This window comes from Streptococcus infantis, from assembly GCF_047463275.1.
Lineage (GTDB): Bacteria > Bacillota > Bacilli > Lactobacillales > Streptococcaceae > Streptococcus > Streptococcus infantis_AF.
The window spans coordinates 343,993-459,335 of sequence record NZ_JASHEE010000001.1 but is presented as its reverse complement, the minus strand read 5'-3'; the positions used below and the strand labels follow the sequence as shown (position 1 = coordinate 459,335).

The window sequence follows — 115,343 nt, the reverse complement described above, 5'->3', positions numbered from 1 at the left end:
AAGTCCTTCCCAAGAAATTCCATATCTAAACCAGTTGGGAACATTTTTTCACGTTCAATCAATGCCGATCGATAGGTATCCGTAACAACTTTCTTTTCTTCTAATAGGGTTGCAACTTGATCAAAGAGTTGCTCTTGATTATCTGCTTCTAAACAAAAAACTAATTCTTTGCTGAAGAAATGATCTAATCCCATGACCTTCTCCCTTCATATTTAACTTTTATGATACAAGTATATCACTATATGAAACCGTTGTCAATATTTTTTGTTGTATTTTGTTTGATTTTTATTTTTTTTGTTTGATTTTAAACAACAAATAATTTTAAATAGTTTTGAAAAAAGAAAGAAAAAAACAGGACATACATCCTGTTTTTTTATCTATTAATTTTTTTTCGTAGTCCAACTTTGTTCAATCAATGGAAGCATATCCTTTAAAACTTCAGGTGTTCCTTCTAGAGAAACGTATCTAAACTTACCATCGTCTGATTTAAAGATCCAGATCACTAGATATTTACCATTTTTAGCAATACAGTTTACGACATAGGCGTCATAACCACCAATTTTTGACTTAGATCCCCAAACTTTAGAGAAGTCCTTACTCTGTTGTTTAGTTTGATAAACACTAGTAGAGACTTGAACAGCATCAAGAGCAGCATATTCACTTTCACTAACACCAAGGTGCTCTGGTTTAAAAGTATTTAGAGTTACGATATTGATGTCCGTTCCATCACAGTACTGAATATCATCACCACTCTCAACTTCTGTAAAATGAATCCATGATTTTGGAACCTTTACGTAGCCGTAAGCATCTGACCCAATTACCTGTGTATCTTTAATTGTTGATTCGGCTACAGTTGTTGTTTCTTGTGCAGTGGTAGTTTCCTGGACTGTTGTTGTATCTGAGGCTGCTTCTTTCTTAGTTTTTGAAGTATTACAAGCAGCGAGGCAAAGGCAACACACTAAAAGTGTAGATAAGCTGACGATTTTTTTCATGATCCTTCTCCTTTCACTTCTATTCTAAAGTAAGAACATCAAAGTGTCAAAGATAAACTGTAAAATGGGAGGATTTTCGAATAGAAGTTTTAATCTACTATTACTCATTCTTCTTATTTAAGTTGTAAAAAACGCTCTATTTAGAGCGTTTTAATATTTGATAATCTTGGGAGAGTATTACTCCTCATCCATAGAAAGAACAGACAGGAAGGCTTCTTGAGGAACTTCTACTGATCCAATAGCTTTCATGCGCTTTTTACCAGCTTTTTGTTTTTCAAGAAGTTTACGTTTACGCGAAACATCTCCTCCATAACACTTGGCAAGAACGTTCTTACGAAGAGCTTTGATATCTGTACGAGCTACAATCTTGTGTCCAATAGCTGCTTGGATTGGAACTTCAAACTGTTGACGTGGAATGATTTTCTTGAGTTTATCAACGATGAGTTTTCCACGTTCATAAGCAAAGTCCTTGTGAACGATAAAGCTAAGAGCATCCACCTTGTCCCCATTGAGAAGGATATCCATTTTAACCAGTTTAGATGGACGATACTCTGACAATTCATAGTCAAAGCTTGCGTATCCACGTGTTGAAGATTTGAGCTTGTCAAAGAAATCAAAGACAATTTCAGCAAGTGGAATTTGATAGATAACATTGACACGATTATCATCGATATAGTCCATCGTCACAAAGTCACCACGTTTGCGCTGAGCTAGTTCCATAACTGCTCCTACAAATTCCTGTGGTACCATGATTTGTGCTTTAACATATGGTTCTTCAATGGTCGCAATCTTTGTAGGATCAGGAAACTCGGATGGATTCGATACATCCATAGACTCACCATCAGTCTGATTGACCTTGTATATAACGGATGGTGCAGTCATGATAAGGTCAATGTTGAACTCACGCTCCAAACGTTCCTGAATAACATCCATATGAAGGAGACCCAAGAATCCACAACGGAAACCAAAACCAAGAGCTTGCGATGTTTCGGGTTCAAACTGAAGACTAGCATCGTTCAACTGCAATTTTTCAAGGGCTTCACGAAGGTCGTTGTATTTATTTGACTCGATTGGATAAAGACCTGCGAAAACCATCGGATTCATCTGCTTGTATCCAGATAGGGGTTCTGAAGCAGGGTTTGCCGCCAAGGTAACTGTATCACCGACACGAGTGTCTTGAACAGTCTTGATAGATGCTGCAATATAACCAACATCACCTGTCGCAAGGAAGTCACGTCCTACTGCTTTGGGTGTGAAGATTCCCACTTCGGTAACATCAAAGGTTTTACCATTGCTCATGAGCTGAATCTTATCACCTGGCTTAACAACACCATCCATGACACGAACTTGGAGGATAACGCCACGATAAGCATCGTATACTGAGTCGAAAATCAAGGCTTTTAATGGTGCTGATACGTCTCCTGTTGGAGCAGGGACTTTTTCGACAATTTGCTCTAAAATATCTTCGATACCAATACCAGCTTTTGCTGAAGCTAATACAGCCTCACTAGCATCCAGACCGATGACATCTTCAATTTCTGTACGCACGCGCTCTGGATCTGCAGCAGGCAAGTCAATCTTATTGATAACTGGAAGAATCTCCAAATCATTATCTAAGGCAAGGTAAACGTTAGCTAATGTTTGAGCCTCAATCCCTTGAGCGGCATCAACGACCAAAATTGCGCCCTCACAGGCAGCTAGAGAACGTGATACCTCATAAGTGAAGTCCACGTGTCCCGGTGTGTCAATCAGGTGGAAAATATAGGTCTCGCCGTCTTTGGCAGTATAATTAAGCTCGATGGCATTGAGTTTGATAGTAATTCCACGCTCTCTCTCAAGGTCCATACTATCTAGAAGCTGAGCTTGCATTTCACGACTAGAAACCGTCTCTGTAGCCTCCAAAATACGGTCTGCCAATGTTGACTTCCCATGGTCAATATGCGCGATAATGGAAAAGTTTCGGATCTTCTCCTGACGTTTTTTCAATTCTTCTAAATTCAAGATTCTCTTCCTTTCAGGGTATCTATTAATTATAAATTGTTTTTATGTTTTTGACAAGACCATAATACCCTGTAGAGAGTATTAATCTTCAGCAACAAAGCCGTCATTTTCAATGAAATAATGCTCTGTCATACCTTGGTCAGTAAAGACAATTCCATGAAGGACACCACCATAGACAGCTCCTCCATCCATTCCGATTTTTCCATCTTCTGTCATCCAAAGTTCTGCAGTTCCTGGTTTTTGTTCCAAAAGTCCATAGACAGGTGTATGCCCAAAGACAATTGTTTTCCCTGTATGATTAACTGCTTCGTGGAATGGTTTTCTGAGCCAGACTTTCTTGTAATCTGTAGTTTCATGCCAATCATCCAAAGTTAAATCAATTCCTGCATGAACAAAGATATACTGATCTGTTTCAATCACGAATGGCATCTGACGGATAAATTCTACTAAGTCTGTAGCTTCCGTCTCAACACGCTTAGCATCTGCTACTCCATCTACTGGTGCATCCAGTGGACGCCCCAAAATAGAATTAATGGTTGTATCTCCACCATTACGACGATAATGGTCATAGCTTTCTTCAGGATTATCCAACCAAGTTAAAAACATGTACTCGTGATTTCCTGAAATGCAAATCGCTCCTTGATTTTCTACCAAGTCTTTGACCATTTCAAGAACACGACGACTATCTTCTCCTCTATCAATCAAATCTCCAAGAAAGAGTAATTGAGTCTTGCCATCCCAAGTTTTTAGAAGATCCTCGAGCATTCCTGCTTTTCCGTGAACATCTCCAATAACATAATAGTCTGTCATTTATTTCTCCTTACTTTGCAACAACTCTCTCGCTTGACTAAGTGCTGCTTCAGTCACATTCTCCCCTGCCAACATCTTGGCAACTTCTTCTACTCTTTCTTCAACTGACAATAAGCGAACTGTTGAAACAGTTGAATGGTCATTACTAATCTTTTCAATAAAGAACTGATAATCTGCGATCGCAATGACTTGAGGAAGATGTGATATAGCTAATACTTGACCATTCTGACCAATTTTATGAATCTTTTGAGCGATTGCTTGAGCCACACGACCTGAAACTCCTGTGTCCACTTCATCGAATACAATACTGGTCTTACCTTCCTTACGAGAAAAAGCAGACTTGATCGCCAACATGAGGCGAGATAACTCTCCTCCAGAAGCTACTTTAACCAATGGTTTAAAGTCTTCTCCAGGGTTGGTGGAGATGTAAAATTCAACACTTTCATTTCCTTCACGAGTAAACTTACCTTTAGTAAATTGAACCTGAAATCGAGCCTTATCCATATAAAGGTCTTTGAGTTCTTGCTGAATCTCAATTTCTAATTGTTGAGCTAAGTTATGTCGAGCAGATGCAAGCTTAGTTGCTAAGTCAACTAGACTTACTTCCAACTTTTTGAGTTCTGCTTCCATATCATCTGAAGATAAATGATTGCCAGTCAAAAGGTTGTATTCTTCTGTGATTTTAGCAAAGTACATCAAGACATCGTCAACATTCCCACCATACTTACGTGTAATGGCGTGAATGAGATCTAAACGGCTTTCAATCTGCATCAAGCGATTACCGTCGAAATCTAAATCTTCAATAATATCCTCTAAACGCTTAGTAACATCTTCTAGAACATAATAAGATTCAGATAAGGAAGTAGATATTTCACGATATTCTACATCATACTCTTCTATACTTTCCATATCATTCATAGCTGAACGCACGTTAGCTAGACTTGAAAATTCTTCATTATCTAACATTGTATAAGCATTCGTCAACGTGTCAGCAATATTTTTATGATTAAGAAGTTTATCTCGTTCTTGGTTTAGTTTGAGGTCTTCACCTGGCTGTAAGGACGCAGATTCAATTTCAGCCATTTGAAATTCCAACATTTCAATACGAGCCTTGTGCTCTTCTTGATTTTTCTTAATGTCAAGAAGTTGCTTGCGCATTTTACGATAAGCATCAAAGTTTGTCTGGTAGGCTTGCTTCAGTTCCAGAAAATCTGCATCACCAAACCCATCAAGCATCTGAATGTGCAATTGGGGACGCATTAACTCTTCTTGATCATGTTGGCCATGGATATCAACCAGATACTGTCCAATTGAGCGAAGAACAGATAGATTAACCATCTGTCCATTGACACGACTAACACTACGACCGTTTTGTAAAATTTCACGACGGATGATGATTTCATCACCTAACTCTATTCCTTGCTCATCAAAAATCATTTGCAAAGCATGACTGTTTTCAACCGAGAAAAGACCTTCGATTTCAGCCTTAGGAGCTCCATGACGAATGACGTCCGTTGTGGCTCTGGCTCCCAGCATCATATTCATAGCATCGATGATGATAGACTTCCCAGCACCGGTTTCCCCCGTCAGAACTGTCATTCCCTTCTCAAAATTAAGTGAAATAGCCTCAATGATGGCAAAGTTTTTAATTGAAATTTCAAGTAACATAAGGTCCTACCACTTTTTAACTTGCTCAACAATCTCTACAGCTGCTTCTTCAGTTCGCGCCACAATTAAAATTGAGTTATCATCTGCTAAACAGCTAAAAATCATATCCGAAAATGTTTGAGTCAATTGACTTTTAACAAAAATTGTATTCCCAGGAACAACATCTAAGTTGATGAGATTACCCATTCTTTCGAAGCTTTCGATATTGTTCTCAGCTAACTGTAAACTTTTAACTACTGACTTTGGTAATTCATAGACATATGTATTGTCTTTCAAAGGAATTTTTACAATCCCTAATTCTTTGATATCACGTGAAACAGTTGCTTGAGTGGCAGAAATCCCTGCTTCTCTCAAGTGTTCAACGATTTCTTCTTGTGTGCCGATTTGATAGTCAGTCACAAATCTTCTAATCTTTTCAAGTCTTTCTTTTTTATTCATCTTTAAACTCTCTATGTGCTTTCTCTACTACATTTTCTATTTCAGAAACTACTTGGTTGCTTGCATGTTCTTCTTTACGTAAATAAGCAAGAAACTCAATATTCCCATGTCCACCTTGAATAGGAGAGAAATCCAATCCTAAGACTGAGAATCCTTCATCAACTGCCATTTTAGTAACTGATTCTAAAACATTTTGGTGAACTTTAGCATCTCTGATAATTCCATTTTTACCAATCTGTTCTCGGCCTGCTTCAAACTGTGGTTTTATGAGTGCAACAACTTCCCCTTGGTCTACCAATATTCTGTGTAGGGCCGGTAAAATGAGACTCAAAGAAATAAAACTCACATCAATACTTGCAAAACTTGGCTCTTCTTCAAAGTCATTTTTTTCAGCATAACGAAAGTTAAATTGCTCCATGCTGATAACACGTGAATCCTGGCGTAATTTCCAGGCTAGCTGATTGGTCCCAACATCAACGGCATAAACCAGTTTTGCACCATTTTGAAGCATGACATCCGTAAAGCCTCCTGTTGAAGCACCAATATCAATGGTCGTTTTGTCTTCAACTGATATTTCAAATTTTTCTAAAGCCTTCTCAAGTTTCAGGCCGCCTCGACTAACATACTTGAGTTTCTCACCCTTGAGTTTTAATTCAGTATCATCAGGAATTTTTTCTCCTGGTTTATCAAAACGCTCACCATTAAGGACTGCAATCACTAATCCAGCCATTACGCCCCGCTTAGCTTGTTCTCTTGTTTCAAATAAACCTTGTTTGTAGGCAAGTACATCTACTCTTTCCTTAGGCATTGATTCTCAAACTTTCTACTATTTTTACAATTGGTTCTTTATCAAAGTCGACTAATTGGCTAATCACATCTAATTTTTCATTAGCCTGATCCAAAGTTCGGTTACAAAAAACTTTTGCCTCATCCAATCCTAACAAAGCAGGATAGGTTGATTTCTCAGCTTGCAAATCTTTTTGTGGTGTTTTACCAATTTCCTCAAAACTAGCAGTAACATCAAGGATATCATCTCTCACTTGAAAAGCAAGCCCAATCAGCTCTCCAACTGTTTTCAACTGTTTTTGAAGATTTTCATCCAATTCTGCAATAACTCCTGCCGCTTGAAAAGGGAAGGCTAAGAGTTTACCAGTTTTATTAGCATGGATGGTCTGAAGTTCTTCTAAGTTTAAATGTTTACCTTCACCTTCCATATCCAAAACTTGGCCAGCGACCATCCCCATACTTCCAGAAGAAAGAGACAAAGAAGTTATTAAATCTACCTTAATTTCGTTTGGCAAGTCTGCTTGCGCTATCAAAGCATAAGGATCTAAAAAGAGGGCATCTCCTGCTAAAATTGCTAGTGCTTCACCAAACTTCTTATGGTTGGTTAAACGCCCACGACGAAAATCATCATCATCCATAGCCGGAAGATCATCATGAATTAAGCTTCCTGTGTGAATCATCTCAAGTGCTGCTGCAACCTGGGCATGAGCTGTAGTGATTGGCACCTGCAAAGACTCCAAAACTTCTAAAAGTAGGTAAGGACGAATTCGTTTCCCACCTGCATGGATAGAATAGAGAACAGCTTCTCTGAGATTAGCAGCTAATTGCTGGTCTCCATAAAACTCCTCAAGAGCTGACTCAACCAAAGCTAATTTTTCTTGCTTATTCATAGAAGTTCGCTTTCTGTTCCATCTTCTTGCATGACTTTAACCAAGGTCTTTTCTGCTTTATCAAGTGTTGCTTGCAATTCTTTTGAAAGAACCATTCCTTTTTGAAATGCAGTAATAGCATCTTCTAAAGCAATTTCACCATTTTCTAAACTCTGAACAATAGTCTCAAGCTCTGCTAAATTATCTTCAAATTTCTTCTGTTTTGACATCTTTAACCTCTAATTCTACATGACCATCTCGCATCATCAACATCACCTGGTCATTTTTTTTCAAATCATTTGCTGAAGATACCACGGTATCCTCTTTTTTAACAATCGCATAACCCCTTGCTACGATACGACTCGTATCTAACATGAGTAAAGCTTCTGACAAGCGTTTTACTTCAGCAACCTTGGCATCATAGATCACAGCCATCTGGCTACGCATTAATTTTTGTAACTGTTGAATACGGTCTTGGTAGCGCTGAATCTTGACATTTGGCGATAATTGTTCCAAACGGTGAATTTGAGCTTGAACCTTCTGTTGATTTCTAACTAACTCACCATTCAATCCCTGCTTCAGTCGAAGCACTAACTGATCCAAGCGTTGCAGATATCCATCATATAAACGCTCTGGTTGCCTGAAGATGACTGATTGACTAAGCCCTCTCAAGGCTTCTTTTTTCTTTGATAAAGTATTTTGTACGGCAGTAGCCATTCGTTTCTCTTGATTTTTAAGGTAGGTCAGTAGATCTAACTTAGTCACAGGAGTAGCTAACTCTGCTGCAGCAGTTGGTGTTGCTGCTCTCTTGTCGGCAACAAAATCAGCCAAGGTTACATCTGTTTCGTGGCCCACACTTGAAATAATAGGAAGGCGCGATTCAAAGATAGAACGCACTACAATCTCTTCGTTAAAAGCCCAAAGATCCTCAATCGAACCACCACCACGACCAATGATAAGAACATCCAAGTCTTCTCGTTCATTAGCTCTAGCAATGTTACGGGCAATCTCCTCTGCTGCCCCTTCGCCTTGAACCTTGGTAGGATATAAAACAATCTCAACCCCTGGGAAACGTCTGCTAACGGTAGTAATAATATCCTGTATAACAGCACCACTACGACTAGTCACAACCCCGATGCGTTTTGCAAACTGAGGGATTGCTTGTTTAAAGCGTTCTTGAAAAAGGCCTTCTTCTGATAATTTCTTTTTTAATTGTTCGAACTGAATTGCAAGAGCCCCTACACCATCAGGCTCTGCCTTTTCAATGATGATAGAGTAGCTCCCACTTGGTTCATAGACTTGGACACGACCGATAACATTGATCTTCATCCCTTCTTCCAAATCAAAACCTAGTTTCTGATAAATACCTGACCAAATAGTCGCTTGGATTACAGCTCGATCATCTTTTAGAGAAAAATATTGATGAGTTGGACGCTTCCGGAAGTTAGAAACCTGACCAGTTAAATAGACCCTCTCCAAGTATGGGTCTTTATCGAATTTCATTTTCAGATACTTAGTCAAAGTTGTTACCGACAAATACTTTTCCATCTCAACCTCCTTCTTTCTCTAGTTTTCCTGGGTATTATTATACCAAAAAAACGTTTAAAAATCTCTCTTTTCACCTCTAGAATACGAAAACAAGACTGGATTTCTTTGGGCTTGTCTAATAATATACAAAAGCCCTCGGAAAAATCCAAGGGCTTTCATTAGTTCACTGAACTATTTTATTTTTTAAGGTTGTAGAATGATTTCAATCCACGGTATTCAGCTACTTCACCAAGTTGATCTTCGATACGAAGCAATTGGTTGTATTTAGCGATACGGTCTGTACGTGAAAGTGAACCAGTCTTGATTTGTCCTGCGTTTGTTGCAACTGCGATGTCAGCGATTGTTGAATCTTCAGTTTCACCTGAACGGTGTGATACAACGGCAGTGTAACCAGCTTCTTTCGCCATTTCGATAGCGTCGAATGTTTCAGTAAGAGTACCGATTTGGTTAACTTTGATAAGGATAGAGTTAGCACATTTTTCTTCGATACCACGTGAAAGGTAGTCAGTGTTTGTTACGAAGACGTCGTCACCAATCAATTGAACTTTACCACCAAGACGTTCAGTAAGAGCTTTCCAACCGTCCCAGTCGTTTTCATCCATACCATCTTCGATAATGATGATTGGGTATTTGTTTACCAATTCTTCAAGGTAGTCGATTTGTTCAGCAGCAGTGCGGACAGCAGCGCCTTCACCTTCGAATTTAGTGTAATCGTAAACTTTGCGTTCCTTATCGTAGAATTCTGATGATGCACAGTCAAATCCGATAAATACGTCTTTACCTGGAACATAACCAGCAGCTTCGATAGCAGCGATGATAGTTTCTACACCATCTTCAGTTCCGTCGAAACGAGGAGCGAATCCACCTTCGTCACCAACGGCTGTTTCAAGACCACGACCTTTAAGGATTTTCTTAAGTGCGTGGAAGATTTCAGCACCCCAACGAAGAGCTTCTTTGAATGTAGGTGCACCAGCAGGTACGATCATGAATTCTTGGAAAGCGATTGGAGCATCTGAGTGAGATCCACCATTGATGATGTTCATCATTGGAGTTGGAAGAACTTTAGTGTTGAATCCACCAAGGTAGCTGTAAAGTGGGATTTCAAGGTAGTCAGCAGCTGCACGAGCAACGGCGATAGACACACCAAGGATAGCGTTTGCTCCCAATTTACCTTTGTTAGGAGTACCGTCAAGAGCGATCATAGCACGGTCGATAGCTTGTTGATCACGTACATCATAGCCGATGATAGCTTCAGCAATGATGTTGTTTACGTTGTCAACAGCTTTTTGAGTACCAAGACCACCGTAACGAGATTTGTCACCGTCACGAAGTTCAACTGCTTCGTGTTCACCAGTAGAAGCTCCTGATGGAACCATACCACGTCCATGAGCACCTGATTCAGTATAAACTTCTACTTCAAGTGTTGGGTTACCGCGTGAGTCTAGGACTTCGCGAGCGTAAACATCAGTAATAATTGACATTTTTTACTCTCCTTTGAGTTAAATTTTTTACACCTCTATGATACCATAAAAAGAGACCTTTTTCAAGAAAAAACGTTATCTTTGTGCAAATTTTCCTTAAGTTGATAAAGTAATCGCTTTCTTTTTCCTTTTATCTTGAGTCTTTTGTGATATACTATATTTATGACTGATCTATCTAAACAAATCCTAGAAAAGGCCAATGGTGGTCTTAAACTAAATCCTGATGAACAAAGACGTTTTCTCGGAACATTTGAAGAACGTGTCCTTGGCTATGCAGACCTTGAAACAGCCGATGATGATAAATTTCAAAAAGGTTTTTTGACTATTTTGGAGACTTTTAAAAAAGAAACTGAACCTCTATTTGTCAAAATCTCTCCTCAAGTTGAGTTTGATAAACAAGTTTTTTATCTAAAACAAGCCAAAGAAGCTGAATGTCAAGCAACCATCGTTTCCGAAGACCACAACTCTTCTCCTTTTGGTCTCATTATCCATAGCGATGCTCCAGTTCAAACAAGTGAAAAAGACCTCAAAAAGGTCTTCTCAGACTTGTGGCAGGAAAAAAAGATGAAAAAAGCTCCGACTTCTCTCTGGAAAAAATGGTTTGGTTAACTCTGTTTCAATGATAAGATTTGACCGATATTTGCAGCTGTATTTTCTAAATAGACAGCTGCTTTTTTTAGACTGTCTGCTAACGGTTCGCTTTTTTCAAGTATGGAAAAAGCTGCGACTATATTCTCAAATGGTAAGGGTGGTAAATCCTCTGACAAACTACCACAAATAGCAATAACTGGAACACCATTTGGTGTTCTTTTTGCTACACCGATTGGTGCCTTACCTGCCAAACTTTGAGTATCCAACCTACCTTCACCAACGATAACTAGGTCTGCATCAGTAACTTTTTGATCGAAGTTTATCAAATCCAAAAAAGTTTGAATACCAGATACAATCTCTGCTCCAGCGAAGGCACACAAGCCAGCTGCAATACCACCACCTGCTCCTGCACCATCTAATTTTGATATTTCAGGTGTGACTTTACCATAAAAGTTTTCAATAGCAATATCAACGTCTTGGAATTTAGCAGGGTTTAATCCTTTTTGTTTTCCAAATGTATAGGTGGCTCCATGAGGTCCACAGAGAGGATTGGACACATCCGCTAAAATTTTGATACGAACATCTGCAGGAACAGATGAGGCTTTATCTTTCGAAATATGACTAATTTCAAACAAGGACTGGCCACAAGCCTCCAGTTCAATTCCGTTTTTGTCATAAAACTGGTAACCAAGTCCTGAAGCAATGCCAATTCCACCATCGTTACTAGCCGTACCACCGACACCAACGTAGATATCTTTGATTCCTTGTTCTATCAAATGGAGAATAAGTTGACCAATTCCCTTTGTTTGAATCTCTAGAGGATTACGTTTTTCAAAAGGAATTTTAGCAAGACCTACTAAATTTGCAACTTCAAATAGAGCTAATTCTCTTTTTTGAAAGTAAGACATCAAAACCTCATCACCAAAAGGTCCAGTTACTTGGACTCTTTTTTCTTCCAAACCTAGAGAACTTTTAATGGCGTCTACTGTTCCTTCACCTCCATCGCCAACAGGTAAAAGTAGACATTCAGCATCCGGTATCACCCTTTTAAATCCTCTTTTTATAGCTTCTGCTACTTGGTTTGCGGGAAGACTCTCTTTGAAAGAGTCCGGCGCGATAACAATTTTCATTTTGATTCCTCTTTCTATCTAAAGGAAGTCTATCATTTCCAAAACTTTCCCAAAATCTCTCTCATCTACCTGAAGATTTATTTCCTTTTTCACAATATCCTTGGCACAAAAGGCTATTCCAAGTCCTGCACTTTTAAGCATTTTTAAGTCATTAGCTCCATCACCGATTGCAATCGTTCTATCAAATGGCACTTGTAATTCTTCAGCCCATCTCACGAGGGTTGCTTCTTTTACTTCTCTGCTTATAATAGGGCCAATTAGATTTCCAGTTAAATGATCATCTTTGATTTCCAGTTGATTAGCAGTATATAATGAAATTCCCAAATCTTTTGCTAATCTTTCTACAATAGTGGTAAATCCACCTGATACTAAGCCGACTTCTATCTGATTTTCTTGAAGAACTTTAATAAACTTGGCAACGTTTTTACTAAGGTGAAGTTCATGATAAATCCTATCAAAAACATTGATAGAGAGACCTTTAAGAAGAGAAATACGTCTTTTTAAACTTGCTTCAAAGTCTAATTCTCCTCTCATAGCTTGAGCTGTTAGCAGGGCTACTTCTTCTTCGCACTCTGCCTCTTTCCCTAATAAATCAATAACCTCTTCTTCTATCAGAGTTCCATCTACATCGAGGACACAGAGACCGTTGATTGTTTTCATTTATAATCCTTACTTTATTATCTCAAAAAATCGTATGAAAGCATCATACGATTTTATTTATTTAATTTGCTAAGCTGTGATATAAATCAAGATAAGACTGACAAGCTGTATCCCAGGAGAAATCACATTCCATAGCTTGTACTTGAAGTTTCTTCCAAACGTCAGGATGATTATAGTAAACATCCAAAGCAGTTTGAAGAGCCCAGTTAAGCCAGTAAGAGGTTAAGTTATTAAAACTAAATCCTGTACCCGTTCCTTCAATTGGATTGAATGGTTGAACAGTATCTCTCAACCCGCCTACCTCATGAACAAGTGGTAATGTTCCATAACGCATCGCCATCATTTGAGAAAGTCCACAAGGTTCAAAACGACTTGGCATGAGGAAAATATCACAGGCTGCATAAATTTCCTGTGCTAGCTTGACATCAAAGGTAATATTGGCAGAAAGTTTATCTGGGAATACTTGACCAAACCATGAGAAGGCTTGTTCAAAACCAGGATCACCTGTACCCAAGAGAACGATTTGAACATCTTCTTGAAGCATGCGATGCAAACCTTCAACGACGACATCAAAGCCTTTCTGTCTTGTCAAACGCGATACAATACCAATCATTGGAACATCGGGACGAACTGGAAGACCAACTTTTTCTTGAAGTTTAGCTTTATTCTGAGCTTTTCCTGATAGGTCTGATTTATTAAAATGATAATCCAACAAAGGATCCGTTTCTGGATTATAAAGATCCGTATCGATTCCATTTACAATACCAGAAACCTTACCAGACTCCATTCGAAGAATTTGATCCAAACCACATCCAAACTCTATTGTCATGATTTCATAAGCATAGCTTGGCGATACAGTAGATACACGATCTGCATAGAGGATACCAGCCTTCATCCAGTTCAGGCAGTCATTCCAGCGAACTGTACCATCCGCATAGCGTTCAAATCCAACTCGGAACAAATCCCAAAGCATACCTTCAGAGAATTGGCCTTGGAATTCCAGGTTGTGGATTGTTAAGACAGTCTTAATGTTTTGATAGGCCTGGATCCATCTGTATTTTTCCTTCAACAAGAAAGGAATCATAGCTGTATGATAATCATGAGCATGAAGAACATCTGGAATAAAACCAATACGCTCCATAGCCTCTAGAGCCGCAAGTTGGAAGAAAGCAAAGCGTTCACCATCATCGAAATCACCATACACATGACCACGGAAGAAATAATACTGGTTGTCAATAAAGTAGAAGGTAACACCATTTAAAACAGTCTTCTTAATGCCACAAAATTGTCTACGCCAACCAACGTATACTTCAAATTGAAGAACATCTTCAATTTGATCACCAAACTTGGCTTCCACCATGTCATAGTATGGCAGGATAACAGCAACTTCATGACCAGCTTTAACTAATGATTTTGGAAGAGCCCCGATAACATCTCCCAAGCCACCTGTTTTAGAAAAAGGGGCTCCTTCGGCTGCTACAAATAAAATTTTCATGAAAGAATGTCCTCTGTTACTTTTTCACTTTTTTTGATGACAACAGGATTTTCTGCTGTACCACGAATAACAACTCCATCAGCTACTTCAGCACCCTTATCAATAATTGCATACTCAACTTGAGCACCTTCACCAATGACAACACGAGGGAAAACAATAGATTCTTTAACTAAGCTATCTTTATGAATTTGAACATTACGCGAAACAACTGAACGAACAACCTTACCTTCGACAATACTACCAGAAGCAAACTGCGAAGTATTTACTTCACAACCAGGTGCATAATAAGTTGGTTCTTCGTTTTTCACCTTTGTATGAATCTTTTGATTTGGAGAGAACAAAGAGTAGAATTTATGCTGATCAAGCATATCAATATTGGCTTGGTAGTAGGTTTCTACAGAATGAATATTTGCCAAATAGCCAGTATACTCGTAGGCAAAAGCACCTTCTTTAGCTGCCAAATCACGAAGAACATAGCGAAGTTTTTCTGGATGTTCTTTCTGAGCTTCTTCTTCCAGACGTTCAATCAACCATTGAGTATCTACAACAAAGATATCCGTTGACATGTTGTAGTATTCTTGTTCAGCTTTTTTATCGAAGAGTTTGTGAGAGAGCACGTGGTCAGTTTCATCAATATCTAGGATAGCATTTACTTCTGAAATATCCTTTTTAGGTAGTTTCTTATAAACGACTGTGATAGGAGATTTTGTAGTATTATGCAAATGGAAAACCTGAGTAAGATCAATATTTACCAAAACGTCACAGTTCAAGGAAACTGTTTGGTTAGATCCAGAACGTTTTAAATAAGTCAAGAGTTGTTGATAATACTCTTTACCAACAGTACTACTTTCCACACGAGTATTGTAGATTCCAAGATAATAGTGGCTAAGAAGGGTATTCAAGCCCCATTCACGTCCTGAACGAATGTGGTCAAATACAGAGCTGATATTATCTTGTTGGAAGATTCCAAAGACACTTCGAACACCAGCATTTGCTAAACTTGAGAGTGGGAAGTCAATCAAACGATACTTTCCTCCGAATGGCAAACTCGCCACAGGACGATTACTCGTTAAGGTTGACATATCATGAAAACCAACAGTGTTTCCTAAAATCGCTGAATATTTATCAATCTTCATCTGTTGCTACCCCCACTACTTCGTTATATCCGACTACTTGTACTTCTTCTGTACCATCAATTTCAACACCATCGGCAATAATTGCACCTTCACCGATGATTGCACGTGTAATTTTAGCACCTCTACCGATAACTGCTCCACTCATGATAACAGAATCAACAACTTCTGCTCCCTTACGAACTTGAGCAGCTGTAGAAAGAATGGAATGTTTTACAGTACCATTCACGTAACATCCATCTACTACTAGAGAGTCTTCCACTTGAGCAAATTCTCCAAGGAAGTTTGGTGGAGCGATAAGGTTACGAGAATAAATTTTCCATTGACGATTTCGGCTATCTAGAGCATTTTCTGGAGAGATGTATTCCATATTTGCTTCCCAAAGAGATTCGATTGTACCAACATCCTTCCAGTATCCATTAAATTCATAAGCATAGACACTTTCACCTGTCTCAAGATAATTAGGAATAACATTCTTACCAAAGTCTGACATGTCAATATTATTCTTTTCAGCTGCAACTAGCATATTGCGTAGACGTTTCCAATCGAAAATATAAATACCCATTGATGCCTTGGTTGATTTTGGTTGGGCAGGTTTTTCTTCGAATTCAACAATGCGATTATTAGCATCTGTATTCATGATACCGAAACGACTAGCTTCTTTTAATGGTACATCCAAGACAGCTACAGTCAAGCTGGCATTGTTATCCTTGTGTGATTGGAGCATATCATCATAGTCCATTTTGTAGATATGGTCTCCTGAAAGAATCAAAACATACTCAGGATTGATGCTATCGATATAGTCGATATTTTGGTAAATCGCATGACTTGTACCTTCAAACCAACGATTTCCTTCACTTGCAGAGTAAGGTTGAAGGATAGAAACGCCTGAATCAATTACATCAAGACCCCAACTAGAACCGTTTCCGATGTGATTGTTAAGAGCAAGAGGCTGATACTGTGTAATAACCCCAACATTGTGGATACCAGAGTTGGCACAGTTAGAAAGAGCAAAGTCAATGATACGGTAGCGCCCACCAAATTGCACAGCAGGTTTTGCAATGCTTTGAGTGAGTTTACCGAGACGAGTTCCTTGCCCACCGGCAAGGATTAAAGCTAGCATTTCATTCTTCATTTTCTACTCCTTTTTTAGATTTATTTGATTCTTTTTTTGTTGGTTTCAAGCGACGTTTAATTTTCCAGATACTTGCACCCATTGCTGGTAAAGTAAAGGTCAAAGTCTGCTCATAATCCTTCCATAACCCTTCTTGAGTTTGAACGGTTTGGTTGTGTTCTTTCCAAACACCTCCCCATTGTTCCAACTCTGTATTCCAAATTTCTTCATACACACCTGCAACTGGCAGTCCAATTGTGAAATCAGGACGTTCAACCGGTGCCATATTGAAGACACAGACTAGCATCTCGCCTTTCTTTCCTTTACGAATAAAGGAAAGAACACTCTGATCTCTATTATCTGCATCGATAATTTCAATTCCATCATAGCTTGTATCAATTTCCCAAAGACAACGGTGGTCCTTATAAAGTTGATTCAACTGAGATGTGAAGTATTTCATCTTGGCATTCATTGGATCTTCAAGGTTTGACCATTCTAATTGCTCTTCTGATTTCCACTCTAAGAATTGACCGAATTCGCTACCCATAAAGAGCAATTTCTTACCAGGGTGACAAATTTGATAAGTATAAAGGTTTCTCAGGCCTGCAAATTGATTATAACGATCCCCCCACATCTTATGCATCATACTCTTCTTACCATGAACCACCTCATCATGTGAGAATGGTAGAAGATAATTTTCATTAAAGACATACATAAAACTGAAGGTTACAAGGTTAAAATCGTACTTGCGGTAAATTGGATCTTCTTCGTAGAAACGGAGAATGTCATTCATCCAGCCCATATTCCACTTGTAGTCAAATCCAAGACCACCAATCTCTTTTGGACCTGTTATTTTAGTAGCTGAAGAGCTCTCTTCTGCAATCATCATGACATCAGGGTGAGCTAGCTTAATAACAGTATTTAAACGCTGAAGGAAATAGTAACCTTCATAGTTAAGATTTCCACCGTCTTTATTTGGTGTCCAAGGTGCATTATCATAATCAAGATAAAGGATATTACTTACAGCATCGACACGGATACCATCCAAATGATAGAAATCAATCCAGAACTTAATACTTGAAATCAAGAAAGATTGAACTTCATTTTTACCTAAATCAAAGTTTAATGCTCCCCAGCCATAGTTATGAGCTTTGTTATGGTCTTGATATTCAAAAGTTGGTGTTCCATCATAATAAGCTAGGGCATCATCATTGATAGTGAAATGACCTGGAACCCAGTCCACGATAACACCGATATTATTTAAATGACACTCCTCGACAAAGTCCTGAAACTCCTCTGGACTACCATAAGAATGCTCTAAAGCAAAGTAACCCATGAGTTGATAACCCCAACTCAAACCAAGCGGATGAGCCATCAAGGGCATAAACTCAATGTGCGTGTAATTCATCTCAACTAAGTAAGGGATTAACTCTTCTTTTAATTGAGCAAAACTGTATGGTGTCCCATCAGGATTTCTCTTCCAAGAGCCTGCATGAGCCTCGTAGATATTAACAGGTCTTTCAAAGAATCCCAAACGTTTTCTTCGAGCTAACCAAAGACCATCTTTCCATTTCTTTTCTGGAATTTCTGTTAACACAGCCCCTGTGCCTGGACGTGCCTCATACCGAACAGCTAAAGGATCAATCTTCATAAGCTGATGACCATTAGCCCGAGTGATATGATATTTATAAATCTGACCTTCTTGGGCTAAAGTTGTAAAAACTTCCCAAACTCCAGATTCATTTCGAACCATAGGGATTTGATTTTCAACCCAATTAGTGAAATCACCGACTAGATGAACAGCTTGCGCATTTGGAGCCCAAACACGGAATGTGTAACCCCATTCCCCGTCCTTCTCCTCACGGTGTGCGCCCAAATAGTGTTGAAGATGGAAATTTTCGCCTGTTGTAAAAGTTCTTAAAGCTTCTAATGTATCCATAAATCCCCCTTTATATTGTAAGCGTTTTCTATATTTCTATTATACTATCTTTTAAGAAAACTTTCAACCAATTTCCGAATTATCATAAATATTTTTTAGAAAATCTTCAAGTAATTATCTTGACATTTCTTAAATTTTCAGTATTTATTGATATTCTACCTTGATATCAGTTTTTATAGCATTAAATCACTTACAATATTTTTTTCAATGCTAATTTTGCAAAACAGATACTTTAAAAACTTAACATTATTTTCATGAATGAAACTTTTTGTTCGGATAAAGTATCTTAAGTACAATTTTATCAAATTTTCTGAAATTTTCAACTATTTTTGGTAATATTCCCATATTTTTTATTAGGACAAATTTATATAGAAAAAAACTCAAGATTAATCTTGAGTTTTATTTTTTTTTAAACTAAAACATTCATAACTGCAACGCTCACATTATCAAGAGTGTTTTCTTGGTTTGAACGACTATTTGTAACCAACATTTCTAGATTTCCAACATTTTCATAATAGAAAGATGCACCTTTGGCATTAAATACAACCAAGAAATGTTCTTTAGTTCCCTGAATCTCATAAACAATCCAGCCACTATTTTCAATAGCTGTGTGAACAAAGACGTGACGATATACTTCCTCGTATGTAGGATATGAAAAGGCATTAGTCTTTGTTTTAAGACCTATAATCTGACGAACAAATTCTATGCTTTCTTGACGCTCATTGATTAAGTCCCAGTCTACCTGGTTAACAGCGTCTGGAGCATTGTAACTGTTCATAGCACGTTCGCGATCATCATGAGTCAACTCACCGTTTTCACCTGTAGGAACCAGTTTGGTACGTCCAAACTCTTGACCAAGTTCCATAAAGGAGATGCCTTGCATGAGTAGATTCATTGCAGTTGCTGTTTCTACCTTTTTCATGATACTTGCTTGGTCTTCTGTTGGATGAAGTGTAGTTAATAAATCATGCAAGTTATAGTTATCATGGGCTTCTACATAGTTGACAACCTGGTTAGGGCTTAGATAAGAGCCTAGTTCACGACTACCAAGGATAGCTTTGGCAACAATTGGCTCAGTGGCAGCACCACTTACGAAGCCTGATTTGATATCACCATAAACTTCAGCACCTTTTACCGCATTACGTTGATCATCATTGAAGAAGCCAATATTAGGTAATTGATAGGCATTGTCTTTCTTAGCCTTATCATAAGGAGCAAGACCAGTTCCCATATCCCACCCTTCTCCATAAAGGATAATTTTAGGATCGACTTCATCCATAGCCCAACGAATCATCTGCATCGTTTTAACATCATGGATTCCCATCAAGTCAAAGCGGAAACCATCAATATTAAACTCATTCACCCAATAAAGAAGTGAATCAATCATGTACTTACGGAACATTTCGTGTTCACTAGCAGTCTCGTTTCCTACACCAGTACCATTTTGATAACTTCCATCTCGGTTCATTCGGTAATAATAGTCTGGAACGGTTGTTTGGAATGGGGCATCAACAGTTGAAAACGTATGGTTGTATACCACATCCATAATGACACCAATACCAGCATCATGATAGGCTTGAATCATCGTCTTCAAATCGCGGATGACTTGACCTGGATCATTTGGATTCGTAGACATGCTTGTTTCTGGTGCATTGTAGTTTTGTGGATCGTAACCCCAGTTGTAGGTCACATTTCCATCTGCATCATACTCTTTGTGACGATCAGCAATTGGTTGCAGTTGAACATAGTTAACACCAAGTTCCTTGATGTAGTCAAATGCAGTAGACTGACCGAAGTGATTGACTGTTCCAGTCTGGGCAGCACCCAAGAATGTTCCTCTTAATTCCGGAGCAACACCAGAAGTTTCAGACTTGGTCAAGTCACGAATATGCATTTCGTAAACAACCGCTTGACAAGGATTTTCCAATCGCCAAGTTGCTTCCATTCCATTCTTAACTTCAAAACCTTCAACTTGACGTTCTTTTTCTGAAAGAATCGCTGAACGTTTGCCATCTGGACTTGTAGCAATTGTATATGGATCACGTGTCAATGATTGATGATGTGGAAAATTAATCTGATATTGATAGGCACGACCAGCAAGACTTTCAGGAACTGTCAAATTCCAAACGCCAATTGTATTATCCTTGTGACTATATGAATAACTGTTGCCACGTTGCATTTCATAAGTCTTTAGGATAGCCGCATCATTACTTGCTGATTCATAAACTACAACTTGTACAGTTGTTGCTGTTGGCGACCAAAGTTTAAAGCTTGTTTCTTCTTCGGAAACCTGGCATCCCAACTCTCCTTGGTAACCCCAGTGGTGATCAAAACTAGCACTGTTAATCGCTTTATCAAAAGCAAATGGATTTTGATCTTTATAGTGTGGACTTGCAATTGCTGGATTTTCAGAATAATAAACGGTGTCATCTCCATCTAAAATCCAAACTTCTGTTAAGAGTGGATAATGATTGAATCGGATAGAATATTCTTTGGTAACTCCATCTTTTTCAACCATAAAAACCATTTGTGAAAGAGCACTTTCACTTGATTGGGTAAAAGAAAATTTTTCTCCAAAGTATTCTTGCTCTTTAACAAATTCTACTGAATCAGCTGGCCTTTTACTAAAGTTGCAACTCTGATATGCTTCATCCTTACGATGATAATGAATAAGTACAGGATAATTGTACATAGTTCTCCCTAATTTCTAATTGTTAAATTTTTCTAAAAAATAGTTTTCTTTTTCTCGTTGAACAAAGGAATCTAAACTGTTCATCTAAGCTAGTAGTGTATATTCCTTACAAACTCTCCAACCAAGCTTCATCTCGAATCTCAATTCCAATTTCTTGTGCTTTTTGGAGTTTGCTTCCTGCATCGGCTCCTGCTACCACAAGGTCAGTCTTCTTCGATACGCTACCCGTTACCTTGGCACCAAGATTTTCGAGCTTACTTTTGGCTTCTGAGCGAGTAAGACGTTCAAGTTTCCCTGTCAATACAACAGTTAGACCTGATAAGGCAGCATCTGCTGCAACGACCTGGCCTTTATAGTCTAGATTAACACCTAATTCTTTCAATTCACTTAAAAGAATTTTTGCACCCTCAGTCTCAAAATAAGATTGGAGACTTTGAGCAATGACACTTCCTAGACTTTCTATGCTTGCTACTTCTTCAGGATTTGCTTGAGCAAGTGATTCGATTGAATGGAAATGTTGTAAGAGTAACTGACTTGCCTTGCTACCAACATGACGAATCCCTAAACCAAACAAAAGTTTTTCAGCAGAATTTTCTTTAGAAGCTTGAATAGCCTGATAAAGTTTTTGAGCTGATTTCTCCTTGATACCGTCTAACAAGAGAAAATCTTCAACTGTCAAACGATATATATCTGCAACATCTTTAACCAAATCGGTAGCAAAAAGTTTCTCGACGATAGATGGTCCAAGGCCAGAAATATTCATGGCATCACGGGATGCGAAGTGAATTAGACCTTCCTTGATTTGAGCTGGACAACGTGGGTTTATACAACGAAGAGCAACCTCATCTTCAAAGTGTAACAGCTTGCTCTCACAGCTTGGACAGTTTGTTGGAATATCTAGTTTCTCCTCAGACACTCGCTTAGACTCAACCACTCGTAAAACAGCTGGAATGATATCTCCCGCCTTGTAGACAATAACTGTATCCTCTTTACGGATATCCTTTTCAGCGATATAGTCAACATTATGAAGTGTCGCACGACTAACTGTTGTACCTGCCAATTGCACCGGAGTAAGATTAGCAGTCGGAGTAACGACACCAGTTCTTCCTACTGTCCAGTCAACAGAAAGCAATTTTGCTTCTTTTTCTTCTGCAGGGAACTTATAAGCGACTGCCCACTTAGGCGCTTTAACTGTAAATCCAAGCTGCTCTTGACCAGCTAGGTCGTTGACCTTAATAACAACACCGTCAATATCATAAGGCAATTGCTCTCTTTCATGACCAATTTCTTGGATAAACTGCCAAACCTCATCCATGCTGTGCGCTAATAGTCGTCTTGGATTGACAACAAAGCCCAACTGTTCCAGATGATTTAAAACCTTCTCTTGGCTGTCTCTAGTTGAAGGACTTGCTTCCTGATAGAGGAAAGTTGCAAGATTACGCTTAGCTACTACTGCTGTATCTAACTGGCGAAGGGTTCCTGCAGCTGCATTTCGTGGATTAGCAAACTCCGGCTCCCCGTTTTCTTGACGAGCAAGATTGACTTGATTGAAAGAAGCTTTTGGCATATAACATTCACCACGAACTGTTATATCTATTTTTTCAGATAATGATAAAGGAATGTCCTTGACACGTTTGAGATTTTCTGTGATATTCTCACCGACTGAACCATCACCACGAGTAGCTCCAGCAACAAAAATTCCTTGCTCATAAGTCAAGGAAATCGATAAACCATCAATTTTCAACTCACAGATATAAGTAACATCATCCAATTCTTTACGAACACGCGCATCAAAGGCATCAAGCTCTTCACGAGAAAAAGCATCCTGCAAACTATAGAGAGGATACTGATGACTATATTTTTCAAAACCATCTAGAATCTTACCGCCAACACGGTGGGTTGGACTATCTGGCAAGACTTGCTCTGGATGAGCTTTTTCTAACTCTACCAATTCACGATAGAGACGATCATACTCACTATCAGATACAGATGGGTTATCACTTGTATAATACTCTGTCGCATAGCGATTGAGCAACTCAACGAGCTCTTTCATTCTTTCATTCATAGAACCATTTTACCATAAAAAGAACTATAGAAACAATACAGAAGCTCTAAAAAAGAAAATGAGAAGGATATTTCTATCACTTCTCATTTATTTTTATTTTTTACGATTTAAAATAGCGTTCAAAATGATGGCCACTGTACTTGCAATGACGATACCATTTGAGAAGAACATCTGTAATTCTGTTGGTAGAGTATTGAAGAGGTTACTTCCGTTTAATCCTACCCCAGCCGAGATAGACACTGCTGCAATGAGGAAGTTGTGTTCATTGTGCTCAAAGTCCACACGAGACAAGATTTGCATCCCTTGTAGAGAAACAAAACCGAACATGACGAGCATGGCTCCACCTAGAACAGGGCTAGGAATAATCTGTGCTAAGGCACCGAACTTAGGCAAGAGACCAAGTAAAATGAGGAATCCTGCTGCATAGTAGATCGGCAAACGTGTACGAATACCTGAAAGTTTCACCAAACCTACGTTTTGTGAAAAACCTGTATAAGGGAAGGTATTGAAAAGTCCACCAAGTAAAACAGCAAGACCTTCAGCACGATAACCATTACGGAGACGAGTGCTATCAATTGGATCTTTAGTAATATCAGAAAGGGCAAGATATACGCCAGTTGATTCTACCATTGATACAGTAGCGATAATACACATCATTACAATAGAAGAAATCTCAAATTGTGGAGCACCGAAGTAGAATGGAGTTGGGATATGAACAAGTGGAGCTTCTGCTACTGGAGAGAAATCAACCAAGCCCATAGTCGCAGCGATGATAGTACCTGCAATCAAACCAATCAAAATAGAAATTGACTTAATAAATCCTTTTGTAAAGATATTAACCAAGAGAATGATAAGAATAGTGATTGTTGCTAATGCTAAACTTTGTCCAGTTGGTTTTTCGACGTTATTTCCCATATTCCCAATAGCTACTGGAATCAAGGTCAATCCGATTGTTGTAATGACAGAACCCGTTACGATTGAAGGGAACAGATTTGCAACCTTAGAAAATACGCCAGCTACAAGAACGACATAAATACCAGAAGCAATCAAGGCACCAAACATAGCACCACTACCGTGACTTTGTCCAATCATAATAAGTGGAGCAACAGACTGGAAGGCTACCCCAAGAACAATAGGTAAACCGACACCAAAATATTTATTAAGTTGCAATTGTAAGAGAGTTGCGACCCCACACATAAAGATATCTGTAGAGATAAGGTATGTCAGTTGTTGAGGTGAGTAACCTAGGGCTCCTGCAATCATGATTGGTACCAGGATTGAACCTGAGTACATGGCAAGTAAGTGTTGCAAGCCCAATACGGCCGCTTTTGAGTGGTTTTCTTTTTGATTCATTAGATGTCTGCCTCCTTGAAGATAACTCTTCCATTTTCAAAACGCTCTAAACGAGCAAGTGATACTACCTGATGACCTGATTTTTCTAACAGTTCACGACCATATTGGAAAGATTTTTCAATCACAATCCCGACGGCCTCGACTGTAGCACCAGCTTGTTCGATAATCTGAATCAAACCATTAGCTGCTTGACCATTTGCCAAAAAATCGTCAATAATTAGTACTTTGTCTCCGGGAGATAAGAACTTCCCGGCAATAGATACGGTACTAGTAACCTGCTTAGTGAAAGAATAGACTTCAGCAGTTAAAATTCCTTCATTCATGGTAATATTTTTTGCCTTCTTAGCAAAAATCATGGGTACGTCCAACTGTTCAGCCACATAAAGAGCTGGTGCAATTCCAGACGCCTCAATTGTAACAACTTTGGTAATGCCAGCATTTTTAAAATGCTCTGCAAAAGTATGTCCGATTTCTCGCAATAACTTATAATCAACTTGGTGGGTCAAGAATGAGTCCACCTTAAGAATATTCTCACCTAGAATATTCCCATCTTTTAAAATACGTTCCTCTAGTAATTTCACGTTAACCTCCGAAATAAAAAGGGACTTACAAAGTAAGTCCCTCAGAAACATAGAAACAAATAGTACCGCTTCTTTAATCTCTCTTCGACCTACTTATTGTTAGGTATTTACGGTACCTTGTAGAAACGCCACGCCTATTCATGGCATAAATAAGTAATAAAATATTTAGTGAGCATCTCCATTCCAGATAGAGTTTTTCACAATGACATAATCCACATGTCTAAGATCAGCAACCTTGCGACCTCCAGCATAAGAAATCGAACTTTGCAGATCTTGTTCCATCTCAGTCAAGGTATCTTGCAAATGTCCTTTGGCAGGAAGAAGAATCTTCTTGCCTTCAACATTCTTGTAGGCACCTTTTTGGTATTCTGAAGCAGATCCATAGTATTCTTTAAATTGTTTACCATCGACTTCAACGGTTTTACCAGGGCTTTCGATATGACCTGCAAATAGTGAACCAATCATAACCATGCTTGCACCGAAGCGGATTGATTTAGCAATATCACCATGTGTACGAATCCCACCATCAGCAATGATCGGCTTACGAGCAGCTTTAGCACACCAGCGAAGAGCCGCCAACTGCCAACCACCAGTACCAAAGCCAGTTTTTACCTTAGTAATACATACTTTACCTGGACCGATTCCGACCTTAGTCGCATCCGCGCCAGCATTCTCCAATTCACGTACAGCTTCTGGTGTTCCAACGTTACCAGCGATGACAAAGGTATCTGGCAACTCTTTTTTGATGTGCTGAATCATTGAAATCACACTGTCAGCATGGCCATGAGCAATATCAATAGTGATGTACTCTGGAGCATCTTTCTTTAATTGACTAACAAAATCATATTCGTAATCTTTAACACCAACAGAGATAGAAGCAATCAACCCTTTTTCGTGCATGCGTTTCACAAAAGGAATGCGCCCAGCTTCATCGAAGCGATGCATGATATAGAAATAACCACCTTTTGCAAGTTGTTCTGCTACATCTTCATCTAAGATAGTTTGCATATTAGAAGGAACAACTGGTAATTTAAAGATGTACTTCCCTAGTGTCACTTGTGTGTCAGCTTCTGCTCGACTTTGAAGAACACACTTATTAGGAATTAGCTGAATATCTTCATAGTCAAAAATCGGAAATTCGTTTAACATTTCGATGTCTCGTTTCTTTTATAATGACCTACCTATGCTTGCGCATCACTACGTCTTTTCCGACGTTTCCTTTAAAGATTATAAACTAAGGTAAAGTTTTTGTCAATTATTTTGAAACCTAAAATTTATAACGTTCGGATTTTACTCGTTATTTCATAAAAAATAGAGAGTTTATTGACTCTCTAATTTTGTTTTATATTATTTTGAAAAATTTTTTCTGACTTCCCTAGCATTTCATAGAATTCGCTGTAGGATGACGCCTTCTGAGGGACTTGGATAGACCACTTTTTAAGCAAGACCCCATAACCTTCAACTTTTCCTATTTCACTACTTACTGTCTGATCTATGCTGGGGAAAATCAAGCCAGCTTTCTCTGCTTGTAAGATATAAGCATAAGAAATCAATTGAAATAGATCATCGCGATTGATTCCCTTTTCAGTCAATTCTAGTTTTTTATATTTAGCATCTAAAACAATTTTTAACTCTTTATGATAAAAATCTGGAAATACCTTTCGTTTCCCACCAGAAAATACAGAGATACCACCTTTCTTTTCTTTATTGCGTGGATGTATGAAATCTTTTGGCAACAAGGTATGAACATATTCTTCCCAAAGCCAAGCAACATCAAAGAGAATGCCATGAATTTTTTCCTCTTGATATCCAAAACCGTGCTTTTCTCTGTTCAATATCATCAGACACAGCTCTTGCAACTTTCTGTATTCTCGAAAGTAGGCATGACGAAGGGGTTTATCTTGATTTCGTCGAATAACCTTAGCACGATCAGCTATTTTATAAGAGGGCGTTACTCGCACGATTTCTGCCACATTTTCACGACTAGTTAAGAGATTATCAAGAACCCCTTGCCCAATGCTTTTCTGATTCTTAATGTATTCAATAGTGTGACGGATCAGTTGCATTATCGGATTGTCAAAAGCAAACTCTCTTGTTGTATAGGCAACATTTCCCGTGAAAGGAAGATTTTTCTTGAGATGATTTCCTACATCAACTACTCCCTTAACATGACTGTCGTTATGAAAAAATCTCTGGTATTCCTTATAATGACCTTTTCGGAGAGCAGCTTGCAAATACTTTGGAAAGAGGTAGATTAAAAGCTGATAGAGTCTTTCCTCGCGCGATAAACCAACATCCAAACTAGTGAGATTGATATTTAGAACTTTCTGCAATAGATAATGCAAAAAATAGTCATCACTTTTACTCGAAAAACGAGAAGAAATGGTTAATCTCTCCTTACCACACCCCAGAAATCCAATCACATTCCCTGTCTTAATTTTCTGATTGACTGTTTCCAATATCTTTTGGTCCTTATCCAAATCAGGAGAATTTTTCAGGTCGTTTGGAAATATAAAGATACTATCTTCTTGAGAAAGATTATCTAGAGTTCTATCTAAAAGAACTTGACTAATTTTAGGATATTCTGTGATAAACTCTTCTTTGTTTAAGGCCTGTTGATTGTCAGTTAACTGCATCGTCATCACCAATATCTTGCTGATTTGTCAAATCATATGCTTTTTTCAAAGTATTCAGTATTTCGTCTTCTTCATAAGAACCACGCAAGTAATCTTCCAAAAGTGGTTTGAGATAATCAGACCAGAGCAACTCATAGTCAAAGTTTACATCTTCTAACTTAAGAAAATAACTTGGTCCGATATGATAATGACTATTTAGTTCCTGAATTTTTTCAATTTCAGCATTCAAGTTTCTTAGACGAATTTTAGCTTCTTGAGCTTCATTACCAAGCACCTCATCAAGCATTCCAAGTTGACTTTCAGCCGTAACTTCAACAAAGCGGAAACGACGACGCATAGCATAATCAAAGGTATCCACTGAGCGGTCAATATCATTCATAGTTCCAATGATGTAAACATTTTCTGGGATATAAAACTTTTCATCGTTTTCGTGTAGATTGGCATATTGAGTAGAAACACTTCCCTTTTCACCACGATAGCCAGGATCGATAGAGAAAAAGAGTTCCCCAAAAATCTTAGAAATCTCACCACGATTGATCTCATCGATGATGAAGACGAATTTCTTATCAGTATCAATTTCTGTTGGGGAAAGGTAGTCTTTCAGACCAAATCTCTTTTTCAATGTTTCTAGGACAGTTTTTCCACCACTTTTGTAGTATTCTTGCTTATTATAATTTTTATCTTTATACAACTCATAAACATATTTGCGAGGTAGTGACCATCCTGGAACACCACTATCATAATTTACTGACAAATTTTGTCTACTATTAACAGATAAGTAAGATGTTTTTGTTATATATTCTTTTTCTTCAGCAACATTTATATATTCTAAGTAAGAATCCCAAGCTTGGTCAAAATTATCTTGTCCTCCAATCAATTGGGCTTCTTTTGCTTTCTGACAAAAATCTTTAAAAATACCATCCTGTAGCCTAAACTCAATAGCTCCATCCCCATTTGATACTGGTCTTAACCCCTCCACAAAATCCGTATAGTCATAGGATGGATGAAACTGAACAAAGCCGATTTGATCTTCGTTACCATCTGTTAATTCTTTGGCAATTTCTTTAGCAAGATAAGTTTTTCCTGTACCAGGTGCACCACGAAGAATGAGGTTTTTGGATTGTAGTAGAGTTTGACTCAATGGATAATAAACCTTATATTCTAGAGACATTTTTTCTTCTTTCTTTTCTTTTTCGTCTAAAAATTGTGTTGAATATTCAAATAAGATACTTCCCAACAATGATGGTTCCAGCTCAGGATACTTTTGCAATACGAGTTGACAAATCTCATGATTCTGAAGATAAGGCCCCCCTTGATTTTTTTGAGGAAGTAGCTTGTTCCAGAATCTCTTTTGACTATTCATATTTACCCCTAAAAAAGAATGATTCTCAGAATAAATACAAAGTAATTTTGTCACTACCGCAGAACGACCAATAAATTCATTCGTAGACTTTTTTATATCAAAGATAACATTATCAAATTTGAAATGAATACCTTCTTTAATAATTTTGTACAAATCTGTTTTTAATTTAGTAAATCGATGATTCAACTCTGAAAGAGGAATAACTTTATTAGCTTGATCTTTATAACTCTTTGTTTTTTCATTCCAATAAATACCAAATTTTGAAGAACCTCCGCCTCCAATTCCCATAAATAAAGATTTGTATTTCCCCCTCTCAAGACCGTAGCAAAAAGAATTACTTTGAGCTCCTTTCCCAATGACATATTCATCGATAGATAGTGTTAAAATTCTATCAAGCGGCCACTCTTTAAGAAATTCTTCACGTAATTGTTCATTGTAAATACTATATTTAGATGCATCTTCTCTTAATCTTATTTTATTTTCTTGGTACCAAGCATAAAAATCTTCCAAACTGACTTTTCTTTTTAGCATCAATCTTACCCCTTTTATAATAATGTTCGAATAAAAAACTATATATTTCATATATAGAATATCATATCCTATAAAAAATGAAAAGAATTTCTAAAGAAAAAGCCCAGTGTTAAGAGTTTCAACTGCTCTTAACACTAGGCTATTTTGAATCTTAATAATACTCACCTTGACGGTAATCCCATGAGTTAAAGGTGTCTGACAGATGCATCATGATTTTATCGATGTCAAGTCCTTTACGGATCACAACTGGTGCTGGTGAAGTTGAGCGTGCTCCTCCTTGCTCTGGAATGAGCTTGCCGTCTTTATCGACCATAGAGACCATCACACCTTGCTCGTAGCGAGTTTCAATCGTTTTGTCTGGCTGGATTGAAGCAACATAGTCGTCAGCTTCGATAACAAGGTCCACTGCTCCTTCGATACGTTGACCGATTCCTTCCACCTTACCACGATTTCCTTTTCCAGAAGGGTTTGCAGATGATGCATAAACCATTTTACCTTCTTCCCAAAGCTTAGCAGCCAACTGTTCACCAGCTTTACCAAACTTGATAACAAAACAGCTAGTACCACGAACGTCAGTCATGAGTTCTTCACGACCATCACCGTATGCTTTCAATTTTTCAAAAGCTTCTGGTTTCCAAGGAAGAATACAACCAAGGAGAATGTCTTCGTCCCAATGTTTTTGGTAGAAGGCTTCAATTTCTGGATTGAGTTGTGCTAAAGCGCGTAGCTCGTTCATGCTACCACAAAGTACAACACCTGGTTTGTTACGGTTACGCTCTTTAGCTTCAAATTTGCGTTCAAGACCTGCCTTATCGCTAGTCATGATAATGTAACCAACTTTTGTAGGGCAAACGATACATCCGCCCTCACCTTTTAAAATGTCATAGCCTTCTTGTGAAAGTGTTCCGTCCCATTGAATGTGTTTTGTCATAGTTCTATTTCCTTTTCTATTTTTATGCTATTCTTGCCAGTAAGCTGGGCGTTGTTTTTCATAAGCAGCAATCAAATCTTCGTACTGCATGGTAATACCGATATCATCCAAACCATTTAAGAGCTTGTGTTTCCATTCGCTATCAATTTCGAAAGTGAATTCTCCGACTGGTGAGATGATTTTTTGTTGTTCCAAGTCCACAGTTACCTGGTCGTTTGGTTTCAATTGGGCGAGTTTTTCTCTAACTTCCCTTGGTTGAACAATTGGCAACATGCCATTATTGAGCTCATTATTGTAATGAATATCTCCAAAAGATCCTGCAATTACGACCTTAAAACCATAGTCTGCTAGCGCCCAAGCTGCGTGCTCCCTCGAAGAGCCAGCTCCAAAGTTATCTCCCGTGATAAGGATGGTAGCCTTACGGTACTCTGGCCGATTAAAGACAAAATCTGGATCCTCAGTATACTTATCATCCGAATAACGCCAAGCATACATGAGGTATTTGCCAAAACCTTTCTTGTCAATCAACTTCAGAAACTGTTTGGGAAGAATTTGGTCGGTATCGATATTGTCATTCATCAGAGGAACGGTTGTTCCTGTATAAACTGTAAATTTCTCCATATCCTCTCCTTACTGAGCTTCTGGCATTTGCCGTACATCTACGAAACGTCCTGCGATTGCTGCCGCAGCTGCCATGGCTGGACTACAGAGATGAGTCTTAGCACCAAATCCTTGTCGATCCTCAAAGTTTCGATTGCTGGTCGAGGCACAGTGAACACCATCTGGTACTTTATCAGGATTCATTCCTAGACACATAGAACACCCTGGATCTCTCCATTCGAAGCCGGCATCTAGGAATACCTTGTCCAAACCTAACTTCTCAGCAGCTCGCTTGACTGGTCGAGAACCAGGTACCACGATAGCCGTCAAATTTGGAGCGATTTTCTTCCCTTCTACAAATCGAGCCGCCAGTTGCAAATCACTAAGTCTGGCGTTGGTACAAGAACCAATAAAGACATAACCTAGTTGGATATCTGCTGGTTTTTGACCTGGTTGCAAATCCATGTAATGATAGGCTCGTTCATCATTCATATCCGTAATTTCTGGGAAACTAGAATCAAAGTCAACACCCATAGCGGGATTAGTACCCCAAGTCACCATAGGAGCCAATTCAGAGACATCCATTCGGATAACCTTGTCATAAACGGCATCGTCGTCGCTAACAAGCCTTTTCCAATCAGCTACTGCTGCAGCGAAATCCTTGGGAACACACTCTCGTCCTTTTAGATAGGCAAAAGTGGTCTGATCTGGATTCATGATTCCCATTTTGGAACCAAATTCGATGGACATATTGCAGATAGTCATACGCTCTTCCATGCTAAGTGCATCAATGGCCTGACCTCGATACTCCACCACGTAGCCAACGCCACAAGCAACACCGTATTTGGCAATCAAGGCTAGAATGAAATCTTTGGCATAAACCCCTTTTTGAGGAACTCCTGTGAATTCCACCAACATTTTCTTGGGTTTAACCTGCCAAATGGTTTGGGTTGCAAAGACATGTTCAACCTCACTGGTTCCAATACCGAAGGCAATCGCTCCAAAAGCTCCGTGGGTTGCAGTATGGCTATCACCACAGACGATAAATTTTCCAGGTTGTGTTCTTCCTGTTTCTGGACCAACCATGTGAACGATACCTTGTTTTTCTGAACCGTGGGCAGCATGTTCAATTCCGAATTCCTCAACATTTTCTGCCAACTTATCAATTTGAGCCTTGGATATTACATCTCGAATATCATAAATATTAACCGTTGGAACATTGTGGTCAAAGGTACCAAATGTTAAATCCGGTCGTCTCAATCTACGTCCTGCATCACGCAATCCTTGAAAAGCTTGAGGACTGGTCACCTCGTGAATATAGTGCTGATCTACATACATGAGCTGAGGCTGTCCTTCTTCTCCTGTAATCACATGGAGGTCCCATAATTTATCAAAAATCGATTTTCCTGCCATTCATTACCTCCATATCAAATACAAAGCTACTAGTGTAGTCACTATTCCTAGGAACCAAACCGTTTTAAAATACCATTTTCTAGTCTTGTGATGAAAGGTAACACCTGCCAACCAAGCACCAAAACCACCACACAAGAATGCAAATGATAATAAATATTTTTCAGGGATGCGCCAAGCACCTCTTTTTGCTTTAGATTTATCAATACCATAAATCATAAATACCAATAGATTCCAAATCAAAATAGCAAAAGTAATTCCTTGATTTATCTTCATAATCTTTCAATGATGGCTTCCGTCATTTCCTTGGTTGAAGCCTCTCCTCCTATATCTCTCGTTAAAATTCCGGCAGCCAAAGTTGCTTCAACAGCATCTTCAATACGCTTAGCATCCTCATATCGTCCAAAACTATCACGCAACATCATAGCAACTGATAGAATCATAGAAATAGGATTGGCGATTCCTAGGCCTGCTATATCAGGCGCTGAACCATGAATGGGTTCATAGAGACTCGGTCCATTCTCAGAGTGACTGGCTGATGGCATAACCCCAAGTGTACCAGATAGAACACTTGATTCGTCTGAGAGAATATCTCCGAAAAGATTCTCTGTCACGATAACATCAAACTTGGCTGGATTGGTAATCATGAGCATGGCAGCTGAGTCGACTAGCTGGTGCTCCAAAGTTACATCGGGATAATCTTTTGCGACTTCCTCAGCCACTCTTCGCCAAAGTTTTGATGTTGCTAACACATTTTGCTTATCAATACTGGTAAGGATTTTTCTCCGACTTCTTGCGATTTCAAAAGCCTTACGAATAATCCGTTCTACTTCCTCATAGCTATAATCATTGATATCACGCGCTTTTTTCTCTTCAAGGATATGATCACCAAAGTAAATCCCACCTGTCAACTCACGTACTACAACAAAGTCAACATCAGCAATTCGTTCAGGTTTGAGAGGCGATAGGTGCTTAAGACTATCAAAAATTTTAACCGGACGAATATTGGCATAAAGATTAAGTTCCTTGCGGAGTGTTAGAAGCCCCTGTTCGGGTCGAACTGTAGCATTATCATACTGAGGACTACCTATTGCAGCTAGGAGAATAGCATCTGCTTCTCTAGCAGCCTTGAGCGTTTCGTCTGGTAAGGGGTGGCCCTCAGCATCAATACCCGCACCTCCAAAAGGACGTCTATCTACCTCATAGTCAAAGTCCGTTTTTTTGACTATATATGCTAGAACTTCTAAACCAGCTTCCATGATTTCTGGTCCAATCCCATCACCTGCTAGGGCAACAATTTTCTTTGTCATGGTATTCTCCTTTAAAGACTAGGCATGTCGCGATAGGAAACATTTGGACCTATCTCTCCGGTATTCTCTTTTTGAACAAAAGTATTGGCATTGATGTAGGCAATAGCTGAAGCTTTCAACACATCGAAATCAATTCCGGCTGCGTTAAATATTGTTTCTGTTTCTCTATTTTCAACAGTAACTAAGACTCTAGCCTGAGCATCGATTCCATCCGTCACCGCATCAATGGTGTAGGATACTAAGCGAACAGATTGATTAAAGAACTTATCAACAGCGTTAAAGATAGCCTCAACAGAACCTTGTCCAGTCGCATTAAAGTCGACTTTCTCACCATCCAAATTAGCCAATCTAACAGTCGCTTCAATTTCATTTTCCGCATGAGTTTGAAGTTGTAAATCATCAAAGTGAAAGCCTTCTGGGTTTTCAACCATGCTTCCAGCTACCAGAGCACGAATATCTGCGTCTGTGACTTCTTGTTTCTTATCTGCAAGTGATTTGAATTTATCAAAGAGTGGCTTGATATCTTCTTCTGTGAAGTCTAAGGCCAGTTCTCTCAGTTTTTCTACAAAGGCATGTCGACCAGATAATTTTCCAAGCGGAAGACTATTACTTTTAACACCCACCAATTCAGGTGTGATGATTTCATAGGTAAGTGGGTTTTTAAGAACGCCGTCTTGGTGAATACCTGATTCATGAGAGAAGGCATTTCCACCGACAACAGCCTTATTTTTGGGAACTGGAATTCCTGAGAAGCGAGAGACCATTTCGGACGTATTAATCGTTTCGTTTAGGACAATACATGTCTCTGCTTGGTAATAATCTTGGCGAATATTGAGAGCTACTGCTATTTCTTCTAAAGCAGCATTCCCAGCTCGTTCTCCAATACCGTTAATGGTTCCTTCGACACGTCCTGCACCATTCTTTACAGCAGCGAGGCTATTCGCTACTGCCATTCCGAGGTCATCATGACAGTGAGGAGAATAGATAATCTGACGGTCTGTTCGGACATTGTCAATCAGATATTTAAAGATACTTCCGTATTCCTCTGGAGTTGTAAAACCAACTGTATCAGGAATATTGATATAAGTCGCACCCGCATCAACCGCAGTTTGAACGACTTGTAGGAGAAAGTCCAGCTCAGTTCTAGTCGCATCTTCTGGAGAGAATTCTACTACTTCAAACTTACTCCGTGCATAGGAAACATGTTCACTGATCGCTTCCAAAATCTCTCCCTTACTCTTATTGAGCTTATACTTACGGTGAATCGGACTGGTAGCGATAAAGACGTGAATCTGAGGATACTTTGCATCTTTAAGTGCTTCATAGCAAGCGTCAATGTCTGATTTAACAGAACGTGCTAAGCCTGTCACGGCTGTTTTTTTCATAGCCTTAGCAATTTCTTGAACAGCTGTAAATGAATCTGGACTAGCAGCCGGAAAACCAGCTTCGATTGCTGAAATCCCCCATTTCTCTAGTTGTTTTGCTATAGCAACCTTTTCCTTTATAGAAAAATTGACACCTGGTGTCTGCTCACCATCTCGGAGACTGGTATCTAAAAACTCAACTACACGCATGAGAATTCTCCCTTCACATTTTCGATATAGAAAAAACATCTCGCTCGGAGTTCCAAGCGAGATGTTGATTTACTCCCGCTTGGTAAGCCAAACAGGACTAATGCTTTTGCACTAGTCCGAGTACCTCAACAACAAAGCAAATTGATTAAACTTAGCTGTTTTCATGTTTGGCTTTCTCCTTTGTTTGATGTCTTGTTTAGTATTCTAGCATAGGAAAAATCACTTGTCAAGAAAAAATCCAATATTTTCTGAAAATTTCTTCAATAAAGAATATTTTGCGAATTGAAAGTATTTGAAAACTCAAATATGTTTATTTATTTCTTAGAAGTCAAAAACCAACTTCTCTCAAATAATTCAAGCACCTTTTCGTCAGTTAGAGTGTCATCGAGTGGAAGACTAATCCAATAGCGTTTATTCATATGAAAGGCTGGATAAATCCCGTTTTGTGAAAGCAAGTCAGCTACTTGGTCGTGTTTGAGGTTGACTGCTTCCACTAGCCCATCTCTCCCCTTATCTAGCCTATCCCAAGGAATTCTCATTAAAATAGCATACCACTTCTGATTATCTTCATGGCGCAAAACCGCCGTATCAGGTGATTTCTCCCATAGATATTCCAGCTGATTGCCATACTTTTCTTGAACAAGCGCCATGATTCTCTTGGTCTGTGGACAGAGAAATTTCTGTACCTCAAAACAGGCCTTTCTAATATCAAAAAGTTCCTCTAGACATGCCTCTCGAACGCTTCCGACAAAAGTTCCTCTCATGCTTTCCATGTGGACTTGAGGATAGAGTTCGCCAGTTTCCTGATCAAAAACCTGAAAAGTTAAATCACTATCCTCAACTATAATCTTCATAAGAAAATCACCCTTCAAGATAGTCAAACTATAGGTCCATACACCTTGATTTTCTATAAATCCATACTCTTTAGCCTTTTTACTATTAAATTGATAGGCTTTAAAAATTTCAAACATAAGCGAAAACTGCTACCAAAAGCTAGCAGTTCCTTTCTATTTTTTAAAAGACAACCTTTGTTCCATGTAATTGTGTCACACCTAATTGATCAATAAAGGTTTGACGGTTGTCCATGTCAATCCCCCCACCAGGTAAAATTTCAATTTTTCCTGCAGCGTGTTCTAGAATTCTACGATAGTGAGCAAAACGTTTCTCTAACGAGTCGCCAGATACACCAGCTCGAGTGAGGATGCGTGTTACACCAGCCTGGCTGAGCCAATCAATGGCTTCCAACTGATCTTCATCGCTCAAATCATCGAAAGCCATATGGAAGACAATCTCCATACCTCTAGATGCAGCAATCAACTTTTCAAGGTTAGCCTTATCCAACTTCTTATCTGCTGTTAAGGCACCAAAGACAACCCCTTGGCTTCCTGCTTGAGCAGTTAGACGAATATCCTCAAGCATAATAGAAATCTCGAGGTCATTATAAACAAAGTCACCACCACGTGGACGAATCATAGTCATGATAGTCGTGTCGTAGTTTGATGCAAGTTCAACAGCTGCCTTGGTTACTCCGTAGCTTGGTGTCGTTCCACCAACCGCTAAATTATCACAGAGCTCAATACGGCGAGCTCCAGCTTGCATAGCCTTTTCAAGTAAGGTTACATTTTCAGCACAAAATTCGTAAATCATTTGATACTCCTTGACTATTTATTTGATATTATTATATCATATTGTTTTAAGCAACCCCTACTTTTTATCAAGGAAAATCATGACTTTTTTAGCTATTCTTTATCTGGTATCACCTTAAAGAGATAATAGGTTATAAATACTGTTAAGCAGCCTAAAGCAATTTTTACTGGTAAGAGCGGAGCAAAATAAATGGAGATTCCCATCAAGATATAAATCGAAACAATAATCTTCTTCTTTCGTTCACGCGCAATAGACTTAGTTTCTCTAAAGTCCGCAACATAGGTTTGGTAGAGCTTGGTATGATAGAGCCAATCTTCAAAACGTTTAGAGGATTTTGAAAAACAAGCTATTGACAACAAGAGAAAGGGTGTTGTCGGTAATAGCGGCAAGACAACTCCAACGATTGCCAAAGCTAGTGAAATGAATCCGATACTGAGATAAATGATGCGCATATCTACTCCTAAGTAAGAATAATCTTCTTCTAGTTTCCCATAAAATGATGAGTTCTGTCAAGTTTAAATTAAAAAGAGCTGAAATTATCATTTCAGCCCTAATTATTTTTATTTAATCTTTTCTTCTTCGTAGTCACCATTGCTACATACGATCTGTTTCCCTCCACCACGGATTTTTTTCTCCATGAGGAAGTGACCACATTTAGGACAATCACGTCCAACAGGTTTATCCCAAGAGGTAAACTCACATTCTGGATAACGATTGCAACCATAGAAAATACGATTACGTTTGGTTTTGCGTTCGATGATTTGCCCTTGATGACAATTTGGACATGTAACACCGACTTCTTTAACAATGGCTTGCGTATGTCGACAATCTGGGAAATTGCTACATGCGTAAAACTTACCGAAGCGTCCAATCTTAATTACCATAGGACTGCCACAAACTTCACAGTCAAATCCAGCTGGTTCATCCTTGATTTGAATTTTTTCCATCTCTGCTTCAGCTTTTGCGACCTCTTTAGAGAATGGTTTGTAAAATTCATCAATAACCCGTTGCCACTCTTCTTTTCCGACCTCGACATCATCCAGTTTACCTTCCATTTCAGCGGTAAATTTCACGTTAACAATGTCTGGGAAGTATTCAACAATCAGCTTGTTAACGACTTGACCTAGATCAGTTGGTTCAAAGCGTTTAGATGCTAGTCTTACATAGTAACGTTTTTGGATTGTTTCAATGGTTGGAGCATAGGTAGATGGACGTCCAACTCCGTTTTCTTCCAAGGTCTTAATCAAAGTAGCCTCAGAATATCGTGCCGGTGGTTGTGTGAAATGTTGTTCAGGTTTGCTATTAACCTGTTTGACCACATCTCCTACTTCCATATCAGGTAGCATCTTATTTTTATCAGAATCGTTGTAAATGGCTAAATAACCATCAAACTTAACCTGACTACCATTCGCCGCGAATTGAACACCATTTTGCGAAAGTTTAACAGCCATGGTATCAAAAATTGCACCAGTCATTTGACTCGCTACAAAGCGGTTCCAGATAAGGGTATAGAGTTTGAGCTGGTCTTTATCCAAGTACTTAGCAATTTTCTCAGGTGTATTAAAGACACTTGAAGGACGAATAGCTTCGTGGGCGTCTTGAGCGCCAGAGGCATTTTTCACCTTGCTACCATGTTTAGAATACTTACTACCAAAACGTTCATTGATGTAGCTAGCGGCTTCATTCTGAGCAACTGGACTGATACGAGTAGAATCCGTACGCATATAGGTGATCAAACCTTGGACACCTGTACCAATATTGATTCCTTCATAAAGTTGCTGAGCAACCATCATCGTCTTTCGAGTACGGAAGTTAATCTTGTTAGCAGCATCCATCTGCATAGAAGACGTTGTATATGGAAGAGGAGCATTGCGCTTTCTTTCCTTTTTGTCTACTTGATCAACTGTAAAATCCTTGCTGTTCAAATGAGATAAAACTTTTTTGACTTCATCATTGGTAGTCAACTTCATCTTCTTGCCATTCATTCCATAAAAAGAAGCTTGGAATTGCTTGGTACCTTTTTTAAAGACTCCATCAATCGTCCAATATTCTTCTGGTTGGAAGGCATTGATTTCATTTTCACGATCAATGATTAACTTAAGAGCAACAGACTGAACACGTCCTGCTGATAAGCCTTTTTTAACCTTTTTCCAAAGAATTGGTGAAATTGAATATCCCACTAAACGGTCCAAAACACGACGGGCTTGTTGGGCATCGACCAAATCCATATTGATTTTACGAGGTTCTTTAAAGGCATTTTTTACTGCATCTTTGGTAATCTCGTTGAAAACAACACGGTTGGTATCATTCTCGTCTAGATCTAAAATATGCGCTAAATGCCATGAAATAGCCTCCCCTTCCCGGTCCGGGTCACTTGCAAGAAAGACTTTATCGGCTTTCTTAGCTTCTTTTTTCAAATCATTGATGAGAGGACCTTTCCCACGAATATTGATATATTGCGGTTCGTAATTATTTTCCACGTCAACTGACATACTTGATTTTTTCAAATCACGAATATGTCCTACGCTGGCTAAAACCTTATAATTACGTCCTAGATATTTCTCAATCGTTTTCGCCTTAGCAGGCGACTCCACGATTACAAGATTTTTTTTACTTGTTGATTTTTTCTTTTTGGTTGCCGTTACCACAGTATCACACCTTTTCAAAGTAATAAACTTTATAAAGTGTAAACCATTTTTAAAAACCTGTCAAGACTTAACTCTTATATATAGAAGAAAAGTTTGCTAAATGAAATCATTTCATTCATTAAAATTCAAATTCTGCTAGTATATCCTGCCCACATGTTGCTAGTTTTGCTCCTTCTTGGATTAAATGATGACAGCCGTCTGAGCGTCCATCTAAAATGGAACCTGGAATCGCAAAGACATCTCTACCTTCCTCCATGGCACGCTCACAAGTGATTAAGCTACCAGATCTCATTTTGGCTTCTGCAACGATAACTCCTCGACACAATCCTGCAATAATGCGATTTCTGGCAGGAAAATGAAATTTTAAGGGTTCTTCCCCTGGCCCGTACTCACTTAGTATTAAATGATTGTCTCCAATATATTCTTGAAGACGTTTATTGGACCGGGGATAATAGACGTCTAAACCAGTCCCAATAATGGCAATCGTTTTGCCCCCAGTTTGAAGAACAGACATATGGGCTGCTGTATCAATTCCCCTAGCAAGTCCACTCACTACTACTAATTCATTTTCCAGTTCTTCGATGACTTTCCGGACTGATTTGGTTCCTATTTGACTACAAGAGCGACTACCAACAACAGCAACCTTGGGTAATTTCAAGAGATTTAAATCTCCTTTATAAAAAAGCAATACAGGTGCATCATAAATTTCACTGAGTGAAATTGGATAAACATCATCCAAAATTGAAAATGATGGGAACTTTTCAAAATCTTTCTTCATGCGTTCCATACTTTCAAAAGTCAGTTTATGATACCGCTCCATAAAAACTACTGGATTACGACACTCCGATACTTCAGCGATTGTCTCTAAACTCAATTCCTGATCATAAATTTCTCCGTATTGAAGTACTTTCAGAACCTGCTGATTACTTAAACCTGCTTGCTTTAACTTATAAATCTCAAAATTATCAATCTTAATTTTCATGATCGACTCCTTTTTCCTATTTCTATTTATATATTCGTAGAAAAAGAAAAAAACTCCCAACAATTTTTCTAGTAGGAAGTTTCTATTTATCATTCTTATGTTAGTAATCAGGTCGAAGAACTCCGGTGACAGTCGCCTTGGTCGCTTCATAGTCTCCATCAATAACAACCTTGATAATGCGTTTAGCATCCTCTTCAGGCGTAGGAACCAATGGAAGGCGGGTTGGACCAGCTTCAAATCCCATATAGTTGAGGACTGCCTTGACAGGTGCAGGACTTGGGTATGAGAAGAGAGCATTAACCTTGGGAATAAACTTACGTTGAATAGCTGCCGCTTTCTTCATATCACTCTCTTCAATCGCAGTGAACATTTCATACATTTCATCACCATTGGTATGAGAAGCAACAGAGATAACCCCGTCAGCACCAAGGTTCATCGCATGAAAAGCATCTCCATCTTCACCAGTGTAGATTAAGAATTCTTCTGGTTTGTGCTCAATCAAATAAGCCATATTTGCAAGACTGGTACATTCCTTGACACCAATGATATTTGGATGTTCCGCTAAGCGAAGCATGGTTTCTGGTGTCAACTCAACTACTACACGACCTGGAATATTATAGATAATGATGGGTAAATCAGAGGCATCTGCAATAGCTTTAAAGTGTTGATACATTCCTTCTTGAGAAGGTTTATTGTAGTAAGGAACAATTGCGAGACCAGCCGCAAAGCCTCCAAATTCTGCCACTTCTTTGACGAACTCAATAGAGTCGCGTGTATCATTAGTACCAACACCAGCAATTAAAGGGACACGGCCATTAACAACTTTCTGAACTGCTGCAAACAACTGCAACTCCTCATCGTGAGTAAGAGTCGGACTCTCAGCAGTCGTCCCCGCCAAGAGAATTCCGTCTGTATGATGTGCCAATAAATGTTCAATCAACTTTGGAATAGCGTCGAAATTTATTGACCCATCTTCATGAAAAGGAGTAATAAAAGCAGTGATAATTTTACAATCTTTTAAATCTTGATAAGCCATAGAAAAAACCTTTCTCTATATAAGAAAGAGGCTGGGGCATACTTGCCTTTGCCTCCTGTTCTGTACATAAAATAAGAGGAAGAAATCAAACTCTTCGAGTTAGTGATTTCTGTTTCATAACGCAGTGGTTGATTGCTCAAAGCAATGCTTTGAGGTAGCAGATAAGACTTACGAAGTAAGTACTTCCTTAAGTTTTAATAGACTATCAAATCCCTAAAGAAAAGCTAATCAACTGTGCGGGGGGAGTATAAAAGTCCGGTGGACTTTTATAGTCTGAGCCTTAAATTATAAAAGCGAGGAAGAAATCAAACTCGTCGAGTTACTGATTTCTGTTTTGCTCCCTATTTCAATTCAAATTTTAATTCTGTAGTTGGACGAACCAAACCACGTTCATGAAGGGTTTCTGCAATTTGAACTGAGTTCCAAGCAGCACCCTTGAGAAGGTTGTCTGAAACCACCCACATATGAATACCTTTTTCAGCATCCAAGTCTTTACGGATACGTCCGACAAAGGTATCGCGAGAACCAACCGCATTGATAGCTTGTGGATAGATTTGGTGAGCCACATCGTCTTCAAGAACTGCACCTGGAAAGGCAGCAATCGCAGCTTTGACTTCATCGATTGGAGCCACTTCTTTTGTTTCAATGTAAATAGACTCAGAGTGAGCTGACAAGACAGGAATACGCACACAAGTTGCTGAAACGGCAATGCTATCGTCTTCCATGATTTTCTTAGTTTCCTTTGTCATCTTCATTTCTTCGTATGTGTAGTCATTATCTGTGAAGACGTCGATTTGTGGAAGAGCATTAAAGGCGATTGGATAGTGTTTCTTATCTCCACCTGAAGGTAAGATTTCCGCATGCAAATCACGTGGATTTACACCATCATTCAATACTTCACGCAATTCGCGTTGTGTCTCAAGAATGGCTCCCATACCTGCACCTGAAACAGCTTGATAAGTTGAAACGATGATACGGTCTAAGCCCCATTTTTGACGAACTGGTTCAAGAGCTACCATCATTTGAATAGTTGAACAGTTAGGACATGCGATAATCCCGTTATGAGCATCAAGAGCATGGGCGTTTACTTCAGGAACAACCAATGGCACATCTGGATTTTGACGGAAATAAGAAGTGTTATCTACTACTACTGCCCCTGCTTTAACAGCATAAGGTGCGTATTTTGCAGAAGTTGAACCACCAGCAGAGAAGAGAGCAATATCAACTCCTTCAAAAGCTTCTTCTGTTGTTTCTTCAATAGTCACATCTTGGCCCTTGAATTGAGAGACCTTTCCTGCAGAACGTGCAGACGCAAGGTAGCGAATCTTATCGATTGGAAGAGTTGATTCTTCCAACATTTTGATCATTTGAGCACCAACGGCACCTGTAGCACCGACAACAGCAACTGTATATCCCATAACAAACCTCTTTTGGAATTTTCTAAAAATTTCTATAATAGAAACATTATACTACTTTTTAGAAAAATTGAAAAGTCTTTACCTTATCTATTTTCTGAAATTGACAAGAAAAAAGCTCGCTATCATTAGCGAACCTTTTTCTAAAAATATACAAATTAATATCTTTGTTTATACGGTTTATTAAATGCAGCTAAGACATCTGACGGAGTTTCTGAATAAGGTTTGATTTCTTTTAAATCTCCCTTTACAATAATTCGTTCAGTCGCATCATAGTCCACACAAGTGACCAAGGTAATTTCATTGATACCTTCGCGATCATCAATTTCATCAACTCGATCTGGTGTTACGTGTTTCACTTCCCGAATTTCGTAGGTATAAACTTTATCCTTATCAGTCAGATAAATCTTCATACCTTCTTTGGCATTAACCAAAGGAGAAAATAGCATTTGGCTAGCATTCTCAGCTGTAAAGATATGGTGACTAGCTAGAGAATAATTTCCTTCACCCATTTTTTGATTTGGTTTCATGGTTCCTGCTCCATAGAACAAGTTCACATTATCCAAACCTTTAAAGATTGGTAAGTTGATTTCTACTTCAGGTACTGCAATTCCACCTATAACAGGCAGCTGTTGTGCATCCCATTGAGCTGATAATACTGCTTCGGATGAGATGGACTTAACAGAATTAAAATCAAAATTTCCTTCAGCACCATTGTTCTCTTCAAGCTTTTCTTTTGATACTTGGCTAACTTGATACTTGTTTGTATTCCAAACCATAAAGATATTACGAATCTTTGAATTAAAAATCAAGGCTAGAGACAAAAGAATTAGAAAGCCAGCTAAAATATTAATCAGCAGATTCTTACGTTTATTTTTTTTACTCTTAGTTCTTTTTTGAGACATTATTCTTCACTTTCTGTTTCGTTTTCTGCCCCAACTTCTTCTTTCTCAGCTGCCGCAACTGTAGTAAAGGTTACAATCTTAGCATTCTCATCTAGACGCATCACTTTTACTCCCATAGTTGAACGTCCAGTTTGTGAGATATTGGCAACATTAGTTCGAATCATGACACCCGTATCTGTGATAACCATCAAGTCTTCATCACCTTTAACTGTCAGAAGGCCTGCAAGATGTCCGTTTTTATCAGTAATATTAGCTGTTTTCATACCTTTACCAGCACGGCCCTTAGTTGGATATTCAGTGGCAACTGTACGCTTACCGTATCCTTTTTCGGTGATAATAAGAACCTCATCTTGGTCTGTGACAACTCTAGCTCCAACTACAGCATCACCTTCACGAAGTTTTACCCCTTTAACACCTGTAGCGCTACGACTCATACTACGAACGGATGACTGGTTGAAACGAACTGCATAACCTAATTTAGTACCGATGATGATGTCCGTATCGTCTTGAGTAAGAAGAACATTAATCAATTCGTCATCATCTTTCAGATTCAAAGCTTTGAGTCCATTTTGACGAATGTTGGCAAATTCTTTGACACTAGTTCTCTTAACAATACCAGCTCGAGTTGTAAAGAAGATGTATGCATCATCACTACGTTCCGATTCAACGTTAATGATGGTTTGAATACTTTCTCCCTCATCTAGCTTCAAGAGGTTAACAACAGGTAAGCCTTTGGCTGTACGACCATATTCTGGGATTTCATAACCTTTCAAACGATAGACACGACCTTTGTTGGTAAAGAAGAGCAAGTGATCATGGGTGCTGGTAGAAACCAACTCACGGACAAAGTCATCATCCTTGACTCCTGTACCCTGTACACCACGTCCACCACGTTTTTGGGCAGTAAACTCGTCTTGGTCCAAACGTTTAATATAACCTTTATTTGATAGAGTGATAAGAACATCAGACTCTTCAATCAAGTCTTCATCTTCAAGCGTCAATACTTCACCAACCATTAACTCAGTACGGCGTTTATCTTCATACTTGCGTTTGACTTCATCCAATTCTTCCTTGATGATTTGAGCCACACGTTCTGGTTTTGCAAGAATATCTGCTAGGTCGGCAATCAAAGCAATGAGGTCATCATATTCAGATTGAATCTTATCACGCTCCAAGCCAGTCAAACGACGAAGACGCATGTCTAGGATTGCTTGGCTTTGACGTTCAGATAGCTTGAACTTGCTCATCAATTCTGCTTGCGCTTCTTGGTCAGTTTCACTTGCACGGATGATACGAATGACTTCGTCAATGTGATCCAAAGCAATCAAGAGACCTTCTAAAATGTGCGCGCGTGCCTCAGCTTTTTCTTTATCAAATTGAGTGCGACGAGTCACAACTTCTTTTTGGTGCTCAATGTATGCATCTAAGATTTGGCGAAGCGATAAAATCTTTGGAACACCATTTTGGATAGCAAGCATATTAAAACCAAAGCTAGTTTGCATCTGAGTCATCTTGAATAAGTTGTTCAAAATAACATTAGCTGATGCGTCGCGTCTAACTTCAATAACAAAGCGAACACCTTCACGGTTAGATTCATCACGAACAGCTGTAATTCCATCAATACGTTTCTCTTGAACCAGACGCACAATATGTTCATGTACTTTGGTTTTGTTGACCATATATGGGAATTCAGTAACAACAATACGCTCGCGACCTGTTTTAGTTTCTTCAATTTCCGTACGAGAACGAAGAACAATAGATCCCTTACCAGTCTCATACGCCTTATGAATACCTGATCTACCCATAACAAGGGCACCAGTTGGGAAGTCTGGGCCAGGCAAAACTTCCATCAAATCTTTGGTTGTAACTTCAGGATTATCCATGACGAGTTTAACAGCATCAATGGTTTCACCCAAATTATGAGGTGGAATATTAGTCGCCATACCAACGGCAATACCTGTGGCACCATTAACCAAAAGATTTGGGAAACGAGCTGGTAAAACAACCGGTTCGCGCTCGTTGGCATCATAGTTATCAACAAAATCAACAGTATTTTTATTGATATCGCGAAGCATTTCAAGAGCAATCTTGCTCATACGTGCTTCGGTATAACGTTGCGCGGCAGCACCATCACCGTCCATAGAACCAAAGTTACCGTGCCCATCTACAAGCATGTAGCGGTAGCTCCACCATTGAGCCATACGAACCATAGCTTCATAGATAGATGAGTCCCCGTGTGGGTGGTATTTACCCATTACGTCCCCTGTAATACGGGCAGATTTCTTATGAGGTTTATCAGGCGTAACTCCTAATTCGTTCATTCCATACAAAATACGACGATGAACAGGTTTCAAGCCATCACGAACATCAGGAAGAGCACGCGATACGATTACACTCATGGCGTAGTCGATAAAGCTAGTCTTCATCTCCTTTGTCAGATTGACATTCACTAGATTTTTATCTTGCATTAAAAAATGCCTCGTTTCACTATTAGTAACTAAATATATTATACCATAGTTTAGACTATTTTACAGTCTAACAACACGTGTAAAACGTTTACATGTTTATCCCGAAGGTATATCCGTGACAAAGCTTAGCAAAAGTGATAGAATGAAATCAAATGGGGAATCCCCCCTGAATAAAACAAAGGAGATGTTTAGACAAATGACAGTTACTAAACAACACAAAAAAGTTATCCTCGTTGGTGACGGTGCCGTAGGTTCTTCTTACGCTTTCGCTCTTGTTAACCAAGGTATTGCTCAAGAACTTGGTATCATTGAAATTCCTCAATTGTTTGAAAAAGCAGTTGGTGATGCTGAAGACCTTAGCCACGCGCTTGCTTTTACTTCGCCTAAGAAAATTTATGCTGCTAAGTATGAAGACTGTGCGGATGCGGACCTTGTAGTAATCACTGCTGGTGCTCCACAAAAACCAGGTGAAACTCGTCTTGACCTTGTTGGTAAAAACCTTGCTATCAACAAATCAATCGTTGAACAAGTTGTTGCGTCTGGTTTTGACGGTATCTTCCTTGTTGCTGCTAACCCAGTTGACATTTTAACTTACTCAACTTGGAAATTCTCAGGATTCCCTAAAGAACGTGTTATCGGTTCAGGTACTTCACTTGACTCAGCTCGTTTCCGTCAAGCACTTGCTGAAACTATCGGTGTTGATGCTCGTTCAGTTCACGCCTACATCATGGGTGAGCACGGTGACTCAGAATTTGCCGTTTGGTCACACGCTAACGTTGCCGGTGTTAAATTGGAACAATGGTTGCAAGCTAACCGTGACTTGAATGAAGCAGACCTTGTTGAACTCTTCATCTCAGTTCGTGACGCTGCTTACTCAATCATCAACAAAAAAGGTGCTACATACTACGGTATCGCAGTTGCTCTTGCTCGTATCACAAAAGCTATCCTTGACGATGAAAATGCCGTACTTCCACTTTCAGTTTTCCAAGAAGGACAATACGGAGTTGAAAACGTCTTTATCGGTCAACCAGCTATCGTTGGTGCACACGGTATTGTTCGCCCAGTTAACATCCCATTGAACGACGCTGAAACTCAAAAAATGCAAGCTTCTGCTCGTGAATTGCAAGAAATTATTGATGAAGCATGGAAAAACCCAGAATTCCAAGCTGCTTCTAAAAACTAATTCAATTAAATTTTAAAAAAATGTCTAGACAAAACAGTCTAGACATTTTTTTATAACGTTAATTCATTTGTGCAAACGCTGCTTCTGCATCTGCATTACTAATTGCACCTATTTGGATTTTGGCAATTTTACCATTTGAATCAATTAGAAATTCTGTTGGAATGCTTCGGATCTGATAGGCTTGGAAGGTTGTCGCCTTGGTGTCATATAGGACAGGTATATCCTTATAGCCCTGCTCCTCATACCATTTTGGAAACTGGTCTATGGTTTTTTCACCTTGAAGGCCTGGTGCAATAACAGATAATATTTCAAAATCACGATCTTCTTTTGCAGCAAGTTCCATTAGTTCTGGCATACTTTTTTTACATGGTCCGCACCAAGAAGCCCAGAATTTTAGATAAACTTTTTTACCTTTAAAATCAGATAGTTTGACTTCTTTTCCATCCATCGATTGTAGCGTAAAATCAGGCGCTTCTGCTCCTACAGCTATTTGCTTAACCGTTGCTTGTTGCTGTGTTTGACTCGTTTGATTTTCCTGACTTGATTCCTTCTCTTCCTTGCCACAAGCAATCAAAAAAAAGATAGATAAAAAACTAAGTCCAAAATAGATTGTTTTTTTCATAGATAACTCCTTTTATCCTAGTATTCCGGATAAGATATTTAACTGTCCCAACATTAATAAAATTCCCATGAGAATAATTAGTAAACCACCAATTCTTTTCAGTAAGAGTAGGTGAGATTTAATTCTACTAAAATAAGGCATGATGAGACCTGATGCCAAGGCCAATACTAAAAATGGAAGCGACATTCCAAGAGTATAAACTAGGGTTAATAATGCCCCTTGAAAAGCTCCATTTCCTCCTGAGGCAGCTAATGCTAAAACTGAACTTAAAACTGGACCAATACATGGAGTCCAACCAAAGCTAAAGCTAATACCTAATAGAAAGGCTGATAGATATTTACTAGACTGTTTTTGATCAAATCTTACTGTTTTTTGGAACTCTAATTTTCGTAAATGAAGGATTTCCATCTGATGTAAGCCTAGTATGATAATAATACCACCCATAACATAACGAAACCAATCAGCATAGAGTAAGTTCCCGAGAAATCCTGCTCCAAACCCTAGAATAAAGAAAACTAGAGAGATACCTGCGATAAAACAGAATGTCCGAATTAATCCAGACCAGGCAACATCCTTACCTAAAAACCGAAATGTCTTTGACTGCTCTTGATCATCTAACAAAACACCTGCATAGACTGGCAACAAGGGAAATATGCAGGGTGAGAAAAACGATAAAACCCCAGCTAAAAATACAGAGATAAAAAATATAATACTTTCCAATTAAGAACCTTCTTTCATATAGTCATCTTTTATTTTACTATAAAAGAAAACGTTTGTAAGATATCTGCTACGCAAATTTGATTTCAACTTTAACGAATAAAAAAAGGAGCTCAGCTCCCTTTTTTTTATTAATAAGTTCCCTCTTCACCTTGACTTGTCAAGATTACAGGTCCATCCTTGGTAATAACAAACTGGTGTTCATACTGACATGATAGACCACCGTCGATAGTTTTGTGAGCCCAACCTGTCTTCATATCTGTATCGATTTCCCAATCACCTGTATTAATCATAGGTTCGATTGTCAAAACCATACCTTCACGAAGACGGAGACCACGACCAGCTACACCATAGTTAGGAACCATTGGTTCTTCATGCATGGTTGGTCCAACACCGTGTCCTACAAGATCGCGGACAACGCCGTATCCGCGACTTTCAGCGTATTCTTGAATCGCTGCACCGATATCACCAATTCGGTTGCCAACAACAGCTTGCTCGATACCCTTATACATAGCTTCCTTAGTCACGTCCATCAAGTTTTTAACTTCTTCTGATGGTTTACCAACTGCGTATGCCCAACAAGAATCAGCTAATCCACCCGTAAAGTTTTGAGTGTATTTTTTCATCTGCTCAACGTTGTTAAAATTGAGTTTAGAAACATTGATGTCAGACTTCGCGATTGGCCCACCAAGAACCATATCAACCTTGAGGAGGTCACCCTCTTTGAGGATATAATGACGAGGGAAGGCATGTGCTACTTCGTCATTGAGCGAACAGCAGGTTGCATATGGATAGTCCATCATTGCCCCATCAACACCAATCTGTAGTGGAAGGAAATTTTCTTCTTTACAACGACGGCGAACATACTCTTCTACTTCCCACATATCAACACCTGGCTTGATGATATCACGCAAACCAATGTGGATACTTGCAAGAAAATCACCGGCCTTATCCATAGCTTCGATTTCTCTAGCTGATTTTAATGTAATCATGTTTACTCCTAGATTCTAATTAATTTTTACAGTTACATTTGCTTTTGATACAATTTGATGATTGAGATAAATGTCATAATCAATAATAGCCGATCGTCTCGTATGATGAATAATTCTAGCTTGAATCCGTAGAACATCATCAATCTGAACAGCCTGTAAGAAGTAAATCAACATTTGTTCAATGATCAGGTTACGCCCGCTATTAACGACCAAGTCTTGCGTCATATGAGTCAAGATTTCTGAAAGAACACCATTAGCAAGAACACCATTTTTTTCTAACATAAAGGGTTCGACTGTAATAACAACTTCATCATGATGATAAGATAGCTTCTGTCCAATCTGTTCTGAAAAGGTTGGTAAAGTTGAGACCTGAGAACGACTCATTTTTTCCATGACATCACGTCTAGTAATGACACCAAGCAAGGTTTGATTGCTCCGTACAACAGGTACCATTTCAAAATCTTCAGCAATCATTCTCTGGCTCACGTTAGCAATATTTGTGGCTAAACCGGTCATGTAGACAGTTCTTGTCATGACCTTATCAATGGTAGTCCCTGGTGATTTATCTCCAGCATCACGCATGGTCACGACACCAACAACAACCTTATGCTGATTGATGACGGGAAAGCGACTAGTTCTATTCTTCCGTACCAAGTCCAAATAATCCTTCACAGTATCTGTTTCCTGTAAAAAACCATATTCGTGGCTAGTACGATAGATTTTTTCAACCGTTAAAATATCTGTCTTTATTTGTACATTTGACAAAGCTCGGTTAATCATGGTTGCAATGGTAAATGTGTCATGTTTACTGCGTAACACTGGGATATTTTTCTTATTAGCAGCATCCAAAACATCTTTATGAACTTCAAATCCACCTGTTACCAAGACAGCATTTTCATTTTCAAGTGCCAATAATTGGATTCGTGTTCTGTCACCGACAATAAGTAGACCGCCATCATGAAGATAAGAAAGAATATTCTTTTCTGTCATAGCTCCAATGGAGAATTTACTGAATTCTCTCTCCAAACCTGCTTGGCCAGCTAAAACTTCTGAACCAGTGACTTCTGCAATTTCTGAAAAGGTTAATCTCTCAATGGCAACTTTTTTGGACTTGACACGGACTGTCCCGCTTCGAGGACGTGTTTCAACTAAGCCTCTATTTTCAGCTTCTTTGATAGCACGATAAGCTGTACCATCACTCACTCCCAGTCTATTTGAAATACTTCGAACACTGACCCGTTTTCCGACTGGTAATTCTTCTAAATAAGCTAAAATTTCTTGGTGTTTACTCATTTAGCTCTCCTTTTGTATAGCGAAATTCTAGATAATCCCGCATCTTACGAGTATATCGATCACTACCCTTGAAACGACGATATAGAACGAAGCCTGATTTTTGTGCAACCTTTTGACTAGCACTATTTTCTAAATGCGTCACAATAGAAAGTTGCTTTAATTCAAACTGATCCATAGACAAATCGCGTAATTTGGTAACTGCTTCCGTCATATATCCCTGAGACCAATAGTCTTTCCTTAAAAAATAGCCAATTTCTGCTTCTTTACGGATTTCATCCAGCTTTTCAAATTTGATGGCTCCAATCATTTTCTGTTCTTTCTTATCACAAATCGCCCAAATTCCCAAGGGTGATTTCATAAAGTAGTTAGCAAGAGCATATTGACTTTCCTCAATGCTGGCTTGCGTAGGAAAAATAAATTGGAGATTTTCAGGGTCTGATGCTAGAGCATGAAAGTCATCTACATCCGTAAAAAAGAATGGACGGAAATACAAACGTTCCGTCTCATAGAAAGAATACATTGCTAATTTTGTCCAGATATTCATTGTGTTCCTCAAAATGGCTAATCTTCGATTAGCTCAATATCTGCTCCAAGGTTACGTAATTTCTCAATAATATTTGAGTAGCCTCTTAAAATGAACTCTACACTAGTAATTTCTGTTCTACCTTCAGCCATTAATCCGGCAATAACCAAGGCAGCTCCTGCACGTAAGTCAGTCGCTCTTACACTTGCACCGTGTAAAGGATTGCCACCCTTGTAGAAAATATGGTCATTCGTTGTAGAAATATCTGCATTCATTTTGGCTAATTCGAAGACATGATTGACACGTTTTTCATAAATAGTATCGATCAATGTTCCTCGTCCTTCAGCTTTCAACAAAAGAGGAGTAATCGGTTGTTGAAGGTCTGTAGCAAATCCTGGATATGGAGCTGTTTTGATATTTACAGCCTTAAGATTTGTTTGTTCTTCAACGTAGATACTATCTTCAGAAACCGTCATATGAACACCCATTTCTTCAAGTTTTGCAATAAAACCTTCTAAGTGTTCATAAAGTACATTGTTAATACGAATTCCTTGTCCCACAGCAGCAGCCATTGCAATATAAGTCCCTGCTTCAATACGGTCAGGAATTACCTGATGGCGAGTTCCATGAAGGGTTTCAACACCATCGATAGTAATCATATCTGTACCTGCACCACGAATATGAGCTCCCATATTATTTAACAAAGTAGCTACATCAATGATTTCAGGCTCTCTAGCTGCGTTTTCAATGACTGTACGTCCTTGGGCTTTTACCGCTGCAAGCATTGTGTTAATAGTTGCTCCAACACTAACAGTATCCATATAAATATGAGCACCTTGTAATCTAGAGCCGTTTGTTGAGAGATTCATATTGTCTCCCTCATAGGTTGTCTTAGCACCCATGGCTTCGAAGGCTTTTAAATGCAAGTCAATCGGACGAGGTCCCAAGTCACATCCACCAGGTAAACCTACTGTTGCTTCACCGAAACGTCCAAGAAGACTACCGTAGAAATAATAGGATGCGCGAAGACTGTTGATTTTACCATATGGCATTGGTTTATTTTGAACACCACGAGGATCAATCTCCAAAACATCATCATAGCGCTTAACACTCGCACCCATAATTTCCATAATATCAACCAAACTAGAAACGTCAGAGATGTCTGGAACACAGTCCAAAATAACTACATCATCTGACAAAATAATAGCTGGAATCAGAGCTACTACACTATTTTTCGCTCCGCTAATGGTTATCTCACCCTTTAATGGACGTCCACCGTTAATGACAATTTTTTTCATTATCTTTTAAGTACTCTTTCACTATATATTCATAAGGTCCTACCCTATATTATACCATATTTCTTTCTTATTATCTATCATAATAAATCAAATAAGCTCCTTAAGATTTTATTGATTTAAAACAGTTTCTCAAATAAACTTAAAAAATAACTGATGTTAATTTTATTAAAGAAAAAAGGCTTTCCGGAAATATCGGAAAGCCTTATTTAATGGTATATAGAGCGATTATTTAGCGATTGGGTAAACAGAAACTTGTTTTTTATCGCGTCCTTTACGTTCGAAACGTACTACGCCTTCAACTTTAGCGAACAAAGTATCGTCTCCACCACGTCCAACGTTTACACCTGGATAGATGTGTGTACCACGTTGACGGTAAAGGATTGATCCACCAGTTACAGTTTGTCCGTCAGCTGCTTTAGCTCCAAGACGTTTAGCTTGTGAATCGCGTCCGTTTGATGTAGAACCTCCACCTTTTTTGTGGGCGAAAAGTTGCAAGTTGTTAAGAGTCATTTTTAACATAATGTTTTCCTCCGTGTTAGTTTTCTGTGATAACTCTGGTTTGGACGAACTCAGAAGAGTTCTCCGATAAGTTTGCCATACCTAAGAAAAATGATTCAAAGAACAATTGTGTCATTTCTCTCTGGTGAGAAGGAAGATCTTTTGGAATTTCAACCATCAGATAGCCACCTTCATCTTCGTTTAATTCTAAGATTGGTTCATAGCCTGCAAATTTCTCAATGGAATTGATAAAGTTTATGGCAAGCGTAGAAACCGATGCACACACGACATCTAGGCCGTATTCGCCACTCTCGGCGTGTCCAGTAATCTCCGCACTCCTCAGCTCGCCATCTTCGGCTCTCTCAAAGACTGCTTGTATCATGTGTTCTCCTTAAAATTAAGCGTTGATTGCGTTGATGACAACTTTAGTATATGGTTGACGGTGACCTTGTTTACGGTGGCTACCTTTTTTAGGTTTGTACTTGTAAGTAACAACTTTCTTTTGTTTTCCTTGTTTTTCAACAGTTCCAACTACAGTAGCTCCAGCAACAAGTGGAGTTCCGACAACAGTGTTTTCACCACCAACAAGAACAACTTCGTTAAAAGTAACTTCTTGACCAGCTTCAACGTTCAATTTTTCAACGTAAACTGCTTGACCAACTTCAACTTTAACTTGTTTTCCGCCAGTTTTGATAATTGCGTATGTGCTCATTATGCACCTCCTATGATTTTTTTGGGGTTCCCCGAATTTTTGTGAAGACTCGCCTAGCATCGTGGGACGAACCACTTAAAAGAAGAGCTCTTAGTATAACAAAGAATAAACTAGGAATTAAGCCGAAGACATAACTTATGTTAGACAAGGCGATAATGACGAAGTTTAAATTTGTTATACGACGAGCAACGATGTTCGTGCGGTTGCACAGGATCGTGCATAGTCAACTCTACAAGTATAGCATGATTCCAAATTTTTGACAAGTATTTTCACTCAAAATTCAGCCTTTTATTAGACTTTTTTCGCAAAGAAGATAAAAGCATACTTAGATAAAAAAAACTCATCATGATAGGGACACCTAAAATTGTTTTTTCGTTGAAGATAATCGTTAAATAAGCTGAAAATACTACTCCTAGAATAAAACTAACAAGTAGGCTCACAAAAATCAATCCTTCCATCAAAAAGGCTGTATGCTTGGTCCGGACGTATTCGCCAAAAGCCAACATGGTGCGTTTGATATTTCCCGTCATAAAGGCATTATTATAGGCAATTCCAGAAACCTCTCCAAAAGCTGTTGTAACCAGACCCATACAAAAAGCCAGAGGAGGAATAATAAACATGTTATCAACACTCAATGGAACAAAGCCGATTATCAATGATAAAATAGCTAATGGAACAAGTGATAGAATGGGTTTTTTAACAATGCGAAGTTTTTCCTTGTAAATCGTAAGCAAAAAAACGCCTAACATGAAAGATAAAAGTGTCAATATCTTTATTTCAGCATCAGCCAAATTTCTCTGAACGATTCCGACTGATAGAAATACCACATTCCCCGTTTGCCCAGCGACTAAGGTATTCCCTCTTACAATAAACGTATAGGCGTCTACATAGCCTGCACAAAAAGTCAAAAAAAGCGCCAATCTTTTTGAATGACGAGAAATTTTTCTCATAGGTAATAATCTCATACTAAACTCCTAAATTTACTGTAACTATTGTACCATTTTTTCTAGAAAATTCGAAGTATCAAAGCAAAAGAACTATCTCAAGGTAACGAGTTGACTCTTTCTATGATATAATGAAATCAATCATTACTTGTGGAAAAGGAGTAACTATGCTAAAACTTGGTATCATAGGAACTAGTTCAATCAGCCATCATTTTCTAGAGGCTGCCTATACTAGTGGGAAATTTCAACTGGGTGCAGTCTATTCTAGAAAAATAGAAACCGCAGAAAAGTTTGTTGAACAGTATCAAGGCGTTAAGCTATTTGATCAGCTAAATGATTTCTTTAATGATTCATTCAATGTGGTATACATTGCTAGTCCGAATTCCCTGCATTTTAGTCAGGCAAAGATGGCTTTATCTGCTGGCAAACATGTTATCCTTGAAAAACCAGCTGTCACTCAACCACAAGAATGGCAGGATTTAGTTGAAACAGCTAAAGATAATAAATGCTTTATCTTTGAAGCAGCAAGAAACTACCACGAAGATGCTTTCGCTACAATTAAGAACTTTTTAGCTGATAAACATGTTTTAGGGGCCGACTTTAACTATGCTAAATATTCATCTAAGATGCCTAACCTACTTGCTGGCTATACTCCTAATGTTTTCTCAGAACGTTTTGCAGGTGGTGCACTTATGGATCTTGGTATTTATCCTCTTTATGCAGCTGTTCGCTTATTTGGAAAACCGACTCATGCAACCTATCAAGCTCAGAAACTAGATAATAGCATTGATTTAAATGGGGATGGTATTCTCTCATATCCTAACTATCAAGTACACATCAAAGCAGGAAAGAATATCACTTCTAATCTTCCTTGTGAGATTTATACTACTGATGGAACCTTGACACTTAATACAATCGAGCATGTCCAATCAGCTATTTTTACAGACCACCAAGGAAATGAAGTTCAACTTCCTATCCAGCAGGCTTCTCACAACATGACTGAGGAAGTTGCTGCTTTCGCAAACTTGATTAAACAAGCAGACCTGACTCTCTACCAATCTTGGATTGATGATGCGACACACGTCCACAACCTACTTTACACCATGCGCCAGAATGCTGGCATTAGATTTGAGGCAGAAAAATGAAAACCAAACTACCTACCGAATGGCAAGAATTGATTGACCAACTGGGATTCCAAGAATTTACTACCATTCAAACTCAACTTTTTGAACCTATAACAGAAGGTGAAAATCTACTTGGAGTCAGTCCAACTGGTACAGGGAAGACTTTAGCCTATCTCCTACCTAGTCTTCTCAAACTGCAAAAGAAAAAAGCTCAACAATTATTGATTTTAGCACCTAATACTGAGCTTGCTGGACAAATTTTTGAAGTCACTAAAACCTGGGGTGAGGCTATCGGATTAACAGCTCAGCTATTTCTATCCGGTTCGAGCCAGAAACGTCAGATTGAACGTCTGAAAAAAGGACCAGAAATCTTGATAGGAACTCCTGGTCGTATCTTTGAACTCATTAAATTGAAAAAAATCAAGATGATGAACGTGGAAACAATCATTCTTGATGAATTCGACCAGCTCCTTGATGATTCTCAAATTCATTTTGTCGAGAAAATAACCAACTACGCACCTCGTGACCATCAACTTATTTACATGAGTGCCACTACCAAATTTGACCAAGATAAGATTGCACCTAACACGCGCATCATTGATCTATCAGACCAAAAATTAGACAATATTCAACACTTCTACATGCAAGTAGACCAACGCCACCGAGTAGATATGCTTCGTAAACTTGCACATGTAGAAGATTTCCGTGGTCTTGTCTTCTTTAATAGCTTGTCAGACCTTGGAAATGCCGAGGAAAAATTGCAATATCGTGATGTTTTAGCAGTTTCACTAGCTAGCGATGTCAACGTCAAATTTAGAAAAGTTATTCTAGAAAAATTCAAAGATAATCAACTGACACTACTTCTTGCCACAGACCTTCTCGCTCGTGGTATCGATATTGACAGCTTGGAATGTGTTGTCAATTTCGACGTCCCTAGAGACAAGGAAACTTACACTCACCGTGCGGGTCGTACAGGACGTATGGGTAAAGAGGGTTATGTCATCACACTTGTGACCCATCCAGAAGAGCTTAAAAAACTGAAGAAATTTGCAAGCGTACGTGAAATTGTCTTAAAAAATCAAGAACTGTATATCAAATGAGAGTGGGACAGAAATCGGTAATTCGTTAGAATTCGATTTCGTCGTCCCACCTCCGCACAGTTGAATAGGGCTGTAAAAGCTGATGAAATCAGCGTAGTAGAGCCCACTCAACCACTGCGTCTTGCTCGACAATCCGAATACAATTGAGAGGCTAGGACTTTTATCCCAGCCTCTTTTTCTTATCCCCAAGTAATTTCTAAACGGTAGTTGGCAAATAGAACACCTTCTTTGTTTTGTAGTTGGTAGGCTAGTTCAATCTTCTCTTCACCAACTTCGTAGTGGCTTGTTTGGATGATAAACTCCTGCAGTCCCATAGGTGTTGGAATATAGGCTAAACTATCAGTATCCTTCAGAAAACGCATGATGGTCTTGGGATTTGAGAAACGTGACATGACCAGTTCCTCCCCATTAAATTTCAAAACTACTTTTTCTTGGTCTTCATTGTAAAAAAGGAGATAGGAAAAATCTCCCTTTTCCCGTAATTCAACATCATAAAGTTGGTCGATTACTTCCAATTGTTCATCGAACTTGATGGTATTTCTCATTCTAATCTTCACAACTATTCCTCTTTCTTCCCACTTATCCCTACTATTTTACCAAAAAGGCAAGGAATTTGCTATAATGGTCTTATGAATGAAAAAGTATTTCGTGACCCTGTTCACAACTATATCCACGTTAATAATCAGGTTATTTATGACCTAATCAATACAAAAGAATTTCAACGGCTTCGTCGAATCAAGCAGTTGGGTACATCCAGTTATACTTTCCATGGTGGAGAGCATAGTCGCTTTTCTCACTGTCTAGGAGTCTATGAAATTGCTAGGCAAATTACGGAAATTTTTGAGGAGAAATATCCTGAGGAATGGGATTCTAACGAGTCACTATTAACCATGACTGCTGCTCTTCTACATGACCTCGGACACGGTGCCTACTCTCATACTTTTGAAAATCTTTTTGATACCAATCATGAGGCTATCACACAAGATATCATTCAAAGTCCTGATACAGAGATTAACCAGGTCTTGTTACAGGTGGCGCCTGACTTCCCTAAAAAAGTTGCTAGTGTCATTGACCATACCTATCCCAACAAACAAGTCGTTCAACTAATTTCTAGTCAGATTGATGCAGACCGTATGGACTATCTCCTTCGTGACTCCTACTTTACGGGTGCTTTCTACGGGCAATTTGACCTGACTAGGATTCTCCGTGTTATTCGTCCAGTAAAAAATGGGATTGCCTTTCAACGGAATGGGATGCACGCCATCGAGGATTATGTCCTTAGTCGCTATCAAATGTATATGCAGGTTTATTTCCACCCAGCTACACGAGCCATGGAGGTTCTTCTGCAAAATCTTTTGAAACGTGCCAAAGAACTCTATCCTGACAATAAAAATTTCTTTGCTCGTACTTCACCCCATTTATTACCATTTTTTGAGAAAAACGTTAGCTTGTCTGACTATCTAGCACTAGATGACGGAGTTATGAACACCTACTTCCAACTCTGGATGACTAGTACAGATAAGATTTTAGCTGACTTATCACAACGTTTTATCAATCGTAAGGTCTTCAAATCTATTACTTTTTCACAGGATGATCAAGACCAACTTGAAATCATGCGAAATTTCGTAGAAGAAATTGGTTTTGACCCCAACTATTACACAGCTATTCATAAGAATTTTGACCTTCCTTACGATATTTATCGACCAGAGTCTGAAAATCCAAGAACACAAATTGAGATTGTCCAAAAGAATGGTGAGCTGGCTGAGCTTTCTAGCCTATCTCCTATCGTCCAGTCTCTTGCAGGAAGCCGTCATGGTGACAACCGTTTCTACTTCCCTAAAGAAATGCTTAAGCAAAACAGTATTTTCACGAATATCATTCAACAATTTTCAAGATTGATTGAGAATGATCATTTTACTCCAGATAAGAAATAACAGAGGAAATTTATGAGTATAAAACTAATCGCCGTCGATATTGATGGTACCCTGGTTAATAGCAAAAAAGAAATTACTCCAGAAGTTTTTGCAGCTATCCAAGATGCCAAAGCAGCTGGAGTCAAGGTTGTCATTGCAACAGGACGCCCCATCGCTGGTGTTGCCAAACTCCTTGACGACTTGCAGTTGAGAGATGAAGGTGACTATGTAGTGACCTTCAACGGTGCCCTTGTCCAAGAAACTGCTAATGGCCATGAGATTATCAGCGAATCCTTGACTTACGAGGACTATCTGGATATGGAATTTCTCAGTCGTAAACTGGGAGTCCATATGCATGCTATTACCAAGGACGGCATCTACACTGCCAATCGCAATATCGGAAAATATACCGTACACGAGTCAACTCTCGTCAGCATGCCAATTTTTTATCGTACACCTGAAGAGATGGCTGATAAAGAAATCGTCAAATGTATGTTTATCGATGAACCAGAAATTCTCGATGCTGCTATTGAAAAGATTCCAACAGAATTTTACGAGCGATACTCTATCAACAAATCTGCTCCATTTTACCTAGAACTCCTTAAAAAGGATGTAGACAAGGGATCTGCTATCACTCACCTAGCTGAGAAACTTGGACTAAGTAAGGATGAAACCATGGCTATCGGTGACGAAGAAAATGACCGTGCCATGCTAGCAGTCGTTGGTAATCCCGTTGTTATGGAAAACGGAAACCCAGAACTCAAAAAAATCGCCAAATACATCACCAAAACAAATGACGAATCAGGCGTTGCCCATGCCATCCGAACTTGGGTCTTGTAACATTAAAACCACTCTCTTGAGTGGTTTTTTTCTATATTTTCCTTTGTAGGATGGGGCAATAGTTTTGTCAATCATGTGTCAATAATAGTTTAAAAGAAAAACAATTTTTTCATTCGAATGAGTCCCAAATATCTTAACAAAATGTACAGTTACTTAAATCTTGAGAGTACAAAAACGCAACTCTAAAAGCTGAAATTCATTCATGTGTTGTACAGTTACTTAAATCTTGAGAGTACAAAAATGCATATCAGTAGTATAGTTCTCACCACTGTGTTGTACAGTTACTTAAATCTTGAGAGTACAAAAACAATTTGAACTGTCTCAAAAGGTCTTACAGGTTGTACAGTTACTTAAATCTTGAGAGTACAAAAACAGTTGAGAAAAGAGGTCGGTCTGCTCGGAGGTTGTACAGTTACTTAAATCTTGAGAGTACAAAAACGGTAATACCAACCTTTGCCGTCTGAAGACTGTTGTACAGTTACTTAAATCTTGAGAGTACAAAAACGCTTTTAAACACTCCAGCTTTACGAATTGGTTGTACAGTTACTTAAATCTTGAGAGTACAAAAACGGTGTTAAGGCAAGTTATGATGCATTGAAAGTTGTACAGTTACTTAAATCTTGAGAGTACAAAAACCGTTGAAAGTACATTTAATAGGTGTATCAGGTTGTACAGTTACTTAAATCTTGAGAGTACAAAAACAAGAAATGAGGAAGGTCGATTGAAATTGCAGTTGTACAGTTACTTAAATCTTGAGAGTACAAAAACCTACTACATTATCCCCATCCTGATTGTATTGTTGTACAGTTACTTAAATCTTGAGAGTACAAAAACCTAAAGAAACCAAAGTTAATTTAACAGTTGGTTGTACAGTTACTTAAATCTTGAGAGTACAAAAACTTGCCGTTTGGAAGTGGGATGGAACAAAAAGTTGTACAGTTACTTAAATCTCGAGAGTACAAAAACTTTGAATGCTTCCGGACAAGAAAAATCTTAGTTGTACAGTTACTTAAATCTTGAGAGTACAAAAACGCGTGGATTGATAACAAAGAGGTAGCCTCTGTTGTACAGTTACTTAAATCTTGAGAGTACAAAAACGGGCGTCATCTTCGTCAACGTGAAGAGCGAGTTGTACAGTTACTTAAATCTTGAGAGTACAAAAACAGCCTCTATACCAAGTGGCCTCAAACCAAGGTTGTACAGTTACTTAAATCTTGAGAGTACAAAAACTCCTTGTTAGTGGTATTTTCAATTTTGATTGTTGTACAGTTACTTAAATCTTGAGAGTACAAAAACAGACAACACACTTTTTGACAAACTTGACAAGTTGTACAGTTACTTAAATCTTGAGAGTACAAAAACAAAATGGCAAGCCGTCATCAGGGAGGTCAAGTTGTACAGTTACTTAAATCTTGAGAGTACAAAAACTAGCTGAGGTAGACCTTGATAAAGCAGTAGTTGTACAGTTACTTAAATCTTGAGAGTACAAAAACTAAGACTGACCCACAAACAATCTATAAAAAGTTGTACAGTTACTTAAATCTTGAGAGTACAAAAACCTGTTTTTGTTAGCCCTCTAAACATGAAATGTTGTACAGTTACTTAAATCTTGAGAGTACAAAAACAGTTCGACCAAGCACTAAACTATCATCATGGTTGTACAGTTACTTAAATCTTGAGAGTACAAAAACTGAAGTTACTGAATTATGGCCAGGTTACTTGTTGTACAGTTACTTAAATCTTGAGAGTACAAAAACGCACAGTGAAGTTGTATTTTCACAAAGAATGTTGTACAGTTACTTAAATCTTGAGAGTACAAAAACCAAACTCAACAACAGATTCGCCTTATGGCAGTTGTACAGTTACTTAAATCTTGAGAGTACAAAAACGGAGTTGTTTACAAGAAACTTGCTGGACTTGTTGTACAGTTACTTAAATCTTGAGAGTACAAAAACTAGCAACCAAATTGTAAGGAGTAGAAATGGGTTGTACAGTTACTTAAATCTTGAGAGTACAAAAACTAGAAAGGAGGTAAAACATGGAATATGTATGTTGTACAGTTACTTAAATCTTGAGAGTACAAAAACTAGGAAGAACTAACCTGCCTTGACGTTACTGTTGTACAGTTACTTAAATCTTGAGAGTACAAAAACCTGATCTATAAAGGGGCTGAAAGCCACTTTGTTGTACAGTTACTTAAATCTTGAGAGTACAAAAACATGACGAGGACAAGAAAAAGCTTGCTTGTAGTTGTACAGTTACTTAAATCTTGAGAGTACAAAAACGGACTTTGTGTCGCGACGATACAAAAAACAGTTGTACAGTTACTTAAATCTTGAGAGTACAAAAACTGAAGTCAAGTAAAGGAGGTAACTTACATGGTTGTACAGTTACTTAAATCTTGAGAGTACAAAAACCGTAGCTTCGGATAATACTACTAAAAGAATGTTGTACAGTTACTTAAATCTTGAGAGTACAAAAACAACGTCAAATACATCCGTAATAACAGGATGGTTGTACAGTTACTTAAATCTTGAGAGTACAAAAACTAGCAACCAAATTGTAAGGAGAAGAAATGGGTTGTACAGTTACTTAAATCTTGAGAGTACAAAAACATAATTCCCATTCTATGCTATGCTCCTGTTGTTGTACAGTTACTTAAATCTTGAGAGTACAAAAACATACTGAGCAAAACGTCTACTTACGCTTATGTTGTACAGTTACTTAAATCTTGAGAGTACAAAAACGAGAGCTTTTAGGGGTATGATACCAGGAAGGTTGTACAGTTACTTAAATCTTGAGAGTACAAAAACCAATCCAATGGTACGGTGGTGCTGACTTGGTTGTACAGTTACTTAAATCTTGAGAGTACAAAAACACTGCGCTTATATGATAAGAAGAAGGAGCAGTTGTACAGTTACTTAAATCTTGAGAGTACAAAAACCCAATCCCACGCCCACCGATGACAAAGTTTGTTGTACAGTTACTTAAATCTTGAGAGTACAAAAACTGGAATTTGATACTGGTACCATAGAAAACAGTTGTACAGTTACTTAAATCTTGAGAGTACAAAAACTGATAGGGTAAACGACAAAGTGATCAATCAGTTGTACAGTTACTTAAATCTTGAGAGTACAAAAACTTGAACAAACAGAAAGACCAAGACGGACAGTTGTACAGTTACTTAAATCTTGAGAGTACAAAAACATAATTCCAGAATCAGAAGTAAACATAGATGTTGTACAGTTACTTAAATCTTGAGAGTACAAAAACAAAAACTTAGTTGGATGACAAGTAAAAGTTGTTGTACAGTTACTTAAATCTTGAGAGTACAAAAACACAGTGTAGGGTCTAGCGGATGGTCAACATGTTGTACAGTTACTTAAATCTTGAGAGTACAAAAACTCAGTAATCTCAAAATGATTGTAGAGATAGGTTGTACAGTTACTTAAATCTTGAGAGTACAAAAACCAGCGTTCCCAAGGTTGCTCATCTCTTGAGTTGTACAGTTACTTAAATCTTGAGAGTACAAAAACCCCAATCATTTCCCCAGTTAACCCAAAGAGCGTTGTACAGTTACTTAAATCTTGAGAGTACAAAAACCTCAAATTCGTCAATTTTGGTTTTTGTAGCTCAAAACCATTATAAAGTCTTAATCCTAACTCGTCAATACTATTCTTCTAAATACTTTAATAACATTGGGTTAACTGGTTCAATACGGAATTTAATTTTCATTTTATATTGATATAAATTGTTTAATATCCTCAATGCTACTTGATCTTCAATTGATAAGCTCATATGGAGAATGTCAGAACTAAATAAATAAGGCCCAATCTTTCTTAAAGATGATAAAAAAACTTGCTTATCAGGTATTTGATTTATTGGATATTGATTAGCAAAACGTTCGTACATAAATTCTAATGAATAGAAATGATCAACGTAATCTGAAACAATATTAATCTCCTCTAGTACTTCTTTCGTGACATGAAGATATCCTTCATTTGAAGGAAATGAAATAGTGTACAACATGTTACAGCGAATGGTTAATTGCTCTAATTGTTCACAACACTCAACAAATTCCTTATAAGAGAGATAATCATCCATGTTTCGGAGAACAAGTAAGATCTTCTCAGAACGCTCCATAACCACACCTTCCAACATCGAAAGAAATAATAAAAACTTTGTCTTATTATCAATAAATTCAAAGGATATATTTTTATCGTTCTGTCCAAAATAGGGCAGAAAATTTTTTTGGATCAATTGGTCTGCATTAAAATATTTCGCTTCTGTATGATAGTTAATACCATCTAGTTGTAGATTCAAATTCTGATTCAACAGCAAAGAAATCCTATCTAGATGATCATTGATATTTTCAATTTGCTCCATCATCTCCACTGTATTAATCTTTTTCTTTAGATAATCATAAGCTATCGTTCCTTTTTTATACTCCATTTGCTCAATTAGATCATTAATATTCGATAGTTGAATCACCCTAAATTCTGAACGGGAAACCACCATATCGTCTATTAAGATTTTGGGTTCATTTTGTTCGAATAGGACTAGATCTTCTTCGCTATATTTTTTGCCTCCAAAATACCATAATAGGATTTGCCAAATATAGTACTTTAATTGTTGATCTTGACCTACAACTTGAGTAAACTGTCCAAAACTCAATGTAATATTATCCTTGTATGGATGACTGATATTCATTTTCATATAACTACCAACTTATTATCACTGACTACTTCTTCTTGTTTTGTTTTCCCACCAATGATCAAAACCATTTCAGAAAACTGCTTCTCAGTAACCGCTAGTAAGCGGACATTCCCACTAGGTAAATTACTTTGACTTAATTTTTTATAGAATTTACTAGCAAAACTTCGATTTGGACATGTTCTATAATAAACAGAAAACTGCAACATTTCAAAACCATTAGCAATTAGATCTTTTCGGAAATTACGATAGATTCTTTTTTCTTGATTCGTATCCATAGGAAGATCAAAAAAACACAACAATCTCAATGCTTCATACCTCATTTCTTTAACTCCATTCTACACTAGAAACGATCGGACAGTAGAATTTACTAGTATCCTTATCTGATATACATTTTAGAAAACCTTTAACATATTTATCCATTGCTACCGTTACAGAACAAGTTTCTTTTCCATAACGAATTTTTGCATTCAATGTATCTGTTAAAGCCAATCTGAACTCATATTTTAAATATTCTTCATCCCGTAAATTTTGATAAACCCAAACATCAATAATCTGTCTAAAAGGTTCCATTAAGTCATCTACCAAATTAAATTGATTGTATTCGTTTTTATGAAAAATTCCAATTAAGGGATTTAATCCATAACCAGCAATAATACGTGCCATCTGTGCTCTCATAATCGCATAGCCATAATTTAGACCAGCATTGATGACATCAGTTTCCTGTTGAGTAAGACGTACAAATTTCTTACCAAATAATTCATTGAAATAAACTTTGGCTGCGTGTCCCTCTCGATTAGTTCTATCTCCAAATTCAATATGATCTTTATAGTCTGCTAATAGCTGAATACATTCAATATTCTTCTCAAACATTGAAAGAACATCTTGTTGATTATTTATTTTGAAATAGGTCACTATCTGCCACAGTTTATCTTTTTGTTCCTGCGTCCACAACAATTGTTCCTGTAACTTTTTATAGGCTCTAAAATGGCCATTTTGTGAATGATATATCCCTGTCGGTAAGTGCTCATTATCACAGACGATTAACGCAATGTTATACTTACTTAAGGCACTTAACAATCTTAGGGTTACAACCGTTTCTCCTCCTTCTGCTACAATAATAGAAATATCGCTCAAGGGGATAACATAATCTTCACCCATCTTCTTAATCAAAAGATTATCCAGCTTTAATTGCATTTTTTCACTCTGACAAACATGTACAATTCTCCAAGTCATTCTCTTATCCTCTTTACAAATCGAAAACACCCCGCCATAAATGACAGGGTGTTGAATTCGGCATGAAGCCTTATCTTTGTAGCTTCTGCAAGATTTAAGTAACTGTGTAAGGCGTCCCTTACACTTGATATTATAATACATTGTAAAAGCGTTTGCAACTCTTTTTTAAAAAATTTTTTAAAATTTGAGTTTTGGTTCTTCACCCTCTTTTTTAATGAAATGTTTATTACCCAAAATATCAGTCTTAACTTTATATATAGAAATATTTGGTTTATTTAGGCCCTTTACACATTGTGTAGTACTATTCGGAACGGTATCAAAAATATCAATCAATTTTTCTCCTTTTTCAAAATCCGATTTGTCAATAGGTTTTAATTGAACTTGATGTTTTCCTTTATTGTTTCTTGATAAAAATCTGAACAACTGTTCTTGCCCTGTATCAACATCCTTTATTAAAATCAAATCATTTTTACATAAAGTGAACTTAAACTCTGATTTTTCATCAACACCCTCTAATTTTTTAATAACATCATATTTATTTTTTGAAATCTTATATTTACCAGTACCTTTTTCAAAATATAAATCAGAGTATTTTAATCCAAGAAACTCATATTTTTTTGACTTATTATTATAATATACATCTGTCCTCCAAGGATTAATAGACTGAAGCACAACTTTATTATTACTTTTATCAGGTGTTATATCAATGTGGTTACCTAATTTATTATCGTAGTATTTCAAGCTTTTAATTTCTGGACCATTACCTTTTCTGCTATATTTTCTTATTGGCCCATTTTCTTGTCTGTATTTTTCAAAAGGATTACAAGGGACTTCTTTATTCTTCTCGTTCAATTCTTTAGAAGGATAGGTTCTTAAAATTTCTTCAATTACCTTTTCAAATGTTTGCGGATCTTTGTGATACATTAAGAATCTACTTTTATCTTTATTGTAAATTTTAATGAATGCATCATATCCAGCTTGACTATAAATATCTTTAATCTTACCTAGAACATAAGTTTCTTCAGATTTATCCTTATCTAATTTCGCTTTTCTTGTTGCGTAAATTGTTGCATCAGAAATCTTTCGGTTATATTTTGAATCTACTTGATAAGAAAATAGAATGTTATCCTCAAATTTCTTAGATTTCAACGTATCAACAAAATGATCATATGGCGCTTTGAATACTAACTCTTTGTATTCATCGTCACTCAATGAAATAATTTCACCCGTTTCTTGATCCACAAATTGCTCTTCTTTATAAGAGATCAGAGGATTATTCTGTTTTTTCCATAATCTTAATTGACTAGATGCAGCAATGATCAAAGCATCTACAGCATGATGGTGATAGGTCTCACGAGATTTTTCAAGCCCCCACTTTCTTCTTAACTGCGAGGTAAATTGTCCCCGTACTACCGAAATAGTTGTATCGAATTGATGCTCCTTATAAAAATCTTGTAGAGCATTTAAAACAACTCGAGAGGAATATCGTGTATCAACCAGATTTCGTTCTATAAACTTTTGCTTGACTTCAATTTTACTAATGTCTTCTTCCGTTAAAAGATACTCTTTCTTTTTATTGCTTAGTAATTTTGAATCTTTTACATATGATTTGAACTCTCTGTAGGACCAAGCATCATCCATACTATCTAAAGCTTGAAATGGTGTCCGTTGCCCTTTTTCTTGATTCGCTGTAGCAAGTACTAAGACTTTATTAGATAAACTATCATCGAACGATAAAGATAGAGGTAGAATATGATCAATTTCATACTTGTACCGATTTTGAATCAAATCTGAAATTGGAATATTCTTTCCAGTGTAAAGACACTTTTCACCCTGTTGATGCCACAAACGAATCTTAGTTGCTAATTCTTTATGTCCATGAAAAACGTTATCCGGTAATTCTTTTTTCCCATTGTATTGGAAAGCCGCTTTTTCCATAGCAGCATTTTTCTCGTCTAGATTTGCTTTTTGACGCTTGATATACTCTTTCTTTGCATCATCCTCATTATTTTCACGTGCCATTTCAATAACGATATTATCAAAGATCCCATATCTTTTTGTTGCTTCATTGATAATCTTTATAGCTTGTCTGACAGATTTTGCCACGACAGGATTATAGATTTCTTCTGTTAATTCTTTTTCATCTATGTACTTGGTTCGTTTTGATGTCTCTTTAGATTTTTGTTTGCCTAATCGAGTAAGAATTGTCATTTGCTCTTCCGAAGTCTCATATAATTCTGGAATCAGCTCCATCATGAGTTTTAGAGAAAAATTATGCCATCCCTTACTAAATAAACTGCTATTATTTTTTCTAAATTGAACCAATTCAAGTACTTGATCTTGACTAAATATATCTTTTAGCTTAGCATTAATCGCTTCTTCTATACCTTCTCGCTCAGTATTTAAGGTTAGAATATGAGCAAGCTCATCTATGACCTTTCTCGGTAACTCTTCCACCCTGATTGTTTCTAATGATTGCATTTTTCGATAAGCCTCAAAAGTGTGCATCTCAGGTTTTTTATTGGAATCAATGCGATATCCGTGTATCTGATCAACTGAAGCACCAATCATTTTGGCAATATACTTCAATAGTGTTGCAGCACCTAATGTTTTTGCTGTCTTCGCATACTCAATAATAGTTTTCTTTTGTTCCTCACTCAATTTCTTGGTTTCCGTTGGAACAGTTAAATTATTTAAATCATTTAATAAGTTGAACTCTTGAGCAGTGTATGATGCTTTTGAAGCCCTATATTCATCAGGATAAAATGTACATTTACCAATTAAGATACCAAAAATATTATCTAAGGTTATGTACTCACCTTGAGAATCTTTTTTAGTAGTATACCTTCCATAATCAGTCCGTGATTTTTCATTTCCAGGCCCATGGTAGTATTTTCTTTTACCAGTAAGGATTGTTAAATAATCTTCTATAAAACCTTCTGTAATCTTATTATTGAATTCCTGCTGTTTTCTAAGAATTCTTTCGGCTTCTTTACTATAAGCAGATGTTGAAAAAACATTAATTAATCTTAGTTTTTCACTATTTTCTACAACAGTGAAATCTCCTCTGACCTGACCATATTTTTCGAAACGATCTAGTTGGATTTGACCAGGTGTTTGTTCAGCAAGTAACTTTCTATTCTCTTCAACTGCCTTACCGTAATCAGATGATACTGTACCGCCATCTTCAGAAGCATCATCTAAGTAACTAATACCACGTCTCTTAATAATATTCTTTAAGGCTATAAACAACTCTTCGTTAGTTAATCGTTTATCCAATCCTTGCACACGAATTTGATAAGGATTTAGATTAATAGACACCTTAGAAAAATCAGTTAACAAACCAAAGTCTTCAAATAAATAATGAAGGCGAACACTACGATGTTTTTTTCGACGAGTTAATCTTCTCCCCCCTCTAAAGCCCCTTCTTTCAACATTATTATCAGCTGTTGCAGCTGGAAAAAGCCGAGAATTCGCATGGATAATCTCACCAGTATCTTTTTTTAGAATACCTACTCCAACTGAAGCAATACCAATATCCAAACCCAAAACTAAACCATTCATAATAAAACTCCTCACCAGTCATTATATTAATTTTATTTTACTCTTTCCTTCCTCAAAAATCAAATCATTATAAAATATTTTTAGCAAAAAAAGAATATAATTTTTTTAAAACATGTTTCTTCATTTTATAAAACTAAAAAAGCGTAACTTACGCTTTATTCTATCAACTTCTTCTCAATACAAGAATATAAATATACTTGAGAAAAACATATTAATGGGAATTTTGTTAACTTAGTACAATATTTGATTGAACTTTTATTTTCTTTTATATTTAGATGATTTTGTTTATCGAAAATTTATCAAGTAATTAATTCCTCTTATTTGTATAAATGTCAGTTATTGATAAAGCAACTCCTGCTGTAAATCTTTGATAAACTCCACAACTTGATGATTCTCAATCTTCACATAATAGCCACCATTATTATTGACAAGTTTATCCCCTTCATATTTATCAATCTTTACAGCATAAAGACCGTCTGGTAAGGGTTGATTGTTAAAAAACTCTTTCATTTGCGATTCAAGGTCTTCAAGATAGGCATCATATAACTGATCCTTCTTGTCTTCTGGAGTGTAGTATCGAAATTGAAATTCTGGTATAAAAATATCTTTTTGGAAAAGATATTGAGCATCCATGGGATACATCCCTTGTAATGCTTGTCCATTTTTTTTATTTTCCTCTAAGATTTCATCATAAAGGTGAATATTACCAGATCTACTATTAAATTGAAAATCAATCCCTTCATACTTCAAATCCGTCATTTTAGGATCTGTTATTGAAGTGTCCAATGTTTTCAAAAATTCGCTAGTGCCTGGACTAATCTCAATCCCTAGATAGGCTAGTTCTGGAAAAGCGTGATAAATTTTTTTGTTTTGTTCATAATCTACTTCTGCATCCGTCTTTTTATACTTTTTGTTTTCCGAAGGACGAGTATAGTATTCAAAACGAGAATTAGCCTGATAGGTTTTACCATCTATATTTTCAGTGTAAGTACCATGGATTACAAATCCTCCTACACTTGTATAGTTTTTTTCGTATTTTTCTAGCTCAAACTGCCCTGTAAGACCGTAGTTCTCATAAGAACGATGCACAGCTTGCTCAAGTTCATTCCGACTTGCATGGGCAAATAGACCCCACGTATCCATCATCGCAATAATAGGACTAAGGATTATGAATATTGCGAATATTATAACCATGGATAAGCAGCCAATTAATAAGCCTTTTTTCATCTCTTTCTCCTAAACATTCTACGCCTATTATACCACACCATGGATATCTTATGACGTTTGTCAACATTTGGTCAAAGAAAAAAACACTGGTTTTCCAGTGTTTTTTTATGTTTCTTGATATGCCCCCTGCAAGCATCGAACCAAGGCTTAGAAACCCTATTCTAATAGGCTTTTGAATACTTTTGGTCAATTTTTGGTCAAAATAATTCTATTCTTTATCCAACATTATTTCCCTGACAACTTCATATTCTTTATCAATAACTTCTTGCAACACGTGACCATAAGTCCTGATAATCTGCTGTATATCCTTATGACCAAGCAACCTAGCAACTACCCAAATATCAATTCCATTCGCCAACAAATATGATCCATAAGTGTGTCTACCTGCTGTCGCTGTCATATCCTGACTTCCTATTCCTAATTCATCTAAACAAACCTTTAGGCTTTTATTTAAACCTGAATTAGTAGGTATTTTATATCTTCTATCATAGAATACTAGATCATGTTTCTTCAATTCTTCACGATCAAAAAGAATCTTACCCTGTTCCACTTTCAATGATTTTAAAACTTGTATTAAATCATCATCAATAGGAATTTCTCTAATCGAGGTTTTCGTTTTAGGAGGTGCAAACTCCTGCTTATCTCCTATATATCTCCGATATGTTCTAACTGTTTTATTTTCAAAATCAATATCAGACCAGCAAACTGCCATACCTTCACCAACCCTGAATCCAGTCTTAAATAGAAAATATAACAGATATGGTATCACAGATTCTCTATAATTAAACTTCGACTGTAAATGAGATAACAAATCTTTATATTCAGAAATACTATGAACATACTTATCATCTATATTCCCAGCTTCCAAACCATAGATTTTAACATCTTCTGTAATATCTGTTATCTGCAAGCCGCTTCTTTGACTAAATTTAATCGTTGACCTTATATCAGCATTGATTCTTCTTAAATGATCCTTCGTTACATTTTCTCCAAAATCATTTAAACGTGACTGATATTCCTGATGATTAAGGCTCATAGCTGGTATATCTGAGAATAGTTTTTCTATCACCTTACCTCTTGAATAATACCCTTCCTTCGTTCCATTCGCCTTTTCTGAAGGCAATATCACAAGATCATACCAATCTTGCCACAATCCATACAAGGTAGCCTTACTATCAAATCTAGCTGTATAATTTGATTGAAACAGCCTACGTTCTTTCTCTTGCGCTTCATTCATAGCTTCACGCTTCGTCTTAAAGCCTGAATTTGTCGCAACAACTTTCCCTTGCTTATCGAAAATTCGATAATCCCAAAGTTTACTTTTCCCACGTTGTCGATAACTTGCCACAATTCCCCCTTCCTAAATAGCAATCATCACTATTCCATTATAACATCAATAATATTCTTTGATAGTTTTTATCAAAGTATTCTCTAGTTTTCCTTGCAAGGAATCTATACGGTGAACCCTTTGTTTTTGGATATAACACAAAACCATCTTCATTCTGCTCAATATCCACTTCTTTTTTAATCGCAGGATTCAATAAAATATCATTTACTAATTTACTCTTACTAATTGATAATAATTCCTCAACCTTATCAATCGTCCACCATTGGCCAACTTCTTCTTTTTGAATCAAATCTAAGTATTCAGAACGACTAATCAAAACCATATCAGCAGGAATCGGAACTTCAATATTAAATACTTGTTTCTGCTCTTTCATTTTTTCTCCTTCACACAACAAAAAACAAGCCATCTCTGACTTGCTTTTTTTACTATTATTCTTAATATGCACTATTTTGGTATTCATTCCATAATGCCTGAAGTTCATCTGCATTTTCTAAAACATACTGCCTTACTATCTTCATATCTTTTGATTTTAATTTTCCATCTCGAAGTTCACCATTTAAAAACATTGATCCAACTTCTTCACCATGAATATAAATATGAATATGAGCCATCTGACCTTTATGGTTATGTTCATTCGGACGAATTTCAATACCATACTTCAAAAAAGAATACTTAGGCATGTAATAACCCCACGTAGTCCTTCCACGTTTCAAGGTAGTTATCACGATTTAATTCAATTTGTTTTTGCGCAAATCGTATATCATAGTCTGCTAAATCTAAATTTTCCACAACTTCACCTGTAAGAATACTAAATGTTCCAATCAATTCATCATCATCATACATACGCAGAATAGGATTGTTAGGATTTTTAGAAATATCTTCTTTGGTTACTTCTAAATTTGTAACACCAAACTCTTTAATCATGATTCCTTCTCCTTTCACTTTCTTTTATTATATCACTTTTTCTAAAATTGTCACTTACACTAATTATTCAATTCCAACAGTTCACTTTCAACACGTTTCAAAACTACTTGTACTTCTTCTGTACCACGATAACCTTCGAGAGAAGCTAACTGTCCTTCTATTCTTCCTAAAATACGAAACACCTTGTCTAGTTCATTATTTTGTTTAGGCTTAGAAAGTTCCTGATTCGCTACTGTCAATCTTGTTACTTCTTCATGCAATCTTGAATTCTGAAGCACAACTTCTTTCATCAAATCCATTGTTTCCAAGATTTCTTTAGCACGTGAACTATTTTTATATAGATTTTTTCTAGCTTCTTTTTCATACTTCATCTCATCAGAAATATATTCTGTATCCTTTTTGATAGAAGCATTTTCTTGTGACAAACGATCATGTTCTTTAGATAAGCCACTATGCTCACTAGATAAGTTCCTATGCTCACTAGATAAGCTATCATGTTCCATTTCACGTTCTTTTGACAATGCCTTCATTTCAGCTTTAAGACCACTATTATCTCTAGCTAATTTAATAGCAATACCAACTAATGAAGCTATCGTTGCAACTATTCCACTAAGTGTTACCCAATCCATAATTGAATACTCCTCAATCATTTTTTCTCCTTTCTATCTTATCATATTTCTTAAAAAGAAAAAACAAGGTAGGAACTACCCTACCTTGCTGTTTTTAATCAAATTTACGCTTACCAATCACAGTTGCAATCAATCCTACAAAGCCCCAAATAGTAGTAAAAATTGTACTAGATGTCCCAGTATTCGGAAGGACTTTTAATTGACCTTCTTTATCTTTCAATGCAATAGTACCATCTTTCTGCTTCACAGCACCTACTTCGTAAGGCTCTTTCTCAGCATAATCACCTTCGCTTGTTTCAACTACAACTTTTCCTTGATTCGTTGAAACTACCTTGTGACCAGTGTTTGTTTCAATAGGCTGTTCTTGAATATCTTCTTTAGTCACATTCAATGGTTTAGGATCATCAGATTCTTTCACACCAACATTATCTTCAGCCTTCTTCTTATCTTCCTGAACTTTTGAATCATCTTCCTTTTGAGTATCAGCTTTTGGCTGTTCCTCTTTTGGTTGATCTTCCTTCGGTTTTTCAGATGGAGTTGTAGGCTCTACTACAACTCCTGTATTATCTTTTGAAGGCTCTTTTTCAGATTCCTTACCTAAATTTTCAGAAGGTTTATCTTCTTTAGGTTTTTCCTCTTTAGGCTTTTCAGATGGAGTTGTAGGCTCTACCACTACACCTGCATTATCTTGTGAAGGCTCTTTTTCAGTTTTACCACCTAAATCAAGATTCTCACCTTCAGTTTGAACACCAAGATCAACAGCAGGCTTTTCTTCTTTTGGCTGTTCTGCCACAACTAAACCAGCAGTATCTTCTTTAGAATCAACACTTCCACCCAATGACAATTCATCAGCATTTACACCAGCTACTAAACCACTCAATAGCGTTACACACGCTAACGTTACAATTTTTTTATTCATTTTTTTCTTTCCTTTTCTTTCTTTTATTTTCCAGTTACATATAAAAATTCTTTTGCCTGATCAGCAGTAAATACACGATAGTTTGTAATTCCTGTTCCCTGACCACTTTGAACAAAGTTACATTCAGAAATCAATATTGATCCATCATCTTTTACATCTTCTACAAAAGCCACATGACCATAAGTCGGATGACCACCTGCTTGCCTTCCCTGAAAGCTAACAGCAGAATGTTTCGTAGGAGTATTGGAAACTTCATAGCCTGACTTATGCGCCCAGTCCTGACCATTCCCCATGTATGGATCAAAATTTATTCCAAATTCTTTTGCACGATTGAATACATACCAAGTACATTCCCCATAAGGATAAGATTGAGTAATATAGCCATCTTTTGTAATTTCCTTATCAATCGAATATCCACTAGGTATTTCCCTTGCCACTTGACCAGCAGGAACATCTAAGCTACCAGCTATTGCATTTCCACCTGACGAGCCATCAGATTCAATTGTACCCTTAAAGACTTCATACCACTTCTTACTATCCTTCTCCAGCTTCTCTAATTTTGTCTGACCGTCTGAAAGCAACACACCTTCATAATGTTCAGACCAATATTTTGCACTTTCAAAAGGATCAGTTGCCTTTTGCATATAGTCTTTTACTTTTTTATAGCCATGATTCAATTCATAACTCATTAACTCTAATTCTACCGTACTATCTAAGGTACGAGAACTAGCCTTCGCCCATCTATCACCATTGATTGTGTTACCGTCCCAGCCTGACCACTGGAAGTACCCAGCAACACCACCTGATGGATTCGTTAGTTTAGGATCAAAATCACTTTCTCTTTCAGCATTGGCAAGCGATCCACTAGCACCCTCTAAAGTGAATTTCTCTTTAGAGAGTTGCCAGTTTAGAATCTTAATCACATCTTCTGCTCTTTCAACAGAGATATTGGCTTTTTGTGCTACTTCTTGCGCTGTCAAACGTGTTCTTTTCCCAGTCGTAGAATCTGATGAACCACCAGCAGAAATAACTCCAATCACACTTAAAATAATTAAGAGAAGTACTAATAGAATAGGTAAAAGACTTCCAACTAATAAGCTAAATCGTTTAGCTGTTTTTTTACCCATTAAATTTCAACCTTTCTCCTCTTTCTAGCTTTCAGTTTTTTAGTTTGATTACTTAAAATTGCTTTAGAAGTTATTTCTTCATTTTTAGGATTTTTTACAACTGTTTTTCTCCGACCAACTACTTTAGGATTAAAAGTCTTTGGAATCTGCTTGCTTTGTTTTGCAGACCGTTCCTGACCTTCTTTGAATTGCTTTTCTCTCTTCTTGACTCGTTCTTCCTTCAACCGTTGAATTGACTCACGAGAAGCCTGTTTCTGACCAGCATATTTTTCAGCTTGACTATCTCTATACTCCATTTTCTCTTTCAACAGTTTTCTATTGTCACTACCTTCTTTAAAGGCATTGGCTCGGACTCCATAGAGTTTAGCTAAGGTTCGACTACCTTTTTCTTTCAAAGCATTGACAGAACTATTCTTACGTTCCTTCATTGAATCCATACGATTCTTAACCGCTTCTCCTTTTTCAGCAACCTTATCTACCAATGGACTTTCTTTGCGTAAAGACTTGAGGTTTTCTCCCAACTTATCTTTACCCATCTTCAAGCCACCTTTGGTAAATTGACCACCAACTTTCAAGCCAGCTACTCCTGCACTTAAACCAATCTTACCTGATTTTGATAATCTTTCTTTGAGATTCTTAACGGATTGAGAATTGCTGATTTCTCTACCAATCTTCCCAATAGGACTATTGGTTACTCTTGAAAACGCTGATAGAAGAGAATGTCTATATTTCCACATCAAATATAACAATACACCTTTTAAGAATACGGTAACTAATAAATCACCACCAACAGCAGTAGAAATAAATCCAGTTAAAGTATTGTAAAAGAAGGAAAATATACTAGTTGCTAAAAGCATAATAGATGATAAAGCAAGCATTGAAATAGCCTTTTTATTAAATCCTATTAGCAAATGTTCCATCTTAGGAAATAAACTCAAAATAAGAATAAATGGCAACAATACAATCAATAAGATAAATACAATCAAGAAAAAGAATCGTGACAATCCAAGCAATAAATAAATCGTTCCCATCACTATAATATCGACATCAGAAGCGAAGGCATACATGAATTTCAACCCCCACTCATTCTTCAACATTTTATTTTCAGGATCTTTATCTTTTGCAATATCCTTGATTTTTTTATCTCCAACTAAATGATCTCCATCACCTTGTTTATAACTAGCTAAATCTTCAAATTCTTTCTCAGAAAGTACAAACTCGCCTTTGTCATTCACAGGAGAATTCATATACTTATATCCCTTCAACAAGGTTTCTGAAAAATATGTTTCCACTCCATCTTTACTTTCACCAGTTAATGTTTTCGTAATTTCACCATTAAGAGTTATGGTTGTTGTCCTAAAAGCATCATATACATGAGTTATCAAATATTTATTTTGGCCATTCACAGAAAGTTGAATAAAATAAACTCCAATACAGGTATAAATTAACAACATTTTTATCAATGTTTTAAAGAAACTTCCCTTACCAGTCGCAAATAAATACAGTAAATAAACTGCCATACTTGCACCGACCAAATAAATTATTTCTGTATTAAACAAAGAAGAAAATACCTTACTAGAATTTTTTACCGTTTCATTCAACAATCCACTAACATCACTCATTCCCTCAACAGAAGTATAGACTTCTGCTGTTACATAGAAAATAATTTTCCCTAACCAAAAAACTGCTTGAACTAGCGAATTAAAGAAATAATTGACATTTGAATCAAATCCAAAGAATTTTTTATCAAAATAAACCTTACTTGTTAAATCAGACAGTTTAGACTTGTAATTTTTATAACTTAATTTACTATGTTCTGATTCCTTCTTTTCCAAGGCTTCTTTTTCTTCACGAGCCTTCTTTACATCATCCAATATTTTTTTCGTACTTTCAGATGGATCAACTAACTTAGGCTTATTCGTGTTCTTGTCAAACTCAATAATGTCAAAATTATTCTTAGGAAGTATATCTGAAAGTGAATCTGCTTTTGCAAATATTGGAAGAATAAAAAAAGAACAAATAAACACTAGTAAAATATTTTTTCTCATAATTCCCCCCTATACTGCAACCAATTCTGATTCTACCGTTTCAAATAACTCCATCAATTCAGGATAAATCGTACCATCTACTGTAATACGTTCTTTTCGTCCAAACGTATCATAATAAATACACTGCCCCATTGTTTGATTTTCAAGCCAAGCTCGTGACGATTCATCATTTTCAACTCTTAAATGCTCTAAAATAGCTTCTGTTTCAGAATTCTCAGGAAAAGCAAATACCGTACCAAATCCAGTTCCATCTTCACTTGTTTTCAAATCTTTTACGGATTGAGTAACCAGCACTAGGAAATTATTGAATGATCGTCCAGTACGTTTAATACGATTGACAACTTGCCTTCCAGCAGGAGTTGCCATTATCTGCCATGCTTCATCTAAGTAAAGCATTGTTTCCTTATCCTTTTCACGTTCACCGAAAATTGCACAGAAATAGGTCAAAGCATACATAACTGTTAAACTTCTTAATTGTGTTTCAGTCATTTCATCTTTATCCGTACCTTTTGGCATATCTAAACCTGCAATTTCAATAATTGTAATTTTATTATCAAGCTTTAAGACTTCTTGACTACCATCAGAAAAGCAAAGTGATAACAAAGAATTTCTTGAAATTCTTTTTAAAAAGTAACCAGCAGTAGAAACTTCTTCTTTTGAATTTTTCTCCAATTCATCGAAAACTTGCAACATTCCTACTTTCTCACCAGCATTTCTACGTTCAATCACTTTATCAATCGAATCTAGCAGATGAGGTTGAACCTTAATATAAGTATCCTTATCCAGCACAGAACCAACAAGAACTGTTGCTAACTCTGTCAATTCAGCTTCATCTTGTAAGAATGAGAATGGATCAAGAACACCTCTATTATTTTTATCTTTCATATTCAAAGTCACAAAATTGATTGACTTGATATATTCTTGAAGTTCCTCAAACTCTCCTTCTTCTTCTAATTTTGAAAGTACAGCTTGATATTGTCTTTTCATTTCTGCTTTTGGATCAATATACAATACTTTTGTTTTCAATAATGAGTGATAGGTAAATAATAACTTAGTTAAGAATGACTTCCCATTCCCTGTCGAACCAGTTATTGCTGTATGAGGATTGCTTGTTTCTTTCCCCTTAACTCCAACTTTATTAGCTTGTAACAAGTTAGAAAATACAATATTTGTACTTGAATCAAGAGCCTTTTGAAAATCTCCATACCATGAAGAAATCTCATTATCTACACGTGCAATCGGAAAACCAACTTCTGTTCCAACCTTCTTTGTTGTAAACATCAGATTCTCACATAATCCACGCAAACTGCCATATTGTAGAAATGACTCCTTCTTATTATCAAGAATTTCTGTCAATCTACTCTTATAAAATAGATAGATTCGATCTGCAACAGCCTTGACAACTTCTACTTCCAATTCTTTCAATCGTGCAAACAGAATATCAAATTTAAGATTCAATTCTTCCAAACTATCTGCTGTAATGGTTAAGGTATGAAGATAAGTAATCATCAATTCTTTATTATCATGCTTCTCCTGAAAATCTTCTAGCAATTCATGACTTTCTAAAACTTCAATTTTCTGAACATCATCATTTTCAGCTGTTTCATTTACAGTATTCCCTAAATTTTTACGTTTATTTCTTGCTCTTGATAAAAGAGAAAAGAAACCTTTTTGAGTTGAAAAACGAATCTTGTATACACTATCAACTGGAAACTCTAAATTTTGTAATTCTTCCTGCAAATGAAGGTATGATACATTTTTAGGATATGAAACAATTGGAATTGTTGCTACATAACTTGTTTCTTGACCATTAGTCAATTTCAAAGCATTTCCATCCACTACCTCAATAATCGTTTCATCTACATTTTCAATCGAATTTTCAAGAGCAATCAATTCACTTTCTTTATCATAGTGTTGACCACCAAGAAAATGAAGGCGATTCAATAATTCTAAATCAGCTTTTGATACTTCTTTCACATTCAAAGCATGAATTTTAGTTTGAATCATATCTTTTTGATTCTGCCACGCTTTCCACCAATCAACCTTCGGCAATTCTTCAAAACCAATCATTTTCATCAAATCTTGACGATAAGTTGTTATTGTTTGCTCAACCGTCAATTTAAAATCAGAGGTCACATTGACTGACTTCAAAGGAACTACAAGATAATGCTTATATTCAAAAAGATAGCTTACTTCTTCTTCCAAACGTGACTTCATTGTGGATATAATATAATTCCCTAATGCACTTGTCCCTTGACCTTGCTCAATATCTTGCGCCAATAAAGAAATCTTCTTAGCTAGTTCCAAATCAATATGTATACTATGAATACTTAAATCATTATATTCAGCCAAACTAGCCAAACAATTATAGACTATATCCTTACTTGTTTCCTTTTTACTTTCTTCAATCGTATTAACGACTTGTGATTCAATCTCAAATACGGACAAAACCGTCCCATCTTTCAATAAAATCAATCCATCAGCAATCGACCAAATATTATTCGATAATTCCACGTTTAATACTTCTCACTTTCTCATATTTTTTTCCTTTACAAATATACATTTCCTTTCTTTGACTATCATATTGCTTCCAAAATATTAAATACTCATAAATAAATCGAAACAATGTTTTACCATCTATTTTATAATCAGCTAATAGATTCCCAAATTTCCAACCTATAAATGCAGAAGCCATAAAGCGCCAACCCCAATCCAAAGAAGGAATAAAGCCTAGTAAAAACCATGCTATCACGAGAATCACTAGGCAATAGACAATCGCTGACATTTTTATTGCAAATGGTAAACTAAATTCTTCATTTAATTTATGAATCCATACAGGCTGTCTAAATGCTGTCGTATACACATACAGCTTCTTGTCTTTTCTTTCCATTCCTCTAACCTACTTAAATACTTCAATCAATTTTGACCAAATAGGTTTAGTCGCATTTAATACTGTTTCAGGATTTTCTAAAAAGAACAAAATGAACCCTGCAACCAATACAATCACAACCAGTTTTCCTAATTGTTGCTCTTTCCATGCTTTAAGAGCCTTCATACCAGCAAAAAATGCTACTGCTGGGATACCGAATTTTGAAACTAAAAATTGAAATAATGCCATTTGTTTTATTCTCCTTTATCATCTTTTTTATTAAAATCTACTGGAATCGTATGATCCATTTTTTCTACAAAGTAACTATCTTTATCTTCTCTTAACTCAAAGCTAAAATTTTCACTATGAGTTGTACCAGCTACATCAAGAGTAATTTGAGCATAAGCATAAATTTTCCCATCTTTTTCTTTAAAGTAGGTATAATCTAAACTCTTAAACGTTGCACCACCAATGGACTTAATTCCATTAGAAATCAAATCCAAGTTTGCTTGACTGGTAGTGTAATTCTTAAAGAACAATTCCAAGAATGAAACTAACTTCTTACGTTTACCTTCCTCAATTTCATCATTCCCAACTAGCGCAACATGATTCTCTTTTTCTACCCCTTCAGCTTTAAAATCGCTCACAGGAGAGAACCAAGGCAAACCACTTACATAATACTTGCCATCTTTCACACCGTATGGAATCGTAAATTCAATTCCTACACGTTGATTCTTATCATCTTTCTTCGTATCATAGATCACACGATAAACAGCGACACCATCTTTAGCACTCAACATTCTAGCACTAACAATACTCATTTCCTGCTTCGTCTGACCTTGATTCTTTACATCAGGAACACCACCATAATAATTATTTAACTTTGCGACATCTTCATCAGCAGAGCCACTTTGTGAATTATATGTAAAGTATCTACTTACATATCCATCTAGGAACTGTTCCAAGGTACGATCTGTTTCTTTTTTAGCTTCTACCACAGGTGCTTCAGAAAGCCTTGCCTTCATCTTCACAGTAGTTGCTATTGAAACAAACATGGTTAAACCACATAGCAGGACAAAACCAACCAAGCTAATCATGAAAATCAGATTCGATTTTTTCTGACTAATCTTCTTAACTGTCAGTTGTTTGTCTTTTCGTGGTTTCTTTAAAAACATATTTCTCAAAGTTTTTTCCTTCCTTTTTTTATTTTTCAACTAAAACAATTTCTCCACCACCAGCACCACCAAACAAGAATTCTGATTCTTCCAAAATTGTCATGTAATACTCAAAATTTTCTTGAAAAATTCTGACATATTCAGAATCATCTAATTCTTTTGAATCTATCTGCTTCTTCCTAACAGAGCCATTATCGTATTTAAGAATAAACAACTTTATAGGCACAACTCTAACAGAACCACGAATTGAAGAAATAAGATTTAAAAAATCAAATTCTCGTCCATGTATTTTCGATTCTAAAGCTGTATCTAATGCAGGTCTAATGTTATCTCCTACAATTCTTTTTATCTCATTTGACAAACGCTCTATATCTCTTAAATCATCAAATATAACAGTAAATGACATATTTATTCCTATCCTTTAAATTAAAGAATAACCTTTCTATAAAATCCTTTTGGAGTATTCAGCACTTCGCCTTGCTCAACAAAACCTTGAAATGCTGTCACCCAATTTCCACACTTAAAAAAATAATTTATCAAAAGACCAATATCTAAATTCTTTGAAAGTTGAATCACAGTTGCTACTTCATCTTTAGAACAGAATTGATAATAGGTTGAAATAATCTTTTTGATAGGAACATATCGCTGTAACTGAAATCTCACAACATAATCATCACCATCATACAAATCAAGAACTGCTTTTTTCAGCAAGTAAACCTCGTCCAGCGACATGATCTTATCAACTTCCCAATCAGTAATACCACATACAAAGAAATTCACTTTATCAATTCCCAATTCTTTCAATCTTGCAACTATCTGATCTTGGCTATGCTTCATAATATCTAACTCACAAAGATAATCGAAATTGCCTTCATTCAGAACCCTAATACTTGCTATCATCTTGATACAAAGTAACCTTTGTCAACAAAGCTACCACCTTCTTCTAAACGAACATCACGACCAAACTTCTCATAGTCAAAATAGCGTTCTAATTGTTCCCTTGACAATTCAACACCCATATCATCTACAATATATTCACCCAATTCTCGATCAGTTGTAATATCAGGATAAAACCAGCAATCATCAAATTCTGCATTTGCTAAATCCTTTGGATCAGAACTATTTGATTCAATGAATGATAAAACAATATCTTCATCTACATCTTCCAAATTTTCAGCAAGTTCATTCGCTAAATCCAAATTCAATCGTTCACAATCCAAATCAGGCAATTCTTCAATAGATTGAATCGTTATAGAAACATCTCCTACATCATATCCAAATTCAGAAGCTACATATTCAAATTCAACAGGCAAAGAAAATTGTTTTACTTTCTTTGTCCGATTATCCATAATTAAAGCTGTTAATTCCATTTTTTATTTTCTCCTTACTAAAAATCTTACAGCCTATCTGCTTTAGGTAAAAAATACCCTCTATCAGTAAAGCTACCACCTTCTTCTAAACGAACATCATGACCATACTTTTCATAGTCCAAATATTTTAGAAACAAGGCTAAATTAAAACCATTCTCCTTAACCATATACATTCCTAACTGAAAATCGTTATGAATTTCAGGATATAATGCACAATCCAAAAACTCAAAATTCAATAAATCTGATAATTCAGTATTTCCCAATTCAATATACGTTAAAACCTTTTCTTCATAAACAAACTCCAATTCTTTAGCAAGTTTATTTATATCTGATAACGTAGCACCTTCCACATTCAGTTTAGGTAATTCTTCAATAGATTGAATCGTAAAAAGTATATCCTCTTTATCATATCCAAATTCAGAAGCGATATATTCAGGAGCAACAGGTAAAGAAAACTGTTTAGCCTTCTTTAACCGATTATCCATAATTAAAGCTGTTAATTCCATTTTTCTCCTTCCTTAATCAACCTTCTACCTGCTTATTTAACTGCTCCAAGTCAGCAACACTAAATAGACCATACCCAATGAATGAAGTCCCCTCATAATCAACAATTTCAATTTGATCATCATAAGAACCACTCAAACCAATCACAGACAATTTTCCAAAATATAAAGGCAAGCTAAACCAAGCCTGCCTTCCATTTTTTGGATTCTTGATTAAAACTCTTGAAGCCATATTCAATACCAACTATTCTTTATTGCAAGAAGTACCAGCTATCGCCTTCATGACCAAGGAAAGTATAAGAATCTTCTAAACGACTAACAATTTCTTCTTCATGCTCTTCTACATAAGCAGACAAACGATCTTCATTCATTAACTGCTCATATTCTCCATGATCCAAAATACCAGCAAAATCAATCAAGGCTTCTTGTGTATCAACTTCTGTAAATGAATTGATATAAACATTATCAGGGTTGCAACCATCAAACTGACCAAATTCAACACCATCAAAATGCTCATTCAACCTTTCAATAACAATTTCAGGCTCGTCAAGGAATCTTTTCCCATAAACATAATTTTTACAAACATCAGAATAGCTATCATAAATAACTTTAATACTCATTATTTCTCCTTCCAAATAAAAAAGGAAGCCACTCTTGACTTCCTTTACCATTTTAATTAAATTGAAGCTGAACGCTCAAAGCTAGAGCCAATCGCAAACGCACGATTCGTTACCTTGTTATACTCTTGATTCATTGAGTAATAACTTGATACATCTTTCTTGATACATTCGATCACTTGATATGGAAGGCTCAAATCATCAGTATTTTTAAGAAGCGCACTCAACTCACCAGCTAAAGTCCATGCTTGCTTAAATTCTTGATCCTTCAATTTCTTACCAAGTTCCAATGACAACTCAATCACTTGTTTATCTTTTCCACTTAAAGCCATTTTGTATACCTCTTTTTTCTATTTTTTTAGCTTTTATTTTTTCCAGCTATCATGCAGGAGAACGCTTCTTAACTTTCATTTATTTTCTACCAAACAACCAATCCAACGAAACATCAAAAAAATCAGCTAATTTGACAAGTTTGTCAAACCTAGGCTCTGTCTTTCCATTCTCCCAATCGCTATACGTATTTCTCTTTATTCCTAATATCTCTGCTAGTTCTTGTTGTTTTAACCCTTCATTCTGTCTTAATCTCTTTAAACGTTTTAAAAAAATTGTCATAAATTCCATTTCCATTTACCACAATAGCTTTCTCTACTTCTGTTCTAAATTTATCTTCTACAAAATCTGTATCATAACCCAATGCAAGCAATACTACTCGCATAGCTTTAATAGCAACTCTTTTTGCACGCTCACTATCTTCAAACTCATAACGTGAAAGCTTTTTACAAAAATCTTTCAACTCATCTTCTTCTAATATTTTCTTTTTTTCTCCTTCCTTTATTTCTTTTTCAAATTCCAAACATCTCTCTTTTGATATTTCTAAATATTCACTTAACAAATAATCAATAGAAACATCAAATATACAAGCTAACATACTTAAATTCTCATAGGTAGGTTTCCGATTCCCACTTTCCCATTTTTGATAAACAGCTTGGTTTATCCCAAAAAAATCAGCAACTTCTTTTTGTGTAAATCCCTGCTCCTTCCTTAACAATTTTAACTTCTCATGAAATTTCTCCATAAAAACCTTCCTTTTCATTCAACAAATAAACCACCTACAAAAAACATCAGAAATAACAAAATAGAGAATTTAACATTCCCTATCAAAACATACGCAAACAGCGCCATAACCAATCCTACAATAGAATTTAAAATCAAATAATGTATGATTTTAAAAATCATCTTTACCATTCTTATCATATATAGACCTATCCAATTCTCTAAAATTCATCACAATTCCTGCAATTAGCGTAATACTAAAGAAAACAAAAGCGATTTTAGAGTTGCCACTAATCAAATTTACAACAAGGAATACAAACATAGGCAATATATAATTCAAACACATAAAGCGCAAAACTTCCCTTAACCACTTCATAACTCTAGCCATCTTCAAACCCATCTTTCCAAATGATATTTTTTAACCAATAGATTATAGACATCTACTCTCTCCTTACTATCTCTTTTCAACAGACCAAATAATAACAACTTTCTTTTTATATCAACTTCTTTATTCAGATATTCTTCATATTCTTTAGTTAGTCTTTTAACTTCATACCAATCTTTTCTTGTTTTAGTTGATCTATAAGTCTGACATTGAAACTCAATATAATCTTGATACCCTTTAGCCTTCTCACTTGTTACAATTCCATCATAGAAATACCTTGCAGGAATCAAATACACCAATTTTCTTAAAACTTCATCAGTTATTTTTTTCTTCTTTTTCATAGAACAACCTCAAATAAAACTAACTATTTTGTCATATCAAGAATCGCATTTACATCTTCATGAATCCTTGACCAATCCAATATATATTCCTTGAAATAAGTACGAAAGATTTTTGAAGGCTCAACAGGAATCACTACTAAATTTTCATTCCCTTCAAAACTAGGAAAATAACTACTAATAGACTTCAATCCTTTATCAGTAGATACAACTAAGTTACTATTATTCACTACTACTGAATCAGTACCTATCAACCTGTAAATTTTTCTCATAATCTGACCTCGCTTGCTCTAATTTCTTCCAATTTTTTTCGCTTATATTCCCTTCAAACAATATCTTTTTCAACTTATGCTCACCTGTTATATTCTCCCAAGTTTTAAGAACAGTAGTAACACCTGAAACATTTTCATTGATCCATTTATACTGTTTATCAAAAAAACCAACTTCAACAGGAGCAGTTGAAAAACCAATACGATCAACTTCGCCCAGCAATGAATACCACTCTTTGTTAAGAACCTTCTTTCCATTGACTTTCTCATAGACCTTAATCTTGCTATTGATAACTCTTACAGCCAACTTTGCCATATCCAACTTTTGATTCAAGGCTTTTTTTACAAAGTCCAAAGCTACTTCATCACACATTCGGACTTCATACCGATTCTTGAATTGTAAAGCCGAATGAATAAAATCTAAATCAAAACCAAGTTTTTTCGCTTGCTCAATATCTTTTTGATAAAAACAGAAATGATAGGCAGATTGTCTTGATCCAAAATAAATTGTTTTAGCTTTTCCATACTCACCATTATCTTCAATCTGCTTCAATCTCAATCGACTATCAATCAAGCCTTCGTCCCAAAGTTCTACCAGCTTACCAAGTTCAAAATTCCCTTCTTCGTTATATTTTTCATCAAGCGCAATATCTAACCGAGGTATATTCATATACTTTCCATCACCTTCAGCAATTTCACGCTCATACTCAAAACAGCGAATAAAGAAATCTCTCCAGCTTGCTTTTTGTTCTTCTTCTAGGTAATATTCAAATTGCCTGCAAGCCTGACCTTTTAACTCAATCATACAACCCATATCTTCCCTTTTCTTCGATATGAATACATTGATAAACTGAAATGTATATTTTGTATCATAGCCTGAACCACCTTTTTCTTCTTCTAAGAAAGGTTTATTTTTCAAACCTAAGACCTTATCAATAACTTCAATATAATCTCTTGTTTTGAATGTAACCTTCACATAGTCAACTTTACCTTCCAAAGAGAAACCACTATCTCGCACACCTTCTTTAAAAGCGACCAACTCTTTAATTTTTGAATCGTATGCTTCGGAAACTTTTCCAGCTTCCTTCCACCTATAAAGTGTCGCTCTATCTATTTCTAAATAGTCCGAAATCTCCTGATCTGAAAAAGAGTACATTTTTTGTACTTTATTCAATTCTTTAAATTCCATATTTCTCCTTTTTTTGTAATGTTGCATTTTTTGAGATAAAAAAACCAGTATTATCAAGGCTTTTGACCTTATCGCACACCTTCTACCCCCCTATTAGTCATAGGGGGTTAATTCGCACAATCCAGCTTGCTAGTGAGCGCTAGTGAGCGCAGTCGCTCGTCGCACTCGCTTCCTCGCTCCTGCTACTAGCTACTAGCAAGCTGGATTGTACCAACTAGCACTTAAAAAAGAAAAAAGAGAGCGAAAACCCTCTTTTTATCACTCATATTCATCAAAAGGGAAATCATCTATAATTTCATTCCAATTTTGATTAGTAATTTTTTTTAATTCAAACAAATCTTTGACCAAAGACATCTGATTTTTATCCAAATACAAAATACCATCTTTTCTTAGAACAACCATTTTTTCCTTTTCTTCTAATTTTTTCAAAAGATTTTGAACAGAAGCAAAGCTAACATTGATTGACATAGAAAAATCACTTGCCTTTTGTAGATCACCAAGATTTTCTTCTTCTTTTTGTTGACTTTTCATCAATTCTTGAACTAATTCAGGACTAGCTTTTTTAACTGTTCCTTTTTCAAGTTCTTCTTTAGCCTGCATTTCTTCCTGTAAGGCTTGTTTTTCTTCTTCGGAAAGAACAGCTTCAGGATTTTCTAAAGGATTGAAAGGATTTTCTCGTCTTTCAATCTTCTCATATTCATCATAGAATGAGAATTTCTTTTCAAGCAATGGTGAATAAAATTCCCTTGCTACTTCTCCATAGACACAAGCATAACCTCTACCATAAACACGCTTACCACCTACAAACTTCACATACTTAAATTCTTTATTTCTATTGACTTCGCCAAAGGCTAGATCATAACTGATCTCGTCCAATCGGCCAACAGATATACGAAAGTTAATGTTAGCTTGCAATTTTGAGCCTAAATCTTCCCTTGCAGGCTTCTGCATAGCTATTATTCCAAAACAGCCAGCTTGCCTTCCAAGAAGCAAGAATTGACCCATAGCATTATCTAAACGCTGTCTAGTTTGAAAGTCCAGCATAGCACACAAGGCATTGTATTCATCACAGACTAGGAAATAAGGCTCTAATCCATACTCATAATACTTCTTCATATCCTTATCGCCATTTTCAGCTCGTTTTTGACGAATATAGGCATATCGTGCAAACATAATATCTACCCCTCTTTCGATCATAGCTACTATATCTTCAGCATTATATGAAATTCGCCCTTCAAAAGCCTTCTGTTCTGCCATAGTTACAAAGTCAGCTTGTTTTGGATCACCAATATCAGCTACACCTTCTTTCGCTAAAGCACGAATCAGAGTTCTTAATAGAACAGTCTTACCACCACCAGTACCACCGACTACCAGCAAATGAGGATCATCAATAGGATTCCAGTAAAGATTCTTCATCAGTTGAATACCTTTATCAGAATAATTGACATCAGTTACCTTGATACGATTCAAAAAAGCAGAATAGGCTAATTTGTAAGTCTTAAACTTTATATCGTCCTGAACTTCCATAAAGTCCATAAAGAAAGTTGTTTCTAACTCACTACCAATCTTCTTAAACTTCTCTTGAAACTTGTTACCAGCCATTTTAAAAGCCACATCAAGATCATAGCGATTCTGTTTCATGTAAACAGCAGGAAACACAACTTTATCAATAGTACCTGATTCACGTTTTACCTTCTTTGTATAGGTATAACCATTCTCTTTCAAAAAGAAAGCCAGTTTAGACAGTCTTTCTAACTTTTGAAAAAGAAAGAATCTTTCTTGTGAAAACCATGTTAGATAAATACTTAAAACAATAAATACTACCAATAGAATCACAAGAATAACAATAGCTGCTATATCTAAAATCTTAATTTTTTCAAAGTTTAAATAACCATAAACTACAAGCGCAGGACTAAATAACAAAAAGAAAAAAGAAAAGATAAAGTATCTAAGATTTACCATGTAAGGCTTAATCTTGATTCCTCTATACGCAGGAAACAAACCCATATCTTTTCTCCTTTATCAATTAGCCTTTATGCTCTTGTTTTTGTTCTTGCTTCTGCTCTTGTTTAGGTTGAGCAGTTACACCAGCACCAGCACCAACACGCTTAATATTTTCAGCACGCAATGAGAAAGCAAGCGCCTTAATTTCAGAAACATTGTTGTTACCACGATATACTGTATCTTCGTAATCATAAATCCAAATTGTTGCTTGTCCTACAATTTCAACTTCTGACATGAACGGAATATCTTCTACTGAAATACCTTCTTCCAACTTGATCGCAATAGTTTCTTGCATTTTGTCTGAGAAAACTTCAGCATGAGTAGGATAATCAACAGCTTCACCTTCTACCATTTTCCAGTTTTCATCAAAACCAAGAAAAGTAAATGTACCGAATTTTTCCTTCACATTTACAGGAATTTCTGCATTGTTAAATTTACGAATATTAAAAGCCATTTTTTATTTCTCCTTTTTCTTATTTTTCAAAACGCAATTCACTTGCTTCAAATTGAATTTCTTCTTTTCGACCAACCAAACGAGTTACGAAATTAAGTCCTAATACAGACTTAACAATAGTCAAACCTTTTGCTTTTGGAGTATCAGAATTGTTAATTCCATATACACGAACAGTCACGCTATTTTGTTGATCTCCTGAAAGTTCAAACTCACGGAATGGAACGAAATTTTCACCGTTACCAGTCACAACTTCACGATATTTTGGATTTACAACTACTTTTGTTCCAATCGCTTCCAACCCAACAGGGATTTTTTTAATTTTTGCCATTTTCTATACCTCTTATTATATATATTTTTTAAAAATAAAAAGGGCGATTTTCCTGTTTTAATCGCCCTTAACAAATAGACTAATCTTCTTTACGTTTAAGACCAGCTACACCAAGCACAGTTGCAAGTACACCAGCTAGACCAAACAAACCAAGTGAAGATTCAGCAGTACCAGTATTCGGTAAAGCTGGTTTTTTCGGTTCTTGTGGTTTCTTAGGCTCAGGAGTATGAGTTACAACTTTTGCTTCCATTTCTTGACTATTTACAATGTTCACAAATTTGTTTTCGATTTCTCCACTTGCAATACGTTCAACTTCGATATAAAAATCTGCATCAAACGTGCCTTTAACTCCTAAAGAGTTCAAGAAATCTTTGTCAATAGCATATGACCATTTACCATCTTTTTCATTCCATGTTACTTTAACAATCTTCTTAATGAAATCAGAATTTGTACTTTGATCAAACTTAAATTGGAAAGCATAGCTAGAGCCTTTAGGAACTTTATCTCCAGCCTTAACAACTTTTCCATCAGAAAGGACTACATCATAAGGTAACACCATATCTTTTCCAGCTACATATTCAGTACCACGAATGATTCCTGACCAATTTCCAGTATAGCGGTCATGCTTCACATCTAACTTATCAATACCATCATACTGATAAAGTGTATCGTGCTTGCTAGGAACGGTCACACCGTCCAAAAGATAGCGTAAGAACTGACCAATCTGAATTTCTTCACCATCACGAATCTTCTTATCGTCTTTTTGATCCAAAGCGTGTTTTTCAGGTTTCACATCAGGTACTTGAACTGTTACCAAATTAGAAACAAAGCTATTTCCAAAATCAATTTGTTGGAATTCATTTTTCACAATCTGTCCTTTTTCAACCAATAAACGAGCAGGAAGATCAATCGTGATATTCTTAGCCTGTCTTACATAATTCTTATAGAATGAAGCAGAGTCTTTAGCAACAAACATATAGAACTCACCTTTTGGATTCAACCCAGCTTCTTTCAAAATACCTTGAATTTCTTTTGTACGTTGTTTTTCTGAAAAAACATGGTACATATTAAACAAAGCCTTAACATCTTTACCAGCAGAATCCTTCATAGTAATTTTGCTGTCATCTACCTTGTAAGCCCCATCTTGAACATCATCAACCATAGCCCATGTTTTACCATAGGTTTTTGAGTCTGTAGTAAATGTTGAATATGGCTTGTAGTCAGTTGTTAGACTAAATTTCACATTCTTATCAAATGTATTTACTCCATCAATATTATTTGCGTAATTATCTTTGATAGCCTTCACAGGTTTTGGAGTTGATGGTTTCACACGCAGACGTGCGAAGTTTACCTTAACGGTAGGAACTAAAGGCATTTCAGGAATTTTTTTCTTCTCTGGTGGAGTTGGAGCAGGGGGAGTTGGAAGTGTTGTACGAGGTACAAACTCTTTTGGTTTTTCCAATTTAGGTTTAGGAATTTCCTTAGTATCTTTTGGCTGATAGTTAGGCTCAACAGGAGGTTTTGTCAAAATATTGATTGGAACCGTTGCACTTGCTTTACCAAACAATCCGACTGCCCAGCCACTATCTCCAAAGATTGAACCATCAGAAGGCATTTCTTTGCCTTCTTTTTCTGCATTACTTTTCGCCCATTTACGCTCTAAAGCAACTTTCTTAGCAGAGTGAACTCCTTCTCCATTATGATAAGCAAAATTCAAAGTAGAACCATAACCAACAGAAACTACTGAACCAAGTGGAATATCTGCTTCATCTTTAACATTATCATATCCAAGATCACCAGCTTTTACACCAAGATCAGGTACATCAGTTTTCCAAGCTGTCTTATATTCACCCTTATAATAATTCTTCCCATTACGAGTTACTTTTTCTACTTTAGAACCATTCGGATTTAAAACAACTCCTTCTGAACCATCTTCATAAGTCATGTTAAATTCTTGACCATAATCAACGTCATTAAACATTGAAACAATAGCCAAATTCGCTTTTTTATGACCTTTTTCATAGAAATAATCAATTTTTGTATTAAATTCAACTAAATTCCCATATACAAAATTAATAGAGCCACTATTATCCTTATTGTGAATTGTAATCTTAGTTGCTGATAAAGGTTTTCCATTTTCCTGCCACTCAGCTTCTACTTTATTAAAAGTAAAACGAGCAGAAATTTTTTGACCTTTATCATCTTCAGCAATATTATGTAACGTAAATGAATCACCAGCTTTAGGATTATAAATCTGTTTAAAATATCCATTTACATCACGAAGAAGATCAGGGCGACTTGCGCTAATTGTAGTATCATCATGAAGTCCAATATAATCTTTAACTTTTGTAAGTCCATCAATTCCTTCAAAAGAAGCAGTCAATTTTCCATAATAATTAACGCTTCCACGTTGACTTTCATCATAATCACCATAAACCTTAATATGAGGTTTTTCAGCTTTTACACCCTTCTTAGCAAGTTCTTCTTTTTGCTTATTGTAAGCAGTCAACTCTTTATTGTAACCAGCCAACTTCTTATCATAATCAGCTTTTAGACCAGCATTTTCTTTTTCAACCTTTTCATTATAGGCTTTCTGGTCTGCTACATTTTTATTATAAATAGCTTCTTTTTCAGCGTTATCCTTTGCGATACGCTTATTTTCAGCTTTGGTTTCAGCTTCTTTCTTAGCATTATCAGCAAGAATAGCTTTATTTTCAGCTTCAATACGTTTGACTTCTGCTTCATGTTCTTTTACAGCTTTGTCATACGCTTCTTGTTTAGACCTGTTTTCTTTTTCGATTACTTCACGCTCTTTAGTAGTTTTATCTACCTTAGAAGAATAATCATCAGTCACAGTTTTGACATTTTTTTCCTGCTTCACATAATCAGCTTCAATTTCTTTTTTCTTTTCTGCTACTGTTTCAGAGGTTGCAACACCTTTATCTTGAACAACACCTACTTCTACATTTACTCCAGCATTTTTAGCTTCAGTAACAGCTTTATCAAGTTTTTCATGAGAGATAGGAACTTCTACTTCAGTTTTCTTTTCTACTGCAACAGTTTTTTCAGTTGAAACTTCATTAGCAGATACACTATTGCTTCCAAAAGCAACACCCAACATAGCAAGCGCAAGAATAACTCCACACGCTCCAAATTTTGTTTTACGGATTGAACCATAAGCCTTATATTGATTTGATTTTAACATTATATTTCTCCTTTTTTTTAAATCATTTTTTTATTTTTTTCTAACCTCGTTTTTTTAAGATGGTGAACGAGATCGCTTAAACACAATTAAAATCATCTTTTCTCCTTTTCTTCCAATAAAAAAAGCCAGTTTAACTGACTTTAAAGACTATACCCATCTTCCTGAGTAATCAACCCAATATCTATCTTGAATCCACTCAGAACGTGCATAAACTCCACTATTCTTCAAATAGTACCAGCCACCATAATATGAATCATAAATCCACTCATTCTTAGCCATAGCACCACTAGACTTCAAATAGTATGAACCCTGCCAGCTATTCTTAGCCATATATCCACCTGACTTAAAGTAATACCAAGATTGATAATACGAATCATAATACCAAGCACTATTTATATAAGCACCACCTGATTTTAAATAAAACCAAGAACTATAATACGAATCATAAATCCATTCATTATCAGCCATCTTACCATCTGACTTCAAATAGTATGAACCCTGCCATGAATTAGTTACACGATTCCCATTTTTATAATAATACCAATAACCATTCTCTTTTTTCCACCCATTTTTTTCAATAACAGGGTTAACCTTTTTCTTACTAGAATCATTCGGTTTTTCCTTGTTTTGCGTAGCAGGTTTTGAAGGTTTAACAGGTACATTATTCTTTTTATTCTGCTCTTCTCTTTTCTCTTTTTCTTTTTTCTCCTTTTCTTTTTCTTCTTTTATTTTTTTATCAATACGATCATAGCTATCATACGCAGACTTAATCTTCTCATACTTACCTTTTTCTGTCTGCAATTCTTTTTCTTTTATAGATAACAATGATTTTCTATTGTTTTCAGTAGTATTCAAAGGACTATCTTTTTTAAAGGTAGTCTTTTTCGCTTTTGATAATTCGTTATCAGACACAGTAATATAGCTAATACCTAACCCATCTTTAAGATAGTGTAAAGATATTCCAAGATATTCATTCTTATAACTTTTACCATATTTTATACCAGCTATTGATTGAGCATGAGAAAATTCAGAACCATTATATAAAAATTCTACAATAGAATAGTAAATCCATTTTTTCATATCTGCTTTAGTCATATCACTTGTGACACCACTCAAAGCAAATGAATTTTCATAGAACTGTCCACCTGTTTCTCTTTGTTCATCTTCTTTGCTAGAGGTAGGTAAACCATATTCTCTAGCTATATCATTTATACCCTTCACATAATGCCAATCAAAAACACTCCTATCAGCTTCACGAACCTTCTTAGATAGCTTGTCAGCAAAATCAATAGACGAATTAGCCAAAGTTAATTGAGGTAACCCCATCTGTTTTCTGACTTGATTCAGCATATTTAAAGCAAAATAATTCAATTCAATTTTCACATCTTTAGGAAGATTATTGACATCATAAACTTCTACTTGATCAACAACATTCGAAATAAATTTATCTTCCTGTAAACGTAATTTCTTACTTTCTGCCTTTAATATTGCTTCTGCCCTATCTCTTTCAGAATCACTTTTCTTATAATTGTAGTAATCTTTGAGAGCCTGAACATATTCTGAACTAACCTTAATAGTGTTCTTTTCACTATACGGTGTTTTTAGTTGATTGATATTCCCTTCTAATTCTTTGATCTTATTTTCAGATTCAACCAAAGAATACCAGCGACCATCACTAGCATAGCTAGTAACACCATTCTTTTTAGCAATTTCTTCTTTCTGTCTTTCCAGTTGTGAGATTTTTGATTCCCAACCACTGTCAGCATGAACTACACTATTGCCATAAGCAAGTAACGTTACCGTTGAAAGTAACAATATTGAAGATTTAACTTTCATTTTTTTCTCCTAGCCAAATTCAATAATTTCTCCTGTTTCTAAAAAATGGTTATATGTACGCTCAATACGTTTATCAATCTTTTGATAAAAACCACTTGTTATTTGACCCATAGCACACAACCTATCAAACAAATCTTTACAACATTTTTTAGACGATACATAAACATCAGCGCCCCTCTTAACGTGAGCATAAATTTTTAGATTCCAGCAGAACCTACTATATATTCGCAGGTATTCCCTACGAATCCATTCTTCTGAATATGTTCTTACATCATCTTCTCCTTTCCATTCCACAGATACGATTTTACTCACCTCTTCTCTAACTCTTATCAATCTTATCTACCAAATCCAATAGATACTGTTTCACTTCAGATTTTAAAACATACTTAGTCTTATCATCTTTAATAAAACGAATCATTTCTTCATGACTTTTACCTTCTGTCAACATGCTTACCAAACCATGAGAAAACTGATGATGACAACCCAAATTATCTAAATCTTTAGTTGAAACAACTTTATCTCGATCAACACTAAAATTTTCTTCAACATCGATAAAATCGTCAATCTTACAATTATAAAAATAAGCCAATTTATACAACTTCTCAAGACTAGGTTCACGTTCACCAGTTTCATAACGCATATACGCTTTCGGTTGAATCTCTAAATACTTCGCTAAGTCCTCTTTCGACTTATTATTCTTCTCTCGATACAATCGAAGTCCCATTGACACATTCAGCATAAATCCTTTTCCTTTCTACTTTCATGTGAAAATCACAAAGAAAACCACAAATAATACAAATACAAGCAGAATTATCAAATGACTAAACATCAAATAAATCAAAAACATAAATAAAATAAGTGCATACAATAGTATTCCAACTCTTACTAAGTAGATCAAAATATCCATCTTTCCTCTTTTCTATTCTCTACTCATATTGTTAGTTTGCATAAAAGAATACTACTTATATTCCCTTGTGAAAACTAACAATACTTTCAATCTTTATCAGGACAAAACCTGTTTTATAAAAATCAAATTATTGTCAATTTCCTTTTTTGAATAAAATAAAAAGGCTTATATTTCAAAGCCTTTTCTTGTTACTCTTTTTTTGTATGCTCTTATCTTCGCACACTTTCAGCTTGTCAGCCTACTCCCTTCGCCAAGGTCACAGATTTAAAGATAACTCAATACCCCCTCTTCCTTACCCATAGGCATTAGCAAGATTTTACTCTTACACACCGACCATACGATAAAGCCTCACTATCTCACTCTAGCTACCTCTTCAAAGTATCATTGACTGCACCACAGCCGTCAGTTCCCTTTTCTCATCTACTCAGGCGAAAGGACGAAACACCCAACATGAACTTTACAAACTCTAAACTCCTTGCCAAAACAGCTTAGTAATATGGAAACACACTTTGCTGGATTTTTGTTTTCAAGAAACTTTTTCCAGATGTGACAACCTCTTGCACAATTTTTGAAATTGTACGTTATCCGTGCTTTCCGTAGTCTTACTAAGAAAGGTTGGCTAAGAGTTTAGAATCTATAAAGTTTTGTAGATACATTTCATGGAATCTAGCTATATAAAATACTACCTAGCTTGATTTCTCGTCTGCTCTATGATAGAATTCAACCGAGAATACTTCTTTCCCTCTCCTTTATAAAGATAACTTGAAAGCAAACTTTGAATAGATTTAGCTCATTCAAAGTTATCTTAAAAAGGAGGTGCGGATATGAAAAACGTTCTCATCAGATTGTTTTTATTCATCTATGCTATCGTGAAACTATTTATTTCACTTTACAAAGATTGTTTAGACACAATCCCTAGAATGACAATCGCATTTACAATCTATACGATTATAAGATTGTTATTTTAGTAGTAGGCTAGGTTTTTACCTAGCTTATTTTGTTACAACTAAACTCCATGAAACATATCTACAATCAAACAAAACTTGACATTTTACTATTTTTCACTTATAATTAAATTGCTACATTTAATACTCGTGTTAGTCAGTGTATATCAAAGTCATTGCCTGACACGTTTTTTATTTAATTTTCAAAGAACAAACTATTAAACTTTTTGTTTTAATAGTTCTTTAGTATAAGCAAATGACTATTGTTTATACTAAACAACCACTAAATTAAATAAAAGGATAATTATTATGAGTAAAAGCAAACACCCCTACGTTTTACAGGGAAACCATCTTAAAGATGATTTTAACTCTCACAACAGAAATTGTTACCAAGATAACAACAAAATCACTAAAAGAAAATACGATAAAGTCAAGAATATGAACAAGGCTTTAAAACATCAGTCAAAAGGGAAAATAACTTTATCAATTCCAATCCGTAAAGGTAACGAAATTATCTTCCCTAATCAAACAAAATAGTTTTAAAGTCAGAATAATCTTCCGAAGGAACATCATTTATTTCCTCATCCATCTTCAATAAAACCTTAGCAAGTGCTTGACGATACATCAATGAAACTCGCTCAATATCACTTAAACAAATTTCAGAAAATCCTTGCATATCATATTTATCTTTAAGACTCTCTACCATTTCAAGATTATCTTCACAAATTCTTGAAATATCTGAAATAAATGAGAACATTTGTAACTTTGTTTTTTCTTTGTTTGAAAATGTAGAATTGCTCATTTTATACTCCTCATTTATTTTATGAAAGGTATTGACTTTTTATTGTCATTTGATTATATTTCTATTATATAACTTTTTGACTATATCGTCAATAGGTTTTTAAAACTTTTTTATGTTTTCTAAAAAATTAAAAGAATTAAGATTGAAAAGCAATCTAACTCAAATGGAAATTGCTGAGAAATTAAATATTTCTCAACCAGCTTACCAACAATGGGAAAGCGGACGGCGAAAACCTACACTCACAACTCTTGAAATGTTTTCTAATTTCTTTGGTGTTTCTATCGAAGAACTTTTATCTGATGGAACGGTTCGTATCGAATCGATCCTCAACGCTGATAAAATCTCTTACAAGAACCAACTACTCTCAGATGAAACTGTTGATTTAATTAAGAAAACTATAAAAAATTCCCTCTAAAGCGCTATATCACTTTCGATATATCTATTATATATCGTTTTTGATATATTGTCAACACTTTTTAAAAATTTTTTAATTTTTTTTGAAAGGACTAAAAATGTTCTCAATTCGCCTAAAAAATCTTAGAATAGAAAATGGATATACTCAAAAAGAAATGGCTGATAATCTAGGTACTAGCCAACCATCATACCAAAATTGGGAAAAAGGTACTAGAAAACCTTCACGAACCACATTACAAAAGATTGCAAACTTTTTTAATGTTTCAACTGACTTTCTACTTGGCGAAACAGATATTCCTGATCCTGATTCAGATATTGACCTTGATACTGCTATTGATAATTCAGTTGCCTATGATGGTACACCTATCACAGAACATGATAGAGAAATTATAAAGAACTATCTAAACGAATACTTTTCAAATAAAAAATAACTATGAACCTAAACAAAGTTATAACAGAGATTGAACACTTAAATTGTAAAGTTATCATTCTTAAAGACCTATCAACTAAAGGAAGATACGTTCTAGCAAAGAATAAACACTTCATCTTTCTTCGAGCCGATACATCAGAAATCGAGAAAATAAACGTTCTACTACATGAAAAACACCATCTAATCAATGATGATTGCAATAACTCACTATCTCAAATAGACACCTTCAGAAATCATATAGAAAATGATAGCGAAAAAGGACGAATCCTTGATTTTATGAGTTTAGTGAACAGCGAATATCCAATAGATGATAGCTTCAATTATCAGGACTATCTCAAAAATGCTGATATTCCTTCAAAATACGAAAGCTACGTTAAAGAAATAGCGACCCATTTCTACAATGAAAACAAAAAAAATAACACTATCTAATGATAGTGTTTTTATTTTCTATTCAAGAATAACATTTCCCCAAAATTCATCATTACAAGTTACTGCTAATTCATTATTCAAATTGCCAGTAAAAAAGCCACCACCTTTTCTTTTAAACCTAATCTTAACAAAATAGACTTCTAAATCGCCTTCATATTCTTTTTTTACAACCATTTCTGAACCAGCTTCCATTTCATCTAGCTGATCAGAATACTCATTTAAAAAATCTCTTACAAAGTAATTAAATTTTGAAATCATGTTTTTGGGAACTCTATCCTGATAAATTATTTCTTTAATCTCCATTTTCTATCTCCTTAAAATAAATCTGAATGAGTACCTACACGTTCAAAAACAACATGAGTACCTCTTTCTAGGTAATAATAAATCATAAGTAAATCAGACTTTCTCCCACCAATATGAATTTCCCATAACTTCGGTATTCTTTTTCTAGGCTCTAAAACATGCTTTTTATATTCAAAACCTAATTCTTCATCATTTATTATCTTCTTAACAGCTTCATTGATAGGAGTTATATCTATTCCACGCTTAATTATTTTAGCCAAATCTTTATTATATCTATTCGAGAACTCATAACTAAGCATTTTCTCTTACCATTCTTTCAAAATAATCATCTACACTTTCAGAACATTTTGTTATTCCTTCATTTTCATATTTCTCTATACTCTCTTTGAAAGCATTTTGAGTAACTTCATTATATTCATCTACACTTCTTGTACGAATATAATCACCATTTTCTAACTCAATTTCATAATCTGCATTAAGTTTCAACTCAAAAGGAATACTTCTCGTCAACACACTTTGTTTTAAAAACAACTTCACAGCAGTTGTCATATCTAAACCCAATTCACTAAAAACTTCAGTAGCATCTTTTTTTAATTTATCATCTACTCTTACAGCAATTTGTGACATATCAATTCTCCTTTTTATCTTGTATATCTATTGAATCACTTTTAGAAAGACAATTCAAATTTTTATATATATTAAACACAGTATTTAAGTTTAAACTTGCAACTTCTTTTCTAATGCTTGAGCCAAAACTTCTGAATAGTTAATTTTCTCTCGGTCAGCAAGACGAACTAACCATTCAGGAACGGTCACGTTCTTCCTAATTGCCTTATTACTTCTCACAAAAGGCGCAGGATCTACTTGAATCATTGATACAAAACCATCTGAAACTTCAATCTTTAAAATATCACTTGGTGAAGGCAACTCTATACCTTCATCAATATAGGAAGCTAAAACATTTTCAAGCATTTCACGAGCATTTTTCATTGCTTCCTCAATATTTTTTCCTTCTGTACCACCACCAAATTCTGGAAATTCTACCCAATATCCTGTTCCTTCTTTATGAAAAATAGCTGGATACGTTTTTAACATTCTACTACCTCCAACATTCTACTACCTCCGATTTAAAAAAGACTTAGGAAAGCAAAACTTACAATCCTAAATCTTTGAGAATCTTTCTTTCCAACCCCCTTGCCAAATCTTCATTTCCATGGACTGGAATCGTAACAAGATAAGAAAAACCCTCTTTCTTAAAATGATGATGACTTCCCTTTTGGCGAACTTCAACCCATCCATTCTCAAGAGCTAGTTTCACCATTTCTTTACCTGTAAGTGGCATATATAGTCGTTACCTCCTTACGCTTATTCATTTATCATTATACACATTATGCGTATATTTGTCAAGCTAAAATAGACCACTTTTATTCAATAAATACAAAATAAAATAGACCAGCTTCCTGATCCACTTTATTCTATATTCATTAACTTAAATCTAATTTTTGGTCAAATTTTGGTCAACGTTTGGTCAAAAAAACAAAATATACTATCCTATTTTAAAAAACTAAATTGTGATGATTGCCTATAAATAAACACTTTGAATATTCTTTACGTTTCTTTACGCTTCTTAAAATGCCCCCTGCAGGAATCGAACCTGCAACTACTCCTTAGGAGGGAGTTGTTATATCCATTGAACTAAGGGAGCTAGAGAAAAACCCTGCCTTGCAGCAGAGTTTTGTTCATCGAATTAACGACGGATTTCTTTGATACGAGCTGCCTTACCTTGAAGAGCACGCAAGTAGTACAATTTCGCACGACGTACTTTACCGTAACGAACAACTTCGATCTTTTCAACACGTGGAGTGTGGATTGGGAAGATACGTTCAACACCTACACCGTTAGAGATTTTACGAACTGTGTAGTTTTCTGAGATGCCAGCACCTTTACGTGCAATAACAACACCTTCAAAGATCTGAACACGTTCACGGTTTCCTTCGACAACTTTCGCGTGTACACGAACAGTGTCACCAGGACGGAATGAAGGAATATCTGTACGAAGTTGACCTTCAGTCAAGCTTTGGATTAATGGATTCATTTTATTCTCCTATCTTTGTCAATCTTGAGGAAACTTCCTCAGCGGATAAACTGTATTTTTGTGCGTCCATTACACACATGATACAGTTTATCAAATTTCCTAGAAAAAGTAAAGAAATTTAAAGCAAAATTCCCAAAAAAATTGCAAGAAAACCAAGCAAGTAGGTTAATAATAAATAACTATAAAATGCCTTCTTGTCATTGATCAGTCTTTGGAGTTCATCATTCAAAGTTGAGAAAGTAGTCAAACCACCACAAAAACCAGTTGCAAGTATAGAATAGACTTCTTTTGACTCTACATGGTTATAGCATAATCCAATCAAAAAACAACCTAGAAGATTAGCTATGAGTGTTCCTAGTGGTAGCACTGACCCTTGATTATAACGGGAAAAGAAATAACGAACAAGAGCACCCAGTCCACAAGCAAGTGCTAGATAGATTACTACCATTTCTTCCTCCCTAGACAATAAGCAAATAGAAGTCCACCACCGATACTCAAAAGTAAATAGATGACTAAGCTCAGATAGCGCCCTGTGTCCACTAATTTCACAGCGTCTAATATTAGACTAGAAAATGTCGTTAAGCCGCCACAGAACCCTGTTCCAAGCGCTAGAATAGTGCCTTTACTACTTCCCTTATAAACCAGATAACCTTTTACAAGGTAGACAAGGCAAAAAATTCCTAAATAGTTGACTACTAGTGTTCCCCATGGGAAGTCTGGACTAGATGGCAACCATCTCGAAATCTGAAAACGCACAATTCCTCCCAGCATACCTGCTAGAAAGATTCCTAGAGGGTAAAATTTTTCTTTTTTCATTTGATCGTTTTATCCTGATAATCACGTGAACGTTTGAGAATATCTGAAAAAGTCTCAACAATTGTATCTTCGTATTTTTTATTGCCTACACGACTTTTGACTTTTTCAAAGATAACTTCTTCTCTTTTAGTATCTAGAATAGGTTTTCCTGAAGCTTTTTTATAGGCAACTACTCCTTCAACTAAATGCATCCTCTCTTCTAAAAGTTGAACGATCTGGTCATCGATTTTATCGATTTCTTTTCGAATATTATCTAAATCCATAGAGTCTCCTTTTTAATTGAACAATTGTACAAAAAAAGCACTAAATAGGCTAGTAAAGTCCTAATCCTGCTTAATAAAAACTGCACTGACATCTATCATCAGTGCAACTTCATACTTATCCCACTTTGGCAGCCAATTCTTCAGCGAATTGCTCCAAGCGTTCAATATCTTCTTCCTCGGCAGAAAGGTCAACTTTAACGCACTCTGAACCCTTTTCAGCTCCAGTAGCGATAAATACTCGGTCGAAATCATCAACAGCTTTACAGAATTCATCGTAGAAAGTATCACCTGATCCGACTACACCATAGATTTTACCGCTCAAGTTGAGGTCTGCTAGATCTTCGTAGAAGTCCATCATCTCATCTGGTAATTCTCCATCTCCGTAAGTATAGGTTGCGACAATGGCGATGTCTGCTTCTAAAAAGTCAGAAGCGTCAACGGTTGTACACTCATCAACATCCACTTCTAAACCACATTCTCTTAATTTATCTGCTACAATATCAGCGATTTCTTCAGTATTACCGGTCATACTGGCAAATACAATTTTTGCTAATGCCATAAGGTCCTCCTCAATTAATCTTTCTCCATTATATCACATCTTTTTCATTTTAAAAATAAAAACTCTTGTGCTACAATGAAATGAGAAAGAATTGAGGTTATTTATGGAAATTTGCCATCAAATTTTAGAAAAAATTAAAGAATATGATACTATTATCATCCACCGTCATATGAAACCAGATCCTGACGCTCTGGGGAGTCAGGTAGGTTTAAAAGCCTTGCTTGAGCATCATTTTCCAGAAAAAACGATAAAAGTAGTTGGTTTTAATGAACCGACCTTAACCTGGCTTGCTAAAATGGATCAGGTAGAGGACATAGACTATCAAGGTGCACTTGCCATTATCTGTGATACAGCAAACACAGCACGTATTGATGATAAACGTTATCTTAATGCTGAGACTATTATCAAAATTGACCACCATCCAAATGACGAAGTCTACGGCGATCTTGTTTGGGTAGATACGAATTCTAGTAGTGCGAGTGAGATGATTGCTCTCTTTGCTGAAGCAACTAACTTAGAATTATCCGACTACGCTGCTAAAATGCTCTGCGCTGGAATTATTGGTGATACCGGCCGTTTTCTCTACCCTTCTACTTCTGCACGTACGCTTCGTATCTCAAGTCAACTCAGAGAACATAACTTTGACTACGCTGAATTAACTCGTAAAATGGATACTATGAGCTTTAAGATTGCCAAACTCCAGGGTTATGTTTATGACCACTTAGAAGTTGATGAAAATGGTGCTGCTCGTGTTATTCTCACCCAAGAAATCTTGAAGAAATACGAAGTTACTGATGCGGAAACAGCAGCCATCGTTGGCGCTCCGGGCCGTATTGATACTGTTAGCCTTTGGGGAATCTTTGTGGAGCAAGCAGATGGTCACTATCGCGTACGTCTTCGCAGTAAATTTGTCCCTATCAATGGTGTCGCAAAAGAACATGATGGCGGTGGTCATCCTCTTGCCAGCGGAGCTAATTCCTATAGTTTAGAAGAGAATGAGCTCATCTACCAAAAATTAAAAAACTTGCTGAAAAATAGATAAAAAGCTTGCCAAACTTTTCAGAATCTGATAGACTAGTATGGTAACAATCTATGGCTCGCAAAGAGACCATGGCAGAAAGGAAATATTGCAAAATGAAAAAAGATATCCATCCAGAATATCGCCCAGTTGTCTTCATGGACACAACTACTGGTTACAAATTCCTTAGCGGTTCAACAAAACGCTCTAGCGAAACAGTTGAGTTCGAAGGCGAAACTTACCCATTGATCCGTGTGGAAATTTCATCAGACTCACACCCATTCTACACTGGACGTCAAAAGTTCACTCAAGCAGATGGACGCGTGGATCGTTTCAACAAAAAATACGGTCTCAAATAATCAACCGCATCACTTGTATACGGTTAAACAAAAAAACAACTTCGATTCGGAGTTGTTTTTTTGTTTCTTTTTTTTTTTCAAGCTTTAATTTTTTTATAGCTTATAATAGTCCCAATTCTCATTTCTACTTCTACTTTCGTAACAAGTCCTCTATAAAACAAAAAAACCTACGAACCAAGCTTGACGCTTGATTAATAGGTTTTTTATAAAATCGTTATTTAACTGCTTCTTTAAGAGCTTTACCAGCTTTGAATGCTGGAACTTTAGAAGCTTTGATTTTGATTTCTTTACCAGTTTGTGGGTTGCGACCTTTACGAGCTGCACGTTTACGAACTTCGAAGTTACCAAAACCGATCAATTGAACTTTTTCACCAGCTGAAAGGAATTCAGTTACAGCTGCGAATACAGCGTCAACTGCTGCTGCTGAATCTTTCTTAGTCAATTCTGTAGCTTCTGCTACTTTAGCGATCAAATCTTGTTTGTTTGCCATGTTAATGAATCCTCCAAAATTATTTCTAATTAACACTTATAATCATAACCTAAAATTCCTTTTAGGTCAAGTCAAAAACACCTTTTATCTCAATTTTTCTTCATTTTTTTAGGAATTATAGCGAATTAAGATCGCCCAGGCGTTTTCTCCGGTGTGAGTTTGGATAATTGAGCCTGTTTCTAGGACTGAAATCGGTTTTTCAACGTAAGGTTGTAGAACAGCTTTCATCTCGTTTGCAAATTCATTTGTACCTGCATATGAAATACCAATCTCAGCTACTGAACGATTTGAAAGAGTGGCTACTAACTCATCCAACCATTTCTTAAAGGTTTTTGAACCACGTCCTTTGACAATCGGTTGAAGCTCATGGTCTTTCATTTGCATAACGACGCGAATATTTAAAAGTGAACTTAAGAGACCAGTAACACGACCAATACGGCCACCTTTTACAAGGTTTTCCAAGGTAGAAACACCGATGTAGAGTTCAGTGTGATTTTTTACATCCTCTACATGGGTTAGAATAGTTTCAAGGTCTTTTCCTTCTTGAGCTAGTTTAGCAGCTTCCACAACTTGGAACTTCAAGGCCTGATCTGTGAATGAACTATCCAAAACAGTGACATCTGCTGTTGACAAACTTGCTCCTTGACGCGCTGCTTCTACAGTTCCAGAAAGGGCATGGGACATATGAATTGCTAGGATCTTGCTACCGTCTTTCCCAAGTTCTTCAAAAATCTCTGCAAAGAGTCCCACTGGTGGTTGACTAGTCTTAGGAAGATTTTTACTTGCTTGCATCAAGCGAAGAAATTCTCCTTCTTCAAGATCTGCATCTGAATAAAGGACACTATCAATCATTACAGATAGTGGAACAACAGTAATATCAAATTCTTTAACCACTTCCGGTTCAATAGTAACCGAAGAATCCGTTACAATTTTTACTTTTGTCATTTTGCTAATCTTTCTATTTTTACTATTGTTGATTATTCAACTTATAACTATAACAATTATATCAAAAAAATACTAAAAGTTCATACTCAATCCACCTAAATTTAAAGCAATTTATACTTCTTTTTAATAAAAAAAGAAAATCACCTTGCTTGGTGATTATCTTTTGTATTTAAGATAAATAATCATACAAATCTTGCATTTGTAAATCATCAGGTACTAATTGGAGATAAGATTGAATGTAGTCTTTTGCTTCTTCTAGCTTACCGAGTTCTCTTAATAAATAAATATACTGCTCCAAAAACTCGGGATTATCCTTGAGTTCAGTAGCAAGTTCCTTATAGAGATCATAGGCTGCATCTAATTCTTCAGTCTCTTGATAACTTCGAGCAATCATCCATTTAGTCAAGAGATTTTCAGGTTCATAGACTGCTAAAGCTAGAATATCTTCGTATCTTTCTTGTTCTTGGTAGATGGTAGCTAAGCGTAGCAAGATTTCTTCCTGGTCATCAGCATTTTCTTGTGCTTGAATCAGATAAGCTTCTGCTTGCTCAGGTTGATGCAATTCATAAGATAGCTGAGATGCAAGGAGTAAGAGCCGAGTTTCAAAAGGATTTTTTGACAAGCCCTGTTGAGCTATTTTAAGAGCCTCTTTTGTCTGATGCTCCTTATGCAGTGCTTGACTATAGCCATACTCATATCCTTCAAAATCTGGAGAAATAGTGTCTAGTTGTTTGAAGTATAGTACGGCTTTCTGGTAGTCCTCTTGATCAAAATAGAGACTTGCAAGCTCAAAGGCTGTTTGGTCATCATATTCTAACTCTAAGGCTTTTTCTAAAAATTCTATTGCAGATTCAAACTTACCTAAACGTGCATAAGCAAGACCAATTCTCTGATAGGTCGAAATTCCAGTTTGATCGTAGATAGCACGATTATCTAGTTGAGCATAGCCCTTAATGGCTTCTAAATCGTTTCCTAGCTCACTATCTAGTTCAGCTAGTCCAAATATCAGGAGAGGGTCATCAGAGTAGCTACGAGCTTCTAGAAGCTTCTCACGCGCAACATCTGTCAATCCTTCCATCTGATATAAATCTGCTTTTAAGGCAAGAGCTGATACGTACCATTCACTTTCCGGACCAATATTCTCTAAATAATCAAAAGCCTCCTCAATCAATCCATCCTCACCAGCTATTGCAGCTAGATTGATGTTGACTTCTGGAAATTTCGGCGCTAATTTCTCATAGATTTGTGCAGCTTGTGGGAAGAAACCAATCCCTTCGAGATATGCAGCAAGTTCAAGAAGGACTTCATCTGAATCTTCCTCTAGAGCTTTTTGGAAAAAAGAATCAGCTCTTGACAAATCTTGTTGTTCTAAAGCCTCGAGCATTTGTTGACTATTGTTCACGATCAGTCTCCTCTACTGGCTCATAAAGTCCACTAACTTCTTTGTACCAATCAAAAATTGCTGAGATGACTACTTTTGCAGAAGCGTAGATTGGAATACCTAGCAATACACCCCAAATACCAAACATGGATCCCGAAGTTAATAGAACAAACAGAATGGTGATTGGGTGAATATTGAGTTGGCTTCCTAGAATCAATGGCGATACGAAGCGTCCTTCAATGGTTTGCTCAACAATAAAGACGATAATAACCTTTAGGAGCATGACAGGACCAGCAATCAGTCCCAAAACAAGCGCTGGAATCATAGCGAGGAAACTACCTAGATAAGGAACTAAATTGAGAATACCAGCTGTAATACCTAAAGTAACAGCATATCGAAGCCCAATTATCTTAAAGAAGATAATAAACATGATAGCTACGATAACGGCTACGGTAATTTGACCTCGCACATAATTGGAAAGTTGTTGATTGACTTCTGAAAGAACCTTACCAACTGGTTCTCTCAATTTATTTGGTAAGAATTGAGTAATATAGTCTCTAAGTCCTTTTCCATCTCGAAGAAGATAAAAGAGCATAAATGGCATGATGATCAGAGCGACAATGACCTGTGACGTTCCACTGATAAGAGCACTCACCCAGTTAACAGCCTTAGAAGAAATATTACTTGCCCAAGCAGTTGCTTGTGTTGAAAAATTGGCTAGAACCTGCTCCAGTTGAGGTCTAAAGTCATCTGGCAAACGCTTGGTTACGAGATCATCAATGACTTTATCAGCATCTTCGAGATAACTTGGGACATTTTTCGCAAAAATTACTACTTGACGTTGAAGGTTTGGAATTGCAACGGCTAGTCCAATAATCAAGAGAATGGCAATAATGATAAAGATAATACTAATGGCTAAGACACGGTTAATCTTGTACTTCTCCATCAGATCTACTAGTGGATTTAAGAGGTAAAAAAGTAGACCCGATAAGATAACCGGCAACATCACTACTGATAAAAAGTCTATAACTGGGAAAAATAAAAAGCTAATTTTACTGAGAATAAAAATATTGAGACCTAATAACAAGGTCACCAAGAAAACAGTGATCGCTTTATTGTCTAAAAACCATTTAAAAAACCAAGATAAGGTAAAGTGTTTCTCTTTTTGTTCCATTTTTTCTTCCTTTCCTTTGTCATAACATTATACCATGTTTTAAGAAAAATAAGGTTTTTTTATAGTCTTTTAGCAAGGGATAAATTTGTATTCTTGACAAGGGAAGAGCTATTTGACTGACTTAGATTTTTCATCTAGCAGGCCTTTTTATGTTATAATTGAATTATCTTTTTCTAGAGGTATGAATATGAAAGAAATAGTATATTTTGGAACCTATACACGACGTATTTCTCAAGGGATTTACAAGGCTGATTTTGATACTGAGACTGGCAAACTCTCAAATCTAGAACTATTTGCAACCGAGCCAAGTCCAACCTACCTAGCCTTTGATCAGCATCAGCATCTCTATACTGTCGGAAGCCATGATGACAAAGGTGGAATCGCAGCATACAAAACTGATGGTGTCCTCCTGAATCACGTCGTTGAAGAAGGTGCTCCTCACTGCTATGTTGCAGTCGATGAGACACGGAGTCTAGTTTATGGCGCCAACTATCATAAAGGTCAAGTTCTAGTCTATAAACGTAAAGAAGATGGCTGTCTTGAATTGGCAGACAAAGTTCAACACACTGGCCATGGTCCACATGAAAACCAAGCTTCTCCCCACGTACACTACACCGATTTAACACCAGACCAATATTTAGTAACTTGTGACTTGGGTACTGACGAGGTCACTACCTATGATGTCGATCTAGAAGGAAAGTTGACTAAACTAGCAACTTATAATTGTAATCCCGGTGCTGGTGCTCGTCACCTTGTTTTCCACCACCACTACAAGATTGCTTATCTTATCTGTGAACTCAATAGTACGATTGAAGTATTGATTTACGATGGTGTTGGAGAATTTGAACAAATGCAGGTCATTTCAACCTTACCAGATGACTATAGTGGTTTTAATGGTACTGCGGCTATTCGTCTTTCTAAAGATGGCAAATTCCTCTACGCTTCTAACCGAGGCCATGATTCTATCGCTGTTTATAGCATTTTAGCAGATGGAAGCTTGGAATTATTAGAGATTGTTCCAACCAATGGGAAAAATCCACGTGATTTTGATTTGTCACCTGACCAAGAATTCCTTATCGCTGTTCATCAGGATTCTGATAACGCGACTGTCTTTAAGCGCAATCCTGAAACTGGTAGACTAGCAGAACTCTCTAATGAATTTCATGTTCCTGAAGCAGTCTGCATAAGTTTCACTAAATAAGAAATAATAAAAAATGAACTTGATTTAACAAGTTCATTTTTTATTTTATAATTTATTTCCGACATTGATACGGTTAATAGCACGTTGCAATGCAATTTTAGCACGGCGCTCTTGGTCGATTAAGTGTTTGTCTTGTGCTTCTTCGATTTCACGTTCTGCACGAAGTTTAGCACGTTCTGCACGACTAACATCAATATCGCGTGCACGTTCAGCTGAGTCAGCAATAATGGTAATGACATTATTAGCAATCTCAATAATTCCTCCGTTTACTGCAATCCAGTTCACATGAGTATCATCATCGATTCGTTTAACCTTTACTTCATCAACTGCTAGAACCGCAATCATATTTTCATGTCGTGGCAAGATCCCCATCTCACCATCCAGAGTTCGTACCGATACAAAGCTGGCATGGTGATCATAGACGAGGCCATCTGGTGTCACGATCTGGACAGTTAAATGTGCCATAGATCACCTCTTAAAATCCCATTTTTTCAGCCTTAGCAATAACATCTTCGATTGAACCTACTCCACGGAAGGCATCTTCTGGAAGGTGATCATGTTTACCGTCAAGAATTTCCTTAAATCCACGAACTGTTTCAGCTACTGGAACATAAGATCCTGGTTGACCAGTAAATTGTTCCGCAACGTTGAAGTTTTGTGACAAGAAGAACTGAATACGGCGCGCACGAGCAACCAAAGTCTTTTCTTCATCAGAAAGTTCATCCATACCAAGGATGGCGATGATATCTTGCAACTCATGGTAACGTTGAAGCACACGTTTCACTTCTGCAGCAACTGCATAGTGCTCTTCTCCAACGATTTCAGGCGCCAAGGCACGAGAGCTTGAAGCAAGAGGGTCAACGGCTGGGTAGATCCCCAATTGAACCAACTTACGTTCCAAGTTTGTAGTTGAATCCAAGTGAGCAAAAGCTGTTGCTGGCGCTGGGTCAGTATAGTCATCCGCTGGCACATAGATGGCCTGGATAGAGGTTACAGAACCCTTCTTAGTTGAAGTGATACGTTCTTGCAATTGACCCATTTCTGTTGCAAGGGTTGGCTGGTAACCAACGGCTGATGGCATACGACCCAAAAGGGCAGATACTTCTGAACCAGCTTGTGTGAAACGGAAAATGTTGTCAATGAAGAGAAGAACGTCTTGACCTTCTACATCACGGAAGTATTCAGCGATTGTCAAACCAGTAAGGGCAACACGCATACGGGCTCCTGGTGGCTCATTCATCTGACCAAATACCATGGCTGTTTTTTCGATAACGCCTGATTCTTTCATTTCCCAGTAGAGGTCGTTCCCTTCACGAGTACGTTCCCCAACACCAGTAAATACTGAGATACCACCGTGTTCTTGGGCAATGTTATGAATCAATTCTTGGATCAATACGGTTTTACCAACTCCGGCACCACCAAAGAGCCCGACCTTACCACCTTTAAGGTAAGGGGCAAGAAGGTCGATAACCTTGATCCCTGTTTCTAGAATTTCTGAAGAGGTAGACAATTCATCAAAAGTTGGTGCTTTTTTATGAATTGGCTGACGCTCTGCATCTTCACCAAAAGGAGCTTCCAAGTCAATGGTATCTCCCAAAACGTTGAAGACACGTCCTAGAGTTTCTTTCCCAACTGGTACTGAGATTGGACGACCTGTGTCCAATACTTCCAAACCACGGGTCAAGCCATCAGTTGATTCCATAGCGATGGTACGAATCATACCATCTCCCAACTCTAAGGCTACTTCAAGGACGATTTTTGTTTTTCTTTCGTCATTTTTGTAGACGACAAGTGCATTATTAATCTCTGGTAGTTCCTCACCTGCTGCAAACATGACGTCTACAACGGGACCGATAACCTGAGCAATTTTACCTGAACTCATCTACTTCTCCTATTCTGTATAAGATACTATCGGTTCCTAGTATGACTAGGTCCTAAGTTCATTTCTCTGAGCAAGATGCTTTATTCTAAAGCACTAGCTCCTGCTACGATTTCTGTAATTTCTTGTGTAATCGCCGCCTGTCTGGCACGGTTATACTGAATGGTCAAATCATTGATAACTTTTTTAGCATTATCTGTCGCTGTCTGCATAGCTGTCATCCCAGCAGCATTTTCAGCTGTCTTGGCATCAATAATAGCACCGTAAATCATACTTTCTGCAAACTGTGGCAATAGTTGATTCAAGATTTCTTCACGACTTGTCTCAAGCTCAAAAGTCAAGCTGTAGTTATCATCTGCTTCATTTGGATCCAAGTCGACAATTGGAAGCATCTGCTCCACACGCATTTGACTTGTCAGTGTATTCACGTGGTGGTTGTAGCAAACATAGAGCTCATCGAAAAGTTCATTTTGATACATTTCAATAGTTTTTGAAATAATCTTACGAACTTCATCGAAGCTTGGTTGACTTGCTAAACCACGCAATTCATAAATTGGCTGAATACCACGAGCTTTAAAGAAGTCTGCTCCCATACCACCGATACAGATGACTTCAAAATCATCACCTGAAGGATGGTATTCTTGTTGCAGTTCCATGACTGCCTTCAAGATTGAAGAGTTATAGCCTCCAACAAGACCACGGTCAGAAGTAATGACGATATAGCCTGTTTTTTTGACAGGGCGACTAATCAACATTGGATTCGTTGATCCGCCAGCACCATCTCCGTGAAGGATATCTGTAAGGAGTTTACGAACTTTTTGAGCATAGATTTGAAAGTTGCGTGCAGCTTCTTCAGAACGACCTAACTTAGCTGCAGAAACCATCTGCATGGCGTTAGTAATTTGACTAGTATTTTTCGTTGAGGCGATTTTTGTTTTAATATCATTTAGAGATACTGCCATCTGACACCTCTATTCTTATTGGAAGCTGGATTGATTGAGAAACTCGGTAATCGCAGCATCCAAGACTGCTTCATCTGGCAAGTCTTTTGTTTCACGAATAGTTTCCAAAATCTCAGGATGTTGGGCATCAAAGAAGGCATGAAACTCTTCCTCGAAACGGACAATATCATCTACTGATACAGTATCCAAGAATCCATGAGTCAAGGCATAAAGAATGGTTACTTGTTTCTCAACAGGTAGTGGTTTATGAACAGGTTGTTTCAATACTTCTACAGTACGACGACCACGGTTCAATTTAGCCTGTGTCGCTGCATCCAAGTCTGAACCAAATTTAGTGAAGGCTTCCAACTCTCGGTATGAAGCAAGGTCGATACGAAGAGTACCAGCGACCTTCTTCATGGCTTTAATCTGAGCAGAACCACCAACACGAGATACAGAAGAACCCGCATCAATAGCTGGACGGATACCTGCATTAAAGAGACTATCACTTAGGAAGATTTGTCCATCCGTAATAGAGATTACGTTTGTAGCGATATAGGCTGAGATATCTCCGGCTTGTGTCTCGATAAATGGAAGAGCTGTGATAGATCCTCCACCAAGCTCATCTGAAACCTTAGCAGAACGCTCAAGTAGACGGCTGTGAAGGTAGAAGACATCCCCTGGGAAGGCTTCACGACCTGGAGGACGACGAAGCAAGAGAGAAAGTTCACGATAAGCTACCGCTTGTTTAGATAAGTCATCATAAACAATCAAGACATGCTTCCCTTGATACATGAACTCTTCTGCCATAGCAACTCCTGCATAAGGAGCAAGGAAGAGCAAGGGAGAAGGTTGTGAAGCTGAGGCTGTCACAACGATTGTGTAGTCCAAGGCACCGTACTGACGAAGTGTTTCTACTTGTGTACGAACTGTTGATTCTTTTTGTCCAATCGCTACATAGATACAGATCATATCTTGACCTTTTTGGTTCAAGATAGCGTCAATAGCGATAGTTGTCTTCCCTGTTTGACGGTCACCGATGATCAATTCACGTTGTCCACGACCGATTGGAACAAGGGCGTCAATAGCTTTCAAACCAGTTTGCAACGGTTCTGATACAGACTTACGTTGCATAACACCAGGAGCTGGTGCTTCAACTGGACGAGTTTTGTTTGTGTCGATTGGACCAAGTCCGTCTACAGGACGACCAAGGGGATCGACAACACGTCCAATCAAGCTATCACCAACTGGAACTTCCATGATTTTCCCTGTACGACGAATAGTGTCGCCTTCGCGGATATCTGTAAAGTCTCCAAGGATGATAATACCTACGTCTGTTGATTCCAAGTTTTGCGCCATACCATAAGAGCCATTTTCAAAAATCAACAGCTCACCGCTCATAGCGTTTTCAAGGCCATGAGCACGCGCAATCCCGTCACCGATGTAGGTTACAACACCTGTTTCAGTCACATCAAAATTGGGTTTGAAATTTTCAATTTGTTGCTTAATTAAAGCGCTGATTTCTTGTGCGTTAATTGCCAAAAGAACACCACTTTCTATTTCAAATTTTCCTTAACAACTTTAAGTTGTTGTTTAATACTCACATCAATTGTCTTGTGATTGGCAAAAATAACAAAACCACCGATTAAACTATCGTCAATTTTTTCCTTAATGCTACGAACTTTTAGAGACATCTTTTTCTCGATTAGAGGAATTAGTCGTTCTTTCTGTTCACCAGTCAAAGGATGTGCAGACAAAATAGTCACTTCAAAACGATTGGTTTCTTTTTCAAGACGATTCAAGCAATCTACAATCACATCATAAAACAGGTTTGATCTGTGATTGTAAAGTAGAACCTCGATAAAGTTTTGTACTAAAGGTGACACAGAGTCCTGGAAAAAACGAACCGTTTTTTCTTTATCCGACTCATCTACTGCCACCTGAGCTAAAAAAGAAGGTAAGCCTGTTTCTTCAGCTACTTGCTTGATTTGAGACAAGTCTGAAAAAATAGTGTCTTCTTCTCCTTTTTCAATCACCAATTGGACAAAAGGCATGCTGTATTTTTCAATTACCTTTAGAGTCTTTTTGTCCATTAAGCTTCT

At 36.7% G+C, this 115,343-nt stretch carries 119 protein-coding genes, 1 tRNA gene, 1 CRISPR repeat array and 1 riboswitch (2 of these 122 only partly in view); of the genes, 12 read left to right on the top strand and 108 right to left on the bottom strand.

Annotated elements, in window-relative coordinates:
* The 11 genes from QM923_RS02370 to eno all read right to left on the bottom strand — a co-directional run.
* Positions 1-194, bottom strand: the 5' end (the start) of a protein-coding gene (locus tag QM923_RS02370; protein WP_414290727.1) for a PTS sugar transporter subunit IIA. 283 nt of this gene lie to the left of the window's left edge; the window shows 194 of its 477 coding nt (coding positions 1-194); it begins with the start codon at positions 192-194; the stop codon falls past the left edge of the window.
* A gap of 186 nt (positions 195-380) precedes the next feature.
* Entirely contained in the window at positions 381-992 is a 612-nt protein-coding gene (locus QM923_RS02365; RefSeq protein ID WP_414290726.1) for a hypothetical protein, read from the bottom strand.
* A 177-nt stretch (positions 993-1,169) separates the two neighbouring features.
* Entirely contained in the window at positions 1,170-2,993 is a 1,824-nt protein-coding gene (lepA, locus tag QM923_RS02360; RefSeq protein WP_036757546.1) for a translation elongation factor 4, read from the bottom strand.
* 81 nt (positions 2,994-3,074) lie between these two features.
* On the bottom strand, positions 3,075-3,803 hold the full coding sequence (locus tag QM923_RS02355; protein WP_414290725.1) for a metallophosphoesterase family protein: 729 nt from the start codon (positions 3,801-3,803) through the stop codon (positions 3,075-3,077).
* Complete coding sequence (recN, locus tag QM923_RS02350; RefSeq protein WP_414290724.1) at positions 3,804-5,471, bottom strand: DNA repair protein RecN; 1,668 nt, start codon at positions 5,469-5,471, stop codon at positions 3,804-3,806. It lies immediately after the preceding gene.
* 6 nt (positions 5,472-5,477) lie between these two features.
* Positions 5,478-5,909, bottom strand: a complete 432-nt coding sequence (locus QM923_RS02345) for an arginine repressor (protein ID WP_414290723.1) — start codon at positions 5,907-5,909, stop codon at positions 5,478-5,480.
* On the bottom strand, positions 5,902-6,717 hold the full coding sequence (locus tag QM923_RS02340) for a TlyA family RNA methyltransferase (protein ID WP_414290722.1): 816 nt from the start codon (positions 6,715-6,717) through the stop codon (positions 5,902-5,904). Before QM923_RS02340 ends, QM923_RS02345 begins: the two co-directional genes overlap by 8 nt.
* Positions 6,710-7,585, bottom strand: coding sequence for a polyprenyl synthetase family protein (locus QM923_RS02335; protein ID WP_414290721.1), 876 nt, complete (start codon positions 7,583-7,585; stop codon positions 6,710-6,712). Before QM923_RS02335 ends, QM923_RS02340 begins: the two co-directional genes overlap by 8 nt.
* Positions 7,582-7,794: an exodeoxyribonuclease VII small subunit gene (locus tag QM923_RS02330; protein WP_004253516.1), complete on the bottom strand. Its 213-nt coding sequence runs from the start codon at positions 7,792-7,794 to the stop codon at positions 7,582-7,584. The genes QM923_RS02335 and QM923_RS02330 overlap by 4 nt, the downstream gene beginning before the upstream one ends.
* Positions 7,772-9,112, bottom strand: a complete 1,341-nt coding sequence (xseA, locus tag QM923_RS02325; RefSeq protein ID WP_414290720.1) for an exodeoxyribonuclease VII large subunit — start codon at positions 9,110-9,112, stop codon at positions 7,772-7,774. The genes QM923_RS02330 and xseA overlap by 23 nt, the downstream gene beginning before the upstream one ends.
* A 176-nt stretch (positions 9,113-9,288) precedes the next feature.
* Positions 9,289-10,593 (bottom strand): surface-displayed alpha-enolase, encoded by a 1,305-nt coding sequence (gene eno / locus QM923_RS02320; RefSeq protein WP_414290719.1) that lies wholly within the window; start codon positions 10,591-10,593, stop codon positions 9,289-9,291.
* Between the two features lie 162 nt (positions 10,594-10,755).
* Here eno and QM923_RS02315 point away from each other — a divergent pair, with 162 nt between their 5' ends.
* The gene (locus tag QM923_RS02315) at positions 10,756-11,202 is read left to right on the top strand and encodes a DUF1694 domain-containing protein (protein WP_414290718.1); all 447 of its coding nucleotides are present in this window, start codon (positions 10,756-10,758) and stop codon (positions 11,200-11,202) included.
* On the opposite strand, the gene QM923_RS02310 is transcribed toward QM923_RS02315, so the two are convergent.
* The 28 genes from QM923_RS02310 to gyrA all read right to left on the bottom strand — a co-directional run bounded on the left by QM923_RS02310 (position 11,199) and on the right by gyrA (position 46,802).
* Positions 11,199-12,314 carry a glycerate kinase gene (locus QM923_RS02310; RefSeq protein ID WP_414290717.1) on the bottom strand — a complete coding sequence of 372 codons (1,116 nt, stop codon included), beginning with the start codon at positions 12,312-12,314 and terminating at the stop codon, positions 11,199-11,201. The genes QM923_RS02315 and QM923_RS02310 overlap by 4 nt on opposite strands.
* Before the next feature lie 18 nt (positions 12,315-12,332).
* The gene (gene serB / locus QM923_RS02305) at positions 12,333-12,974 is read right to left on the bottom strand and encodes a phosphoserine phosphatase SerB (RefSeq protein ID WP_254724139.1); all 642 of its coding nucleotides are present in this window, start codon (positions 12,972-12,974) and stop codon (positions 12,333-12,335) included.
* 61 nt (positions 12,975-13,035) lie between these two features.
* Positions 13,036-14,469 carry a glycogen synthase GlgA gene (glgA, locus tag QM923_RS02300; protein ID WP_414290716.1) on the bottom strand — a complete coding sequence of 478 codons (1,434 nt, stop codon included), beginning with the start codon at positions 14,467-14,469 and terminating at the stop codon, positions 13,036-13,038.
* Positions 14,466-15,605, bottom strand: coding sequence for a glucose-1-phosphate adenylyltransferase subunit GlgD (glgD, locus tag QM923_RS02295; protein ID WP_414290715.1), 1,140 nt, complete (start codon positions 15,603-15,605; stop codon positions 14,466-14,468). Before glgD ends, glgA begins: the two co-directional genes overlap by 4 nt.
* Positions 15,595-16,737 carry a glucose-1-phosphate adenylyltransferase gene (locus QM923_RS02290; protein WP_049496442.1) on the bottom strand — a complete coding sequence of 381 codons (1,143 nt, stop codon included), beginning with the start codon at positions 16,735-16,737 and terminating at the stop codon, positions 15,595-15,597. Before QM923_RS02290 ends, glgD begins: the two co-directional genes overlap by 11 nt.
* Positions 16,727-18,655, bottom strand: coding sequence for a 1,4-alpha-glucan branching protein GlgB (glgB, locus tag QM923_RS02285; RefSeq protein WP_414290714.1), 1,929 nt, complete (start codon positions 18,653-18,655; stop codon positions 16,727-16,729). Before glgB ends, QM923_RS02290 begins: the two co-directional genes overlap by 11 nt.
* Before the next feature lie 409 nt (positions 18,656-19,064).
* Positions 19,065-21,347 carry a type I pullulanase gene (pulA, locus tag QM923_RS02280; RefSeq protein WP_414290713.1) on the bottom strand — a complete coding sequence of 761 codons (2,283 nt, stop codon included), beginning with the start codon at positions 21,345-21,347 and terminating at the stop codon, positions 19,065-19,067.
* A gap of 106 nt (positions 21,348-21,453) precedes the next feature.
* Positions 21,454-23,412, bottom strand: coding sequence for an NAD-dependent DNA ligase LigA (gene ligA / locus QM923_RS02275; protein WP_414290712.1), 1,959 nt, complete (start codon positions 23,410-23,412; stop codon positions 21,454-21,456).
* A 93-nt stretch (positions 23,413-23,505) separates the two neighbouring features.
* Positions 23,506-24,765, bottom strand: a complete 1,260-nt coding sequence (locus QM923_RS02270) for a nucleobase:cation symporter-2 family protein (protein WP_247912398.1) — start codon at positions 24,763-24,765, stop codon at positions 23,506-23,508.
* Positions 24,765-25,346, bottom strand: coding sequence for a xanthine phosphoribosyltransferase (locus QM923_RS02265; protein WP_414290711.1), 582 nt, complete (start codon positions 25,344-25,346; stop codon positions 24,765-24,767). Before QM923_RS02265 ends, QM923_RS02270 begins: the two co-directional genes overlap by 1 nt.
* Before the next feature lie 76 nt (positions 25,347-25,422).
* Positions 25,423-25,519, bottom strand: a riboswitch (purine riboswitch).
* Positions 25,512-26,495, bottom strand: coding sequence for a GMP reductase (gene guaC, locus QM923_RS02260; RefSeq protein WP_414290710.1), 984 nt, complete (start codon positions 26,493-26,495; stop codon positions 25,512-25,514). Its footprint overlaps the riboswitch before it by 8 nt.
* A 182-nt stretch (positions 26,496-26,677) precedes the next feature.
* A complete protein-coding gene (locus QM923_RS02255; protein ID WP_414290770.1) occupies positions 26,678-27,982 on the bottom strand; it encodes an McrC family protein in 1,305 nt (434 codons plus the stop codon).
* Positions 27,969-29,876, bottom strand: coding sequence for an McrB family protein (locus QM923_RS02250; RefSeq protein ID WP_414290769.1), 1,908 nt, complete (start codon positions 29,874-29,876; stop codon positions 27,969-27,971). The genes QM923_RS02255 and QM923_RS02250 overlap by 14 nt, the downstream gene beginning before the upstream one ends.
* A 151-nt stretch (positions 29,877-30,027) precedes the next feature.
* A complete protein-coding gene (locus QM923_RS02245; RefSeq protein WP_414290709.1) occupies positions 30,028-30,807 on the bottom strand; it encodes an L-threonylcarbamoyladenylate synthase in 780 nt (259 codons plus the stop codon).
* 27 nt (positions 30,808-30,834) lie between these two features.
* Entirely contained in the window at positions 30,835-31,428 is a 594-nt protein-coding gene (gene leuD, locus QM923_RS02240; protein WP_414290708.1) for a 3-isopropylmalate dehydratase small subunit, read from the bottom strand.
* Between the two features lie 9 nt (positions 31,429-31,437).
* Positions 31,438-32,820 (bottom strand): 3-isopropylmalate dehydratase large subunit, encoded by a 1,383-nt coding sequence (gene leuC, locus QM923_RS02235; RefSeq protein ID WP_414290707.1) that lies wholly within the window; start codon positions 32,818-32,820, stop codon positions 31,438-31,440.
* A gap of 3 nt (positions 32,821-32,823) precedes the next feature.
* The gene (locus QM923_RS02230; RefSeq protein WP_414290706.1) at positions 32,824-33,093 is read right to left on the bottom strand and encodes a DUF1294 domain-containing protein; all 270 of its coding nucleotides are present in this window, start codon (positions 33,091-33,093) and stop codon (positions 32,824-32,826) included.
* Entirely contained in the window at positions 33,090-34,127 is a 1,038-nt protein-coding gene (gene leuB / locus QM923_RS02225; protein WP_414290705.1) for a 3-isopropylmalate dehydrogenase, read from the bottom strand. The genes QM923_RS02230 and leuB overlap by 4 nt, the downstream gene beginning before the upstream one ends.
* Before the next feature lie 11 nt (positions 34,128-34,138).
* The gene (locus tag QM923_RS02220) at positions 34,139-35,701 is read right to left on the bottom strand and encodes a 2-isopropylmalate synthase (RefSeq protein WP_414290704.1); all 1,563 of its coding nucleotides are present in this window, start codon (positions 35,699-35,701) and stop codon (positions 34,139-34,141) included.
* A gap of 314 nt (positions 35,702-36,015) precedes the next feature.
* A complete protein-coding gene (locus QM923_RS02215; RefSeq protein WP_414290703.1) occupies positions 36,016-36,672 on the bottom strand; it encodes an MmcQ/YjbR family DNA-binding protein in 657 nt (218 codons plus the stop codon).
* Between the two features lie 43 nt (positions 36,673-36,715).
* A complete protein-coding gene (locus QM923_RS02210; RefSeq protein ID WP_414290702.1) occupies positions 36,716-37,348 on the bottom strand; it encodes a copper homeostasis protein CutC in 633 nt (210 codons plus the stop codon).
* A gap of 92 nt (positions 37,349-37,440) precedes the next feature.
* Positions 37,441-37,800: a YbaN family protein gene (locus QM923_RS02205; protein WP_225750258.1), complete on the bottom strand. Its 360-nt coding sequence runs from the start codon at positions 37,798-37,800 to the stop codon at positions 37,441-37,443.
* A gap of 108 nt (positions 37,801-37,908) precedes the next feature.
* Positions 37,909-39,996, bottom strand: coding sequence for a type I DNA topoisomerase (gene topA / locus QM923_RS02200; RefSeq protein ID WP_225750257.1), 2,088 nt, complete (start codon positions 39,994-39,996; stop codon positions 37,909-37,911).
* A 118-nt stretch (positions 39,997-40,114) separates the two neighbouring features.
* On the bottom strand, positions 40,115-40,972 hold the full coding sequence (dprA, locus tag QM923_RS02195) for a DNA-processing protein DprA (RefSeq protein ID WP_414290768.1): 858 nt from the start codon (positions 40,970-40,972) through the stop codon (positions 40,115-40,117).
* A 106-nt stretch (positions 40,973-41,078) separates the two neighbouring features.
* Complete coding sequence (gene dapA, locus QM923_RS02190; RefSeq protein ID WP_414290701.1) at positions 41,079-42,014, bottom strand: 4-hydroxy-tetrahydrodipicolinate synthase; 936 nt, start codon at positions 42,012-42,014, stop codon at positions 41,079-41,081.
* A gap of 341 nt (positions 42,015-42,355) precedes the next feature.
* On the bottom strand, positions 42,356-43,432 hold the full coding sequence (locus QM923_RS02185; protein ID WP_414290700.1) for an aspartate-semialdehyde dehydrogenase: 1,077 nt from the start codon (positions 43,430-43,432) through the stop codon (positions 42,356-42,358).
* Positions 43,433-43,587: 155 nt separating this feature from the next.
* A complete protein-coding gene (locus QM923_RS02180) occupies positions 43,588-44,334 on the bottom strand; it encodes a class A sortase (RefSeq protein ID WP_414290699.1) in 747 nt (248 codons plus the stop codon).
* Positions 44,334-46,802, bottom strand: a complete 2,469-nt coding sequence (gyrA, locus tag QM923_RS02175; protein WP_414290698.1) for a DNA gyrase subunit A — start codon at positions 46,800-46,802, stop codon at positions 44,334-44,336. Before gyrA ends, QM923_RS02180 begins: the two co-directional genes overlap by 1 nt.
* 196 nt (positions 46,803-46,998) lie before the next feature.
* Here gyrA and QM923_RS02170 point away from each other — a divergent pair, with 196 nt between their 5' ends.
* Positions 46,999-47,985 (top strand): L-lactate dehydrogenase, encoded by a 987-nt coding sequence (locus tag QM923_RS02170; RefSeq protein WP_045614994.1) that lies wholly within the window; start codon positions 46,999-47,001, stop codon positions 47,983-47,985.
* 58 nt (positions 47,986-48,043) lie between these two features.
* Here the strand turns inward: QM923_RS02170 and sdbB are convergent, their stop codons facing one another.
* The 10 genes from sdbB to QM923_RS02120 form a co-directional block, all read right to left on the bottom strand.
* Positions 48,044-48,607, bottom strand: coding sequence for a thiol-disulfide oxidoreductase-associated lipoprotein SdbB (gene sdbB / locus QM923_RS02165; RefSeq protein WP_414290697.1), 564 nt, complete (start codon positions 48,605-48,607; stop codon positions 48,044-48,046).
* A 12-nt stretch (positions 48,608-48,619) separates the two neighbouring features.
* On the bottom strand, positions 48,620-49,327 hold the full coding sequence (gene ccdA2, locus QM923_RS02160) for a thiol-disulfide oxidoreductase-associated membrane protein CcdA2 (protein WP_414290696.1): 708 nt from the start codon (positions 49,325-49,327) through the stop codon (positions 48,620-48,622).
* Positions 49,328-49,455: 128 nt separating this feature from the next.
* Positions 49,456-50,316: a methionyl aminopeptidase gene (locus QM923_RS02155; protein ID WP_414290695.1), complete on the bottom strand. Its 861-nt coding sequence runs from the start codon at positions 50,314-50,316 to the stop codon at positions 49,456-49,458.
* A 15-nt stretch (positions 50,317-50,331) separates the two neighbouring features.
* Complete coding sequence (gene spxR, locus QM923_RS02150; protein WP_414290694.1) at positions 50,332-51,609, bottom strand: CBS-HotDog domain-containing transcription factor SpxR; 1,278 nt, start codon at positions 51,607-51,609, stop codon at positions 50,332-50,334.
* On the bottom strand, positions 51,602-52,153 hold the full coding sequence (locus tag QM923_RS02145) for a GNAT family N-acetyltransferase (RefSeq protein ID WP_414290693.1): 552 nt from the start codon (positions 52,151-52,153) through the stop codon (positions 51,602-51,604). Before QM923_RS02145 ends, spxR begins: the two co-directional genes overlap by 8 nt.
* Before the next feature lie 17 nt (positions 52,154-52,170).
* Complete coding sequence (locus QM923_RS02140; protein WP_373074546.1) at positions 52,171-53,430, bottom strand: UDP-N-acetylglucosamine 1-carboxyvinyltransferase; 1,260 nt, start codon at positions 53,428-53,430, stop codon at positions 52,171-52,173.
* A gap of 225 nt (positions 53,431-53,655) precedes the next feature.
* Positions 53,656-53,949, bottom strand: coding sequence for a 50S ribosomal protein L27 (gene rpmA / locus QM923_RS02135; RefSeq protein WP_000916509.1), 294 nt, complete (start codon positions 53,947-53,949; stop codon positions 53,656-53,658).
* Between the two features lie 16 nt (positions 53,950-53,965).
* Positions 53,966-54,310: a ribosomal-processing cysteine protease Prp gene (locus QM923_RS02130; protein WP_000613699.1), complete on the bottom strand. Its 345-nt coding sequence runs from the start codon at positions 54,308-54,310 to the stop codon at positions 53,966-53,968.
* 15 nt (positions 54,311-54,325) lie between these two features.
* A complete protein-coding gene (gene rplU, locus QM923_RS02125; protein WP_000109141.1) occupies positions 54,326-54,640 on the bottom strand; it encodes a 50S ribosomal protein L21 in 315 nt (104 codons plus the stop codon).
* A 269-nt stretch (positions 54,641-54,909) separates the two neighbouring features.
* Positions 54,910-55,605 (bottom strand): YoaK family protein, encoded by a 696-nt coding sequence (locus QM923_RS02120; protein WP_414290692.1) that lies wholly within the window; start codon positions 55,603-55,605, stop codon positions 54,910-54,912.
* Between the two features lie 146 nt (positions 55,606-55,751).
* Here QM923_RS02120 and QM923_RS02115 point away from each other — a divergent pair, with 146 nt between their 5' ends.
* Positions 55,752-56,729, top strand: a complete 978-nt coding sequence (locus QM923_RS02115) for a Gfo/Idh/MocA family protein (protein WP_414290691.1) — start codon at positions 55,752-55,754, stop codon at positions 56,727-56,729.
* Entirely contained in the window at positions 56,726-57,808 is a 1,083-nt protein-coding gene (locus QM923_RS02110; RefSeq protein ID WP_414290690.1) for a DEAD/DEAH box helicase, read from the top strand. Before QM923_RS02115 ends, QM923_RS02110 begins: the two co-directional genes overlap by 4 nt.
* A 179-nt stretch (positions 57,809-57,987) precedes the next feature.
* On the opposite strand, the gene QM923_RS02105 is transcribed toward QM923_RS02110, so the two are convergent.
* Positions 57,988-58,365 carry a YwiB family protein gene (locus QM923_RS02105; protein ID WP_414290689.1) on the bottom strand — a complete coding sequence of 126 codons (378 nt, stop codon included), beginning with the start codon at positions 58,363-58,365 and terminating at the stop codon, positions 57,988-57,990.
* A 72-nt stretch (positions 58,366-58,437) separates the two neighbouring features.
* Between QM923_RS02105 and QM923_RS02100 the strand changes: the two genes are divergently transcribed.
* A complete protein-coding gene (locus QM923_RS02100) occupies positions 58,438-59,742 on the top strand; it encodes an HD domain-containing protein (protein ID WP_414290688.1) in 1,305 nt (434 codons plus the stop codon).
* A 12-nt stretch (positions 59,743-59,754) separates the two neighbouring features.
* Complete coding sequence (gene yidA / locus QM923_RS02095) at positions 59,755-60,561, top strand: sugar-phosphatase (protein WP_414290687.1); 807 nt, start codon at positions 59,755-59,757, stop codon at positions 60,559-60,561.
* 140 nt (positions 60,562-60,701) lie between these two features.
* Positions 60,702-64,164: direct repeats of the CRISPR family, unit length 36 nt; unit sequence GTTGTACAGTTACTTAAATCTTGAGAGTACAAAAAC.
* A gap of 69 nt (positions 64,165-64,233) precedes the next feature.
* Here the strand turns inward: yidA and csn2-St are convergent.
* From csn2-St to QM923_RS01910, 37 genes are all read right to left on the bottom strand, one after another.
* On the bottom strand, positions 64,234-65,277 hold the full coding sequence (gene csn2-St / locus QM923_RS02090) for a CRISPR-associated protein Csn2-St (RefSeq protein WP_414290686.1): 1,044 nt from the start codon (positions 65,275-65,277) through the stop codon (positions 64,234-64,236).
* Positions 65,274-65,597 (bottom strand): CRISPR-associated endonuclease Cas2, encoded by a 324-nt coding sequence (cas2, locus tag QM923_RS02085; protein ID WP_003016415.1) that lies wholly within the window; start codon positions 65,595-65,597, stop codon positions 65,274-65,276. The genes csn2-St and cas2 overlap by 4 nt, the downstream gene beginning before the upstream one ends.
* A gap of 4 nt (positions 65,598-65,601) precedes the next feature.
* Entirely contained in the window at positions 65,602-66,510 is a 909-nt protein-coding gene (gene cas1, locus QM923_RS02080) for a type II CRISPR-associated endonuclease Cas1 (RefSeq protein WP_414290685.1), read from the bottom strand.
* A gap of 177 nt (positions 66,511-66,687) precedes the next feature.
* Positions 66,688-70,074 carry a type II CRISPR RNA-guided endonuclease Cas9 gene (cas9, locus tag QM923_RS02075; protein WP_414290684.1) on the bottom strand — a complete coding sequence of 1,129 codons (3,387 nt, stop codon included), beginning with the start codon at positions 70,072-70,074 and terminating at the stop codon, positions 66,688-66,690.
* A gap of 336 nt (positions 70,075-70,410) precedes the next feature.
* Positions 70,411-71,301, bottom strand: coding sequence for a hypothetical protein (locus QM923_RS02070; RefSeq protein ID WP_414290683.1), 891 nt, complete (start codon positions 71,299-71,301; stop codon positions 70,411-70,413).
* A 208-nt stretch (positions 71,302-71,509) separates the two neighbouring features.
* Positions 71,510-72,649 (bottom strand): site-specific integrase, encoded by a 1,140-nt coding sequence (locus QM923_RS02065; protein WP_414290682.1) that lies wholly within the window; start codon positions 72,647-72,649, stop codon positions 71,510-71,512.
* A gap of 37 nt (positions 72,650-72,686) precedes the next feature.
* Positions 72,687-73,022, bottom strand: a complete 336-nt coding sequence (locus QM923_RS02060; RefSeq protein ID WP_414290681.1) for a DUF771 domain-containing protein — start codon at positions 73,020-73,022, stop codon at positions 72,687-72,689.
* Between the two features lie 61 nt (positions 73,023-73,083).
* Entirely contained in the window at positions 73,084-73,329 is a 246-nt protein-coding gene (locus QM923_RS02055; RefSeq protein WP_006150004.1) for a DUF4160 domain-containing protein, read from the bottom strand.
* Entirely contained in the window at positions 73,322-73,573 is a 252-nt protein-coding gene (locus QM923_RS02050) for a hypothetical protein (RefSeq protein ID WP_016466026.1), read from the bottom strand. The genes QM923_RS02055 and QM923_RS02050 overlap by 8 nt, the downstream gene beginning before the upstream one ends.
* 59 nt (positions 73,574-73,632) lie before the next feature.
* Positions 73,633-74,223 carry a hypothetical protein gene (locus QM923_RS02045; protein ID WP_414290680.1) on the bottom strand — a complete coding sequence of 197 codons (591 nt, stop codon included), beginning with the start codon at positions 74,221-74,223 and terminating at the stop codon, positions 73,633-73,635.
* Between the two features lie 73 nt (positions 74,224-74,296).
* Positions 74,297-75,121 (bottom strand): LPXTG cell wall anchor domain-containing protein, encoded by an 825-nt coding sequence (locus tag QM923_RS02040; RefSeq protein WP_414290679.1) that lies wholly within the window; start codon positions 75,119-75,121, stop codon positions 74,297-74,299.
* Positions 75,122-75,144: 23 nt separating this feature from the next.
* Entirely contained in the window at positions 75,145-76,248 is a 1,104-nt protein-coding gene (locus QM923_RS02035; protein WP_414290678.1) for a phage tail tip lysozyme, read from the bottom strand.
* Complete coding sequence (locus QM923_RS02030) at positions 76,248-78,296, bottom strand: hypothetical protein (RefSeq protein WP_414290677.1); 2,049 nt, start codon at positions 78,294-78,296, stop codon at positions 76,248-76,250. Before QM923_RS02030 ends, QM923_RS02035 begins: the two co-directional genes overlap by 1 nt.
* Positions 78,297-78,305: 9 nt before the next feature.
* Positions 78,306-80,810 carry an ATP-binding protein gene (locus QM923_RS02025; protein ID WP_414290676.1) on the bottom strand — a complete coding sequence of 835 codons (2,505 nt, stop codon included), beginning with the start codon at positions 80,808-80,810 and terminating at the stop codon, positions 78,306-78,308.
* A complete protein-coding gene (locus tag QM923_RS02020) occupies positions 80,794-81,186 on the bottom strand; it encodes a TcpE family conjugal transfer membrane protein (RefSeq protein WP_414290675.1) in 393 nt (130 codons plus the stop codon). The genes QM923_RS02025 and QM923_RS02020 overlap by 17 nt, the downstream gene beginning before the upstream one ends.
* A gap of 9 nt (positions 81,187-81,195) precedes the next feature.
* Positions 81,196-81,414 carry a TcpD family membrane protein gene (locus QM923_RS02015; RefSeq protein WP_414290674.1) on the bottom strand — a complete coding sequence of 73 codons (219 nt, stop codon included), beginning with the start codon at positions 81,412-81,414 and terminating at the stop codon, positions 81,196-81,198.
* Between the two features lie 5 nt (positions 81,415-81,419).
* On the bottom strand, positions 81,420-82,340 hold the full coding sequence (locus QM923_RS02010; RefSeq protein WP_414290673.1) for a conjugal transfer protein: 921 nt from the start codon (positions 82,338-82,340) through the stop codon (positions 81,420-81,422).
* Positions 82,341-82,368: 28 nt separating this feature from the next.
* Complete coding sequence (locus QM923_RS02005; protein ID WP_414290672.1) at positions 82,369-82,746, bottom strand: hypothetical protein; 378 nt, start codon at positions 82,744-82,746, stop codon at positions 82,369-82,371.
* Positions 82,747-82,766: 20 nt separating this feature from the next.
* A complete protein-coding gene (locus tag QM923_RS02000) occupies positions 82,767-83,240 on the bottom strand; it encodes a hypothetical protein (RefSeq protein WP_414290671.1) in 474 nt (157 codons plus the stop codon).
* Positions 83,237-83,710 carry an antirestriction protein ArdA gene (locus QM923_RS01995; protein WP_414290670.1) on the bottom strand — a complete coding sequence of 158 codons (474 nt, stop codon included), beginning with the start codon at positions 83,708-83,710 and terminating at the stop codon, positions 83,237-83,239. Before QM923_RS01995 ends, QM923_RS02000 begins: the two co-directional genes overlap by 4 nt.
* A 26-nt stretch (positions 83,711-83,736) precedes the next feature.
* The gene (locus QM923_RS01990; RefSeq protein ID WP_414290669.1) at positions 83,737-84,216 is read right to left on the bottom strand and encodes an antirestriction protein ArdA; all 480 of its coding nucleotides are present in this window, start codon (positions 84,214-84,216) and stop codon (positions 83,737-83,739) included.
* Between the two features lie 16 nt (positions 84,217-84,232).
* Positions 84,233-84,445: a hypothetical protein gene (locus QM923_RS01985; RefSeq protein ID WP_006150002.1), complete on the bottom strand. Its 213-nt coding sequence runs from the start codon at positions 84,443-84,445 to the stop codon at positions 84,233-84,235.
* Between the two features lie 19 nt (positions 84,446-84,464).
* On the bottom strand, positions 84,465-84,833 hold the full coding sequence (locus tag QM923_RS01980; RefSeq protein ID WP_414290668.1) for a hypothetical protein: 369 nt from the start codon (positions 84,831-84,833) through the stop codon (positions 84,465-84,467).
* Between the two features lie 56 nt (positions 84,834-84,889).
* On the bottom strand, positions 84,890-85,162 hold the full coding sequence (locus QM923_RS01975) for a hypothetical protein (RefSeq protein ID WP_263393796.1): 273 nt from the start codon (positions 85,160-85,162) through the stop codon (positions 84,890-84,892).
* Positions 85,163-85,241: 79 nt separating this feature from the next.
* A complete protein-coding gene (locus QM923_RS01970) occupies positions 85,242-85,442 on the bottom strand; it encodes a helix-turn-helix domain-containing protein (protein ID WP_414290667.1) in 201 nt (66 codons plus the stop codon).
* Complete coding sequence (locus QM923_RS01965; RefSeq protein ID WP_414290666.1) at positions 85,399-85,905, bottom strand: helix-turn-helix domain-containing protein; 507 nt, start codon at positions 85,903-85,905, stop codon at positions 85,399-85,401. Before QM923_RS01965 ends, QM923_RS01970 begins: the two co-directional genes overlap by 44 nt.
* A 150-nt stretch (positions 85,906-86,055) precedes the next feature.
* Positions 86,056-86,271: a hypothetical protein gene (locus QM923_RS01960; protein ID WP_414290665.1), complete on the bottom strand. Its 216-nt coding sequence runs from the start codon at positions 86,269-86,271 to the stop codon at positions 86,056-86,058.
* Between the two features lie 2 nt (positions 86,272-86,273).
* Positions 86,274-86,609: a hypothetical protein gene (locus tag QM923_RS01955; protein ID WP_414290664.1), complete on the bottom strand. Its 336-nt coding sequence runs from the start codon at positions 86,607-86,609 to the stop codon at positions 86,274-86,276.
* A gap of 237 nt (positions 86,610-86,846) precedes the next feature.
* On the bottom strand, positions 86,847-88,064 hold the full coding sequence (locus QM923_RS01950; protein ID WP_414290663.1) for a replication initiation factor domain-containing protein: 1,218 nt from the start codon (positions 88,062-88,064) through the stop codon (positions 86,847-86,849).
* Between the two features lie 258 nt (positions 88,065-88,322).
* Positions 88,323-90,071, bottom strand: coding sequence for an FtsK/SpoIIIE domain-containing protein (locus tag QM923_RS01945; RefSeq protein ID WP_414290662.1), 1,749 nt, complete (start codon positions 90,069-90,071; stop codon positions 88,323-88,325).
* Positions 90,072-90,090: 19 nt separating this feature from the next.
* Complete coding sequence (locus tag QM923_RS01940; RefSeq protein ID WP_414290661.1) at positions 90,091-90,522, bottom strand: hypothetical protein; 432 nt, start codon at positions 90,520-90,522, stop codon at positions 90,091-90,093.
* Positions 90,523-90,541: 19 nt separating this feature from the next.
* Complete coding sequence (locus tag QM923_RS01935) at positions 90,542-90,850, bottom strand: hypothetical protein (protein ID WP_414290660.1); 309 nt, start codon at positions 90,848-90,850, stop codon at positions 90,542-90,544.
* A 79-nt stretch (positions 90,851-90,929) separates the two neighbouring features.
* Positions 90,930-94,055 (bottom strand): SspB-related isopeptide-forming adhesin, encoded by a 3,126-nt coding sequence (locus tag QM923_RS01930; RefSeq protein ID WP_414290659.1) that lies wholly within the window; start codon positions 94,053-94,055, stop codon positions 90,930-90,932.
* 147 nt (positions 94,056-94,202) lie between these two features.
* A complete protein-coding gene (locus QM923_RS01925; protein WP_414290658.1) occupies positions 94,203-95,891 on the bottom strand; it encodes an SEC10/PgrA surface exclusion domain-containing protein in 1,689 nt (562 codons plus the stop codon).
* Positions 95,892-95,900: 9 nt separating this feature from the next.
* A complete protein-coding gene (locus QM923_RS01920) occupies positions 95,901-96,203 on the bottom strand; it encodes a hypothetical protein (RefSeq protein WP_414290657.1) in 303 nt (100 codons plus the stop codon).
* A gap of 7 nt (positions 96,204-96,210) precedes the next feature.
* The gene (locus tag QM923_RS01915) at positions 96,211-96,630 is read right to left on the bottom strand and encodes a helix-turn-helix transcriptional regulator (protein WP_414290656.1); all 420 of its coding nucleotides are present in this window, start codon (positions 96,628-96,630) and stop codon (positions 96,211-96,213) included.
* Positions 96,631-98,262: 1,632 nt separating this feature from the next.
* Positions 98,263-98,544 carry a hypothetical protein gene (locus QM923_RS01910; RefSeq protein WP_414290655.1) on the bottom strand — a complete coding sequence of 94 codons (282 nt, stop codon included), beginning with the start codon at positions 98,542-98,544 and terminating at the stop codon, positions 98,263-98,265.
* Between the two features lie 112 nt (positions 98,545-98,656).
* Between QM923_RS01910 and QM923_RS01905 the strand changes: the two genes are divergently transcribed.
* The 3 genes from QM923_RS01905 to QM923_RS01895 all read left to right on the top strand — a co-directional run bounded on the left by QM923_RS01905 (position 98,657) and on the right by QM923_RS01895 (position 99,817).
* Entirely contained in the window at positions 98,657-98,959 is a 303-nt protein-coding gene (locus tag QM923_RS01905) for a helix-turn-helix domain-containing protein (RefSeq protein WP_414290654.1), read from the top strand.
* Between the two features lie 97 nt (positions 98,960-99,056).
* Positions 99,057-99,389 carry a helix-turn-helix domain-containing protein gene (locus QM923_RS01900; RefSeq protein ID WP_414290653.1) on the top strand — a complete coding sequence of 111 codons (333 nt, stop codon included), beginning with the start codon at positions 99,057-99,059 and terminating at the stop codon, positions 99,387-99,389.
* A 2-nt stretch (positions 99,390-99,391) separates the two neighbouring features.
* Entirely contained in the window at positions 99,392-99,817 is a 426-nt protein-coding gene (locus QM923_RS01895) for an ImmA/IrrE family metallo-endopeptidase (protein ID WP_414290652.1), read from the top strand.
* An 18-nt stretch (positions 99,818-99,835) separates the two neighbouring features.
* Here QM923_RS01895 and QM923_RS01890 read toward each other — a convergent pair whose 3' ends face one another.
* The 11 genes from QM923_RS01890 to QM923_RS01840 form a co-directional block, all read right to left on the bottom strand.
* On the bottom strand, positions 99,836-100,120 hold the full coding sequence (locus tag QM923_RS01890; protein ID WP_414290651.1) for a hypothetical protein: 285 nt from the start codon (positions 100,118-100,120) through the stop codon (positions 99,836-99,838).
* Positions 100,121-100,131: 11 nt separating this feature from the next.
* The gene (locus tag QM923_RS01885) at positions 100,132-100,419 is read right to left on the bottom strand and encodes a type II toxin-antitoxin system mRNA interferase toxin, RelE/StbE family (protein WP_414290650.1); all 288 of its coding nucleotides are present in this window, start codon (positions 100,417-100,419) and stop codon (positions 100,132-100,134) included.
* Positions 100,412-100,747 carry a type II toxin-antitoxin system RelB/DinJ family antitoxin gene (locus QM923_RS01880; RefSeq protein WP_414290649.1) on the bottom strand — a complete coding sequence of 112 codons (336 nt, stop codon included), beginning with the start codon at positions 100,745-100,747 and terminating at the stop codon, positions 100,412-100,414. Before QM923_RS01880 ends, QM923_RS01885 begins: the two co-directional genes overlap by 8 nt.
* Before the next feature lie 90 nt (positions 100,748-100,837).
* Entirely contained in the window at positions 100,838-101,215 is a 378-nt protein-coding gene (locus QM923_RS01875; protein ID WP_414290648.1) for a type II toxin-antitoxin system HicB family antitoxin, read from the bottom strand.
* 58 nt (positions 101,216-101,273) lie between these two features.
* Entirely contained in the window at positions 101,274-101,462 is a 189-nt protein-coding gene (locus QM923_RS01870; protein ID WP_414290647.1) for a type II toxin-antitoxin system HicA family toxin, read from the bottom strand.
* A 291-nt stretch (positions 101,463-101,753) separates the two neighbouring features.
* Positions 101,754-101,825, bottom strand: a tRNA-Arg gene (locus QM923_RS01865).
* Between the two features lie 42 nt (positions 101,826-101,867).
* On the bottom strand, positions 101,868-102,215 hold the full coding sequence (rplS, locus tag QM923_RS01860; RefSeq protein ID WP_001068670.1) for a 50S ribosomal protein L19: 348 nt from the start codon (positions 102,213-102,215) through the stop codon (positions 101,868-101,870).
* 118 nt (positions 102,216-102,333) lie between these two features.
* On the bottom strand, positions 102,334-102,663 hold the full coding sequence (crcB, locus tag QM923_RS01855) for a fluoride efflux transporter CrcB (protein WP_414290646.1): 330 nt from the start codon (positions 102,661-102,663) through the stop codon (positions 102,334-102,336).
* On the bottom strand, positions 102,657-103,031 hold the full coding sequence (crcB, locus tag QM923_RS01850) for a fluoride efflux transporter CrcB (RefSeq protein WP_414290645.1): 375 nt from the start codon (positions 103,029-103,031) through the stop codon (positions 102,657-102,659). The genes crcB (QM923_RS01855) and crcB (QM923_RS01850) overlap by 7 nt, the downstream gene beginning before the upstream one ends.
* On the bottom strand, positions 103,028-103,294 hold the full coding sequence (locus QM923_RS01845; RefSeq protein ID WP_414290644.1) for a chorismate mutase: 267 nt from the start codon (positions 103,292-103,294) through the stop codon (positions 103,028-103,030). The genes crcB (QM923_RS01850) and QM923_RS01845 overlap by 4 nt, the downstream gene beginning before the upstream one ends.
* A 115-nt stretch (positions 103,295-103,409) precedes the next feature.
* Positions 103,410-103,853 carry a flavodoxin gene (locus QM923_RS01840; protein WP_004253355.1) on the bottom strand — a complete coding sequence of 148 codons (444 nt, stop codon included), beginning with the start codon at positions 103,851-103,853 and terminating at the stop codon, positions 103,410-103,412.
* A 103-nt stretch (positions 103,854-103,956) separates the two neighbouring features.
* Between QM923_RS01840 and QM923_RS01835 the strand changes: the two genes are divergently transcribed.
* Together QM923_RS01835 and QM923_RS01830 are read left to right on the top strand one after the other, a co-directional pair.
* Positions 103,957-104,895 carry a DHH family phosphoesterase gene (locus QM923_RS01835; RefSeq protein ID WP_414290643.1) on the top strand — a complete coding sequence of 313 codons (939 nt, stop codon included), beginning with the start codon at positions 103,957-103,959 and terminating at the stop codon, positions 104,893-104,895.
* 92 nt (positions 104,896-104,987) lie between these two features.
* Positions 104,988-105,230, top strand: coding sequence for a type B 50S ribosomal protein L31 (locus QM923_RS01830; RefSeq protein ID WP_004253349.1), 243 nt, complete (start codon positions 104,988-104,990; stop codon positions 105,228-105,230).
* A gap of 214 nt (positions 105,231-105,444) precedes the next feature.
* Here QM923_RS01830 and QM923_RS01825 read toward each other — a convergent pair whose 3' ends face one another.
* From QM923_RS01825 to QM923_RS01810, 4 genes are all read right to left on the bottom strand, one after another.
* A complete protein-coding gene (locus QM923_RS01825) occupies positions 105,445-105,720 on the bottom strand; it encodes an HU family DNA-binding protein (protein WP_004253345.1) in 276 nt (91 codons plus the stop codon).
* Positions 105,721-105,828: 108 nt separating this feature from the next.
* A complete protein-coding gene (locus tag QM923_RS01820; RefSeq protein ID WP_414290642.1) occupies positions 105,829-106,665 on the bottom strand; it encodes a DegV family protein in 837 nt (278 codons plus the stop codon).
* Between the two features lie 169 nt (positions 106,666-106,834).
* On the bottom strand, positions 106,835-108,067 hold the full coding sequence (locus QM923_RS01815; protein WP_414290641.1) for a tetratricopeptide repeat protein: 1,233 nt from the start codon (positions 108,065-108,067) through the stop codon (positions 106,835-106,837).
* Positions 108,057-109,220 carry an AI-2E family transporter gene (locus tag QM923_RS01810; RefSeq protein WP_414290640.1) on the bottom strand — a complete coding sequence of 388 codons (1,164 nt, stop codon included), beginning with the start codon at positions 109,218-109,220 and terminating at the stop codon, positions 108,057-108,059. Before QM923_RS01810 ends, QM923_RS01815 begins: the two co-directional genes overlap by 11 nt.
* A 187-nt stretch (positions 109,221-109,407) precedes the next feature.
* Between QM923_RS01810 and QM923_RS01805 the strand changes: the two genes are divergently transcribed.
* Positions 109,408-110,421: a lactonase family protein gene (locus QM923_RS01805; RefSeq protein ID WP_414290639.1), complete on the top strand. Its 1,014-nt coding sequence runs from the start codon at positions 109,408-109,410 to the stop codon at positions 110,419-110,421.
* A gap of 45 nt (positions 110,422-110,466) precedes the next feature.
* Here the strand turns inward: QM923_RS01805 and QM923_RS01800 are convergent, their stop codons facing one another.
* The 6 genes from QM923_RS01800 to atpF form a co-directional block, all read right to left on the bottom strand.
* On the bottom strand, positions 110,467-110,886 hold the full coding sequence (locus QM923_RS01800) for a F0F1 ATP synthase subunit epsilon (protein ID WP_006148659.1): 420 nt from the start codon (positions 110,884-110,886) through the stop codon (positions 110,467-110,469).
* Positions 110,887-110,896: 10 nt separating this feature from the next.
* Positions 110,897-112,303 (bottom strand): F0F1 ATP synthase subunit beta, encoded by a 1,407-nt coding sequence (gene atpD, locus QM923_RS01795; protein WP_414272228.1) that lies wholly within the window; start codon positions 112,301-112,303, stop codon positions 110,897-110,899.
* 80 nt (positions 112,304-112,383) lie between these two features.
* Positions 112,384-113,262, bottom strand: a complete 879-nt coding sequence (locus QM923_RS01790) for a F0F1 ATP synthase subunit gamma (protein WP_414290638.1) — start codon at positions 113,260-113,262, stop codon at positions 112,384-112,386.
* A gap of 15 nt (positions 113,263-113,277) precedes the next feature.
* Positions 113,278-114,783, bottom strand: coding sequence for a F0F1 ATP synthase subunit alpha (atpA, locus tag QM923_RS01785; RefSeq protein WP_414290637.1), 1,506 nt, complete (start codon positions 114,781-114,783; stop codon positions 113,278-113,280).
* A gap of 14 nt (positions 114,784-114,797) precedes the next feature.
* The gene (locus QM923_RS01780; protein ID WP_414290636.1) at positions 114,798-115,334 is read right to left on the bottom strand and encodes a F0F1 ATP synthase subunit delta; all 537 of its coding nucleotides are present in this window, start codon (positions 115,332-115,334) and stop codon (positions 114,798-114,800) included.
* A protein-coding gene (atpF, locus tag QM923_RS01775) for a F0F1 ATP synthase subunit B (protein ID WP_414290635.1) crosses the window boundary here: on the bottom strand, positions 115,334-115,343 show its 3' end. It continues 485 nt past the right edge of the window; 10 of the gene's 495 nt are visible here — the last part of the coding sequence; its start codon lies beyond the right edge, outside the window — the gene reads right to left on this strand; the stop codon is at positions 115,334-115,336. The genes QM923_RS01780 and atpF overlap by 1 nt, the downstream gene beginning before the upstream one ends.

Bases quoted from the DNA above. Each gene is read 5' to 3' on its own strand.
- xseA (WP_414290720.1), bottom strand. From the start codon at position 9,112: ATGGAAAAGTATTTGTCGGTAACAACTTTGACTAAGTATCTGAAAATG.
- leuB (WP_414290705.1), bottom strand. From the start codon at position 34,127: ATGACAAAGAAAATTGTTGCCCTAGCAGGTGATGGGATTGGACCAGAA.
- QM923_RS02040 (WP_414290679.1), bottom strand. From the start codon at position 75,121: ATGAATAAAAAAATTGTAACGTTAGCGTGTGTAACGCTATTGAGTGGT.
- leuD (WP_414290708.1), bottom strand. From the start codon at position 31,428: ATGGAGAAATTTACAGTTTATACAGGAACAACCGTTCCTCTGATGAAT.
- recN (WP_414290724.1), bottom strand. From the start codon at position 5,471: ATGTTACTTGAAATTTCAATTAAAAACTTTGCCATCATTGAGGCTATT.
- QM923_RS02270 (WP_247912398.1), bottom strand. From the start codon at position 24,765: ATGAATCAAAAAGAAAACCACTCAAAAGCGGCCGTATTGGGCTTGCAA.
- QM923_RS02185 (WP_414290700.1), bottom strand. From the start codon at position 43,432: ATGGGATATACAGTTGCTGTTGTCGGTGCTACAGGTGCCGTTGGTGCT.
- glgB (WP_414290714.1), bottom strand. From the start codon at position 18,655: ATGGATACATTAGAAGCTTTAAGAACTTTTACAACAGGCGAAAATTTC.
- QM923_RS01805 (WP_414290639.1), top strand. From the start codon at position 109,408: ATGAAAGAAATAGTATATTTTGGAACCTATACACGACGTATTTCTCAA.
- QM923_RS01995 (WP_414290670.1), bottom strand. From the start codon at position 83,710: ATGGAATTAACAGCTTTAATTATGGATAATCGGACAAAGAAAGTAAAA.
- QM923_RS01830 (WP_004253349.1), top strand. From the start codon at position 104,988: ATGAAAAAAGATATCCATCCAGAATATCGCCCAGTTGTCTTCATGGAC.
- eno (WP_414290719.1), bottom strand. From the start codon at position 10,593: ATGTCAATTATTACTGATGTTTACGCTCGCGAAGTCCTAGACTCACGC.
- QM923_RS01870 (WP_414290647.1), bottom strand. From the start codon at position 101,462: ATGCCACTTACAGGTAAAGAAATGGTGAAACTAGCTCTTGAGAATGGA.
- rplS (WP_001068670.1), bottom strand. From the start codon at position 102,215: ATGAATCCATTAATCCAAAGCTTGACTGAAGGTCAACTTCGTACAGAT.
- QM923_RS02340 (WP_414290722.1), bottom strand. From the start codon at position 6,717: ATGCCTAAGGAAAGAGTAGATGTACTTGCCTACAAACAAGGTTTATTT.
- serB (WP_254724139.1), bottom strand. From the start codon at position 12,974: ATGAAAACAATCAACGGTCTCTGTGTCCTCGATGTAGATGGAACTCTG.
- QM923_RS01960 (WP_414290665.1), bottom strand. From the start codon at position 86,271: ATGGCTAGAGTTATGAAGTGGTTAAGGGAAGTTTTGCGCTTTATGTGT.
- QM923_RS01790 (WP_414290638.1), bottom strand. From the start codon at position 113,262: ATGGCAGTATCTCTAAATGATATTAAAACAAAAATCGCCTCAACGAAA.
- cas2 (WP_003016415.1), bottom strand. From the start codon at position 65,597: ATGAGGTATGAAGCATTGAGATTGTTGTGTTTTTTTGATCTTCCTATG.
- QM923_RS02145 (WP_414290693.1), bottom strand. From the start codon at position 52,153: ATGAATATCTGGACAAAATTAGCAATGTATTCTTTCTATGAGACGGAA.
- QM923_RS02020 (WP_414290675.1), bottom strand. From the start codon at position 81,186: ATGGAAAGAAAAGACAAGAAGCTGTATGTGTATACGACAGCATTTAGA.
- QM923_RS02005 (WP_414290672.1), bottom strand. From the start codon at position 82,746: ATGTCATTTACTGTTATATTTGATGATTTAAGAGATATAGAGCGTTTG.
- QM923_RS01880 (WP_414290649.1), bottom strand. From the start codon at position 100,747: ATGTCACAAATTGCTGTAAGAGTAGATGATAAATTAAAAAAAGATGCT.
- QM923_RS02210 (WP_414290702.1), bottom strand. From the start codon at position 37,348: ATGATTTACGAATTTTGTGCTGAAAATGTAACCTTACTTGAAAAGGCT.
- QM923_RS02110 (WP_414290690.1), top strand. From the start codon at position 56,726: ATGAAAACCAAACTACCTACCGAATGGCAAGAATTGATTGACCAACTG.
- rpmA (WP_000916509.1), bottom strand. From the start codon at position 53,949: ATGTTAAAAATGACTCTTAACAACTTGCAACTTTTCGCCCACAAAAAA.
- QM923_RS02060 (WP_414290681.1), bottom strand. From the start codon at position 73,022: ATGAAAGAGCAGAAACAAGTATTTAATATTGAAGTTCCGATTCCTGCT.
- cas1 (WP_414290685.1), bottom strand. From the start codon at position 66,510: ATGACTTGGAGAATTGTACATGTTTGTCAGAGTGAAAAAATGCAATTA.
- QM923_RS01985 (WP_006150002.1), bottom strand. From the start codon at position 84,445: ATGGCTTCAAGAGTTTTAATCAAGAATCCAAAAAATGGAAGGCAGGCT.
- QM923_RS01970 (WP_414290667.1), bottom strand. From the start codon at position 85,442: ATGACAATTTTTTTAAAACGTTTAAAGAGATTAAGACAGAATGAAGGG.
- QM923_RS02255 (WP_414290770.1), bottom strand. From the start codon at position 27,982: ATGCAGTTAACTGACAATCAACAGGCCTTAAACAAAGAAGAGTTTATC.
- QM923_RS01910 (WP_414290655.1), bottom strand. From the start codon at position 98,544: ATGAGCAATTCTACATTTTCAAACAAAGAAAAAACAAAGTTACAAATG.
- QM923_RS02050 (WP_016466026.1), bottom strand. From the start codon at position 73,573: ATGATTAAAGAGTTTGGTGTTACAAATTTAGAAGTAACCAAAGAAGAT.
- QM923_RS02070 (WP_414290683.1), bottom strand. From the start codon at position 71,301: ATGAAAAAAGGCTTATTAATTGGCTGCTTATCCATGGTTATAATATTC.
- dapA (WP_414290701.1), bottom strand. From the start codon at position 42,014: ATGGCTTATCAAGATTTAAAAGATTGTAAAATTATCACTGCTTTTATT.
- QM923_RS02170 (WP_045614994.1), top strand. From the start codon at position 46,999: ATGACAGTTACTAAACAACACAAAAAAGTTATCCTCGTTGGTGACGGT.
- QM923_RS02245 (WP_414290709.1), bottom strand. From the start codon at position 30,807: ATGACAAAACACATTCAATGGGACGGAACACTTTCACAAGAAGGCTAT.
- glgD (WP_414290715.1), bottom strand. From the start codon at position 15,605: ATGAAGATTGATAAATATTCAGCGATTTTAGGAAACACTGTTGGTTTT.
- QM923_RS01825 (WP_004253345.1), bottom strand. From the start codon at position 105,720: ATGGCAAACAAACAAGATTTGATCGCTAAAGTAGCAGAAGCTACAGAA.
- QM923_RS02330 (WP_004253516.1), bottom strand. From the start codon at position 7,794: ATGTCAAAACAGAAGAAATTTGAAGATAATTTAGCAGAGCTTGAGACT.
- atpD (WP_414272228.1), bottom strand. From the start codon at position 112,303: ATGAGTTCAGGTAAAATTGCTCAGGTTATCGGTCCCGTTGTAGACGTC.
- sdbB (WP_414290697.1), bottom strand. From the start codon at position 48,607: ATGAAAAAAACAATCTATTTTGGACTTAGTTTTTTATCTATCTTTTTT.
- cas9 (WP_414290684.1), bottom strand. From the start codon at position 70,074: ATGAATGGTTTAGTTTTGGGTTTGGATATTGGTATTGCTTCAGTTGGA.
- QM923_RS01955 (WP_414290664.1), bottom strand. From the start codon at position 86,609: ATGAAAAAGAAGAAAAAAATAACTGATGAAGTTTTAAGAAAATTGGTG.
- QM923_RS01820 (WP_414290642.1), bottom strand. From the start codon at position 106,665: ATGACAAAAGTAAAAATTGTAACGGATTCTTCGGTTACTATTGAACCG.
- QM923_RS01845 (WP_414290644.1), bottom strand. From the start codon at position 103,294: ATGGATTTAGATAATATTCGAAAAGAAATCGATAAAATCGATGACCAG.
- QM923_RS02345 (WP_414290723.1), bottom strand. From the start codon at position 5,909: ATGAATAAAAAAGAAAGACTTGAAAAGATTAGAAGATTTGTGACTGAC.
- QM923_RS01945 (WP_414290662.1), bottom strand. From the start codon at position 90,071: ATGGGTTTGTTTCCTGCGTATAGAGGAATCAAGATTAAGCCTTACATG.
- QM923_RS01915 (WP_414290656.1), bottom strand. From the start codon at position 96,630: ATGCTGAATGTGTCAATGGGACTTCGATTGTATCGAGAGAAGAATAAT.
- yidA (WP_414290687.1), top strand. From the start codon at position 59,755: ATGAGTATAAAACTAATCGCCGTCGATATTGATGGTACCCTGGTTAAT.
- QM923_RS02115 (WP_414290691.1), top strand. From the start codon at position 55,752: ATGCTAAAACTTGGTATCATAGGAACTAGTTCAATCAGCCATCATTTT.
- QM923_RS01990 (WP_414290669.1), bottom strand. From the start codon at position 84,216: ATGGAATTAACAGCTTTAATTATGGATAATCGGTTAAAGAAGGCTAAA.
- QM923_RS01965 (WP_414290666.1), bottom strand. From the start codon at position 85,905: ATGGAGAAATTTCATGAGAAGTTAAAATTGTTAAGGAAGGAGCAGGGA.
- QM923_RS01975 (WP_263393796.1), bottom strand. From the start codon at position 85,162: ATGGCTTTAAGTGGAAAAGATAAACAAGTGATTGAGTTGTCATTGGAA.
- QM923_RS02120 (WP_414290692.1), bottom strand. From the start codon at position 55,605: ATGAGATTATTACCTATGAGAAAAATTTCTCGTCATTCAAAAAGATTG.
- QM923_RS02180 (WP_414290699.1), bottom strand. From the start codon at position 44,334: ATGTCTCAAAAAAGAACTAAGAGTAAAAAAAATAAACGTAAGAATCTG.
- QM923_RS01935 (WP_414290660.1), bottom strand. From the start codon at position 90,850: ATGGCAAAAATTAAAAAAATCCCTGTTGGGTTGGAAGCGATTGGAACA.
- QM923_RS01980 (WP_414290668.1), bottom strand. From the start codon at position 84,833: ATGAGTATTAAAGTTATTTATGATAGCTATTCTGATGTTTGTAAAAAT.
- QM923_RS01875 (WP_414290648.1), bottom strand. From the start codon at position 101,215: ATGTTAAAAACGTATCCAGCTATTTTTCATAAAGAAGGAACAGGATAT.
- QM923_RS02030 (WP_414290677.1), bottom strand. From the start codon at position 78,296: ATGAGAAAAAATATTTTACTAGTGTTTATTTGTTCTTTTTTTATTCTT.
- QM923_RS01930 (WP_414290659.1), bottom strand. From the start codon at position 94,055: ATGTTAAAATCAAATCAATATAAGGCTTATGGTTCAATCCGTAAAACA.
- QM923_RS01885 (WP_414290650.1), bottom strand. From the start codon at position 100,419: ATGCTTAGTTATGAGTTCTCGAATAGATATAATAAAGATTTGGCTAAA.
- QM923_RS02010 (WP_414290673.1), bottom strand. From the start codon at position 82,340: ATGTTTTTAAAGAAACCACGAAAAGACAAACAACTGACAGTTAAGAAG.
- crcB (WP_414290645.1), bottom strand. From the start codon at position 103,031: ATGAAAAAAGAAAAATTTTACCCTCTAGGAATCTTTCTAGCAGGTATG.
- QM923_RS02035 (WP_414290678.1), bottom strand. From the start codon at position 76,248: ATGGGTAAAAAAACAGCTAAACGATTTAGCTTATTAGTTGGAAGTCTT.
- QM923_RS02140 (WP_373074546.1), bottom strand. From the start codon at position 53,430: ATGAAAAAAATTGTCATTAACGGTGGACGTCCATTAAAGGGTGAGATA.
- csn2-St (WP_414290686.1), bottom strand. From the start codon at position 65,277: ATGAAAATGAATATCAGTCATCCATACAAGGATAATATTACATTGAGT.
- QM923_RS02100 (WP_414290688.1), top strand. From the start codon at position 58,438: ATGAATGAAAAAGTATTTCGTGACCCTGTTCACAACTATATCCACGTT.
- pulA (WP_414290713.1), bottom strand. From the start codon at position 21,347: ATGTACAATTATCCTGTACTTATTCATTATCATCGTAAGGATGAAGCA.
- QM923_RS01890 (WP_414290651.1), bottom strand. From the start codon at position 100,120: ATGGAGATTAAAGAAATAATTTATCAGGATAGAGTTCCCAAAAACATG.
- crcB (WP_414290646.1), bottom strand. From the start codon at position 102,663: ATGGTAGTAATCTATCTAGCACTTGCTTGTGGACTGGGTGCTCTTGTT.
- QM923_RS01835 (WP_414290643.1), top strand. From the start codon at position 103,957: ATGGAAATTTGCCATCAAATTTTAGAAAAAATTAAAGAATATGATACT.
- QM923_RS01895 (WP_414290652.1), top strand. From the start codon at position 99,392: ATGAACCTAAACAAAGTTATAACAGAGATTGAACACTTAAATTGTAAA.
- QM923_RS02130 (WP_000613699.1), bottom strand. From the start codon at position 54,310: ATGATACAAGCAGTCTTTGAGAGAGCCGAAGATGGCGAGCTGAGGAGT.
- QM923_RS02045 (WP_414290680.1), bottom strand. From the start codon at position 74,223: ATGATTGAGGAGTATTCAATTATGGATTGGGTAACACTTAGTGGAATA.
- QM923_RS01950 (WP_414290663.1), bottom strand. From the start codon at position 88,064: ATGGAATTTAAAGAATTGAATAAAGTACAAAAAATGTACTCTTTTTCA.
- spxR (WP_414290694.1), bottom strand. From the start codon at position 51,609: ATGAGTAAACACCAAGAAATTTTAGCTTATTTAGAAGAATTACCAGTC.
- QM923_RS01900 (WP_414290653.1), top strand. From the start codon at position 99,057: ATGTTCTCAATTCGCCTAAAAAATCTTAGAATAGAAAATGGATATACT.
- QM923_RS02365 (WP_414290726.1), bottom strand. From the start codon at position 992: ATGAAAAAAATCGTCAGCTTATCTACACTTTTAGTGTGTTGCCTTTGC.
- gyrA (WP_414290698.1), bottom strand. From the start codon at position 46,802: ATGCAAGATAAAAATCTAGTGAATGTCAATCTGACAAAGGAGATGAAG.
- QM923_RS02205 (WP_225750258.1), bottom strand. From the start codon at position 37,800: ATGCGCATCATTTATCTCAGTATCGGATTCATTTCACTAGCTTTGGCA.
- QM923_RS01940 (WP_414290661.1), bottom strand. From the start codon at position 90,522: ATGGCTTTTAATATTCGTAAATTTAACAATGCAGAAATTCCTGTAAAT.
- QM923_RS01810 (WP_414290640.1), bottom strand. From the start codon at position 109,220: ATGGAACAAAAAGAGAAACACTTTACCTTATCTTGGTTTTTTAAATGG.
- QM923_RS02230 (WP_414290706.1), bottom strand. From the start codon at position 33,093: ATGAAGATAAATCAAGGAATTACTTTTGCTATTTTGATTTGGAATCTA.
- QM923_RS02250 (WP_414290769.1), bottom strand. From the start codon at position 29,876: ATGCTAAAAAGAAAAGTCAGTTTGGAAGATTTTTATGCTTGGTACCAA.
- QM923_RS02315 (WP_414290718.1), top strand. From the start codon at position 10,756: ATGACTGATCTATCTAAACAAATCCTAGAAAAGGCCAATGGTGGTCTT.
- QM923_RS02055 (WP_006150004.1), bottom strand. From the start codon at position 73,329: ATGCCTAAGTATTCTTTTTTGAAGTATGGTATTGAAATTCGTCCGAAT.
- QM923_RS01905 (WP_414290654.1), top strand. From the start codon at position 98,657: ATGTTTTCTAAAAAATTAAAAGAATTAAGATTGAAAAGCAATCTAACT.
- ligA (WP_414290712.1), bottom strand. From the start codon at position 23,412: ATGAATGAAAGAATGAAAGAGCTCGTTGAGTTGCTCAATCGCTATGCG.
- QM923_RS02290 (WP_049496442.1), bottom strand. From the start codon at position 16,737: ATGAAGAATGAAATGCTAGCTTTAATCCTTGCCGGTGGGCAAGGAACT.
- QM923_RS02220 (WP_414290704.1), bottom strand. From the start codon at position 35,701: ATGCGTGTAGTTGAGTTTTTAGATACCAGTCTCCGAGATGGTGAGCAG.
- glgA (WP_414290716.1), bottom strand. From the start codon at position 14,469: ATGAAAATTTTATTTGTAGCAGCCGAAGGAGCCCCTTTTTCTAAAACA.
- QM923_RS01800 (WP_006148659.1), bottom strand. From the start codon at position 110,886: ATGGCACATTTAACTGTCCAGATCGTGACACCAGATGGCCTCGTCTAT.
- QM923_RS02155 (WP_414290695.1), bottom strand. From the start codon at position 50,316: ATGATTACATTAAAATCAGCTAGAGAAATCGAAGCTATGGATAAGGCC.
- QM923_RS02355 (WP_414290725.1), bottom strand. From the start codon at position 3,803: ATGACAGACTATTATGTTATTGGAGATGTTCACGGAAAAGCAGGAATG.
- guaC (WP_414290710.1), bottom strand. From the start codon at position 26,495: ATGTTAAACGAATTTCCGATTTTTGACTATGAAGATATTCAGCTAATT.
- QM923_RS02215 (WP_414290703.1), bottom strand. From the start codon at position 36,672: ATGTTTGAAATTTTTAAAGCCTATCAATTTAATAGTAAAAAGGCTAAA.
- QM923_RS01840 (WP_004253355.1), bottom strand. From the start codon at position 103,853: ATGGCATTAGCAAAAATTGTATTTGCCAGTATGACCGGTAATACTGAA.
- leuC (WP_414290707.1), bottom strand. From the start codon at position 32,820: ATGGCAGGAAAATCGATTTTTGATAAATTATGGGACCTCCATGTGATT.
- QM923_RS01780 (WP_414290636.1), bottom strand. From the start codon at position 115,334: ATGGACAAAAAGACTCTAAAGGTAATTGAAAAATACAGCATGCCTTTT.
- QM923_RS02310 (WP_414290717.1), bottom strand. From the start codon at position 12,314: ATGAAAATTGTTATCGCGCCGGACTCTTTCAAAGAGAGTCTTCCCGCA.
- QM923_RS01925 (WP_414290658.1), bottom strand. From the start codon at position 95,891: ATGAAAGTTAAATCTTCAATATTGTTACTTTCAACGGTAACGTTACTT.
- rplU (WP_000109141.1), bottom strand. From the start codon at position 54,640: ATGAGCACATACGCAATTATCAAAACTGGCGGAAAACAAGTTAAAGTT.
- QM923_RS02335 (WP_414290721.1), bottom strand. From the start codon at position 7,585: ATGAATAAGCAAGAAAAATTAGCTTTGGTTGAGTCAGCTCTTGAGGAG.
- QM923_RS02000 (WP_414290671.1), bottom strand. From the start codon at position 83,240: ATGATAGCAAGTATTAGGGTTCTGAATGAAGGCAATTTCGATTATCTT.
- QM923_RS02015 (WP_414290674.1), bottom strand. From the start codon at position 81,414: ATGGCATTATTTCAATTTTTAGTTTCAAAATTCGGTATCCCAGCAGTA.